This is a genomic window from Streptomonospora halophila, assembly GCF_039542725.1.
Taxonomy (GTDB): domain Bacteria; phylum Actinomycetota; class Actinomycetes; order Streptosporangiales; family Streptosporangiaceae; genus Streptomonospora; species Streptomonospora halophila.
The window spans coordinates 1-80,954 of sequence record NZ_BAABIK010000028.1 but is presented as its reverse complement, the minus strand read 5'-3'; the positions used below and the strand labels follow the sequence as shown (position 1 = coordinate 80,954).

The 80,954-nt window shown below is 74.2% G+C and carries 66 protein-coding genes, 2 tRNA genes and 1 pseudogene; 36 read left to right on the top strand and 33 right to left on the bottom strand.

The features are described 5' to 3' along the window. Window positions 1-204 precede the first annotated feature (204 nt). Both ABEA15_RS20695 and ABEA15_RS25685 read left to right on the top strand, forming a co-directional pair. Window positions 205-768 carry a dihydrofolate reductase family protein gene (locus ABEA15_RS20695; RefSeq protein WP_345558375.1) on the top strand — a complete coding sequence of 188 codons (564 nt, stop codon included), beginning with the start codon at window positions 205-207 and terminating at the stop codon, window positions 766-768. A 39-nt stretch (window positions 769-807) separates the two neighbouring features. Further along, window positions 808-1,344 carry an MmyB family transcriptional regulator gene (locus tag ABEA15_RS25685; RefSeq protein ID WP_425579424.1) on the top strand — a complete coding sequence of 179 codons (537 nt, stop codon included), beginning with the start codon at window positions 808-810 and terminating at the stop codon, window positions 1,342-1,344. Here the strand turns inward: ABEA15_RS25685 and ABEA15_RS20690 are convergent. The 6 genes from ABEA15_RS20690 to ABEA15_RS20665 form a co-directional block, all read right to left on the bottom strand. Continuing rightward, window positions 1,341-4,106: a glycoside hydrolase family 3 protein gene (locus ABEA15_RS20690; RefSeq protein ID WP_425579423.1), complete on the bottom strand. Its 2,766-nt coding sequence runs from the start codon at window positions 4,104-4,106 to the stop codon at window positions 1,341-1,343. The genes ABEA15_RS25685 and ABEA15_RS20690 overlap by 4 nt on opposite strands. A gap of 514 nt (window positions 4,107-4,620) precedes the next feature. After that, window positions 4,621-6,597, bottom strand: coding sequence for a glycoside hydrolase family 31 protein (locus tag ABEA15_RS20685; protein WP_345558371.1), 1,977 nt, complete (start codon window positions 6,595-6,597; stop codon window positions 4,621-4,623). A 161-nt stretch (window positions 6,598-6,758) separates the two neighbouring features. Beyond that, on the bottom strand, window positions 6,759-7,586 hold the full coding sequence (locus ABEA15_RS20680) for a carbohydrate ABC transporter permease (RefSeq protein ID WP_345558369.1): 828 nt from the start codon (window positions 7,584-7,586) through the stop codon (window positions 6,759-6,761). Between the two features lie 2 nt (window positions 7,587-7,588). Beyond that, entirely contained in the window at window positions 7,589-8,479 is an 891-nt protein-coding gene (locus ABEA15_RS20675) for a carbohydrate ABC transporter permease (RefSeq protein ID WP_344141818.1), read from the bottom strand. Further along, window positions 8,479-9,720: an ABC transporter substrate-binding protein gene (locus tag ABEA15_RS20670; protein WP_345558367.1), complete on the bottom strand. Its 1,242-nt coding sequence runs from the start codon at window positions 9,718-9,720 to the stop codon at window positions 8,479-8,481. The genes ABEA15_RS20675 and ABEA15_RS20670 overlap by 1 nt, the downstream gene beginning before the upstream one ends. 151 nt (window positions 9,721-9,871) lie before the next feature. Beyond that, window positions 9,872-10,882, bottom strand: a complete 1,011-nt coding sequence (locus ABEA15_RS20665; protein WP_425579422.1) for a LacI family DNA-binding transcriptional regulator — start codon at window positions 10,880-10,882, stop codon at window positions 9,872-9,874. Between the two features lie 647 nt (window positions 10,883-11,529). Here ABEA15_RS20665 and ABEA15_RS20660 point away from each other — a divergent pair. Then, window positions 11,530-12,306: a bestrophin-like domain gene (locus ABEA15_RS20660; protein WP_344141815.1), complete on the top strand. Its 777-nt coding sequence runs from the start codon at window positions 11,530-11,532 to the stop codon at window positions 12,304-12,306. 31 nt (window positions 12,307-12,337) lie between these two features. On the opposite strand, the gene ABEA15_RS20655 is transcribed toward ABEA15_RS20660, so the two are convergent. After that, window positions 12,338-12,463 (bottom strand): hypothetical protein, encoded by a 126-nt coding sequence (locus tag ABEA15_RS20655; RefSeq protein WP_344141813.1) that lies wholly within the window; start codon window positions 12,461-12,463, stop codon window positions 12,338-12,340. Between the two features lie 1,134 nt (window positions 12,464-13,597). Here ABEA15_RS20655 and ABEA15_RS20650 point away from each other — a divergent pair. Together ABEA15_RS20650 and ABEA15_RS20645 are read left to right on the top strand one after the other, a co-directional pair. After that, on the top strand, window positions 13,598-14,488 hold the full coding sequence (locus ABEA15_RS20650; protein ID WP_344141811.1) for an NAD(P)-dependent oxidoreductase: 891 nt from the start codon (window positions 13,598-13,600) through the stop codon (window positions 14,486-14,488). Window positions 14,489-14,685: 197 nt separating this feature from the next. Then, window positions 14,686-15,435 (top strand): L,D-transpeptidase family protein, encoded by a 750-nt coding sequence (locus tag ABEA15_RS20645; protein WP_345558362.1) that lies wholly within the window; start codon window positions 14,686-14,688, stop codon window positions 15,433-15,435. Between the two features lie 527 nt (window positions 15,436-15,962). On the opposite strand, the gene ABEA15_RS20640 is transcribed toward ABEA15_RS20645, so the two are convergent. Continuing rightward, a complete protein-coding gene (locus ABEA15_RS20640; RefSeq protein ID WP_345558360.1) occupies window positions 15,963-16,127 on the bottom strand; it encodes a hypothetical protein in 165 nt (54 codons plus the stop codon). 422 nt (window positions 16,128-16,549) lie between these two features. On the opposite strand from ABEA15_RS20640, the gene ABEA15_RS20635 reads away from it, so the two are divergent. Next, window positions 16,550-16,933, top strand: coding sequence for a hypothetical protein (locus ABEA15_RS20635; protein WP_345558358.1), 384 nt, complete (start codon window positions 16,550-16,552; stop codon window positions 16,931-16,933). Window positions 16,934-17,101: 168 nt separating this feature from the next. After that, window positions 17,102-17,641, top strand: coding sequence for a DinB family protein (locus ABEA15_RS20630; protein WP_425579421.1), 540 nt, complete (start codon window positions 17,102-17,104; stop codon window positions 17,639-17,641). Between the two features lie 247 nt (window positions 17,642-17,888). Here the strand turns inward: ABEA15_RS20630 and ABEA15_RS20625 are convergent, their stop codons facing one another. After that, window positions 17,889-18,413, bottom strand: a complete 525-nt coding sequence (locus ABEA15_RS20625; RefSeq protein ID WP_344141807.1) for a lytic polysaccharide monooxygenase auxiliary activity family 9 protein — start codon at window positions 18,411-18,413, stop codon at window positions 17,889-17,891. An 890-nt stretch (window positions 18,414-19,303) separates the two neighbouring features. On the opposite strand from ABEA15_RS20625, the gene ABEA15_RS20620 reads away from it, so the two are divergent. Next, window positions 19,304-20,203 (top strand): GAF and ANTAR domain-containing protein, encoded by a 900-nt coding sequence (locus ABEA15_RS20620; protein ID WP_345558356.1) that lies wholly within the window; start codon window positions 19,304-19,306, stop codon window positions 20,201-20,203. A 24-nt stretch (window positions 20,204-20,227) separates the two neighbouring features. Here the strand turns inward: ABEA15_RS20620 and ABEA15_RS20615 are convergent, their stop codons facing one another. Then, on the bottom strand, window positions 20,228-21,358 hold the full coding sequence (locus ABEA15_RS20615; protein WP_345558354.1) for a winged helix DNA-binding domain-containing protein: 1,131 nt from the start codon (window positions 21,356-21,358) through the stop codon (window positions 20,228-20,230). Between the two features lie 49 nt (window positions 21,359-21,407). Then, entirely contained in the window at window positions 21,408-22,454 is a 1,047-nt protein-coding gene (locus ABEA15_RS20610; RefSeq protein ID WP_345558352.1) for a sulfotransferase family protein, read from the bottom strand. 254 nt (window positions 22,455-22,708) lie between these two features. Between ABEA15_RS20610 and ABEA15_RS20605 the strand changes: the two genes are divergently transcribed. Continuing rightward, complete coding sequence (locus tag ABEA15_RS20605) at window positions 22,709-23,548, top strand: DUF817 domain-containing protein (RefSeq protein WP_344141801.1); 840 nt, start codon at window positions 22,709-22,711, stop codon at window positions 23,546-23,548. A gap of 45 nt (window positions 23,549-23,593) precedes the next feature. Further along, window positions 23,594-24,064, top strand: a complete 471-nt coding sequence (gene rnhA / locus ABEA15_RS20600; protein WP_344141799.1) for a ribonuclease HI — start codon at window positions 23,594-23,596, stop codon at window positions 24,062-24,064. 368 nt (window positions 24,065-24,432) lie between these two features. Here rnhA and ABEA15_RS20595 read toward each other — a convergent pair whose 3' ends face one another. The 6 genes from ABEA15_RS20595 to ABEA15_RS20570 all read right to left on the bottom strand — a co-directional run bounded on the left by ABEA15_RS20595 (window position 24,433) and on the right by ABEA15_RS20570 (window position 29,073). After that, window positions 24,433-24,972, bottom strand: coding sequence for a DoxX family membrane protein (locus ABEA15_RS20595; protein WP_345558349.1), 540 nt, complete (start codon window positions 24,970-24,972; stop codon window positions 24,433-24,435). 170 nt (window positions 24,973-25,142) lie between these two features. Next, window positions 25,143-26,087 (bottom strand): DUF3592 domain-containing protein, encoded by a 945-nt coding sequence (locus ABEA15_RS20590; protein WP_345558347.1) that lies wholly within the window; start codon window positions 26,085-26,087, stop codon window positions 25,143-25,145. Window positions 26,088-26,180: 93 nt separating this feature from the next. Continuing rightward, window positions 26,181-26,696, bottom strand: coding sequence for a flavoprotein (locus tag ABEA15_RS20585; protein WP_344141796.1), 516 nt, complete (start codon window positions 26,694-26,696; stop codon window positions 26,181-26,183). A gap of 188 nt (window positions 26,697-26,884) precedes the next feature. Next, window positions 26,885-27,499, bottom strand: a complete 615-nt coding sequence (locus tag ABEA15_RS20580; protein ID WP_345558345.1) for a hypothetical protein — start codon at window positions 27,497-27,499, stop codon at window positions 26,885-26,887. A gap of 213 nt (window positions 27,500-27,712) precedes the next feature. Continuing rightward, window positions 27,713-28,594 (bottom strand): helix-turn-helix domain-containing GNAT family N-acetyltransferase, encoded by an 882-nt coding sequence (locus ABEA15_RS20575; RefSeq protein ID WP_345558343.1) that lies wholly within the window; start codon window positions 28,592-28,594, stop codon window positions 27,713-27,715. 403 nt (window positions 28,595-28,997) lie between these two features. Then, window positions 28,998-29,073: transfer RNA gene (locus tag ABEA15_RS20570), tRNA-Arg, on the bottom strand. A gap of 470 nt (window positions 29,074-29,543) precedes the next feature. Here ABEA15_RS20570 and ABEA15_RS20565 point away from each other — a divergent pair. Beyond that, window positions 29,544-30,575, top strand: a complete 1,032-nt coding sequence (locus tag ABEA15_RS20565; RefSeq protein ID WP_345558341.1) for a D-alanyl-D-alanine carboxypeptidase family protein — start codon at window positions 29,544-29,546, stop codon at window positions 30,573-30,575. A gap of 189 nt (window positions 30,576-30,764) precedes the next feature. Here ABEA15_RS20565 and ABEA15_RS25680 read toward each other — a convergent pair. The 4 genes and pseudogenes from ABEA15_RS25680 to ABEA15_RS20550 all read right to left on the bottom strand — a co-directional run. Next, window positions 30,765-31,388: pseudogene (locus ABEA15_RS25680) on the bottom strand (transposase); the annotation flags it as partial. Beyond that, window positions 31,385-32,029 carry an SAF domain-containing protein gene (locus ABEA15_RS20560; RefSeq protein WP_345558339.1) on the bottom strand — a complete coding sequence of 215 codons (645 nt, stop codon included), beginning with the start codon at window positions 32,027-32,029 and terminating at the stop codon, window positions 31,385-31,387. The pseudogene ABEA15_RS25680 and the gene ABEA15_RS20560, both read right to left, overlap by 4 nt. Window positions 32,030-32,529: 500 nt before the next feature. Next, the gene (locus ABEA15_RS20555; RefSeq protein WP_345558337.1) at window positions 32,530-32,928 is read right to left on the bottom strand and encodes an FmdB family zinc ribbon protein; all 399 of its coding nucleotides are present in this window, start codon (window positions 32,926-32,928) and stop codon (window positions 32,530-32,532) included. Between the two features lie 177 nt (window positions 32,929-33,105). After that, window positions 33,106-33,666 (bottom strand): 5-formyltetrahydrofolate cyclo-ligase, encoded by a 561-nt coding sequence (locus tag ABEA15_RS20550; protein WP_344142028.1) that lies wholly within the window; start codon window positions 33,664-33,666, stop codon window positions 33,106-33,108. A 185-nt stretch (window positions 33,667-33,851) separates the two neighbouring features. Here ABEA15_RS20550 and galU point away from each other — a divergent pair, with 185 nt between their 5' ends. The 9 genes from galU (at window position 33,852) to ABEA15_RS20505 (ending at window position 42,578) form a co-directional block, all read left to right on the top strand. Further along, window positions 33,852-34,781 carry a UTP--glucose-1-phosphate uridylyltransferase GalU gene (galU, locus tag ABEA15_RS20545; protein ID WP_344141789.1) on the top strand — a complete coding sequence of 310 codons (930 nt, stop codon included), beginning with the start codon at window positions 33,852-33,854 and terminating at the stop codon, window positions 34,779-34,781. 66 nt (window positions 34,782-34,847) lie between these two features. Continuing rightward, window positions 34,848-36,083 (top strand): molybdotransferase-like divisome protein Glp, encoded by a 1,236-nt coding sequence (gene glp / locus ABEA15_RS20540; RefSeq protein WP_345558334.1) that lies wholly within the window; start codon window positions 34,848-34,850, stop codon window positions 36,081-36,083. A gap of 37 nt (window positions 36,084-36,120) precedes the next feature. Further along, the gene (moaC, locus tag ABEA15_RS20535; RefSeq protein WP_344141787.1) at window positions 36,121-36,609 is read left to right on the top strand and encodes a cyclic pyranopterin monophosphate synthase MoaC; all 489 of its coding nucleotides are present in this window, start codon (window positions 36,121-36,123) and stop codon (window positions 36,607-36,609) included. Then, window positions 36,606-37,163 (top strand): MogA/MoaB family molybdenum cofactor biosynthesis protein, encoded by a 558-nt coding sequence (locus tag ABEA15_RS20530; RefSeq protein WP_386698929.1) that lies wholly within the window; start codon window positions 36,606-36,608, stop codon window positions 37,161-37,163. The genes moaC and ABEA15_RS20530 overlap by 4 nt, the downstream gene beginning before the upstream one ends. Before the next feature lie 135 nt (window positions 37,164-37,298). Then, complete coding sequence (locus tag ABEA15_RS20525; RefSeq protein WP_344141786.1) at window positions 37,299-37,943, top strand: GNAT family N-acetyltransferase; 645 nt, start codon at window positions 37,299-37,301, stop codon at window positions 37,941-37,943. 826 nt (window positions 37,944-38,769) lie between these two features. Then, window positions 38,770-39,549 (top strand): divisome protein SepX/GlpR, encoded by a 780-nt coding sequence (gene sepX, locus ABEA15_RS20520; protein WP_345558332.1) that lies wholly within the window; start codon window positions 38,770-38,772, stop codon window positions 39,547-39,549. Between the two features lie 75 nt (window positions 39,550-39,624). Then, a tRNA-Ala gene (locus ABEA15_RS20515) sits at window positions 39,625-39,698 on the top strand. Between the two features lie 269 nt (window positions 39,699-39,967). Next, on the top strand, window positions 39,968-40,237 hold the full coding sequence (locus tag ABEA15_RS20510) for a hypothetical protein (protein ID WP_345558330.1): 270 nt from the start codon (window positions 39,968-39,970) through the stop codon (window positions 40,235-40,237). Between the two features lie 1,723 nt (window positions 40,238-41,960). Then, the gene (locus ABEA15_RS20505; RefSeq protein WP_345558328.1) at window positions 41,961-42,578 is read left to right on the top strand and encodes a hypothetical protein; all 618 of its coding nucleotides are present in this window, start codon (window positions 41,961-41,963) and stop codon (window positions 42,576-42,578) included. A gap of 49 nt (window positions 42,579-42,627) precedes the next feature. Here ABEA15_RS20505 and ABEA15_RS20500 read toward each other — a convergent pair whose 3' ends face one another. Continuing rightward, window positions 42,628-42,948 carry a sec-independent translocase gene (locus ABEA15_RS20500; RefSeq protein ID WP_344141779.1) on the bottom strand — a complete coding sequence of 107 codons (321 nt, stop codon included), beginning with the start codon at window positions 42,946-42,948 and terminating at the stop codon, window positions 42,628-42,630. Window positions 42,949-43,169: 221 nt separating this feature from the next. Between ABEA15_RS20500 and ABEA15_RS20495 the strand changes: the two genes are divergently transcribed. Next, window positions 43,170-44,111 (top strand): ion transporter, encoded by a 942-nt coding sequence (locus tag ABEA15_RS20495; protein WP_386698932.1) that lies wholly within the window; start codon window positions 43,170-43,172, stop codon window positions 44,109-44,111. A gap of 103 nt (window positions 44,112-44,214) precedes the next feature. Here the strand turns inward: ABEA15_RS20495 and ABEA15_RS20490 are convergent, their stop codons facing one another. Next, complete coding sequence (locus tag ABEA15_RS20490) at window positions 44,215-44,418, bottom strand: cold-shock protein (RefSeq protein WP_067975405.1); 204 nt, start codon at window positions 44,416-44,418, stop codon at window positions 44,215-44,217. A gap of 305 nt (window positions 44,419-44,723) precedes the next feature. Continuing rightward, a complete protein-coding gene (locus tag ABEA15_RS20485) occupies window positions 44,724-46,355 on the bottom strand; it encodes a dolichyl-phosphate-mannose--protein mannosyltransferase (protein ID WP_344141778.1) in 1,632 nt (543 codons plus the stop codon). A 201-nt stretch (window positions 46,356-46,556) separates the two neighbouring features. On the opposite strand from ABEA15_RS20485, the gene rsmI reads away from it, so the two are divergent. After that, window positions 46,557-47,435 carry a 16S rRNA (cytidine(1402)-2'-O)-methyltransferase gene (gene rsmI / locus ABEA15_RS20480; RefSeq protein WP_386698935.1) on the top strand — a complete coding sequence of 293 codons (879 nt, stop codon included), beginning with the start codon at window positions 46,557-46,559 and terminating at the stop codon, window positions 47,433-47,435. A 105-nt stretch (window positions 47,436-47,540) separates the two neighbouring features. Here the strand turns inward: rsmI and secD are convergent, their stop codons facing one another. After that, a complete protein-coding gene (gene secD, locus ABEA15_RS20475) occupies window positions 47,541-50,201 on the bottom strand; it encodes a protein translocase subunit SecD (protein WP_344141777.1) in 2,661 nt (886 codons plus the stop codon). 71 nt (window positions 50,202-50,272) lie between these two features. Further along, entirely contained in the window at window positions 50,273-50,716 is a 444-nt protein-coding gene (locus tag ABEA15_RS20470) for a hypothetical protein (RefSeq protein WP_345558325.1), read from the bottom strand. Window positions 50,717-50,983: 267 nt separating this feature from the next. On the opposite strand from ABEA15_RS20470, the gene metG reads away from it, so the two are divergent. After that, entirely contained in the window at window positions 50,984-52,804 is a 1,821-nt protein-coding gene (metG, locus tag ABEA15_RS20465) for a methionine--tRNA ligase (RefSeq protein WP_345558323.1), read from the top strand. Between the two features lie 199 nt (window positions 52,805-53,003). Continuing rightward, the gene (locus tag ABEA15_RS20460) at window positions 53,004-53,927 is read left to right on the top strand and encodes a TatD family hydrolase (protein ID WP_345558321.1); all 924 of its coding nucleotides are present in this window, start codon (window positions 53,004-53,006) and stop codon (window positions 53,925-53,927) included. A gap of 36 nt (window positions 53,928-53,963) precedes the next feature. Here ABEA15_RS20460 and ABEA15_RS20455 read toward each other — a convergent pair whose 3' ends face one another. Then, a complete protein-coding gene (locus ABEA15_RS20455; protein WP_345558319.1) occupies window positions 53,964-55,088 on the bottom strand; it encodes a CaiB/BaiF CoA transferase family protein in 1,125 nt (374 codons plus the stop codon). A 591-nt stretch (window positions 55,089-55,679) separates the two neighbouring features. Between ABEA15_RS20455 and ABEA15_RS20450 the strand changes: the two genes are divergently transcribed. The 4 genes from ABEA15_RS20450 (at window position 55,680) to ABEA15_RS20435 (ending at window position 65,209) form a co-directional block, all read left to right on the top strand. After that, the gene (locus ABEA15_RS20450) at window positions 55,680-56,849 is read left to right on the top strand and encodes a resuscitation-promoting factor (RefSeq protein WP_344141771.1); all 1,170 of its coding nucleotides are present in this window, start codon (window positions 55,680-55,682) and stop codon (window positions 56,847-56,849) included. Window positions 56,850-57,241: 392 nt separating this feature from the next. Further along, entirely contained in the window at window positions 57,242-60,679 is a 3,438-nt protein-coding gene (locus ABEA15_RS20445; RefSeq protein ID WP_345558379.1) for an ATP-dependent helicase, read from the top strand. After that, window positions 60,676-64,182, top strand: coding sequence for an ATP-dependent helicase (locus tag ABEA15_RS20440; RefSeq protein WP_425579420.1), 3,507 nt, complete (start codon window positions 60,676-60,678; stop codon window positions 64,180-64,182). The genes ABEA15_RS20445 and ABEA15_RS20440 overlap by 4 nt, the downstream gene beginning before the upstream one ends. A 133-nt stretch (window positions 64,183-64,315) precedes the next feature. Then, window positions 64,316-65,209: an alpha/beta fold hydrolase gene (locus ABEA15_RS20435; protein WP_345558317.1), complete on the top strand. Its 894-nt coding sequence runs from the start codon at window positions 64,316-64,318 to the stop codon at window positions 65,207-65,209. 582 nt (window positions 65,210-65,791) lie between these two features. Here the strand turns inward: ABEA15_RS20435 and ABEA15_RS20430 are convergent. The 4 genes from ABEA15_RS20430 to ABEA15_RS20415 all read right to left on the bottom strand — a co-directional run bounded on the left by ABEA15_RS20430 (window position 65,792) and on the right by ABEA15_RS20415 (window position 71,406). Next, a complete protein-coding gene (locus tag ABEA15_RS20430) occupies window positions 65,792-67,150 on the bottom strand; it encodes an acyltransferase family protein (protein ID WP_345558315.1) in 1,359 nt (452 codons plus the stop codon). Beyond that, on the bottom strand, window positions 67,147-67,998 hold the full coding sequence (locus ABEA15_RS20425; protein ID WP_345558313.1) for an alpha/beta hydrolase: 852 nt from the start codon (window positions 67,996-67,998) through the stop codon (window positions 67,147-67,149). Before ABEA15_RS20425 ends, ABEA15_RS20430 begins: the two co-directional genes overlap by 4 nt. A 227-nt stretch (window positions 67,999-68,225) precedes the next feature. Continuing rightward, window positions 68,226-68,882 (bottom strand): response regulator, encoded by a 657-nt coding sequence (locus ABEA15_RS20420; RefSeq protein ID WP_344141767.1) that lies wholly within the window; start codon window positions 68,880-68,882, stop codon window positions 68,226-68,228. A 10-nt stretch (window positions 68,883-68,892) separates the two neighbouring features. Continuing rightward, the gene (locus ABEA15_RS20415) at window positions 68,893-71,406 is read right to left on the bottom strand and encodes a histidine kinase (protein WP_345558311.1); all 2,514 of its coding nucleotides are present in this window, start codon (window positions 71,404-71,406) and stop codon (window positions 68,893-68,895) included. Between the two features lie 387 nt (window positions 71,407-71,793). Between ABEA15_RS20415 and ABEA15_RS20410 the strand changes: the two genes are divergently transcribed. After that, window positions 71,794-73,176, top strand: a complete 1,383-nt coding sequence (locus ABEA15_RS20410) for a M20/M25/M40 family metallo-hydrolase (RefSeq protein ID WP_345558309.1) — start codon at window positions 71,794-71,796, stop codon at window positions 73,174-73,176. Between the two features lie 134 nt (window positions 73,177-73,310). Then, the gene (gene nudC / locus ABEA15_RS20405) at window positions 73,311-74,276 is read left to right on the top strand and encodes an NAD(+) diphosphatase (protein ID WP_345558307.1); all 966 of its coding nucleotides are present in this window, start codon (window positions 73,311-73,313) and stop codon (window positions 74,274-74,276) included. A gap of 170 nt (window positions 74,277-74,446) precedes the next feature. On the opposite strand, the gene ABEA15_RS20400 is transcribed toward nudC, so the two are convergent. Both ABEA15_RS20400 and ABEA15_RS20395 read right to left on the bottom strand, forming a co-directional pair. After that, on the bottom strand, window positions 74,447-74,959 hold the full coding sequence (locus ABEA15_RS20400) for an ANTAR domain-containing protein (protein ID WP_425579419.1): 513 nt from the start codon (window positions 74,957-74,959) through the stop codon (window positions 74,447-74,449). Window positions 74,960-75,031: 72 nt separating this feature from the next. Next, window positions 75,032-75,295: a mycoredoxin gene (locus tag ABEA15_RS20395; protein ID WP_344141760.1), complete on the bottom strand. Its 264-nt coding sequence runs from the start codon at window positions 75,293-75,295 to the stop codon at window positions 75,032-75,034. A 422-nt stretch (window positions 75,296-75,717) separates the two neighbouring features. Here ABEA15_RS20395 and ABEA15_RS20390 point away from each other — a divergent pair, with 422 nt between their 5' ends. From ABEA15_RS20390 to ABEA15_RS20365, 6 genes are all read left to right on the top strand, one after another. Continuing rightward, a complete protein-coding gene (locus tag ABEA15_RS20390; protein WP_345558303.1) occupies window positions 75,718-77,820 on the top strand; it encodes an ATP-dependent DNA helicase UvrD2 in 2,103 nt (700 codons plus the stop codon). Beyond that, the gene (locus tag ABEA15_RS20385; RefSeq protein WP_345558301.1) at window positions 77,792-78,721 is read left to right on the top strand and encodes an acyl-CoA thioesterase; all 930 of its coding nucleotides are present in this window, start codon (window positions 77,792-77,794) and stop codon (window positions 78,719-78,721) included. The genes ABEA15_RS20390 and ABEA15_RS20385 overlap by 29 nt, the downstream gene beginning before the upstream one ends. Window positions 78,722-78,991: 270 nt before the next feature. Continuing rightward, window positions 78,992-79,273, top strand: coding sequence for a hypothetical protein (locus ABEA15_RS20380; RefSeq protein WP_344141756.1), 282 nt, complete (start codon window positions 78,992-78,994; stop codon window positions 79,271-79,273). 202 nt (window positions 79,274-79,475) lie between these two features. Continuing rightward, window positions 79,476-79,754, top strand: a complete 279-nt coding sequence (locus ABEA15_RS20375) for a WhiB family transcriptional regulator (protein ID WP_344141755.1) — start codon at window positions 79,476-79,478, stop codon at window positions 79,752-79,754. A gap of 86 nt (window positions 79,755-79,840) precedes the next feature. Next, complete coding sequence (locus tag ABEA15_RS20370) at window positions 79,841-79,999, top strand: hypothetical protein (RefSeq protein ID WP_344141754.1); 159 nt, start codon at window positions 79,841-79,843, stop codon at window positions 79,997-79,999. A 237-nt stretch (window positions 80,000-80,236) separates the two neighbouring features. Next, entirely contained in the window at window positions 80,237-80,839 is a 603-nt protein-coding gene (locus ABEA15_RS20365) for a M48 metallopeptidase family protein (protein WP_344141753.1), read from the top strand. Window positions 80,840-80,954 lie beyond the last annotated feature (115 nt).

Genomic DNA, 80,954 nt, shown 5'->3' with positions numbered 1-80,954 from the left:
CGGCGCCGGCACGGCCGGCGGCGTGCGAGCGCCCTGCGCGCCCCGGTCCGGGCCGGCGCGGGACGGTCGATGCCGGGCGGCGGCGCCGGTGCACCGCGGTCGGCGCGTGTCTGAGCCCGTTCGTCGGTACCGCCCCGTAGGCTCGCGGCACAACCCCGCACCGCCGCCGCGCGCCCGCGGCGGTGGCCGACCGAGGAGGGCGCCGTGGCCGATCTGATCTACTCGATGCTCGTGTCCCTGGACGGCTACATCGCCGACACCGAGGGCAACTTCGACTGGGCGGTGCCCGACGCCGAGGTGCACGCGTTCGTGAACGACCTGGAGCGCCCGGTCGGCACCTACCTCTACGGCCGCCGCATGTACGACATGATGACGGGCTGGGAGACCGATCCCTCCCTGTCCGCGCAGTCGCCGGAGATGCGCGAGTTCGCGGGCATCTGGCAGGCAACCGACAAGGTCGTCTACTCCAGCACCCTCGACGCGCCCGTGACCGCCAGGACGCGGATCGAGCGGCGCTTCGACCCCGAGGACGTCGGCCGGCTCAAGGCGGAGTCCGGCAGCGACCTCGCTATCTCGGGCCCCGCGCTGGCCGCCCAGGCGTTTCGGGCGGGGCTGGTCGACGCGTGCCACCTGTTCCTCGTCCCCGCGGTGGTGGGCGGAGGCAACCGCGCCCTCCCGGACGGGGTCCGCCTCGACCTCACCCTGCGCGACGAGCGCCGCTTCGCCAACGGCACGGTCTTCTTGCACTACGACGTCCGCAACCCCTGACCCCGGAAGCCCCGCCCGCTCCGCCCCCTCACCCGCCCCATCACGCGACCGCCGTCGGAAGCCGGCGAACTCCTCGTCCGCGGCCGTTTCACGGTCGACTCCGCGGGCCCGGACCGGTCCCAGCGGCCGGTGCGGGACCGGGACGGCGAGGCCGCCGCCGTCGTCTCCGACCTGCGGCGGGCCACCGGACGCTTCCCCGCGAAAGGAGGCCGGCCGAGCTTGTCGGTGAGGTGCACGCGCAACGCGCTGTTCGCCCGCCCGTGGGCGCAGGGGGCGGTCGCCGCCCATCGCGAGGACCGCAAGACCGTCGACCACCCGGACGCCGACCCCGTCCTCGTGGTATGCGGCGTGCAGACCGACGGCGACCTGGAGCGAAGATCGTCGCCCTCACAGCACGCCCCGGCAGCGAGGACCGGACCGGACTCCGCCGCACCCTCTCCGCGGCCTCCCCGGCACCACCGGCGGTTGCGAGGCTCGGCTGAGGCGCTCCGGGCGCCAGGGGTGCCCGGACCCCGGACGCGCGGGCCGGGCCCCTGGCTGAGGGGCCCGGCGTGGGTGGGGTGGCGGGGTCTCTAGGGTTTGTCCAGGGAGAACGTGCTCAGGCGCAGGTCTGCGGTGAACACCAGGTACACGTCGCGGTGCTTGCCGCCGACCCGTTCCAGATCGGCTGCGACCTCGGTGTAGGTGTACTTGTCGCCGGTGCTGGGCACCTCGGCGGTGCCCAGCAGGCGGCCGTCCGGGGAGCCCAGGCGGACCTCGACGCCCGCCGCGCCCTCCTGGGCCCGGGCGGTCCGGGCGGTGAAGGACGCCAGGCGGCGCAGGTCCGCATCCTCGAAGGAGATCCAGTCGCCCGCGGAGCCCGCGACGGCGGTGCCCTTCGCCTTGGACTCGTCGACCAGCTCGGCGCCGGCGGAGTAGCCGTCGAAGTCGGCCGCGCGGATCCGGCCGGTCAGGTCGCGGGGCGGGATGCGCTCGCCGTCGACCTTGATGCGGGCCGTGCGCCGGATGTCCGCCGACGACGAGCCGACCAGCACGTCGTGGCTCGCCCGCTCCACGACCATCGACCCGCTGGTGACGTCCCAGAACGCCAGGTCGGCCGCGTAGATCTCCAGCCGGACGGTGACCGTCTCGCCCGCCTCGACGTGCACCCGCTCGAAGTCGCGCAGCTCCTTGACCGGCTGCTCCACCCGCGAGCGGTTCTGGCTGGTGTAGAGCTGCACCACCTCGTCTCCGTCGCGGTCGCCGGTGTTGGTGACCGGGACCCGCACCGTCACGGTGCCGTCCTCGCCGACGCGCCGGTGGTCCAGGTCGGGCTTGCCGTACTCGAAGTCGGTGTAGGAGAGCCCGTGCCCGAACGCGTACAGCGGATCGCCCCGGAAGTACTGGTAGGTGTGCCCCGAGTCGATGACGTCGTAGTTGCTCATGTCCGGCAGGTCGTCGACCGACCGGTACCAGGTCTGGGGCAGCCGGCCCGCCGGGTTGGCGTCGCCGAAGAGGACCGACGCCAGCGCGTTCCCGGTCTCCTGCCCGGCGTGGGACGTCCACAGCACCGCCGGCGCGTTCCGCTGAGCCCACGGCACGGCCTGCGGGTAGCTGGACTCCAGCACGACGACGGTGTTCGGGTTGGCCTCGGTGACCGCGCGGACCAGCTCCCGCTGCGCCTTCGGCAGGGCGATGTCCTCGCGGTCGTCGGTCTCGCGCGCGTTGATGAAGGGCATGTTGCCCACCACGACCACCGCGGCGTCGGCGCCGGAGGCCGTGCGCACCGCCTCGTCGGTGCCGCTGGACAGCGTCTCCAGCTCGAAGTGCGCGGCCTGCTCGGGGGTGTCCGCGTCGACGGTGAGCGCGCCGTCCTCGCCGATCGACACGTACTTCCGGTTCCACTCGTCGTAGCCGTCGTACTTGAGCGCGACCCGGCCCTCGCCGACCTCCTCGAAGCGGAACAGCTGCTGGACGAACCACCCGTTGGGCTGCTCCTGGTCGTTGTACAGCCGGTTGCCCTCGCCCAGGCCCACGACCCTGCCGTTGGCCTCGGTGCGCAGGGTCACCACTCCTTCGCCCCACTCGAACACGCTGATCGCCTGGGCATCGGCGCCCTCCTCGCCTCCGGAGCCGTCCACGCGCAGCACGCCGCCGCCGTCGGCGGAGGAGGCCGTCACCGCGTCCCCGTCGGGCGTGGTCAGCCGGACCCGGTCGGCGCCCTCGGCGGTGGCGACCGAGCCGGCGTCCCCGAGCCGGTCGGCGATCCCGCCCGCCGGGGTGACCTCGTAGGGCATCGTGCCGCTGTACCAGTCCTCGTACAGCGTGTCGGACAGCGGCCCGACCACCGCCACATCTTTGTCGCGCTCGGGGTCCAGCGGCAGCGCGCCGTCGTTCTTCAGCAGCGTCATCTGCTCGGTGGCCGCCTCGCGCGTGAGCTCGCGGTGCTCGGGGGAGTCGATGACCTCCGCGGTGATGTCGTCATAGGGGTTGCGCGCGTCCGGGTCGAACTCGCCCAACCGGAACCGCACCGACAGGCTGCGGCCCACCGCGCGGTCGATGTCGGCCTCGGTGATCAGCCCCTGCTCCAGGGCCGAGCCCACCGCGTCGACCGTCAGCGAGGAGTCGGTGCCCTGGTCGGTGTAGCTGTCGATTCCCGCCTTCAGCATCGCCGCGTGCGACTGCGCGTGGGTCTCGTAGTAGTCCTGGCTGCCGGCCACGTTGGAGGGGCCGTAGGCGTCGCTGACGATCATGGTCGGGGTGTCGGACCAGGAGCGCACGTCCTCCAGCAGCGGCGATACGTGCGCGGGCCGGCCGTTGATCATGTTGTAGGCGGCCATCACGCCGGTGGCGTTGCCGGCCTCGACGGCCGGGCGGAACGCCGGGTACACGTATTCGTGCAGCGCCCGCGGCGGGACGGTGACCGATATGCGGTCGCGCTTCTCCTCGATGTTGTAGCCGGCGAAGTGCTTCAGCGTCGGCGCCGTCTTCAGGTAGAAGTCGTCGCCGCCGCGCAGCCCGCCGGTGTAGGCGGTGGCCATCGCGCCGACGAGGGCGGGGTCCTCGGAGTAGCCCTCCTCGTTTCGCCCCCAGCGGGGATCGCGCAGGGGGTCGGCCACCGGCGCCCACACGTTGAGCCCGTGCGCCGCGGGGTCCTGGGCGTGGAACCCGCGCATCTCGGTGCCGGTCGCGTCGCCGACGCGTTTCACCAGGTCGGTGTCCCACGTGGCGCCCAGACCTACCGACTGCGGGAACACGGTGGCCTCGCCCAGCCACGCGACGCCGTGCAGCGCCTCGGTGCCGGTGCGGAACTCGGCGATGTCCAGCCGCGGGACGGCCGGCTGGTACTGGTGCAGCATCGCGATCTTCTCGTCGCGGGTCAGCCGCCCGAGCAGGTCGGCGACCCGCTCGCCGACGGGCAGGTCGGGATCGCGGAAGGGCAGGTCGTCGGCCGAGGCGGGGGACGCGGCCGCGCCCGCCGCGAGGACGGCCGCCAAAGCCGCCGCGGCCGTGCGGCGGAGCGCGCGGCGCACGGTCGCGGCCGCGCGTGCCGCGGCCGCCCGTGGCGCGGCCGACGCGGGCGGGGGAGGTGGAGCTGAGGTCGGGGGCGGCGGGGGGATGCTCGGTTTCACCGTGCTACCTCGCTTCGTCGTGGTTCCGGTCGTGGTGGTTCCGGCGTCGTTCGGTGCGCCGTTCTTCTCGGGTCCTGCGGGTCCGGGCGGATCCGGGCGGGTCGTGCGCGGCGCGGTAGGCGTCCGGCGCGCGGTCCGCGCTCGGTCGGCCCGAGTGTCGTGCGCGCGGCCGCCGGAGGAGGTCGGCGGCCGCGCGCCCCGTTCGGCCCACCGCCGAAGCGGTCGGCCGCGGGATCAGGGGTCAGCCGGCCACGGGCACCGAGGCGCCCTCGCGCACCAGCACCGGCGCGCGCTCCAGTGGAGCGGGCAGGCGCGCCACGGCGCCCCCGGGGAGCACGTCACCGCTGTAGGGGTCGCGCCAGCGCGTGCCTTCCGGCAGGTACACCTCGCGTTCGCGCGCCCCGTACTCGGCCACCGGCGCCACCAGCAGGTCGGGGCCGAACATGAACGCGTCGCCGACGTCCCAGGCGCGCTCGTCGGCTGGGAAGTCCACGAACAGCGGGCGCATCGGCGGCATGCCGGTCTCGTGGGCGGCGCGCATCCGCTCCATGACGTAGGGCCGCAGCCGCTCGCGCAGGAACAGCAGGTCGCGCAGGCGCTCGTAGACCTCCTCGCCGTAGGACCACACCTCGTTCGGGCCGCCCGTCATCTGCGGATGCAGGCGGTCGACGAAGGGCTCGCGGAACCCGTGCAGTCGCAGCAGCGGGCAGAACACCCCGTACTGGAACCAGCGCACCAGCAGTTCCCGGTACTCCGGCGAGTCCTGGTCGCCGCCGTGGAACCCGCCGATGTCGGTGGTCCACCACGGGATGCCCGACATCGCCACGTTCAGCCCCGCGCGGATCTGCGTGCGCAGCGACGCGAACGTCGCGGGGATGTCGCCCGACCACAGCGCGGCGCCGTAGCGCTGGCTGCCCGCCCACGCCGAGCGGCACAGCGTCACCACTTCGGCCTCCCCGGCCGCGCGCATCCCCTCGTAGAACCCGCGCGCGTGCTCGGCCGGATAGATGTTGGCCACCTCGTCGCCCGGCCCGGCGCTGTAGTGCAGATTGTGCTGGTGGCCGGGCTTGATCTCGGGTTCGCACCCGTCCAGCCACCAGACCCGCACCCCCAGGTCGAGGTAGTTGCGCCGCACCTTGTCCCAGACGAACGCGCGCGCCTCGGGGTTGGTGGCGTCGTAGAACGAGACCTGCACCTTGCCCTCGACGCCCTTGTCGGCCCAGTCGGCGTGCACGGGCGGCCCCTGCTCGGTGGCGACCAGGAGCCCGCGACGCTGCATCTCGGCGAAGTTCTCCGACAGGGGGCTGACCGAGGGCCACACCGACACCATCAGCTCGGTGCCCATCTCCCGCAGCTCGCGGACCATGCCCGCGGGGTCGGGCCACTCCAGCGGGTCGAACCGCCAGTCGCCCAGATGGGTCCAGTGGAAGAAGTCGGCGACGATCACCGCCAGCGGTAGCCCGCGCCTTCGGTGCTCGCGCGCCACCTCCATCAGCTCGTCCTGGGTCCGGTAGCGCAGCCGGCACTGCCAGAACCCCGACGCCCACTCCGGCAGCATCGGCGCGTGCCCGGTCGCGTCGGCGTAGTTGGCCATGACCGACGCCGGGTCGGGTCCGGCGGTGACCCAGTAGTCGATCTGGCGGGCGCTGTCGGAGACCCAGCGGGTGCCGTTGCCCGCCAGTTCGACCCGGCCCACCGCGGGGCTGTTCCACAGCAGCCCGTAGCCGCGCGATGAGACCAGGAACGGGATGGACACCTCGGCGTTGCGCTGCACGAGGTCGACGACCGCGCCCTTCTGGTCGAACAGGCCGTGGGTGTGCTGGCCGAGCCCGAAGACCCGCTCGCCCTCGTAGGCGGCGAAGCGCTGCTCGATTCGGTAGTAGCCGTTGCCGGTGGAGGTGTAGGCGCGCGGCCCCGGCCACCAGAAGTGCGCCCGCTGCTCGGCGAGCAGCTCGCCCTGCGACGAGGTGCGCAGGAACCGCAGCATCCCGTCGTCGCCGACCTCGGCGGTGATCTCGCCGTTGGCCAGCCGGGCGGTGCCGCCCTCGATGCCGGTCTTGGCGTCGGTGCCGGGGCGCTCGCCCAGGGCGCCGGGGATGTCCCAGCGCAGCCGGTGGAGCCCGGCCCGCACCCGGACGCTGTCGGCGCCCCAGGGTTCGACGCGCACGACCTGGTGGCCGCCGTGCCATTCGATGCCGCCGTCGATCTCGTGCAGCACGCGTAGTCCTTCCTGCTCAGCCGGCGCGGTCGCGTCCGGCGGGAGTCGCCCCGGCTCCCGCGGCGGGGCGGCGGTGGATGGGCCGATTCGGGGTCGCGGGTCGGGCTGTGCCGCGCCGGTGCCGCAGGAGCGGGCTGCCGGCGCGGCACAGCGGGCGGTTGTCAGTCCTTGAGGGCGCCGCCGGTGACCCCGGCGGCGACGTAGCGCTGGGCGACGACGAGCAGGACCGCAGCGGGCACCGAGGCGATCACGCCGGTCGCCATGACCCCGTTCCAGTCGGCGGTGTGGGCGCCGATGAAGCGGTAGATGCCGACCGTCACCGGCATGACGGAGTCGTCGGCGTTCAGCGTCACCGCGAACAGGAAGTCCGCCCAGGCGAACAGGAACGCGAACAGGGCCGCGGTGATCATCGCGTTGCGGCTCACGGGCAGCACCACCGACCACAGCACGCGCCCGTGCCCGGCGCCGTCGACCATGGCCGCCTCGCCCAGCTCGGCGGGGATGGTGGCCATGAACGCCCGCAGGATCAGCACGGCGAAGGGCACCGCGACCGTCGAGTCGGCCAGGATCAGCGCCGCGTAGGTGCTCAGCAGACCGGTCTGGTTCATCACCGCGTACAGCGAGTTGGCCATCACGATGCCGGGCACCATCTGCACCAGCAGCAGCGCGAACAGCAGCACGCCGGCCCCGCGCACGCGGAACCGGCTCAGCGCGTAGGCCGCCGGCACCGACAGCGCCAGGGTCAGCGCCACGGTGCCCGCCGCCACGATCATGCTGTTCAGCAGCGGGCGCCCCTGGCTCTCGACGGCCTGGCGGTAGCCGTCCAGCGTCCCGCCGACCGGGAACCAGCGCGGCGGGGTCTCCAGCAGGCCGGTGGCCGGCTGGAACGAGGCGTTGACCATCCAGTACAGCGGGAACAGCAGCCCCCCGACGATCACCAGCGCCGCGACGGTGGTGAAGGCGGTGCGCACCCTCCTGTGTACGGCCACGGCTACCTCCCTCCCTTCGTCCCCGGCGCCGCTCCGCTCGTGCGCAGCCCGCGCAGGTAGAACACGGCGAACACCAGCGCGATGAGGATCAGCAGGTTGCCCACGGCCGCGCCGAGGCCGAAGTCCAGCTCGCCGAAGGACAGCGAGTAGGACCAGGTCGTCAGGGTCTGGGTGGCGTTGGCCGGACCGCCCTGGGTGAGGACCATGATCACGTCGAAGACCTTCAGCGTGTAGACGAGCCCGAGCATCAGCACCACCGCGCTCACCGGGCGCAGCAGCGGCCAGGTGACGTGCCGGAAGCGCTGCCACGGCCCGGCGCCGTCCAGGGCCGCCGCCTCGTACAGCTGAGTGGGGATGCCCTGCAGCCCGCCGTAGAGGATGACCATGTTGAACGGGATGCCGACCCAGATGTTGGCGACCGTCACCGACGGCAGCGCCATCGCCGTGCTCGACAGCCAGGGCACCGCGGAGTCGATCACCCCCAGGCCCAGCAGGGTCTGGTTCAGCACCCCGTACTCCTGGTCGAAGATCCAGCGCCACACCGTTCCCGAGACGACCAGCGGCAGCAGCCACGGGATCAGCAGCAGCGAGCGCAGGACCCCGTTCAGCGGGAAGTGCCGCTGGAAGAACACCGCCAGCGCCAGCCCGATGCCGAACTGGAACGCCAGCGAGGCGGCGGTGAACACGGCGGTGTTGGCCATCGCCGTGCCGAAGACCGGGTCGCTCAGCACCGCCGCGTAGTTCGCGAGGCCGACGAACGGGGCCTCGCCGGTGTAGAACGACGCGGCGGAGTACTCCCGCAGCGCCATGGTGAAGTTGGCGGCCAGCGGGTAGCCGAAGAAGACGGCCAGGTAGCAGACGATGGGCGCGAGGAAGCCGACCCGGGCGAGCATCAGGACTCCGGGACCGACTTCTGCGCCTTGGCCAGCGCGTCCTCGGCCGAGCCCGATCCGGCCAGCGCCTCCTGCACGGCGTCGGCGATGGCGGCGGAGACATCGGGATAGTCCTCGCCCAGCCGGGCGGTGCGCGAGCGGGCGGTGGGCACCGACTCCACGAACGGCGCCATCTGCGGGTCGTCCTCGGCGAGCTGGCGGGCCGCCTCCTCCTTGGCGGGCACGTAGGCGTTCAGCTCGGCCCACTCGCGCATGTTCTCGTCGCTGAGCAGGCACTGCAGCACCTCGACGGACTTCTTCTCGCGCTCACCGCCGTTGCGCGCGACGGCCCAGACCTCGCCGCCCATGGGAGTGGCGGGGGCCGCGCCCGCCTCGGGCACGGGCAGCGGGACGACGTCGTACTCGGCGCCCTCCTCGTCGAGCACCGGGAGCTGCCAGGAGCCGTTGATCATCATGGCGGCGCGCTCGCCGAGGAACTGGTCGTTGACGTCGGCCTGCGACCAGTTGACCGCCGACTGCGAGACCGAGCCCTCCTCGACCAGGTCCGACCACAGCTCCAGCGCCTCGACCGCCTCAGGCGAGTCCAGTTCGGTGAGTGTCGCCCCGTTGCTCCACAGGAACGGCTCGAAGGTCCAGGTGCCCTCCTCGTGCCCGATGGCCGAGAACGCGAGGCCCTTGGTCTCGCCCCGGGTGAGCTCGCCGGCGGTGTCGCGCAGCTCCTTCCAGGTCCGCGGCGGCTCGACGCCGGCCTCGTCGAGCATGGCGGTGTTGGTGAACAGCGCGAGTCCGTTCACGCCGGGGGCGATGCCGTAGAGGGTGTCCTGGTGCGTGCCGACCTCCAGCACGCTGGGGTAGTAGCCGTCGGTGTCGAAACCCGCCTCGTCGAGCGGCAGCAGCGCGCCCGTGGCCGCCATCTGGGGGAGGTTGGGATTGTCCAGGAGCATCAGGTCGGGCAGCTTCTGCTGCGAGGCGCTCTGCAGCAGCCGCGGCATGAGCTGGTCGCGGGGCTGGGCGTCGCGCTTGATCTCGACCCCGGCCTGCCGGCCGCACTCGTCGAGCATCTTCTGGGTGGTGCCGTTCTGCGGTTCGGCGAGGTTGTAGTCCATTGCGGTGAGCGAGGTGACCTCCTCTTCGCCTCCTCCGCCCGCGCAGGCCGAGGTCAGGGTGAGCAGGCCGGCGGCGGCCACGGCGCAGGAGCCGCGCAGGAGGTGCGGGCGGCGGCCGGTCGGTGCTGATGGCATGGGGCGCTCCTTGCGTGTGTCGAAGCGCTTCGATTGCGCTGACGGACGGGAACGAGAACGGGGACGGTGCGGCCGCGCACGGGCGGCCGACAGCCGGTGGGGGCGGGGACGGAAGGCCTGGTGCGAAGGGGGGAACGGGGTAGGGGAAGGTTCAGGGCAGGGCGGGTCGAGCGGCGGCGCTCGCCCGCGGCACGAGGCGCGGCGGAAGCAGCGTCACTTCCGGGGGCCCGAAGTCGTCGAGCTTGTCCATGAGCAGGGAGACGGCGCGCCCGCCCACCTCTTCGGCGGGCAGGCTCACCGAGGTCAGCGGCGGCGAGGTCTCGGTTGCGATGTCGTCGGGCGCGATGGCCACGACGGACAGGTCGGCGGGGACCTCGCGGCCCAGGCCGCGCACGGCGTCGAGCAGCGGCCCCACGGCCGGCTCGTTGTGCACGACGAGTCCCGTGACACCGGGGCGCTCGTCCAGCAGCCCGGTGACGGAGGCGGCCACCGCGGCCGGTGCGGCGTCGCAGGGCACCACGGTGGTCTCGACGCCGCGCTCGTGCGCCTCGGCCCGGAAGCCGGCGACCGTGCGCTCGGCGAAGCCGGTGCGGCGCTCGTAGACCGAGGGGGGCTGGCCGACCAGCGCGATCTCGCGGTGGCCCAGCGCGGCGAGGTGTGCCACACACGCGCGCCCGGCGGCTTCGAAGTCGAGGTCGACGCAGGTCAGGCCCTCGGTGTCGGCGGGAACACCGATGAGTACGGAAGGGTGGGACAGCGAGCGCAGGGTGGGGATGCGGGCGTCGTCGACCTCGACATCCATGACGATGATGCCGTCGACCATCGACGTTCCGGCGACGCGGCGCAGCCCGCTCTCGCCCTCGGCCTGGGTGAGCAGCAGGACGTCGTGCTCGCGGTCGCGGGCGCTGGTGACCACCGAGACCGCGAACTGCATGGCCACCGGCACGTGGATGCCCGGGCGCAGCGGAACCACCAGGGCGATCACGTTCGAGCGGTTGCTGGCCAGGGCGCGGGCGCCGGCGTGCGGCTGGTAGCCGAGGACGTCGATGCTCTCCAGCACCCTCCGGCGGGTGGCCGGGGAGATCGACCGCTTGCCGCTGAGCACGTAGGAGACGGTGCTGGGCGACACCCCGGCATGCCGGGCGACGTCGGATATGCGCACGCCTGCCTCCTTGAGTCGAACCGCTTCGACCAAGCGGATGTTACGCGCATCACACGTGGCGTGCAATGGGGGCGCTGCCCGCCGGTGCGCCGGCCCGGACACCCCGGCCCGGCCGTGGTGGGCGGAGGGGGACCGCCGCGCGTCTCCGTCGGCGGCCGCGGTGCCGGAAGGGCGGATTCCGGCGAACAGCGCACGTGGTTCGCGGGCGGGAGCCGCCGCCCTTGCGCGCCGACCGGTTCTCCGTTGAGTCCGCGTCCGTGTCATGGCCGCGAAATGCGGTGAATCGCGGCGACTGGTCGGCTGTGAACGGAGATGCGGGGATCGGCGGCGTATGCGGGGCGGACCTGGTGGCCAGGTCGCGTCCGCCGGACTCCGGGACGAGCAGGGCCTGCCAGCGGGTGGAGCGGGCGGCCGCGCGTCCGCATGTGCCCGCGAACCGAAACTCCGATCGTGTTCCGCAAGGTACCGCCGTTCGAGCGCGCGGAAAACGAGGGCCGGACGGTGTCCGGATCGCGGATCGCGGAAGGGGGCGCGCGGTTCCGCCGTTCCGCCGGCATCCGGCCCGACGTGGACAATCGCGAGCGAGCCGCGCCGCCCCCGGCCGCGCGCCGCCCTTCCCGACCCCCGGCAGCCCTCGTAGGAGAACCATGACCGTCAGCCTCATCGTGGTCTTCGCCGTCCTCGCCCTGCTCCTGATCGCGGGGATCGTGGTGGCGCGGAAGTTCGCCGTCTCCCGCGACGACTCCGACGGGCCCATCGGCACCCTCATCGCGCCGTGCGTGCTGTCCCTCTACCTCATCGCCCTGGCGATGGGCCTGGTCATCGGCTGGGAGAACAACCACGGCGCGGCGGAGGACGCCGTCGAGGAGGCCGGCTACGCCACCGCGCTGTACTGGAACACCGCTGCCTTCCCCGATGAGCACGGCGCCCGGGTGCGTGCCGACGTGCGCGGCTACGTCCGCGCCGTCGTCCGCGAGGACTGGCCGGCGATGCGGGAGCGCCGCGAGCTGTCCGAGAGCGCCTCGGACGCGCTGGACCGGCTGCGCGTCAGCGTCGACGAGGTTCCGGGCGACGAGCCCGCCGCGGCCTTGCAGAACATGCATGCCCGGCAGAACGTCACCGAGCTCGTCGAGGCACGCGTGAAGCGGGCCGACTCCGCCGCCGACACCATCCCCCGCTTCGTGACCCTGGCCGCCGCCGTGAGCGGCCTGGTGGTGGCGGTACTGCCCTTCTGCATGCAGGTCCGGCGGTCGCGGTCCCGGCTCTTCTGGGCCCTGGTGAACCTGGGGTTCGTGGGAGCGACCCTCGTGCTGCTGCTCCTGCTGGACAACCCCTACTCGGGCGTGCTGGCGACCGACTCGGGGGCCTTCGAGGACACCCTGGTGGAGTTCGGCCGTGTTGACGCGGCGTCGGCGGGGGCTTGAGCTACCGCGCGCGCTTTCCCCGGGCCCGGGGTCAGCGGCGGGCGGAGGAACCCACGGCGCCCGTCACGGCGATCAGCACGGCGAAGACCATGATGTGCATCGGTTCGAACCCACCGGGCCCGCTGCCCTCCCCCGACTCGAACAGCGGCGCCCCCACCGGAAGGGCCTCCTCGGAACGGTGCGGCTGAGGGGGCGACGGCTCAGCGAGGTCAGGCGGCGCGGCCGAGCGCGGCGGCCGGGCGGCGGCCGAGCGCGCGGCCGCCGGTGCGGGCTCCGAAGCGGGCTCCGGGGGAGCGGCGTCCGTCGGCCGGGCGTCCGCCGGCTCGGAGCACGGGTCGCCGCCGGGCTCGGGGGACCGCCGCGCTTCGGGCGGGACCCGGGGATCGGCGGGCCCCGGCGGAGCGGGCGACGGCGCGGCGCCGGACGGCTCGGGCAGCGCGGGAGGCACGGTGGGCTCCGGCGGCGGAGGCTCCTCCGCGCAGTCCACCGGGCCCGGCCAGTCCGTCCAGTACGGCGGCCCCGGCATGTCGGGGCACTCGGGCACCACAGGCCGCCCCCACGGCCCGGAGGGGGCAACCGGAGCGGGCGCGGGAGGCTGCGGGGCGCCGGGCGCATCCGGCGGTCCGGGGCGGTGCGGTGCGCCGAGCGGCTCCGGCGGCCCCTGCGGTCCGGGCGCGGCCGGCGCCTCCGCGGGGGTGTCCGAGACGGGAGGCTCCCCGCCGCCCGTCCGGCCCTGCGGCGACTCGGCAGCGGGAGGGGCCGGGGGGTCGTCGGGGACGGAACCGTCCGCCGGCGGCCCCGCGGCGTGGGCGGTCCCGCCACAGAGCGTGTACTCGGCCGCGAAGGCGGCCAGCGCCCACGCGCACAACCGCGTGCGGCCGGTTCCGGTGCGTCCTCGGTCCATGGGCGGGGGACTCCTCCGGGCGACTCGGGCGGGATCAGGGATCGGCTGGTCGTCCTTCTTGTAACACAGAGTGAGAGGGCGTCGGCGGTCCGCGCGTGCGGCGCCCACTTCCGCCCGGCCGTGCCTCGATGATCCGGCTTCTCGTTAGTGCGGTTCACGCCGAACCGGAACCGGATGAAGTCGGGGTCCGCGGTCCGGTGTTCCACAGGTCCGTCCGCGCCGGTCCGATACCCGTCTCCGCCCGGGCGGCGGGACCGGCACGCGGACGGATCGCCTCGGCGCCGGACCGGGGGGCCAGGTCCGGCCGTGCGAGCCGTGCGGTCCGTGCGTGTGTGCCGGGGCCCGTCCTCGCGGGATGCCGGGCCCGCGCGCGGGTAGCACGCTCCCATGGACGCAACCGAGTCTTCGACACCCCCGACCGAGAACCCCCGCGTCGCCGTGCTGGGCACCGGGATCATGGGCGCGCCCATGGCGCGCAACATCGCGGCCGCGGGCCTGGCGGTGCGGGTGTGGAACCGCACCGCAGCCAAGGCCCGGCCGCTGGCGGAGCACGGCTGCACCGTCGCCGGCAGTCCGGACGAAGCCGTCGCCGACGCCGACGTGATCGTCACGATGCTCACCGACGGCGACGCGGTCGAGTCCGTGATGTCGGGTCTCGCGCCGCCCCGGGGCGCGGTCTGGGCGCAGACCACGACCGTCGGCACGGCGGCCACCGACCGCCTGGCCGCGCAGGCCGCGAAGCTGGAGCTGGAATTCCTCGACGCACCGGTGCTGGGCACCCGCGCACCCGCCGAGCAGGGGGCGCTCACGGTCCTGGCCGCGGGCCCGGAGCGGGCGCGCCGCCGCGCCGCGCCCGTGTTCGACGCCGTCGGTTCGCGCACCGTGGAGGCGGGCCGGGTCGGCCACGCGAGCCGGCTGAAGCTGGTCGTCAACAGTTGGGTACTGGCGCTGAACTCGGCCACGGGAGAGGCGGTCGCACTCGCCGAGGGACTGGGAGTGGACCCGCGCGCCTTCCTCGACCTGGTCTCGGGCGGCCCGCTGGACAACGGCTACCTGCACGCCAAGGCCGAGGCCGTGCTCGCCGGCGACTACACGCCCAGCTTCTCGGTCGCCAACGCGGCCAAGGACGCCCGACTGGTCCGCGAAGCGGCCGAGAACGCGGGCCTGCGCGCGGACCTCGCCGCCGCGTCGGAGAACCGGCTGCTCCGCGCCGCGGAGTCCGGCCACGGCGACGAGGACATGGCGGCGGGCTACTTCGCCGCCTTCCCGCCGGAGTAGCCGACGGCGCCCCCGCCCGGTGAGCGCGCCGCGTGGCCTGATCCGGCCGCGGAAACCGGGTTTGCGACCGCGGTACGCGGTTGAGCACGAGGAAAGCCGCGCGCGGGCCGGCACGGGCGTCGCCGGCCCCGGGTGCTCTGAGTGCCGAGAGGTGTTCTCAGCGTCATGGCAGGGTCGGGGGCGGGTAAAAGGCGCCCATGGACGCACACAAGTCGGGCATCCGTGTCCACTGCACAAGAATCGCGGCCTGCCTGGCCTTCGCGGCCGTGGCCGCGGGCGGGTGGACCGCGACGGCGCATGCGGCGGTCCCCTCCACGGCGCCTCCGGCGGCCGACTCCCAGCAGGCCGGGAAGCCGCTGCTCAGCCTGGGCGACTCCGGACCAGCGGTGCGCGAGGTCGAGCAGCGGCTGAAGGAGCTGGGCTACTGGCTGGGGCCGGTCGACGGCGAGTACGACGTCCGCACCAGCCAGGCGGTCTTCGCCGTCCAGAAGGCGGCGGGGATCGCCCGCGACGGCGTGGTGGGCCCTGACACCCGGGCGGCGCTCGCCGAGGGCGCGGTCCCCGAGGCGGACAGCACCTCGGGCGAGGTCCTCGAAGTCGACCTGGACCGCCAGCTGCTGCTGGTCGTCCGCGACGGCGAGGTGCGGCACGTGCTGAACACCTCCACGGGATCGGGCGAGACCTACACGTCGCAGGGGCAGACCAAGGTCGCGGTGACGCCCGCCGGCGAGTACGGGGTCTTCCGCCGCGTCGACGGCTGGGACGACGGCCCGCTCGGATCGCTGTACCGACCCGCGTACTTCAACGGCGGCATCGCCGTGCACGGCTACTCCTCGGTGCCGCCCTACCCGGCCTCCCACGGTTGCGTGCGGGTGAGCCTGCCCGCCATGGACTGGCTGTGGGCCGACGGCCACGTCACCAACGGCACGCCGGTCCTCGTGCGCTGACCGTCCCCGGCCCGGCCCCGCTGTCCCGGGGCCCGCTCCGCCCCTCCCCTCTCCGCGGGAGCCCGCCGGGAACCCCCGGGCGGGCTCCCGCGGACCCGCGGTGCCCGGCCCTCCGGTTCGCCTGAATCGTTTTCTCTCCTTCGCCGCAGGTCGCCCCGCGCGGGCCTCGGCGACTGCGCGAAGACGGGTTGCCACCCTGTGTGTCCGTTGCCATACTCACGACACCGGTAAGCGCTTACCAAGCGGTCCCGCAGTGGCACTGCTTCTCATTTCCCCCAGTGACAGGAGTGAACGATGGGACTCCCCAGCGCACGATCCGGCGCAGCCGCCGGCAGCCGCAGCCCCGCCCTGATCGCCGGAGGCGCGGGCGCCGCGCAGGCGCACGACGGACAGCCGGCGGGCGCCGAAGCCCAGACCGCCGCCGCGGACTCCCCGGCGGCCAAGGCCGCCTGCGGCGACGGCTCCCACGAAGCCGAGTCGGTCCTCAGCGGCGGCACCTGGACCTCCCGCAACGGCGATGAAACGGTTTACACCGGCGGCGACATGCTGGAGGCGATGCGCGCCGCCGTCGGCAGCCTGACGTCCGGCCGGAACTCGACGGAGAGCGTCGTCGTGCGCGGCTCCGGCTCGATGGGCGCCGGCGAGTCCCTGGACCTGCCCAGCCACACCTCCCTGGAGGTCTGCGGCACCATCGACGTGACCGGCGCCCCGAGGGGCGACAACGCGGTCGTGCGCGCCCGCGGCGTCCACGACGTCGCGGTCCCGCACCTCAGCGTCACCGGCGCCCCCTACTTCGGGGATCTTCGTCCGCAACGGCGAGAACATCCACCTCGGCCGGATCGACCTGCGGCTCTCCGGCGGGCTCGGTATCCGCATCGACAACCACGGCGACCGCAGCGAGCCCACCCGCAACGTCACCATCGACGACGTCTACGTCTCGGGCACCGACAACCACGGTGTCGAGACCTACGGAGTCGACGGGCTCGACATCGGCACCGTCGTCGCCCGCGACACCGCCTACTCCGGGCTGCTGCTCAACGACACCACCAACGCCGAGGTCGGCACCGTCGACGGCGAGGGAACCGGCACCGGCACCGGATACGCGGCCTTCCGCATGGCCAACCGCAACGGCCGCATCGGCGACTCCTACCCGACGAACATCCACGTGGAGGAGGTCATCGCCCGCGGCGGCGGACGCGGCCTGTTCTGCGTGTCCGAGAGCGGCGGCGCCGTGGTCGACCGGGTCGACATCGCCGGCACCGGCAGCAACGCGATGCTGCTGGAGAACTGCTACAACGTCACGATCGCCGCCGAGTCGGGGTCGGTCTCCGGGCCGGGCGACATCCGCATCGCCTCCCGCGACGAGTTCCCCGTCTCGCGCGACATCACGCTGCAGAACCTCACGGTCACCGACTCTGCGATCAACGAGAACCCCTGCGGCGAAGACATCACTGTCCGAAACAACACATTCGTCAACAGCGGCCGCAACGTCTGCTGACCCGCGGACCCGCGTCCGGGCCGGGTGCGGCCCCGCTGCGCCCGACCCGGACGCGCTTCCCGGCGGCGCGGCCGCCGCCGCCCTGCGCCCGTCACCGGAGCGTGCCAGGCTCTCCCTCGACCTCCGTCGCCGCAGCCGCGCGGCGGAGCCGAGTGTGAGGAGTCCGCAGTGGCCGACGACCCCCAGTCCTACGCGCCGCGCCTGGCCGGCGACCCGCGTACCGAGCCCCTCGGAACGGGCGGCGAGCGCGAGACGCTCACGGCGTTCCTCGACTGGCACCGCCGCACCTTGGAGCTCAAGTGCGCGGGTCTGGGTCCCGAGCGGATGTCCGAACGCGCCGTGCCGCCGTCGGAGCTGTCGCTGCACGGGCTGGTGCGCCATCTGGCGGGCGTCGAGCGCTGGTGGTTCCGCATCCAGTTCGCCGGCGAGGACGTCCCGCTGCTTCACTACAGCGACGACGATCCCGACCTCGACTTCCACGGCACCGGCGGCGACCCGGCCGATGCGCTGGCCGAGTGGCGGGACGAGGTCGACGCCTCCCGCCGGATCGTCGCGGCGGCGCCGCTGGAGCGCACCGGGATCCGCAGGCGTACCGGGACCCCCGTCTCCCTGCGCGCCGTCCTGGTGCACATGATCGCCGAATACGCCCGGCACAACGGGCACGCCGATCTGCTGCGGGAACGGTTGGACGGAAGTACTGGAATGTGAGTCGCGAATCTCCCGGTCAGGGGCGTGGAAAACCGGTCGCAAAGGATTGGGAATGCCGACAGGGGGAGCTGTTCGCCCTTCGGAATCCGGACGGCGGAGCGGAATCGTCGCGTGATTTCCAGGACGGGGGCGAACCGGGAGTCCGGCGCGGGGAATTCGCCGCCGGGGTTTTTTTTACCCGGCCGCGGGCGGCCCGCCCGCGGACCGTGGGTCCGCCGGGCGGGCCGCGTCGCTGCGGCGGTTCCGGTCAGGCGGCGCCGACGTTGACGTCGACGCAGGAGTAGAACGCGTTGGCGGTGTCGGCGACGTTCCACACGGCCAGGATCTTCTGCTGGCCGCTGTAGCCGCTCAGGTCCACGTGGTGGGTGACGGTGGCCGGCGGCTGCGCTCCGCCGTCGTTGAAGGAGGCCACCATGTCGTCGCCGATGAAGTACTGCCACGTCGCGGTGGAGTGCTGGGCGGTCAGCGACCAGGTGAAGTCGAGGCTGTTGCCGACCGGCGTGACCTCCCACCCCTTGCTGTCGTCGTCGAGCTCGGCGAATCGGCCGTTGCCGCCGCTGCAGCTGGTCAGGCCCTTGGGGCCCTCGACGCTCTGCGGCTCCCACTTGATCTGGCCGCAGTCGACGGTCCCCGCCGCGCACTGGGCCTGGCGGCTGGGCGGCGAGGAGACGTAGCCGTGCGCGCTGGCGACGCCCGCGGGCAGCAGCGCGAACAGCAGCGGGGTGGCGGCCGCGACGGCCGCGGTCGAGAAGCTGGCCTTCTTCAGGTTCATGGAAGTCCTTCGTGTCGGGAGGCGCCGCCCCGTTGCGGCCGGCTTGGCGGCCGTGCATCGGATCGGGCGGGGCGCCGCCGTAGCGGGGTAGTCGGGGCGGGAGGACCCGATGCGGTCCTCCGCGCGGTCCGGCGCCCGGCCGGGGGTACCGGTGACCGCGGGAACGGGCGCCGCCGCCGCGGGAAGAGCCGGTCCCCCTCGGCTGCGCAGGCGCGCATTCCACGACGTGCGGAATTTCCGCACTCGGTGGCGAACGGCGCCGTCCGTGAATTCCGGAGGCCGCCGACCCGGCCCCTCGGAGAATTCATGTCCACCGAGTGGTCCTGACGCTAAATGCAGTGCCACAGCCCGTCAAGGCGCGGACGCACCAGGTGATTTCACCGAATTGGCCGCCTGCGGGCGCCGATTTCCGCCCACTCGGCGCCGACCGGTCTCGTCCGGTCGCAATTCCGGTTCCGGCGTCCAACCAGCACCGTCGCCGCAGCGGTGCGCCTGCTGGTCTAGACCGCGGACACGGCCCGCCTCATCGTGCTGTCGAGTCGAGGGCCTGCCACTGAGGTAAGAATGATGTAACCACCCCGTTACCCTTTCTTCCGGGTCGGCGACACGGTAGACAGGAACGGACAGGCCCGCAGACAGCGGTGCCGCCCACCGCTCGGTGGCCGGAGTGCTCCGGCACCCGGCGGCTTCGCCGACCCGCCCGCCGCCATGGCGCTGCAGTCCGCGAACACACGCGACCGGACGCGACCCCTGCGCCGCATTGCCTCGGATCGCGCTGGGCAGTGCCGGAGGGAGACGCCGGGGGATGGCTCGGCCGGCACCGCCCGGCGGGCACCGCGGCAGGAGCGTCCGCTCGGCGGCGACGGGGGATGGGAGGACAGGTGGCAAGCATGATCGATCCGGACGGCGCTGAGAGCGTCGCGGCCGACCCCATCGAGGGGGCCGCAGCCGACGCCGTCGAGGGGGCCGCAGCCGACGCCGTCGAGGAGGCCGCAGCCGACGCCGTCGAGGAGGCCGCAGCCGACGCCGTCGACGGGGCCGCGGCCGATTCGGTGGAAGCCGAAACGGTCGCCGCGGCAGCGGCCGCGGCCGCCCCCGGCCGGGAGGGCCAGGACGTCGCGAGGGCCTTCGCCGAGTTCGCGCGGGATCTGCTCCAGCACGAGACGGTGCAGTCGACCCTGGAGGAGATCACCGCCCTGGCGGTCTCCGAGGTCGACGGCTGCGAGTTCGCCGGCGTCTCCGTGGTGGAGAAGCGGAAGAACATCAGCACCTACGGCGCGACCGACCCCGTCGTCGAGCAGGTCGACGCGATCCAGTACCGCACCGGCGAGGGCCCGTGCATCGAGGCGATCTGGGTGCGCGAGGTGTTCGCCGTCGAGTCCGTCGCCGAAGAGACCCGCTGGCCCAAGTTCACCGCCGAGGCGGCACCGCTGGGTGTCGAGAGCATGTGCTCGTTCCAGCTGTTCACCCACGACGACATCCTCGGCGGCCTGAACCTCTACTCCTCCCAGCCCCGGGTCTTCGGCGTCGACGCCTATGAGATCGGGCAGATCCTCGCCGCCCACGCCGCGGTGGCGCTGGCCAACGTGCAGACCCAGCACAACCTCCAGCGCGCCATCCGCACCCGCCAGCGCATCGGCGAGGCCACCGGCATCCTGGTGGAGCGCTACAAGGTCACCGACCGCCAGGCGTTCAGCCTGCTGGCCAAGGCGTCTCAGAACCTCAACGTGAAGCTGAGCGTGCTCGCCGACGAGCTCGTGCACACCGGCAGCTTCCCCGGCGGCAACTGACCGCACCGAGCACCCGAATCCGGGTCATCCGGACGGCGGCCCCACCTCGACCGCGCGCTCGGCCGCCGCGGGCGCGTAGAACTCCAGCAGCGCCTCGGCCTCCGCCCGCATCGCGGCCTCGTCGGCGCCGCTGAGGCGCCGGAAAGGCCGCACGTGCAGGACCGCGGTGCGCCGCCGTACGTTGATGCGCCAGCCGCCGGCGGCGAACCCGTCGAGCAGGACCAGGCCGGGATCGAGGCCGTTCGCGGCGGTGAAGCCGTGTTCGCGCAGGTCCACGGTGACGAGGCGGTCCAAGTCGGCGTAGGACCAGCGCAGGTTGTCGAAGTCGTAGAGGAAGCGCACCGGTGCGGGGGTTTCGGCGTCGGGCCGCGGCGCGTCCGGCAGGTCGAACAGCTCCCGCCCGTCCTCGGAGCGGAACACCCTCAACCGCGGGCGCAGCTCGTCGACGACCTCGCCCAGGCGGGTCAGCCCGCACCACTTCTGGACGTCGAGCACCGAGGCGGGGCCGAACGCCGCGAGGTAGCGCAGGACCAGGTGCTCAAGGCTGAAGGGCTCGGGAAGCGGACGGCCCAGCCAGGCCTCGGCGGGCGCATGCGCCGCCTGCCCGCTGCGGCCCCACTGCCCGCGCGGGGGTACCTGCACGAGCGGTACGAGTGTCCGGCCCCACTGCGCGAGTGCCTGCGGATCGCGCTCGCCCCAGCCCGCGGAGCGGCCGTGCGCGGCCAGCCGGGCGCCGAGCTCGCTGAAGGTCAGCGGACCCTCCTGCAGCACCGCGCGGGCCGCCTTCTCCACCTCGGCCGCATCGAGGCCGGCGACCCTGCGCCCGAAGGCCGATCGGAACATCCGCTCGTGGACGGGCTCCATCAGCGGGCGCAGGCGCACCGCGTCGTCGGCGGTCAGCAGGTGGATCGTGGAGCGCATGACCGGTATCCGCACGATCGCCCCCGAGCCCAGCAGCTCGGAGGTGGGCTCGGGCGCGTAGTCGGCCAAGCGCGCCCACAGGCCCGTGTACCAGGTGTGGGGGGTCTGTGCCTGGAGGCCCACCAGGTGCGAGAGGGCCTGTTCGGGCGGCATCGCCGAGCGGCGCAGCAGGAGCTGGCGCTCCAGCGTGGCCCGGTTCAGGCTGCGGCGGCCGAGCACCGCGGGTTCGCTCATGGCAGCAGGATACGGACCGACGCCGACACCCGCCCGCCCGCGCGGACCCTCAGCCGTCGGACTCGGCGGTGTGCTCGCTGGAGGCGGCGGAGCCGGACTCGGCGGTGACGATGGCGACGTCGGAGTCGGCCTCGCGCAGCCGCCGCGCCCGGTCGAGCCAGAGGCGCTTGCGGCGGGCGAGCCGCCGCTTCGTGCTCACCCGCGCGTAGCGCGCGAGGTCGCCCGCCGAGGGCCGGGGAGCCCCCGACAGCTCGTAGCCGTTCTCGCGCAGCCGCCTGCCGAGAACGGCCTCGGCCAGCGCCGCCTCCCACGGGTCCAGCCGGTCCTGCCAGGATCCGGAGCTGGAGGCGTTGACGTCGCGGCTGGTGTTGCTGTGCCAGGTCTTGAACTTGGGCACCGCGCTCTTGGCCACGCGGCGCGGCTCGCACATCGCGGGGTCGAACTCCTCGCCGAGGAAGTCGCACAGCGCCGACAGCTCGCGCGCCGGGTCGGCGACGAGGTCCTCGTAGCGCAGCTGGTGGAAGGTGTCGGGCCCCAGGCGGCGGACGGCGGTGCGGCCGTAGTCGATCGCCTCGGCCCACGTCGAGATCGCGTGGTAGCTGGTCTGCTTGTACCAGGGCATCTGCTTGAGCGAGCCGACGCAGTCGCGCCCGTCGCGGATCAGGTGGACGAACTGCGCGTGCGGGAACATCCGCCGCAGCTCGTCGACCGCCTGGTAGTAGCCCGGCCGCTTGTCGCCCCAGCGCTCCTTGCCGAAGCGGCGCGCGTACTGGCGCAGCACGGTGCCCAGCGCCGAACCGACGGTCGGCGGGCCGTCGACGATGGCGGCCACCGTCTCGTCGCGGTCCAGCTTCAGGTCGCGGTAGCGGGTGTTGCGCGGGCCCGTGACCGCCTCGGCGAGTCTGCGGCGGTTCGCGCCGTCCTTCAGGTCGCCGAACTCGGCGCGGCGGCGGTAGACGTCCAGCATGAACCGGGTCTCCGGCGGGATCGCGAGGCGCGGGTGCGCGTGCAGCATCAGCTGCAGGAGGGTCGTGCCCGACCGGGGGCAGCCGATGACGAAGATCGGGCGCTCGGCGGGGGAGGGCCAGCCGTCCACAGGTGAGCCACCGCCCATCGTTGTGAAATCAGGATGCGGAATGCGGGATCGGCCCGGCGGGCCGGTGATCAAGACAGACTATCGGCCGCCGAGCCTCGGGCCCGAAACACCGGATCGGCGGTGTCGGCGCCGAATCGACGGTGGCGGCATCCCGCGGCGGCGGGGGTGCCGCTGCGGTGCGGGAGCACCGTCTGGCATGCTTGCCGGCTCACAGGGCCGCCGGTCGGAGCGGCGGCGAGAAAGAGGGGAACCCCATGGTCGCGGACACAGGACCACAGGCGCAGGTGGCCGGCGCGGCGGCCCGGCCCGCCACCCGCGCCGACTGGCTGCGGCCGTCCCAGGTGCTGCGCTTCGCCTGGCAGGAGGCGCTCTCCTGCCTGTTCGCGGTGTGCCTGTTCGCGGGACTGGCGCTCTCGTCGGTCGTGCCGCTGCCCATCGCCCGCTACGACGCACTGCTGCTCTACGGCATCGCGCTGACCGCGGTGTTCTGGGCGACCCGCCTGGAGACCGGGTCCGAGGCACTCGCAGTCGCCGGGTTCCACGTTGTGGGGCTGGTGTTCGAGTTGGTCAAGGTGCACATGGGGTCGTGGAGCTACCCGGAGGAGGCGCTGACCAAGATCGGCGGTGTGCCGCTGTACAGCGGGTTCCTCTACGCCGCCGTGGGCAGCTACGTTTGCCAGGCCTGGCGGCGGCTGGACCTGGAGTTCGCCGGCTACCGCCGGGTCGCCACGGCGCTGGTCGCCGCCGCGATCTACACCAACTTCCTGACCCACTACTGGCTTCCCGACGTGCGCGTGGTGCTCGCCGCCGCCATGGTCGCCGCCACCTGGGGGGTGATGGTGCGCTTCACCGTGGGCGCGGTGCGCTACCGGATGCCGCTCGCGCTGTCGTTCGTGCTGATCGGCTTCTTCCTGTGGGTGGCAGAGAACATCGCGACGTTCCTGGGGGCCTGGGAGTACCCCCACCAGGCCGACGTGTGGCGCCTGGTGCACCCGGCCAAGTTCGGGGCCTGGGCGCTGCTGGTCACGGTGGCCTGCGTGATCGTCGCCACCTGGAAGTACGCCGGCCGCGAACGCGCCGTGCCGCCCCGGTGAGCGCCGCGGTCCCCGCTGCCGGGCCGGCGCGGTAGATTGCCCGGCGTGGGAACGAGCGGAGAGCAGGCCGCGGCGCAGCGGTCGGTGCTGATCTACACAGACGGGGCCTGCGCCGGAAACCCGGGGCCGGGCGGTTGGGGCGTGGTGCTCCACTACGGAGAGCACTCCAAGGAGCTCTACGGCTGTGAGACCCGGACGACCAACAACCGCATGGAGCTCATGGCGGCCATCATGGCGCTCGAGGCGCTGAAGCGGCCGCTGGCGGTGAGCCTGCACACCGACAGCACCTACGTGCGCAACGGCATCACCTCCTGGATCCGCGGCTGGAAGCGCTCGGGCTGGATGACCAGCGGGAAGAAGCCGGTGAAGAACGCCGACCTGTGGCAGCGCCTGGACGCCGCCGCCCAACGGCACGAGGTCCGGTGGAACTGGGTGCGCGGGCACAGCGGGGACAGCGGCAACGAGCGCGCCGACGCGCTGGCCTGCCGCGGCAGGGACGAGGCGCGCGGGGGCTGAAGGCGCCTCCGGTACCGCGGAGCGGCTGCGCCCCGCCGCCGGCCGCGGCGGCGACTCGGGCGCGGAACCCGCCGTTGCCGGGCGCCGCCGGGACTCGGCGTCCGCGCCGAAGCGCGGACGGGAGCCCGCCCGGGGCCACCCGGACCCGCCGCCCCCGGAAGCCGCGGCGAGGGGCCGCTCCGAGCGAAACCGATCGCCGCACCGCCGCCCCCGCCTGGGCAACCGGCGCAACGCCGCACCGCCGCGCGCGCTGCGCGCGCCGCTCTCGGTCGCGGTGGCCGCCGAGGCCCGGGCTCCGGCGATCGCCGGGGGCGTCGGGCAGGAATCGGCGGCGGCGCGCAGCGGGCTCGTACGGCTCGGTCCGGGCGTCAGCCGGAAGCGCTCCCGGACCCCTCCGGCTCCGCGGCGTCCTCCGCGAGGCTGCGGTGCTTGCGGGCGACGACAGCCGCGACCGCCGGCGGGACCGCGGCCAGCGCCGCCAGGCGCATCCACGGACGGTCGAACACGTGTCTTGTCGCCTCGTCCAGCGACAGCCGCCCGGGGCCCTGGGCGACCAGGGCCGTCGCGCTCAGCGCGATCAGCGCCGGGTACTCCAGCCCGCCCTCGGTGTTGAAGAAGCCGTTGGGTGCGTGCGTCTCGGCCGCCACGCCCATGGCCCCGGCCGCCGCCGCGCCGCCTGCCGGAGTGCCCAGTCCGAGCGCGAGCGCCGCGCCGCCCGCCGCCTCGCACAGGCCGGCGACCGTCGCCATGGGGCGGCCCGGCCGGTAGCCCATGCCGTGGAACCCGCTCGCTGCGGCGTCCAGGCCGCCGCCGCCGAACCAGCCGAAGAGCTTCTGCGTGCCGTGGGCGAACAGCGTCGCCCCCAGCCCGGTGCGGATGGCCAGGGCGGCCACGTCCCCCGTCGTCACGCGTTTCATCATGAGAACCTCCACGCGTCCTTCCGCTGCGACTTGCGCCCGGCCCCCGGCGACGGGTGCGCAGGCGGTCGGTCCCGGCGCCTGCTACCCGGTTGGTGGGACCGCAAGCGAGAAGACCACGCGGGCCGGGGCGCGGACCGGTGGAAAACGCCGCGCCCCGCTCAGGTGACGGCGGCGATGACCACCAGGACGGTCGCGACGGCGGCGAAGACCAGGCCGAAGAGCAGGGTCAGCACCGGGGCGAGCAGGAGGCGCCCCGGTCCGCCCACCGTGAAGCCGGTCGGGTCGGCGGGCTGGTAGGTGATCTCGACCCGCTGTCCCGGGCGGTTGCGGTCGAAGCCGGGGGTGTCGGGCGCGCGCCGGTGCACCCGGCGGCCGTCGGGCAGGGTGAACCGGACCGCGTAGGGGTGCACCCGGGTCGTCGACGGTCCGTCGTCGTCGCTGGAGCGGCGGATCTCGGTCCACGTCTGCGTGATGACGCCCTCGGCCGTGGTGGAGACGCGGCGCCTGCCCACCGCTGTGGCGAGGAAGTCGGCGCCGGCTCCCGCGATCGCCGCGGCCGCCGCGAAGAACACCAGGGCGCTCCCGAGGAGGAAGTACCGCGTGTAGGCGGGGTCGTAGGGTCCGTACAGGGTCGGGGCGAGGGCGAACATGATGAGGCCCCACGCCAGCAGGACCGCCGTCACGGCCGCGAGGGCGCGGATCAGCCGACGGCGCAGCGGGGAGCGCTCGGCCTTCTCGGCGCCCGCGACACCGTGCAGGTAGGGGTTGTCCGTGATCTCGACGTTGGCGGGGTCCTCCGGGTCGAACAGGACCTCCACGCGCCACCCCTCGGCGGGGACGATCCCGCCGAAGCCGCCGGTGAACCGGTGCTCGTAGCCGCGCCCGGCGGGGTCGGCGTAGGCGAGCACGAACGGCTGCTCGAACGCGCCGCGCGTCTCGGGGATCGCCGGTTCGACCGCGGTCACCGTCGCCCGCGTGCGGACGCCGTGCTCGGCGCGGCGCTGCCGTCGGCGCCGCGCGCGCAGGCCCAGCACGGTGAACAGCGTGCCGAAGAGCGCGAATGCGGCGCCCAGCGCGACGACGACCACAACGGCGACAGACAAGGGGGCACCCGCTTTCCACGGCCGCGGACTCGGCGCAGAGGGCACCCTACCGTCCGCGGTGCGGAGCGCAGCGCCCGGTAGGCAGGGGCGCGGTCAGCCGGCGGCGGAGTCCACGGCCTCGAGCACGTCCTTCCACTGCGGCAGCCGGTCCTCGGTAGGCGCATCGGGGTCGAAGAGGACGCGGGCGCCCATCCCGCGCAGCGTCTGCACACTGGCGCCGGCGGCGGGGTGGCGGGCCAGCGGCCCGTTCAGGTGGGGCACGCAGACCGTGGGGACGCCGTGGCCGAGCATCTCGCAGGCGACCGCGACCGCCATGGTGTCGGTGAACCCGGAGGCGATCTTGTTCAGCGAGTTGAAGGTGAGCGGGCAGGCCAGCAGGGCGTCCGGCGGCAGCAGACGCTCGCCGGTGCCGGGGAGCCGGAAGTCCACCCGCACCCGGTCGCCGCTGATACCGGCCAGCTCGTGGACGTCGTGGAAGCGGGTGCCCATCGGTGAGCAGATCACGGTGACGGCCCATTCGCGCTCCCGCGCCTGCCGCACGAGGTCGGCCACGCTCTCGCGCGGCGAAGAGGCTCCGGTCACCACCAGGTACAGGGTGCGGTCGTCCATGGGCCGAGTCTAGGTAGTCCGCGCCACCTGTTCGGACCCGTCCCGGGCGGCCCCGGCCTCGCGCCGGGGCCGCCGCCTGCGGGAGGCGGTCCCCGCCCCCGCCCGGTGCCCGGTTCAGCCGGACGAGGGCCGCCGGCGCCCGTGCGGGGCGGGGGCGTCTGCGCGGGTGCGCCGGTCGCGCAGGCGCGTCAGCCGACGAGGTCGGGCCGGTAGTGCCGGAGCTGGGCCAGCAGCGGGTTGGCCGAGTTCGCGGGGCCGGCTGCGGAGAACGACACGGCGACCGGTTCGCGGCCTGCGGCGTCGCGGGGCTGCTGCGCCAGGTGGTTGCGCAGGTGGGCGGGTGTCGAGTGCGGCAGCCAGCGGTGGCCCCAGCCGATGATCCCCTGGGTGCGGACGGCGGGCGCCTTCGCGGCGAGCGTGCGGCCGGCGTCGGGACTGACGTCGCGGATGCTGGGGCCGCGATCGTCCTCCACCGTGCCCACGCCGGTGATGTCGGCCCACCGCAGGCGGACCACGAAGCCCATCCGGTCGCGCAGCTCCACTCCGGTGGGCGAGGCCGCGACCGTGGTTTGGGTGAACATGCGGCGGACCTTGGACGCGAGTACGGCGGCGAGACCTGCGTCCACCGCGAGCCCCAGCAGCACCGCCGGTACGAGGGCGATCGGCCCCGAACCGGCGAAGGGGGAGAACAGCGCCGTGCCCATCGGCGGCACCACCGCGAAGACCGCGATGAAGGCGGGTGTCCAGGGCAGCATCCGGCGCGCGTAGTCGTTCGCGGTCGCCTCGGGGCGCAGGTGGGTCACGGTCGGATGGTCGGCCGGCGGCCACTCGTCGTGCCCTTGCCGGTGACGGTCGGGATGGGACGATCGCGGAGGTCGGGGAGGGTGTGCCATGGCCGAAAGGATAGGGCCCGGGCGACGGAGCGCCACCCGGCTCTCCCTGAGAGTGATCGGGAGCAACCGCCGACGGGGCGCTCCCGCGCCCGGGTCCGCTCGGCGGAACGGGCCCGGCCGGGGTCACCGCTTCCGCTCGTCGCTCGGCGCGCAGCCGTGCTCGTCGCGGCGGCGTTCGAGCATGACGGTGTCGCGCCAGACGCCGTGGTGCCTGCCGATGCGCTCGCGCACGCCCAGCGTGCGGAAGCCCGCGCTGCGGTGCAGGGCGAGGCTGGCCTTGTTCTCGGGGAATATCGCGGTCTGCAGGGTCCACAGGCCGCCGGCGTCGGCGGCGGTGACCTGCCTGTGGATCAGGGCCTTGCCGACGCTGCGGCCGCGGGCGGACTCGGCGACGTAGACCGAGGTCTCGGCCACGCCCGCGTAGACCGCGCGGTCGGACACGGGCGCCGCCGCGGCCCAGCCGACGGGCTCGTCCGCGCCGTCGAGTACGGCGACCCATCGGTGGTCGGCCAGCCACCTGGCGTCGAGCTCGCCGGCGGGCGGGACCTCCGTCTCGAAGGTGGCGTCGCCGGTGGCGATGCCTTGGGCGTAGATGCGGCGCACCGCGTCGAGGTCGCCGCGCCGCATGGCGCGCACGGTCACGTCGGAGGGCAGGTCGGTGGGGCAGCACGGCCGGGAGTCGAGCAGTCCCATCACGGCGTCGGCGGCGTGCGGCAGGCCGGTGCAGCAGGCCGGGTTGATCAGCACGCGGGTGGAGGTGCCCGACTTGGTGAGCGTGACGAACCCGACGTCGGCGAGTTTGCGCAGGTGGTGGGACACGGTGGGCTGGCGCAGGCCCAAGGCCTCGGCGAGCCCGCCGACCGTCGCGGCGTCGGGCGCGGAGGCGATGGTGTGCAGGAGGCGGACCCGCGCGGGCTCGGCCAGGCAGGCGAACCAGGCGGCATAGGTCTCGGCGTCCGCGGCGGCGAGCGTCGGCAGCGAGGGAGACGAGATCGGAGCGGTCATACCCCCATTATCGACCACGGTCAATGGTTGCGCCCATCAGTGAGCTCCGCGCTGCTGAGGGATGCCCTGCTGAGGGACGCGGTGGCGCGGACAACGGGTCCGCGGCTTCCTCGTCGCCGCCGCCGTGGCCGGTCACGCCGGCTGCGCACGGTGGTGCCGTAGTCCGTCGGATGCGGGGGAGCGCTGCCGCCATGGCTTGGAAGCCTCCGCCTGAGCTGTACGCGCCCGCCATCGGCGCGCCGCCGTCGAACACCGGCGTCGCGGAGCCCTGGCACGGGTTCACCGGCAGAGGGCGGTACGGGGTACGTGCCGTCAGGCCTGCGGGGCGCCGCGGGCTGCGGCCCAAATCGCAACCCCGGCCTTACCCGGAAGCTCCCCGGGCGAAGTAGATGCAGGTGAAGCGTGGTGGCCCCAGGAGGATTCGAACCTCCGACACCCACTTTAGGAGAGTGGTGCTCTGTCCCCTGAGCTATGAGGCCGGAACCGGGGACCAGCCTAGCGGAGGATGGGGGGCCGGTGGGCGGCTGAACGGCGGGCCCACTACCTACCCTTGCAGGCGGTCAGGTTGTCACGGCAAGTCTGTGGTCTTGGTCACATTTGGCCTGTGAGGCGCTCAACGGAGGTTGCGGTGCTGTAACGGCCGTAGCCTGGGACGCGGAATGAACCACCGGTGACCTGCCGTTTCGCAACGACATCGACGCAGATGCGCGGTGTCGGACCCTCAGACTCCCCCCGTGTCCGCCGGAGAATCCATCTCGGTCCGTCCAATAGTGGACATGTAGTAACTTGCGATGCGGCCACGTGCACCACCGATTACTCGCAACCGGAGGACCTCCTCGTGCCGTTCAACCTCGATTCGACGCGGCCATCGGCCCGCGTTCAGCGAATCGGGTCCTCCCGCTCCTCACTGGCACTGCTCGCACGCGCGCGCAGGCACGGGGGGCTTTCGGTGATCGTCGCCCTCATCATCGCACTCTTCCTGGTGCCTGGTGCTGAAGTCGCCTTCTCACCCGTTAGCTCTCCCGCTTCCGCTGATTCCAAGCTCGACAAGCTGAAGAAGAAGGCGGACGAGGCCAAGGATGAGTTGGAGAAGGCCACCGACGAGTACACCAAGCAGGAAGACGAGCTGAACGACGCCCAGGACAAGCTGGTCTCCACGCTGCACGACCTCCAGCAGACCGAGCTGCGCCTGGCCGACATGCGCGAACCGCTGGCCCAGCTGGGCAGCACGCTCTACATGCAGCCCAACGCTGGTGTCCTGGGCATCCTGACCTCCGGCAAGCTGCAGCAGGATCTGCAGGTCGAGTCGCACGTGCTCAAGCTCGCCGACGACCGCCAGGCCATGCTGGACAAGGCGAGCGACCTGCGCGAAGAGCAGTCGGACCTGGCCGCCCAGGCCCAGGATCTGCAGACCGACACCCAGCTCAAGCGCGTCGAGCTTGAGGAGAAGCTGGACGGCCTGCGGGCCGAGTCCAAGGACAGCACGCAGGAGCTGACCAAGGAGCTCAAGGACCGCGGACTCGACCCCGAGGCCTACTTCGCCGGCGCCGAGTGCGACCCCTCGATCGCCGACAACGCCGACGGCTACCCCAACGGGCTGCTGCCGCAGAACAGCCTGTGCAAGCTGCACACGGACGGCGAGTTCCTGCGGGCCGACGCCGCGATCGACTTTCTGAAGATGAACCAGGCCTACACCGAGCGGTTCGGCGAGGGCATGTGCCTGACCAGCTCCTATCGCGACCTGTCCAACCAGCAGCGCCTCTACGCCACCAAGCCGCCCGGCATGGCCGCGGTACCCGGCACCAGCAACCACGGCTGGGGACTGGCCGTCGACCTGTGCGGCGGTGTGCAGTCTCAGGGCAGCGCGCAGTTCAACTGGCTGGAGGCCAATTCCACGAAGTGGAACTGGTTCCACCCGCAGTGGGCGTACTCCAACCCCTTCGAGCCCTGGCACTGGGAGTACGACGCCGAGCACGGCTGAGAGACGGTCGGGTAACCGGGTGACCACACGGTCGGGTCGGCTGGGCGGCTGCTCCAGCGTGCGCTCTGACCAGCCGGCCGTGTGGCCATCAGCCGGATCGTCGCGGTCGTGGACCACGGTCGCGGAATCGCCGGTCGGACGCTCGTAATCGCGGGCCGGGCGCCGGTTGCGCACCGGTCGGCCGAAGGTCCGCTCGACCACCCGCCTGCGCGGCAGCACCTGGAACCCCGTCGCGTCGTCGCTGCGGCGGACGATCTCCACGACCGACCGGAACCTCTCCGAGGCCCAGGCCGGGGGCCGGTTGCCGACCCGGTCGGGGTAGCCGGCATCGGCCCGGACCAGGCCGATGGACGGGAAGGCCGCGGCCGGCCGCTCCAGCACGCGGCGCCCGCCGGGACGGTCCTCCGAGGCGGAGGTCACCGCGACCACGAGGGCCGGCCCGAGCGTATCGGTGATCAGGTGGCGCTTGCGGCCGGTGGTCCTCTTGCCCGCGTCGAATCCGCGCTCGGCACCGCCTTCGCCGGACTTGACCGACCGGGCGTCGGGTACCGCGGTCCAGCCGACGGCCGCACGCCGCCGGACAGGCCGGTCAGCGGTGTGCCGAGCGTCGGGGAACGGGGCCGCCGGGTCGGCGACGACCGCGCCGTTCACGACCTCCGCCGCCGGGCCCACCGGGCTTCTCCGCAGCAGGAACCGCCGGAAGCCGCCCCTACCCCGCCCCCCGCTAGGGACGTCCGGGCCGTCGCGTGGCCGGTCTCGGGCGGCCGCGCGGTGCCCCGGGGCGAACAGGCACAAGGTGCTGACATGGATCATCTTCGGAGGGTGATCGACAGGTGCGATGTGCCCGCGTGCCCTGCGAGGGCGCGCGCCTCGGCCGGGCGCACGGCCAGCACGAGCAGCGGGCCGGCCGACGCGGCGCCCGAAGCCCCGGCCTCCTCGACGGCGACCACCGGGCGGTCCTCGACGACGGTCCGCGCGGGCGGCGCCTCGCCGCCGAGGGGCGCGGCGCCGCCGCCCGCGGCCGCCAGCACGTCGACCCTGCTGCCCGGGTGCACCAGGCCGTCGGGGAGCGTGCCGGTCGGCCGCACCGGGGCCGCCACCAGACCCGGGTCACGCCCGTGTGCGGGAGGCCCGGCGATGCGCGCGCGGGTGAGGACCTCGCCGCGGGTGACGGGGCCGGTGAGCGAGCGCCCGAGCGGGTCGTCGTGCGGGCGCAGCGCGTGCTCGGGCACCGCCGCCGGCGGCAGGGCCCGCACTGCGAGGTCGCCGGGCGCCAAGGGGGAGAGCGCGTCGAGCCGCCGTGCGGCCACGAGCACCTCGGTGGCGGGTGCCGGCGGCGGCCGCAGCAGCAGCACTGCGCCTGTCAGCGCGAGCGCGGCGCAGAGAGCGCCCAGGGGTCGGCGCAGGCGGGCGAGCGCGCGCAGCGGTGCGCTCGCGGATCCGCGCCCGCTCACCGCGCCGCCCCTGCGGGCGAGGGCACGGAGCCGGGCGGGCAGAGATGCGGAGCGAGCGGGGGCGGGACCACGTGGGGGTCCGGGACCGGAGTGCGGGCGGAGCGTGCGGTGAACACAACGGCGGCGTGCATGCCCGTACGGTAGGCCGCCGGTCGCCGACCGTGCCGCCGCCGTCCACAGGCGCCGCGGGTGGGTTTGCGCCAGGGGGCCCGGGCGCCGCGGTCGGCGTCCATGTTCCCGGCCGGGAGCGGGGCGGGGCCGCTCGGGCCGTCGCCGCCCTCGCGGCCTCGGCGGCCCCGGAGCGCACGAGCGGCGTGTGCGGCGGTCGGGCGGCGCTACCGCGGACGGGAACGGCCGCGCGGCGTCCTCGCCGCCGGCCGGCCGTCCTTCGGGACCCCGGCGACGGGCGGGAGCGCGTATGACCGGCCGCGGCGGAACCGCCCGCCGGCCGTGGCGGAATCAGCCGGGCGCCGGAGGCCGGGCGGGTGCCGGGACCCGCCTCAGCTGCTCGCGGAGGTGGAGGAGGCGCCGGATCCGGCGGGGGCCTTGCTCTCCTTGGCGCCGGAGGAGTCCGACTTCGCCGAGGAGGAGTCCGATCCGGACGACGATCCGGAGGACGAACCGGAGTCCGATCCGGAGGACGCCGACTCGCTCTTCGCGGTGGCGCCGGACTCGCCGTTCGCGCTCGCGCCGGAGGCCGCCGTGGACGACCGGTCCGGGGAGGCGCTGCTGTCGGTGCGGTAGAAGCCCGATCCCTTGAAGACGATGCCCACCGCTGAGTACACCTTGCGCAGCCGGCCCTGGCACTCGGGGCAGACGGTGAGCGAGTCGTCGCTGAAGCTCTGCACGACCTCCATCTGGGAGCCGCACTCGGTGCATGCGTACTGGTACGTCGGCACTGGGTCCTCCTATTGGCACTCTCACCCGTCGACTGCCAAATATTACGCGGTCCGGCAGCACAGCCGCGACATCGGGGGTGCGGCGCCGTCGAGATCGCCTGCGATCACGCTGCCGTCATGCTCGAACGCCGCGGGCCCGGCGGGTGTTCCCCCAGTACAGGGCGGCCGCGTCCGCCGTCAGGCCGCCGGCAGCAGGCGCATCCCCCCGCTCGGCGTCACCACCCCGTCCACCGGCCGGTCGTGCGGCTCGGCCGGGACCGACTCCACCAGCTCTGTGTCGTAAATCACCGCCAGCGTGCGGGTGTGCGGACCCACCCGGGCCAGCGCCCGGTCGTAGCACCCGGCGCCCCGCCCCAACCGCAGCCCGCGGCCGTCCACCGCCAGCGCCGGGCACACGACCGCCGCCGCCCGGCGGACCGCATCGGGCCCGTAGCGGCGCCCCGTCGGTTCCAGCAGCCCGTACCGCGCCTCGGCCAGGCTGTCGGGCCCGTCGTAGGCGGCCCAGTCGAGCTCGCCGCTGTCGAGGAACACCGGCAGAAGTACGTAGGTGCCGCGCTTCCACAGCGCCGCGATCAGCTTGCGGGTGTCGGGCTCGGTACCCACCGCGTAGTAGGCGGCCACCGTCCCGCCCGTCGTGAGCAGCGGCTCCGCCGCCAGCGCGTCGCGGATCGCCGACCCGGCCGCGCTCCGCTCGTACTCGGGCATGGACCGCCGCGCCGCGGCGATCCGCCGGCGCATCTCCTGCTTGGTCTCCTGTGCGCTCACGAGACAGCAGTCTTCCAGCTCGTGCGGTCGGCGGTGGCGCCCGGGAGCGCCCGGCCGCCACCGCCGCCGACACGGGCTCCGGCGCCTCCGGCCGTTCGGCCGCACAGGCCCACGCGTGCCGGACGCCGCGCACCCGGGCGGTGTCCTAAAGTGCCGACATGACAGATACAGAACGCCGCCCCGGCGTCGCGAAGGCCGTCGTGCCCGCGGCCGGACTGGGCACCCGGTTCCTCCCGGCCACCAAGGCGACACCCAAGGAGATGCTGCCCATCGTCGACAAACCGGCGATCCAGTACGTCGTCGAGGAGGCCGTCGCCGCCGGACTCGACGACGTCCTGATGGTCACCGGCCGCTCCAAGCGCTCGATCGAGGACCATTTCGACCGCGCCTACGAGCTGGAGGAGGCGCTGCGGGCCAAGAGCGACACCCAGCGGCTGCACGCCGTGCGCGAGTCCAGCGAGCTGGCGCAGGTCCACTACGTCCGCCAGGGCGAGCCCCGCGGCCTGGGCCACGCCGTGCTGTGCGCCTCCGCCCACGTCGGCGACGAGCCGTTCGCGGTGCTGCTCGGCGACGACCTCATCGGCCCCCGCGAGGCCCTGCTGCGGCGCATGATCCAGGTCCGCGAGACTTACGGGGGCAGCGTCGTCGCCCTCATGGAGGTCGAGCCCGAGCAGGTCTCCCTCTACGGCTGCGCCGCCATCGAGCCCACCGGCGAGGACGACGTCGTCACCGTCACCGACCTCGTCGAGAAGCCGGCCGCCGACCAGGCGCCCAGCCGCTGGGCGATCATCGGCCGCTACATCTGCGACCCCGCCGTCTTCGACGTGCTGCGCGAGACCCCTCCCGGCCGCGGCGGCGAGATCCAGCTGACCGACGCGCTGCTGGAGCTCGCCCAGCGCAAGCCCGCCGACGGCGGCCCCGTGCACGGCGTGCTCTTCCGCGGTCAGCGCTACGACACCGGCAACAAGGCCGACTACCTGCGCACTGTGGTGGAATTCGCATGTGAGCGCCCGGACCTGGCCGCGGACCTGCTGCCGTGGCTGCGCGACTTCGTCGACCGGCACACCGCCGCCGGCGGCGACTCCTGAACACGCCTCCACCGCCTCCGCCCCCAGCACGCCCGAGGGCGGCCCAGCCGAACAGTGGGTGAGGAAATGAAGACCGTCGAGCAGCACATCCGCGACGTCCTGGACCTGGTCGAGCCGCTCGAACCCATCGAGCTGGACCTGCTGCGCGCCCACGGCGGCGTGCTCGCCGAGGCCGTATCCTCCGCCGTCTCACTGCCCCAGTTCGACAACTCCTCCATGGACGGCTACGCGGTCGCCGCCGACGACCTCGCCGGCGCCTCCGCGCAGGAGCCGGTACGCCTTCCCGTGGTGGCCGACATCCCCGCCGGCGACGTGGCGGCCACCGCCGTGCGCCGCGGGCACTGCGCGCGCATCATGACCGGAGCGCCGCTGCCGCGCGGCGCCGACGCGGTGGTCCCCGTCGAGTGGACCGACGGCGGTCTGGCGACCGTCGCCGTCGACCGCCCGGTCCAGCCGGGCAACGCCATCCGGCGGGTCGGCGAGGACGTCGAGAAGGGCACCACCGTTCTGCGGCCGGGCGTGCGCCTGGGGGCGGGGGAGCTCGCGGTGGCGGCCGCGGTCGGCCGCGGAACGGTGCCGGTGCACCCCCGGCCACGCGTGGTGGTGCTCTCCACCGGCGCCGAACTGGTCGAGCCGGGATCGGCGATCGGCCCGGGCCAGATCTGGGAGTCCAACAGCTACATGCTGACGGCGGCGGCGCTGGACGCAGGGTGCTCGGCGGTCCGCCGGGGCTTCGTCGGCGACGACCCGGCCACCGTCCTGGAGACCGTCGAGGACGTGCTCGTGCAGGCCGACATCGTGCTGACCACCGGCGGCGTCAGCATGGGCGTCTACGACGTGGTCAAGGAGGTGCTGTCGCGGCTGGGCACGGTGAGCTTCGACAAGGTCGCCATGCAGCCGGGGATGCCGCAGGGAGCCGGCACCGTCGGCGAGTCCGCCACCCCGATCCTGACTCTGCCCGGGAACCCGGTCAGCTCCTACGTGTCCTTCCAGCTGTTCGTGCGGCCGGTGCTGCGCCGGCTGCGGGGGCTGGCGCCCGACCCCCTCCCGGCCGTGCACGCCCGGCTCACGGCGCCGGTGCCGCACTCGCCCAAGGGCCGGCGCTCCTACCTGCGGGCGGTGCTGGAGTACGACGGCTCGGCAGGACCCACCCCCTACACCGCCCAGCCCGCCACCCGGCAGGGGTCTCACCAGCTCTCGGCGCTTGCGGAGGCCAACGCGCTGGTCGTGGTCCCCGAAGCGGTCACCGAGCTGGAGGAGGGCAGCGTGGTGGAGGTCCTGCGCCTGCCCGAGGCATTCTGACCGCAGCCACCGGACCCCGCTGAGGAGGAGGAACACCATGTCAGAGGCCCATCCTTCGGGGCTGAGCCACCTGGACTCCGCGGGCGCGGCCCGGATGGTCGACGTGTCGGCCAAGGACGTCAGCGCCCGCACCGCCACCGCCGCCGGCCGTGTCCTGCTGTCGGCCGAGACCGTCGCCGCGCTGCGCGGCGAGGGCGTGCCCAAGGGCGACGCGCTGGCCGTTGCGCGGCTGGCGGGCATCCAGGGGGCAAAGCGGACCCCCGACCTCGTCCCGTTGTGCCACCCCATCGCGGTCCACGGCGTCGACGTCGACCTCAAGGTCGCCGACGAGGGCGTGCTCATCAGCGCGACGGTGCGCACCGCCGACCGCACCGGAGTGGAGATGGAGGCGCTCACCTGCGTGATGACCGCTGCGCTGGGCCTGGTCGACATGGTCAAGGCGATCGACCCCGAGGCCGTGGTCACCGACGTCCGGGTGGAGGAGAAGACCGGCGGCAAGACCGGGCACTGGAGGCGGTCGCGGTGAGTACAGGGCACGACGCGGAGAGCCCCGCGGACGGCGGAACCACCGCGCGCTACCGGGTCGCGGCGATCACCGCCTCCAACCGGGCCGCCGCCGGCACCTACTCCGACCGCTCGGGCCGTGTGCTGTACGAGGAGCTCACCCGCGTGGACGGCGTCGCCGCCGTCGAGGGGCCCTGGGTGGTCCCCGACGGCCCTCCGGTCGGCGACGCCCTACTGCGTGCCGCGCGCGAAGGCTGCGACGCGGCGGTCACCACGGGCGGCACCGGGCTCAGCCCCACCGACGCCACCCCGGAGGCCACGCGCTCGCTGCTGGCCTTCGAGATCCCCGGAATCGCCGAGGCGCTGCGCGAGACCGGCCGGGCCAAGGGCGTCGCCTCGGCCGTCCTCTCCCGCGGCGTGGCCGGGGTCGTCGAATACAGCGGGCGGCGGATGCTGGTGGTCAACCTGCCCGGTTCCAGCGGCGGCGTGCGCGACGGAATGGCCGTGCTCGGCCCGATCCTGGCCCACGCCCTCGACCAGATCGGCGGCGGCGACCACCCGCGGTCGGCAGGCTGACGCCGGTCCTGCGGTGGTGGAATACTGGAGGAAAGCGACGGGGGCGCCACGCGTTCCCGGCCCGTCGAGACACGGGAGCACAGAACGCACCCGCCGGCCGGCCACGGGGTGCCGGAGGCGCCGGAAGGACGCGACGTGAATCGGATCCGCGGCTGGCCGATCACCCTTCATGAGGGCCCGATCGGCCTGCGCCCGCTGCGGCTGCGCGACGCGGGCGCACTGCGTGAGACGCGTACCCGCAACGCCGACTGGCTGCGTCCGTGGGAGCCCACCTACCCCGAGATGCCGCTGAAGACGACGGGCCTCTCGCCGTACGTGGCGATGCTGCAGGCGATCCGCCGCGAAGCCCGCCACGGGGTCTCGATGCCGTGGGCGATCACCTATGACGGCGTTTTCGCCGGGCAGCTCACGGTCAGCGCGATGGTGTGGGGATCGGCGCGCTCGGCCCAGGTGGGCTACTGGATCGACCGGGCCTGCGCCGGGCGCGGCATCACGCCCACCGCGGTCGCGCTGGCCGTCGACCACTCGTTCTTCACCGTGGGCCTGCACCGGATCGAGGCCAGCATCCGGCCCGAGAACCAGGCGAGCCGGCGGGTGGTCGAGAAGTTGGGCTTCCGCGAGGAGGGACTGCGCAGGCGCCAGTTGCACATCGACGGCGCGTGGCGGGACCACGTCAGCTACGCGCTGACCATCGAGGACGTGCCCGGCGGGCTGCTCGCGCGGTGGCGCCGCCGCGGCCGGGTCGCCGGCTCCGACAGCACCGCCGGCGGGGCGCCCTAGGCGTGTGCGACGGGTCCGTCCGTAGCGGGCGGCGTGCTCGGGTGCGCCCCGCGCCCCAGGCGCGAAGCGCCGTTCTCCGGGCGCGGGGCGCTGCGAATGGGACCGGCGCCGCGCTCGCGAGACCGTGCAAGGAGCCGGGGCGGGTCCCCCGCCGACCGACGGGAACGCGGCGGGAGTGGTGCCGGGGCGCCGCGCCGTAGCACAGCGACCCGTCGGACACCCTCTAGCATCCCGCGGCGGCTCCGCGCGGTCGGGGGCCGGTCACGGCCAGATGCGCACGGTTAAATCGGTGTCAGCACACCGCTGTTCGCGGGATAATCGCCGATACCCGGCCGCAATCCCGCCGGCGGTGCGGACGATGCTGCCGCGATCCGCAGGCGAGCCCGGGTATCGGTCGGCCGCCGCGGCATCGGATATCCGGTGGTGTATGCGGCGGCCGGTAAATCCCGTGGCGCCTCGCGCCTCTATCGGGGTAGCGGGTGGCGGAAGGAATGCCCGTGGCGCGCAGCGCCTCCCATCGGGGTGGCGGCGCGTGGCGGGCGGGAAGAGGAAAGACTGTAATCTCACGACACTCCGGTCCGAATACTGCGCATTTATGGACACCTGGTCGTACCGTGCGGAACGTAGACGCACTAACGATGCAGGCAACACGTACATATGGCGCATGGGGGACGGCGAATGACGAGGGGCACGATGAACGGCTCAAGCGCCGGATCGTGACCTCGGGGCGGCCCGCCGACGGGTCGCCGCCCGGCATGGGCCATGAACGGGCATCGTCGCCGGAGCGTCTGGGACTGTCCGGTGGTCGGCGGTACGAGGAGGGGTCGTGAGCAGCTCTCCTCTGTATCTCGCCATCGTGGTCGTCTGGCTCATCGTGCTGGTGCCGATGCTGCTGCGCCGCGACTCCGCGGCGCCCTACGAGGACGGCGCCGAACTGGACGCCGACTTCGACGGCGACCTCCGCGAGGATGGGGACGCCGAGGACGCCGACCGCGGCGGAGACGCCGAGGACGCCCGCGCCTTCGACGCGGAGTCCGCCGAGGAGGAGCCCGAGTACGGCGGCCGCGCCGCCGGGGTCGAGCGCGCCTCCGAGCGCGAGGGCCGCCGCGGCGTGCCGGCCGCGCCCGTGCGGGACCGGGACGAGCCGGCCGACCCGGACGAGACCCGCGTGCCGTCGCGGGCGGGCGCCGGGGACCCGGAGGACCCGGAGGACGAGGAGACCGCGATGGAGTCCGGCGCGCCGGCTCCGCGGCCGCGTCCCAGCCGGGCCGCGGTCATCGCCCGGCGCAGGCGCCGCACGAGCGGGCTGACGGCCCTGCTCGCGCTGGCCGGTATCGGTGTCGCCACCGGGCTCGGTCCGTGGTGGGTGCTGGCGCCGCCGGCCGTGCTGCTGCTGGGCCACCTGGCCCTGCTGCGCGAGGCGGCCAAGGCCGACGCCGAGCACCGGGCCGCCCAGGCGCGGCGCCGCCGCCGGGCGGCCGAGGTCCGCCGCGCCCGCGAGGCGGCCGAGGCGGCGCGCGAGGCACAGGTCATCGAGCTGATGAACCGCCGCAAGGAGGTCTACGACCAGTACACCGACGCCCACCAGCGTGCCGCGGGTGACTAGGGGGTTCCCGGCGCCCGCGGCGCTTTCCGGTTCGGCGCACGCCGCTGAAGCTGCTAGCATTTAGAGCGTTGTTCAGGGGCTGTAGCGCAGTCCGGTAGCGCACCTCGTTCGCATCGAGGGGGTCAGGGGTTCGAATCCCCTCAGCTCCACATCCGGGGTCCTGCCCGGGAGCCGGTCCAGGCCGGTGCCGCGGAAGGCCGCCCTGACACCGTTGAAGGCGGGTCCACGTCCCTCGGACGCGGCCCCGCTTTCGTCTTGTGCACACCGTGCCCGCCGTCGGCGCCCGACCGCGGGATCAGCCCGGCGCCTTGGCCGTGCATGGACTGGACCAGCACGTGGTCCGCGATTTCGAGCATCAGCTCGGTGCGCATCCCCAGCTGAGCTGGACGACGAGGCGATCGCGTCTCATGCCCACGGCATGTTGGGAGCCGGCGCTGCCGGGACGCTTCCCGCGTCCGTGCCGTGGCGCTACCGCGTGAACCACCCCGGCGAGGTCCCGCACCCCGGCTCCTACGAGGTGGGGATCGTCGTCAGCGGGCACGTCGAGCACACCGTGCACTACGAACCGGGGCTGTTCGACAGCGGCCGGTGCCTGGGGACCGCGAACGCCGCCGCACCGCGCGGCGACCTCCCCGACTCCGCGCTCGCAGACGCGGCGCGGCACCCGAGCGGGGGAGGCACGACCTGACCCGGTAGGGCGACCGTGCGCCGAACGCGGCGCCCGCCCGAGGGCCGTGGCACGCAGCCGAGGCCCGGGGGTTTTCCGCCGGGGCCTGGCGCCCGGCTTGCCGCGCGCGGCTTCCCCTGCCCGCCTTCGGCCCGCCGGCGCCGGTGTTCCGCGGCCGTGGTCCGGTGGTTCCGGTGCTCGCGCGTGCGGGCGGTGCGTCGCCCGTGCGTCACTGGTGCGTCAGCGCGCGGGCCGGCCCCGGCCGCCTGCAGTCGCCTATGCATCAGTCGGCCCCGGCCGGGGAGCCGGTCTCGCTCGCCTGGATCGCGCTCGCCGCGTTCCTCGGGCCGATGCCGGCGGCGTCGGTGCGCAAGACGCAAGGCCGTCCCCGGCGTCGTCCGGCTGCCGGTGCCGGGCGTGCTGATCGGCCCCGATGCTGGATTCGGCCGGGAGCAGCTCCGGCGTCCTGCTCGTGCGGGACGTGGGGTTCGGGCTGCTGTTCCTGCTCGCCGGGCCGCAGACCGCCCCTCGCTTCCGCGGGCCCGCCAGGGGCGCGCGGCCTGGTCGAGCCGGGGAGCGGGACTCGTGCTCGCGGTGGGTGCGGCCCCGGTCGTCGTCGGCGGCGACGAATCGCGCGTGCCGGTCGTGCTCGGTAGCGCCGCCACATCCACCGCGCTCGGCACCCTGCCGCCGCCCGGCGTCGGCGCGCGCACCCGTGCGCGGATCCGAAGGCGCGCGGGTACGGTCGCGGGAGTGCGGCCGTACCCGCGCACCGTGGCCGGGATTGCCCGCGGATATGTGGTGACCTGGGGAAAATCCGGCACACCCGGGCGCATGAGAGTATTGTGTGGCGCAGGGGGTCCTCCCGCCCCGCTGTCCCTCCGCCGGCGCCGGTGCCGACCGCGGCGGCGCATTGCATTGGCGGCTCCGGCCCATCGCTGAAATGCCCGCTTCCGCCAATGGGTCTTCCTCGTCGGCAATGCGGCGGGCAGGGCCCGGCAATTCTGCGTTGAGCGGGAATTCGCAGGCCGGGGTGGCGGGTCGGCCGCACCGCGTGTTACGCGCGGGCCCGGGTGATGCCGTTCTGCGGTGTCATCAATTCGATACCCTGAGTTCTTCCTGGTCAGCGGCCGCGTGTCGGCGAATCTGCAGGTGGGGGCGGAGATCGGGGAGAACACGGCGCGTGACGACGGTGCCGGGGGTGCCGTGCATTGTTTATGCGCAATTCCGGGGCTTGGAGATATATATCCGGTAGAAGGCTGGTAAACCCCGGTTTGGGGCTTGCGCGAAGTGTGGCCGGGGGCTTATCTTACGTTCCGGGGATGGATGATGATGCAATGGAAAGGTGCACTGTGTTAAGGAAGACCTGCGCGGTCATCGCACTCGCTGTCACCGCGGTTCTCGCGCCTTCGATTCCCGCTGCCACCGCTGACACGGCGGAAGCGGCGGCCGCCAGCTGGAGCTGGCACTAGCGAAGCGCCCCGCCCGCGGGGAGCCGATCGATTCGAGAACGTCGTTTCCCGGCCCGTGCCCCCGGGTCGGGAAACGACGTTCACTCGTGTGCGCCGGGTGCGCGGTGCGCGGTGCGCCGTCCGGCTGCCGCCGCCGCAGTCCCTGCGGTCCCGCCTGCCCGCTCCGGCGCCCGTTCCGGACACGCACGGTGCCGCCCGCGTTGCGGCGGACCGCCGAGCGGGTAGGCAACGGAGAGTGATCCCGGCCCGGCGGCATAAGGACGGCGAGACCCGTGCCCGACAACGCGGAGCGTGGACCCGACCATCCGGCATCCGACCCCCGCCCGCAGTACCGCCGCTATCCGGGCGGCGCTGAGTTCCCGCCCGGCCGCCACGCCCCCGGCGGCTACCACCTGCCCGAGGACGAGGCCGAGCCGGCGCCGCCGACGGAGCCCGCGCTGCCGGGCGAGACCCCGCCCGAGCCCGAAACACCCGCCGGCGGTGCCGAGCAGGAGCCGGCGCCGGTCGCGGCGGAGCGGTTCCGCCGCGCCGAGCCCGCCCGCCGCAAGGCCATCCCGGCCGTCAGGGGCACGAGGCACTGGCGCCTGTGGATCAGCACGGCGCTGTTCGTGATGTTCACCGGAAGCTGGGCCGACTACCTCGCACCGAGCACCCGCGCCCTGTGGCACCTGGCGTTCTGGGGGCTGCTGGGCGCGGCGGCGCTGGTCTCGGTCTACCGCGAGCGCCGCAACGGCTGGGACCCGTCGCCGCGCTGGCACTGGCCCGCGGCTGCGGTGGCGGGGACCATCGCGACCGAGGTGCTGGTGGCCACCGTGGGCTCGACCGCGGTGACGGCCGGATCGGCCGTGGTTCTGGCGCTGGGCGTGTTCCTGGTGCTGATGTTCGGCTGACGCGTCCGGCCGCGTGCGCGGCCGGGGTGCTCCCGGCGGGCGGCCCGGATCAGGTGGCCTCGCTGTCGAAGGGCGGGCGCTTGCCGTTCAGCTGGGCGGCGGGCCGGCTGCGGTCGGCGCCGTCCTCGTCGCCGGACTCCCAGAAGTGCTTCTGCACGAACCGCCGCGGGTTGAGGTCCTCGACGTCGAAGTCCTTGAACTCCGGCCCCAGGCCCTGCTGGATGTCGGTCTTGGCGCTGTCGGCCATGGTGCGCAGCTGCCGCAGAACCCGGCCGATCTGCGCCGCCGCCTTGGGCAGCTGGTCCGGGCCGAAGATCACCAGTGCGAGCACAGCGAGGGCGATGAACTCGCCCGCCCCGATGTTGAACATGCCCGGCTCCTCCGATTGGCCTGTGGTGGTTGCTCCGGCCTCCTAGCAGATTAACCCGTGTCGTCCGCTCCGTGGGCAACGGAGGGCGGCCGGTGGATGACCGCTCGCGCCGCGGGGGCCCGCCGAGAGCCTCCCCCGGCCCTGCCGCCGCGAGAGGACCGGGCGCTAGGGTTGTGGCGGCCTTGCGGGGGTTCGCGGGCGGCAGTGTGGACGGTGGTGGCGTGACGGGAGGACCGGTGGCCGAGAGCGCGCTGCGCGGCTGGGCGCGGAGTATCGTCGGCGGACGCTGGTTCCAGGCCGTGATCATCGGTCTGATCCTGCTGAACGCGGTCGCCCTGGGCCTGGAGACCTACGTCGACGGCCCGCTCGCCGGCGCCGCCGGCCTCCTGGCCGCGGCCGAGGTCGTCTTCGTCGCGATCTTCGCCGCCGAACTGGTGCTCAAGGGCTTCGCCTACGGCCGCGCCTTCTTCCGCGACCCGTGGAACTGGTTCGACATGATCGTGGTCGGTATCGCGCTGGTGCCGGCGTCCTCGGGGTTCTCCGTCCTGCGGATGCTGCGCATCCTGCGGATTCTGCGGCTGGTCAGCGTCGTCCCGCAGATGCGCACCATCGTCACGGCGCTGTTCCGCTCGGTCCCGGGGCTGGGCACCGTGAGCGGGCTGCTGCTGATCATCGTCTACACCGCGGCGGTACTGGGGGAGCGGCTCTTCCACGAGATCGACCCCGAGCACTTCGGCGACCTCGACACCACCCTCTACACGATGTTCGTGCTGCTGACGACCGAGGACTGGCCCGAGGTGGCCCAGCCGGTGCTGGAGCGCGAGCCCGTGGCGTGGGTGTTCTTCGTCGGCTACATCGTGCTGACGGCGTTCATCATGCTCAACGTGGTCATCGGCGTGATCGTCACCGCTCTGGAGCAGGAGGTCAACGCCGAGCGCTGGGAGGAGGACCAGGAGCTTGAGCTGGAGCAGCACCAGTCGGTCATGGACCGGCTGGAGGAGCTGACCGAGCAGGTCGCCCGGCTCAGCGACGAGGTGCGGGTGCTCGGCGGCGTCGAGGGCGGAGGGCGCCGCCGGGACGGTCAGGAGGGCGCCGAGCCCTCCGCGGAGCCCGCCGGAGACGCCGAGCCCGCCCTGGAACCCGACGGAGGGTCCGCGCGGTAGCGGGCGCCGTTCGCGGCCGCGGACCGCGGCGGGACCGCCCCCGCAAACACAGCAGCCCTTCGCCCGAGACCGAGCGAAGGGCCGAGAAAAGATTCAGGCGACGTCAGAGCGCACGCACGTTGGACGCCTGCGGGCCCTTGGGGCCCTGGGTGATCTCGAACTCGACCGACTGGTCCTCTTCCAGGTTCCGGAAGCCGGTACCCGCGATCGCCGAGTAGTGCACGAACACGTCCGGTCCACCGCCCTCAACAGCGATGAAACCGAAACCCTTCTCAGAGTTGAACCACTTCACGGTGCCCTGAGCCATCTGCTCTCCCTTTGGGGACTACTTCGGGGCCGCACCCTGCTGGCCCCGGGTTGCTGAGCGCCCGTCCCCGGGAGTTTCTGCCCAAACGACCAGCGCCCACGTGAAGTTCCGTGAGGCGCCTGGGCCATCAATGGAAACTACAACCGCAACCGGTTCATGAGACTACCAGCCGCATACATGCCGTGCCGAGGCTTTCCGACCCCGGAATCAGTGTTCAAGAACGCGTCATTCGCATGTGCGTTTCCTGTTGATCTTTCGCATGCGGCAGGCTAAGAGCGCCTCGGCGGCGCCCCGGGGCCCCGGGGTCAGTCCCCGCCCCCGTTGCCGTAGATCCAGGTGTCGAACCACATCCGCTGGGCCCAGGCGTCGTAGGTGATCGTCTCGCCGCTGAGCACCGGGTAGAGGTAGGCGAAGTTGGCGACCACCAGCAGCAGCACGACGCCGAAGACCACGCCTCCCGCCACTCTCGCCCACGGCGAGTACTCCGGCCGCGTCTCGCCGGCGCCCAGCACGAGCCCCAGGGCCAGCACGAGCGCCAGCACGAGGAACGGGAGCATCGGCAGGGCGTAGAAGACGAACATGGTCCGGTCCGGGTAGGCGAACCACGGCAGCCACCCCGCGGCCACGCCCAGCAGCACGGCGCCCGCGCGCCAGTCGCGGTAGGTCAGCCACCAGCCCAGCATCACGACCACAGCGGCGATGCCCAGCCACCACACGGCCGGCGTGCCGATGCTCAGCACCGCGGTGGAGCAGTCCGGCCGGCCGCAGGTCGAGGGCTGGTCGTCGTAGTAGAACGCGACCGGCGTGCGCATGATGGGCCACTCCCACGGCTGCGACGCGTAGTCGTGCGGCTTGGAGAGCCCGCTGTGGAAGGAGTACATCTGCTGGTGGTAGTAGGCCAGGCTGCGCAGCCCGTTGACGGGGGCCTGCACGAGCCCCGGCGCGCCCTCCAGCCAGGCGGGCATGTGGGCGGCGCCCCAGCCGCGGCCGTAGCCGCCCGATGTGGCCAACCAGCCGGTCCACGTCGCCAGGTAGGTGACCGCGGCCACGCCCACCGTCTGGAAGAACGCGGGCACGGCATCGAAGACGAACCAGCGCACCGCCGTGCGGTCGTGGCCGGTGCTGCGCCGCGCACCGTAGTCCCACGCCACCGTGAGCAGGCCGAACGCCGCCACGTAGAACAGGGCCGACCACTTGCAGCCCACCGCCATGCCGAGGAACAGCCCCGCGCCGATCCGCCACCAGCGCACACCCAGCCAGTTGACGGCCTGGACGCCCTGCTCGGCCTTGTCGGCCAGCCGCGCCCGGGTGCGGTCGCGGTCGACGACCAGGCACCCGAAGCCCGCCAGGATGAAGAAGGTCAGGAAGATGTCGACCATGGCGATGCGGCTGAGCGTGAAGTGCAGCCCGTCCAGCGCCATGATCAGGCCCGCCGCGGAGCCCAGCAGCCACGACCGCGTCATCCGCTGGGCGATGCGCACCAGCAGCAGCACCGACAGCGCGCCGACGACCGCCGAGGCCAGCCGCCACCCCTCGGGTTCGACCTCGGCGGTGCCCGGCAGCAGGCCCCACACCTGGTCACCGGCCGCGATCAGCCACTTCGCCAGCGGAGGGTGGACCACGAAGTCGGCGCCGCCGCTCCAGATCTGGTCGTTGCCCCGCTCCAGCATCGCGTCGGCGCGTTCGAGGGTCTCGTGCTCGTAGCCGAACACCCACATCGACAGACCGTTCTTGGCGTAGTAGGTCTCGTCGAAGTAGATCTGGCCCGGTCTGCCCAGCCCGATCAGGCGCAGCGCGCCGGCGAACAGGGCGACCGCCACCGCCGCGACCCACCCCGCCCAGGCCGGCTGCGGCATGGGCGGCACCAGGCGGGAGCGGACCGATCCGCGCCAGCTCGGATCGGGATCGACGGAGGCTTCGGGTGCGGTGGTGGTCATGTCGGCTCTTAAGGTTGGGGCACGGGTGGTCGGTCTTCGGGGAGGCCTCACGGCAGGGTGGTGCCGGGCGGTGCCGCGCGGCCGCAGGTGCGCGCCGCGAGCAGGGCGGGCGCCGTGGACCGCCGCCGCGGCGGGGCCGCGCGCCGGTCCGGGGCCGCCCGGAGCACTCCCTTACCGTAGCGTCTAGAGAGCGGGTGGAACGTGACCGCAGGGCCGAGCGGATCCGAGGAACCGCGGGCCGCGCAGGCGCCCGGAACCCTGACGCTGGCGGGGCTGCCCATCGGCAACGGTGACGACGCCCCGCCCCGGCTGCTGCGAGCGCTGGAGGGCGCAGGGATCATCGCCGCGGAGGATACCCGCCGACTGCGCCGCTTCGCCGCCCGGGCGGGCCTTCGGCTCGGCGGCGAGGCCGGCGCCCGGGTGGTGTCCTACTACGACGCCAACGAGGCGCGCAGGGCCGAGGAGCTGCTGAACGAGCTCGCGGCCGGCCGCGACGTCCTGGTGGTCACCGACGCCGGCATGCCCGGCGTCTCCGACCCCGGCTACCGCCTGGTGGCGGCGTGCGCCGAAGCGGGAGTCCCCGTGACGTCGGTGCCGGGGCCGACCGCGGTGACCACGGCGCTGGTGCTGTCCGGGCTGCCCACCGACCGGTTCTGCTTCGAGGGGTTCGCGCCCCGCAAGGGCCGGCGCGCCTACTTCGCCGACCTCGCGGCCGAGCGCCGCACGATGGTCTTCTTCGAGAGCCCGCACCGGCTGGCGGCCACGCTTGCGGCGATGGCCGAGGGCTTCGGCGCCGACCGGCGTGCGGCGGTGTGCCGCGAGCTGACCAAGACCTACGAGGAGGTCCGGCGCGCGCCGCTGGGCGACCTCGCCGAGTGGGCGCGCGGCGAGGTGCGCGGCGAGATAACGGTCGTGGTGGCCGGGGCCGCGCCGGCCGCGGTGCCGCGCACCCCCGAGGACCTGGCGGCGGCGGTGGCCGAGCGCGAGGCCGGGGGCCTCTCCCGCAAGGACGCGGTCCGCGAGGTGGCCCGCGAGCTCGGGGTGCCCAAGCGCGAGGTCTACGACGCGGCGCACCGCTGAGGCCCGCGGCGTCCGGGACGCCGCTGCGCGGCACGACGAAGAAGGCGGGGCCGGGCAGTGCCCGACCCCGCCCGCGTCCGCTGCCGCGTCCGCTGGACCGCGCCGTTAGACCACGGCGCCGTCACTCTGCTCGCGCGCCGTGCGCAGCTCCTTGCGCTGCTTGGTGCGCTTCTCGCGGATGACGTGCGGCGGGGGTGTCTTGTCCCACCGCTGCAGCCACGCCGCCAGCGGCGCGGCGACGAACACCGTCGAGAAGACACCCGATATCAGGCCGACCAGCATCGCCACCGAGAAGTCCCGCAGCGACGCCCCGCCGAAGACGGCCAGCGTGGCCAGGATGAACACACCGCCGATGGTGGTGTTCACCGTACGCGGGATCGTGTGCAGGATGGCCGTGTTGGCGATCTTCCTGAAGCCCGACCTGCTGTCGTTGGCCCATTCGTCGCGCACCCGGTCGAACACCACCACCGAGTCGTTCACCGAGAATCCGATGACGCTCAGGATGGCGGCGAGGAACACGCCGTCGATGGGCCTGCCGAGCCAGCAGAACAGGCCGATCACCAGGGTGATGTCGAAGGCCAGCGCCAGCATCGTCGACACACCGAAGGACCAGCGGAACCGCCAGGCCAGGTAGACCATCTGCAGGGCCAGCGCCGCCACCAGGGCGATCAGCGCCCGGTTGCGGAGCTCGTCGCCCATGCTCGGGCCGATCTTCTCGTCGGAGAGCCGTTCGACGCCGCCGGCCTGGTCGGCCAGGGCGTCCTGGATGGAGGCGGCCTCCGCGTCGCTGATCGGGCCGGTGCGCACCGCGATGTCGCCGTCGCCCGACTCCTGCACGACCGCGTTGGGGAAGCCGGCGTCGGTGACGGTGTCGCGGGCCGCGGAGACGCTGATCTCCTGCTGGGTGGTGAAGTCCATGACCCGGCCGCCGGTGAACTCCACACCGAAGTTGGGCGTGCGGATCAGGACACCGGCCACCGCCACGACGACGATCGCTGCGGCGATGCCCAGCCACAGCTTGGACCGCGACATCAGGTCGGGATTGCGCCGGGTGAGCCACTCGCGCACCGCGCTGATCTTGGAGATGCCGGTGATGGCGGGGTGCTTGCGGGCGAACTTGCGGCGCACCGCCCATTCCACCAGCACGCGGGCGATGACCAGCGCCGAGACCATCGAGGCGATGGTGCCCAGTCCCAGGGTCACACCGAAGCCGCGCACCGTGCCCGAGGCGAAGAAGAACAGCAGCGCAGCGGCGATGAGCGTGGTGATGTTGGTGTCCAGCACCGCGCTCCAGGCCTTCTGCGTACCGGAGACGAACGCCTTCTGCAGGTTCGGCGGGATCGCCCGGCGGCGCCGGCGGGAGAGCACGCCGGACTCGGCCTGCTCGGTCTCGGCCTCGGTGGCGTCGACCATCCCGGCGGACTTGTTGGCCTGGTAGATCTTCTCCTGGTTCTGGTACTCCTCGCGCGCTCGTTCGAATATCAGCACGTTGGCGTCGATCGCCATGCCGATCGCGAGCACGAACCCGGCCAGGCCGGGCAGGGTGAGCGTCGCGCTCAGCGCCACCAGCGCCGCGTAGGCGATCAGCGTGTAGCAGGCCAGTGCCACGGCGGCCAGGAAGCCGACGAGGCGGTAGGCGACGCAGATGTAGACGCCGGTCAGCAGGATGCCGATCGCGCCGGCGATGAAGCTGGCCCGGATGGCGTCCTCGCCCAGCGTGGGGCCGACGGTCTGGCGCTGCACCTCGGTTACGGGCAGCGGCAGCGAACCGCCCTCGATCAGCACGGCCAGGTCCTGCGCGCTCTCCTGGTCGAAGCTGCTGCTGGTGATGGTGGTGGAGCCGCCCGTCTGGCCGACGTCGCAGGCGGTGTCCTGGTTGACCTCGGGCGAGGAGATGACCTCGTCGTCCAGCACGATGGCGACGCGCCGCTGGGGCTGGCCCGGGTCGTGGCAGGCGGCCTGGCCGGTCAGCTTCGCCCAGGCGTCGGTTCCGTTGCCGCGGAAGTCGACGTTGACCTGCCACTGGGTGTTGGTGGTGGGGTCGAGCACGGCCTCGGCGCCGGCGACCTGGTCGCCCTCGATCCGGGACTCGCCCAACTGGAGCTGGTTGCCCTGCTCGTCGGGCAGGGTGCGGGCGACCTTGCTGGGGTCGGCGGCCTGCTGGCCGGCGCCGGCACCCGCGCCCGCGCCGCCCTGGCCCTGCAGGAGCTGCTGGAGCTCCTCCTGGCTCATGTCGCCCATGCCGCCGCCGGAGCCGCCTCCTGAGCCGGAACCGCCTTCTGAGCCGGATCCGCCGCCGGAGCCGCCCTGGCCGTCGGTCGGGGCGCGGGCCTCGTCGGCCGGGGCGTTGGCGGAGTCGCCCATGGGCGCCTGCACGCCGCTGCCCTGCGCGGGCGCGACGCCCAGCACCGGGTGGAAGGTGAGCTGAGCGGTCTGGCCCAGGATCTCCGCCGCCTCGGTGGGGTCCTGCACGCCGGGCAGTTCGACGATGACGCGGTTCTCGCCGGACCGCGACATGGTGGCCTCGCTTACGCCGAGGCTGTCGATGCGCTCGCGCAGCACCTGGATCACCTTGTCGGTGTTCTCGGCGTTGGCCTCGGTGCCGTCGCGGCCGTCCTGGGTCTCCAGGATGATCTGCGTGCCTCCGCTGAGGTCGAGCCCCAGCTTCGGCGGGATGAACCATGCGGCGCCGAACGCGCCGATGACGATGGCTAGGGAGACGATGCCGCGCAGCCAGCGCGATCCGGCTCCCGTTTGGGTGGACATTGGACTACCTCTTCACGAACGGTCATGCGGCCTCTGCGGCAGGGCGGGCGCCCTGCCGCGGGTGGACTGGTTCACATGCGTCCGGTGAGCGGCGGCGCCCGGCCGAAGGGCAGTGCGAAGGCGTCGTCCAGACGGGGAGCCTCGACCGAGCCCGGCGGCGGTACCAGCGTCCAGTGGCCGGCGAACTCGCCGATCCACGGCAGCACGGGGCTGTAGGCCTCGGGGAGGTCGCGTACCACCGGGCGGTGGTCGGTCTTCCACCCCGGAAGCGCGACGGACACCGCGCCCGAGTCGCGTTCGACCAGCAGCGCCCGGTCGGAACCGGAGTCCGTCTTGCCGGACGCCCCGCGGGCGTCGGCGCGGGAGCCGGCGTCCGCGGCGGCGGCGACGGCCAGGGGCGCGTGGCCGGCGGTCTGGGCGGCCAGCGCGGAAGCGCCCGGCGAGAGCGGCGCGCCCACCAGCAGGAGGGCGACGACCGCCAGCGAGGCCAAGACACGGGAAACCGTGGTGACCACCGCCTTAGTCGAACCTGGGTCGCGTGCGGCCGCCTGCGGGCCCGATGCGGGAACCGGGCGGAACACGTGCTCGGCAGACGACCTTAAACGCCAACACTACCGATGCGCGAGGCCACCGCTGTAGCCGCGCCCGCGGGACCGGGGGCCGGACGGCCCGCCGAGGACCGCGTGCGCTGGGCCGCGGCGTGCTCGGGGCGCCCGCAGGCGGCCGTCCACAGGCGGTGGAAAGCGGGTGAATCGGCGCCGCCGCCCCCTTAGGCTTGTGGCATGTCGTCGAAACGCCACATCCTGACCGCGGTGGCCTGGCCCTATGCCAACGGCCCCCGCCACATCGGGCACGTATCCGGATTCGGTGTCCCCGCCGACGTCTTCGCGCGCTTCCAGCGAATGTCCGGGCACGAGGTCCTGATGGTCAGCGGCACCGACGAGCACGGTACGCCGGTGCAGGTGCTGGCCGACCAGGAGGGCGTCGGCCCGCGCGAGCTCGCCGACCGCTACAACCGCGTCATCGTCGAGGACCTGGTCGCGCTCGGTCTCTCCTACGACCTCTTCACCCGCACCACCACGGGCAACCACTACGCCGTCGCCCAGGAGCTGTTCACCGGGCTCTACGAGAACGGCTACATCTTCACCCGCACCACCAAGGGCGCCATCTCGCCCACGACCGGGCGCACCCTGCCCGACCGCTACATCGAGGGCACCTGTCCCATCTGCGGCTACGGCAACGCGCGCGGCGACCAGTGCGACAACTGCGGCAACCAGCTCGACCCGGTCGATCTGATCGACCCGCGCTCCAAGGTCGACGGCGAGACACCGGAGTTCGTCGACACCGAGCACTTCATGCTCGACCTGCCGGCCTTCACCCGGGTGCTGGGCGACTGGCTGAAGTCCAAGGGCGGCCAGTGGCGGCCCAACGTCCTGAAGTTCTCGCTGAACCTGCTCGACGACCTCCAGCCGCGCGCGGTCACCCGCGACCTCAACTGGGGCGTGCCCATCCCGCTGGAGGGCTGGCGCGACAACCCCAACAAGCGGCTCTACGTCTGGTTCGACGCGGTCATCGGCTACCTGTCGGCGGCGGTGGAGTGGGCTCAGCGCACCGGCTCCCCCGAGGCCTGGCGCCGCTGGTGGCAGGAGCCCGGCGCCGAGGGCTACTACTTCATGGGCAAGGACAACATCGTCTTCCACTCCGAGATCTGGCCGGCGATGCTCATGGGCTACAGCGGCCGGGGCGACCGCGGCGGCGAGCCCGGCTCGCTCGGCGCGCTGAACCTCCCCACCGAGGTGGTCTCCAGCGAGTTCCTGACCATGGAGGGCCGCAAGTTCTCCTCGTCGCGGCGCGTGGCCGTCTACGTCCGCGACTTCCTGGAGCGCTACTCCGCCGACGCGCTGCGCTACTACATCATCGCGGCCGGGCCCGAGACCCAGGACACCGACTTCACCTGGGCCGAGTTCGTGCGGCGCAACAACGACGAACTGGTCGCCGCCTGGGGCAACCTCGTCAACCGCTCCATCTCCATGGCGGCCAAGTACCTCGGCGAGATCCCCGCGGCCGGCGAGCTCACCGACGACGACCGCCGCGTGCTGGCCGGCTCGGCCGCCGCCTTCGACACGGTCGGCGAGCACCTGAACGGCTCGCGGTTCAAGGCCGGGCTGCAGGAGGCCATGCGCACGATCGCCGAGGCCAACAAGTACATCTCCGAGCAGGCCCCCTGGGCGCTGCGCAAGACCGACCCCGAGCGGATGGGTACGGTGCTGCACGTGGCGCTGCAGCTGGTCAGCGACGCCAAGACGCTGATGACGCCATTCCTGCCGGAGTCCTCGAACAAGGTCGACGCCATGCTCGGCGGCACCGGGGTGTGGTCGGCCATGCCGCGCATCGAGACCGCCGTCGACACCATCGGCGGCTCCGGCGAGCCCGTCGAGTACCCGGTCATCACCGGCGACTACACCGGCAACCGGGCCGTGTGGACGTCGGTGCCGATCGAACCGGGTACCCCGCTGTCGCCGCCGACGCCGCTGTTCACCAAACTCGCCCCCGCCGTGGCCGACGAGGAGGTCGCCCGCCTGGAGCAGGAGGCCGCCGAGTAGCGGCCGGGCGCGGTGCCGCCGGGCCCGGCGGCACCGCGCCCGGAGAGGCGGCGGACACGTCGGCGGGCCGCTCGCTCAGCGGCCCGCCGCACCCGTGCCGGATGTCCTGCGCGTGCGGGCGCGGGGCCGGCGCCCACGGCGCGCCCCGGACCCCGGCGGGGCCGTGCCGCGAAACGAGCGAGCGAAGGGGAGAGGCCCGATGGGCAAGCGAAGCGGCAGCGCCGTGCGCAACCGGAACGCGCAGACGCCGCCGGAACCGCCGGAGCCGCTGCGTGTGGCCGTCGGCGACAGCCACACGCACATGGACATGCAGACCCCGGAGGTCGGCGCGATCGTCGCGGCCGCCGAGGCGGTCGGCGTCACGCCGCTGATGCAGGTCGGGGTGGACGTCTCGTCGTCGCAGTGGGCCGCCGCGACCGCCGCCGAGTACCCGGCGGTGTGGGCCGCGGCGGCCCTGCACCCCAACGAGGCGCCGCGGATCGTGCACGGCGACGGAGCGCCCGGCGTCGAGGCCGACGACACCGACTGGGCCGGCAAGGCGCGCCCCGCCGGCGGGCAGGCGGCGCTGGAGGACGCGCTGGCCGAGATCGACCGGCTGGCCGCGCTGCCCCAGGTCCGCGCGGTCGGCGAGACCGGGCTGGACTACTACCGCACCGGCTCCGAGGGCGCGGCCGCGCAGCAGGAGTCGTTCCGGCGCCACATCGGCATCGCCAAGCGCCACGGGCGGGCGCTGATGATCCACGACCGCGACGCCCACGACGACGTGCTGTCGATCCTGGCCGAGGAGGGCGCACCCGAGGCCGTGGTCTTCCACTGCTTCTCGGGCGACGCCGAGATGGCCAAGATCTGCGCCGACAACGGCTACTTCATGAGCTTCGCGGGCAACGTCACCTTCGCCGGCGCCGAGCAGCTGCGCGAAGCCGCCGCCCTGGCGCCGCCCGAGCTCGTGCTGGTCGAGACCGACGCCCCGTTCCTGACCCCCAAGCCCTACCGGGGCAGGCCCAACGCGCCCTACCTCGTCCCCTACACCCTGCGCGCTCTCGCCGCGGCCAAGGGCATGGCCGAGGACGACCTGGCCCGCGCCGTCGCCGCCAACGGGCGCCGCGCGTTCGGCCTGGACTAGACCCACGCCCACGCGCGGCCGAGGCTCGGGAGCCGCCTACTCCGGACCGCGGTCCGGAGTAGGCGCGGACTCCAGCCCCCACTCGGCCAGCGCCTCGGCGAGCGAGGGAGCGGCAAACCCCGGGTCGCGCGTCGCGCGCCCCGGCGTGCGGTCGAACCGGGGCGCCGGGCCGGGGTAGAGGCGGCCGTCCTTGCGCACGACCGAGCCGCGGGCGCTGACGTGGGGGTGGTCGGGCGCCTCGGCCATCGAGAGCACCGGCTGCACGCACGCCTCGGACCCGCCGAACACCTCCGCCCACTCGTCGCGGGTGCGGGTGCGCAGTTCTGCGGCGAACCGCTCGCGCAGCTTCGGCCAGTTCTCCCGGTCCCACTGGTCGGGCAGCTCGGCCCGGGAGAGCCCCAGGCCCTCCAGGAACGCGGCGTAGAACTGCGGCTCGATGCAGCCGACCGAGACGTGGCGGCCGTCGGCGCACTCGTAGACGTCGTACCAGGGTGCGCCGGTGTCCAGGTAGTTGGTGCCCCGCTCGTCCGACCAGGCGCCGCGCTCGCGGTCCTCGTAGACCATGGACATCAGCAGCGCGCTGCCGTCGACCATGGCGGCGTCCACGACCTGGCCGCGCCCCGACGCCTGCCGCTCCACCAGGGCGCTGAGGATTCCGGTCACCACGAACATGGTGCCGCCGCCGAAGTCGCCGAGCAGGTTGACGGGCGGGACGGGCGCCCCGCCTCGGCGCCCGATGCTGTGCAAAGCGCCGTTGAGAGAGATGTAGTTCATGTCGTGCCCGGCGACCTGGGACAGCGGGCCGTCCTGGCCCCACCCGGTCATGCGCGCGTAGATCAGCCGCGGGTTGAGCGCCAGGCAGGTGTCCGGTCCCAGGCCGCGCCGCTCCATCACTCCGGGGCGGAACCCCTCCAGCAGCACGTCGGCCGAGGCGACGAGCCCGCGGGCGGCGGCCGCGCCCTCCTCGGACTTCAGGTCGACGCCCATCACCGGCCGTCCGGCGCTCATGTGCGGGCGGTCGCCGCGTTCGGCCGCTTCGGCGGCGGCCGGCCGGTCCAGCCGGATGACCGACGCACCGAGGTCGGCGAGCAGCATTGCGGCCATCGGCCCGGGGCCGATCCCGGCGAACTCCACGACGCGGATTCCGTGCAGGGGACCCATGGGCGACCTTCCTCGGGTTTCGGGCGGGACGTCGACGCGAACACCGTTCGGCTGCACGGCTCATTCTGGCGGGGCTTCGCGCCCCGGCGCCACCGAGGGGCCGGGCGGTTGTATCAGGTAGGGCGGGCAAGCGCGGGCGCGCCCTGCGGCCGCGTCGGGTGGACGGATTCGGACGGACCCGAAGCGGGGTCCCGGTCGGTGTGGTACTTTCCCGTAGCAGTCGTGGTCGGCTGCGGCGTGACGCCCCCGACCCGTCGCGAGCAGTGCGCCGAGGACCTCCCGCACCCTGGGCCCGCTCGCCGCCAGAGGCAGCCTCCTGCCAGCCCCCTTTCAAGTCCATGCGCGATCGCGAAGGCCGAGAGCAACGTGCGTAGTCCGTCGAACCGCGGCTCCCATCGCGGCAGCCGCAGGGCACCCGGCAGTCCGGGCCGATCCGACCGGCCGGGTTCCCCCCAGCCTCCCGCCGGCGCCCCCGAGGCCGCCGCCTACCCCGGGCCGGACGCGGGCGACCCGTACGGCCGGTACGACCCGTACGGCCCCGCAGCGGGCGGTCCCTACGAACCCGGGACCGATCAGGGGCAGACCGCGTCCATGCCCGCCGCCGCAGGCGGCCGGGGTCCGGGCGGCGGCCGCCCGCGCCGGTCCGCGCTGCCCGCCGTGCTGCGCAAGCGCGGCGTGGTGATCGGCGCGGTCGCCGCGGCGGTGCTGCTCGTCGCGGGCGGCGGCACGGCCTTCGCCATGGACCAGCGCATCAGCCTCAACGTCGACGGCGAGCGCAGCACCGTGCACACCTACGGCGCGACGGTCCAGGACGTGCTCGACTCCGCGGGTGTCGAGCTGGGCGAGCACGACGCCGTCGCCCCCTCGCTGGACACCGAGCTGGGCCAGGGCGACAACGTGCTGGTGCGCTCCGGCCGCGAGCTGACGCTGACCGTCGACGGCGAGCCCGAGAAGCACTGGGTCACCGCGCTGACGGTCGGCGAGGCCCTCAACCAGATCGGCATGGACCCGGAGTCGGTCAAGCTCTCGGCCGACCCCGACAAGGCGATCCCCGCGTCGGGTCTGGAGGTCGAGGCGACCGCCGCCCGGCGGGTCGTCATCCTGCGCGACCGCGCGCGGATCGAGACCGCGACCACCGCCGGCACCGTCGAGCAGGTTCTCAAGGACAACGGCATCACCCTGGGCGAGCACGACGAGGTCGAGCCCAAGCCGTCCACCGAGCCCACCGACGGCATGGTCATCGACGTCACGCAGCTGCTCACCGAGCCCAAGACCGAGGAGGTCCCCATCGAGGCGGAGGTCGAGGAGCGCGAGAACCCCGACCTGCCCGAGGGCGAGGAGAAGGTGGTGCAGAAGCCGAAGGACGGCGTGAAGAAGGTCACCACGGCCAAGATCATGAAAGAGGGCGTGAAGACCGAGTACGTCGTCAAGGAGAAGGTCGTCAAGAAGCCGGTCAAGGGCATCACCGAGATCGGCACCAAGTCCGAGCCCGAGATCGACTCCTCCGCCGAGGCCGCCAGCCTGAACTGGGCCGCGCTCGCCGAGTGCGAGTCGGGCGGCGACCCCACCGCGACCAACCCGGCCGGCTACTACGGTCTCTACCAGTTCTCCATGGCGACCTGGCAGTCCGCCGGCGGCACGGGCAACCCCGCCGAGGCCAGCGCCAGCGAGCAGACCATGCGCGCCCAGAAGCTCTACGACATGGTCGGCGGCAACTGGCAGGGCCAGTGGCCGGAGTGCGGCGTGCACCTGTTCGACTAGCCGGCCGGGGCGGGCCCGGCTCCCAGTCGGGCGCCGGGCCCGTCCCGCTCGATGAGCCGACGGGTCCGGCCCCGCCCGAGCGGGGCCGGCCGACGAGGACCCCGAACGCGCCGCCCTCCGGATCGGTGAGGACGCCCCGGCCCTCGCCGCCCCGGCCGGCGTCGGCGTGCCGGGCACCCGGGCCGGGCCGGCGGTGCACCCCGTTGTTCTGCTCCTTGTCGGCGGACGCGCCGGCCCGTGGCGGGGCCGCCTCCTGGCGGCAGCCGCGGGTCGAGGGGCCGAGCGCGGCGTTCGGCGCCGGGGCGGTGATACGGGTGATACCCCGGTGCCGCCCCGGATTGTCGTGGGGGTCTGGTGAACTAGGAGGGGTGAACTCATCCCCGTATCGTCTTGTGCGGCGTGTGCATGCAGAGGTGCCGCCGCCGCTCCTGGACGACAACCAGCGCCGGGTCGTCGCGCACAAGGGCGGCCCGCTGCTGGTGCTGGCCGGACCGGGGACCGGAAAGACCACCACCGTCGTCGAGGCGGTGGTGGACCGCATCGAGAACCGCGGCGTCGACCCCGCCCGGATCCTCGTGCTCACCTTCAGCCGCAAGGCCGCCCAGGAACTGCGTGAGCGCATCACCGCGCGCCTGCGGCGCACGACGCGCGAGCCGCTCGCGCTCACCTTCCACAGCTACGCCTATGCGCTGATCCGGCGCGAGTTCGGACTGCAGGGCGACCACCCGCCGCGGCTGCTCTCCGGCCCCGAGCAGCTGATGGAGGTCCGCGAGCTCCTGGCCGGGGAGTCCGCAGACGGCGCCGCCATGTGGCCCGAGCGGCTGCGGCCCGCGCTGGAGACCCGCGGGTTCGCCGAGGAGCTGCGCGACTTCCTTATGCGCGCCCAGGAGCGCGGCATCGACTCCGCCGCCCTCGACCGGCTCGGCCGCGAGTACCGGCGCGACGACTGGGTGGCCGCGGGCGACTTCCTGGACCGCTACACCGGCCGCTTCGACGTCGCACCGGCGCCGACCTTCAACTACGCCGAGCTCGTGCGGGTGGCGGCCAACCTGCTCAACGACCCCGAGGTCCAGGCGCGCGAACGCGCCGCCCGCGAGGTCGTCTTCGTCGACGAGTACCAGGACACCGACCCCGCTCAGGAGGAGCTGCTTTCGGCGCTGGCGGGCGAGGGCCGCGACCTGGTGGCGGTCGGCGACCCCGACCAGTCCGTCTACGGTTTCCGCGGCGCCGACGTGCGCAACATCCTGGAGTTCCCGCGGCGCTTCCCCTCGTTCGGCGGCGAGCCCGCCCCGGTCGTGGCGCTGCGCACCTGCCGCCGCAGCGGCGCGGGGCTGCTCGCGGCCTCGCGCGGGGTGGCCCGCCGCCTGCCCGCCGCACCGGCCCCCGGTGGCGGGCCGGTGAACGCCCACCGCGCGCTGGAGCCGGCCGGCTCCGGGCCCGAGGGCGAGGCGCAGGTGCTGATGGCCGAGAGCCCGGCGCAGGAGGCCGCGGTCATCGCCGACATCCTGCGCCGCGCCCACCTCATCGACGGCGTGCCGTGGTCGCAGATGGCGGTCCTGGTCCGCTCGGCCAGCAGGCAGCTTCCGACGCTGCGCCGCGCGCTGTCGGCCGCCGGGGTCCCCGTGGTGGTCGGCGGCGACGAGATGCCGCTGGCCGTCGAGCCCGTCGTGCGCGCGCTGCTGCTCCTCATCCGCTGCGCACTGCGCCCCGCGACCATCGACGAGGCCGCGGCGCACGAACTGCTCACCAGCCAGTTCGGCGAGGCCGACACGGTACGCCTGCGCCGCCTCGCCCGCGCGCTGCGCCGCCTCGACCTCGACTACCGCGCGGCGCAGCGCCGCGCCGGCGAGCCCGGGCCCGAATCCGCTGGGGAGGACGCCCCGCCCACCGAGGGCACCGGCTCCGAGGGCGGTCCCGCCGGAGGCCGCGCCGGGGACGACGCCGTTGGCGGCGCACCCCCGGACTCCGCCTCAGGCGAGGCGAGGGCCGCCTCGGCCGAGGGCGCGGAGGATCGCAGCTCCGGCGGCCCGGAGCGGGACCCCGACGGCGCCGCCCCGGCGGCGGGGCTCCCGGGCGAGTCCGCGCACACCCACCCGCGCGGCAGCCGCCCCTCCTCCGCGCTGATCGCCGACGCGCTGCGCGATCCGCGCGAGCTCACCCTCGTCGATCCCGAGGTCGCCGCGCCCGCCCGGCGCATCGCCGACCACCTCCGGCTGATCCGCGACCGCGCCGCGGCCGGGGGATCGGCCGAGGACGTGTTGTGGGAGGTCTGGCAGGCCAGCGGGCTCTCCGAGCGGCTGCTGCGCGCCAGCCAGGCCGGCGGCAGGCGCGGCGCCGCGGCCGACCGCGACCTGGACGCGGTCGTCGCCGTGTTCGAGAGCGCCGCCCGCTACTGCGACCGGCTGCCGCCCGGCCTGCCGCTGGGCTTCTTGGAGGATCTGGAGGCCCAGGAGATCCCCGCCGACAGCCTCGCCGAGCGCGCGCCCGAGGGCGAGGCCGTGCGCATCCTCACCGCGCACAGGTCCAAGGGCCTGGAGTGGGACCTCACCGTGGTCGCCGGCGTCCAGGAGGGCGACTGGCCCGACCTGCGGCTGCGCGGCTCGCTGCTGGGCGTCGAGCAGCTCGTCGACACCTCCGGCGGCTTCGGCGCACCGCCCGGCGCGGGCCCCGAGTCCGCTGCCGGGGCCGCCGGCGCCGCGGCGGCGTCCAAGCTCCTCGACGAGGAGCGCCGGCTGTTCTACGTCGCCTGCACCCGGGCCCGCCGGCGCCTGGTCGTCACCGCCGTAGGCGGCGACGACACCGAGGAGCGCCCGTCGCGGTTCCTGACCGAGCTCGGCCTGGGCGAACCCGAGCGCGTCAGCACGGGCCGCCGCTGGCTGTCGCTGCCCGCGCTGGTCGCCGACCTGCGCTCGGTGGTCACCGACCCGCAGCGCCCCGATCCGCTGCGCCGCGCCGCGGCCGCCCACCTCGCCCGGCTCGCCGACGAGGGCGTCCGGGGCGCGGACCCCGCCGAGTGGTACGCGCTGACCGCCGTCTCCGACGACCGCCCGCTGGTCGCCGGGGCCGACGAGGGCGCGATCCGCGTCTCGCCGTCCCAGGTGGAGCGGTTCACCACCTGCCAGCTGCGCTGGCTGCTGGAGAACGCCGCCGGAGCCTCCTCGACGGAGATCACCTCCGCGCTGGGGAGTATCGTGCACGCCGTCGCCGTGCTCGTCGCCGACGGCGCCGGAATGGAGGACGTCCGGCGCAGCATGGACGAGATCTGGTCCGAACTGGACTTCGGCGGCCCGTGGTTCGCCGGCAAGGAGCGCGAGCGCGCCGACGAGATGGTACGCAAGCTCATCGCCTGGCACGAGTCCGGCGAGCGCGAGCTCGTGGTGACCGAGGAGGGGTTCAAGGTCGACATCGGCGGCATCGAGATCACCGGGCGCGTCGACCGGCTGGAGAAGGACGCCCAGGGCCGCGCCGTGGTGGTCGACATCAAGACCGGCAACGGTCGGCCCAAGGACGCCGAGCTCGCGCGCCACCCGCAGCTCGGCGTCTACCAGCTGGCCGTGCTGGAGTCGGCGTTCGCCCAGTTCGGGCTGACCGCGCCCGGCGGCGCCGAGCTGGTGCAGGTCGGCACGAAGGCGTCCTTCAAGCACGGCGCCCGCACCCAGGCGCAGGCCCCGCTGGGCGACGACCCCGAGCCGGGCTGGTCGGCGGAGCTGGTGCGCGACGTCGCCGAGGGCATGTCCGGCTCCCGGTTCCAGGCGGTGCGCAACGAGTTCTGCGACTCCTGCGCCGTGCGCTCCAGCTGCCCGGCGCACGACGAGGGGAAGCGGGTGTGACGGCCGCGCAGTACGGGGTCGCGGCGGCGCCCGCCGCGGGTACGGTCCTTCCCGGGCGCCGGCTCAACCCGGCCGAGCTCGCGCGCCTCCTGGGCCGGCCCGAGCCCACCGCCGAGCAGGCCGACGTCATCGCCGCGCCGCTGGAGCCGGGCGTGGTGGTGGCCGGCGCGGGCTCCGGCAAGAGCGAGACCATGGCCGGCCGCGTCGTGTGGCTGGTGGCCAACGGCCTGGTGCGCCCGGAGCACGTGCTGGGCCTGACCTTCACTCGTAAGGCTGCGGCCGAGCTGGCCGAACGGGTGCGCACGAGGCTGGACCAGCTGCGCGAGACCGAGCAGGTCCCCGAGGAGGTCCTCGACGGCGACCCCGCGGTCTCCACCTACAACTCCTACGCAGCCCGCCTGGTCGGCGACCACGCGCTGCGCGAGGCGGTCGAGCCCTCCGTCCGGCTCCTCAGCGAGGGGCAGGCCTACCAGCTCGCCGCACGCATCGTCGCCGACTACGACGGGCCGATGGACGCCGTCACGGTGGGCCCGCGCGAGGTCACCGACCGGGTGCTGGCCCTGGCCGGCGAGCTCTCCGACCACCTGCGCACCCCCGACGACGTGCGCGGCATCGGCTCCTGGATCGGCGAGCGCGTCGCGGCGCTGCCCCGCAAGCCCCTCGCCCCCACGCGCGGTCTGCGCGAGGTCCAGCGCCGCCGCGAGCAGCTGCTGCCGCTGGTGGAGCGCTACATCGCGGCCAAGCGCGACCGCGAGGTCATGGACTACGGCGACCAGGTGGCGCTGGCGGCGCGCATCGCGACCCGCCACGCGGAGGTCGGGCTGATCGAGCAGAGCCGGTTCCGGGTGGTGCTGCTCGACGAGTATCAGGACACCAGCCACGCCCAGCTCCTTCTACTGCGGGCGCTCTTCGGCGGCGGCCATCCGGTGACGGCTGTGGGCGACCCCTGCCAGTCCATCTACGGGTGGCGCGGCGCCAGCTCGGGCAACCTCACCAGCTTCCCGACCGACTTCCCCGCGGCGCCGGGGCGGCCGGCGCCGGTGCGCAAGCTGGCGACCAGCTTCCGCAACGGCGAGCGCGTGCTCCAGGTGGCGCGGCGCATCGCCGAGCCGCTGCGCGAGGAGACCGGCTACGTTCCGGTGCTCTACCCCGGTGCGGCCCGGCGCGGCCGCGGCGCGGTGGCCGGCGGGCTGTTCCGCACCGAGACCGAGGAGGCGCGCTGGATCGCCGAGACCGTGCGCGCGAGCATCGAACAGCCGGCCCACCTCGCCCCCGACGGCGCCGAATGGCCTCCGGGCGAGGGGGGCGAGGGGCTGCGCTACAGCGACGTGGCGGTGCTGTGCCGCAAGCGCTCGCAGTTCCCGGTGCTGCGCGAGGCCCTGGAGGACGAGGGCATCCCGGTCGAGGTGGTCGGGCTCGGCGGGCTGATGACCGTGCCCGAGGTGCGCGACGTCATCGCCACACTGCGGGTGCTGCACGACCCCACCGCCGGCAACGAGCTGGCCCGGCTGCTGACCGGCCCGCGGTGGCGCCTGGGACCGCGCGACCTCGTCGCGCTGGGCGGGCGGGCGGCCGAGCTCGCGAAGGAGACCCGCCGCGACCTGGCGCCGTCCGCGCAGGAGCCCCAGGACGACGGTGACGAGGACCTCCTGCGCCGCACGGTCCTCGACCTCACCGCCGAGAGCGGCAGCCTCGTCGACGCGCTGGACGACCCCGGCGCGCCCGAGCGCTACTCCGAGACCGGCTACCGGCGGTTGGCCGCCCTCGGCGCGGAGATGCGTACGCTGCGCCGCGCGGCCGCCCAGCCGCTGCCCGACCTGATCGGCGAGGTCGAGCGCACCCTCGGTCTGGACATCGAGGTGGCGGCGCGGCCCGGCCGCGACCCCGTCGCCGCCCGCGCCGACCTGGACGCGTTCCTGGACGCGGCGGTGCGGTTCGTGGGCAACAGCGAGGACCCCACGCTGGGCACCTTCCTGAACTACCTGCGCTCGGCCGAGGACGCCGAGAAGGGGCTGGAGCCGGGCGAACGGGTCGGCGGCAGCGACACCGTCAAGCTGATGACCGTGCACGCCGCGAAAGGGCTGCAGTGGCCGCTGGTGGCGGTGCCGGGGCTGTCCGGCGGCACCTCGTCGCCGGTGTTCCCCACGCGGGCGCGCGACGTCGGCGGCTGGGTCAGCAAGGAGCAGAAGCTGCCGTTCCCGCTGCGCGGCGACGCGGCGGGGCTGCCCAAGCTCGCCGGCGTGGACAAGGAGAGCATCGAGGCGTTCGTCGCCGCCGACCGCGACCGCCACCTCATGGAGGAGCGCCGACTGGCCTACGTCGCGGTGACCCGGGCCTCCTTCGGGCTGCTGTGCTCGGGCCACTGGTGGGGGCACGCGAGCTCGGCCAAGCGGGGGCCGTCGGTGTTCCTGGAGGAGGTCCGCGCGGCCTGCGAGCAGGGGGCGGGACGGCTCGCCGCGTGGGCTCCGCCGCCCGAGGAGGGCGAGTCCAACCCGCAGACCGTCGAGGCCGATCCGGTGGCCTGGCCGCGCTCGCCCGAGGAGGACGGCGACGCCGCCGCGCGGCGCCATCGCGACGTCCTCGCGGGCGCCGAGCTGGTGGCGCGGGCGGGGCGCGCCCCGGCGCAGGAGGACGCCGGCGACGGGTCCGGAGTCCAGGCATCCGGCGCCGGCGCGGACCGCGGAGCCGCGCCGGAGGAGGGAACCGGCGGGTCGGGGCCGGCCGCCGGGCCCGGCGCGCCCGAGGAGACGGCGGGGGAGCGGTGGCTCGCCCTGCTCGACCGGGCGCGGATGCCGGCGTCCATGCGGCGCAGTTTCGACGGGTGGCGCCGCGACACCGACCTGCTGCTGGCGCACCGCGACTCCGCACCGGCCGATTCGGACGGCACGATCCCCGTCGAGCTGCCCGCCCACCTGTCCGTGTCTTCCCTGGTGTCGCTGGCCCGCGACCCGTCGGCGCTGGCCCGCCGCATCCGCCGCCCGCTCCCGAGGCCGCCCGCGCCGCACACGCGGCGCGGCACGGCCTTCCACGCCTGGCTGGAGCAGCGCTTCGGCCAGCAGAGCCTCCTGGGCCCCGGCGAACTGCCCGGCGCGGCCGACGACGGCGCCGGAGGCGACGAGGACCTGGCCGAGCTGCAGCGCCGGTTCGAGGCCGGCGAGTGGGGCGGGCGCGTCCCGCTGGACGTCGAGGTCCCCTTCGAGACGATCGTCGGCGACCGACTGGTACGCGGGCGGATGGACGCGGTCTTTCACGACGAGGACAGCGGCACCTACGACGTCGTCGACTGGAAGACCGGCCGCCCGCCCCAGACCGCCGTCGAGCGCGATGCGGTCGCGGTTCAGCTGGCGGCCTACCGGATCGCCTGGGCGGAGCTGGCCGGGGTGCGGCTGGACGACGTGCACGCGGCCTTCCACTACGTCCGCGCGCAGGAGACCGTCCGCCCGGCCGATCTGCTCGACGCCGACGGTCTGGCGGCCCTGCTGGAGGACCTGCCCGGCGAGTGAGGTGCGGGGCGGCGGGGCGGTCGGGGGCGCCGAAGTGTCGTATGCCCTGTCCATCATGTCGTGCGACCGATGAGTTTCGCCGCGCGCGCCGGTCTGCACAGCGGTAGGCCGGACCGACCTGAGGAGCAGCGCCATGACCGAACTGACGACCCGCGAGCCCGTGACCGCCACGGTCGAGGCCCCCGGCGCGACCATCCACTACGACGTGCGCGGCGACCTGAGCCGGGCGACCGCCGACGCCCCTGTTCTCATGATGGTCGGCTCGCCGATGGATGCGAGCGGGTTCGCCACGCTGGCGGGATACTTCGGCGACCGCCCGGTCGTGACCTACGACCCGCGCGGCGCGGGGCGCAGCGTCCGGACGGACGGCGCCGCCGAGACGCGCCCCGAGGAGCACGCCGAGGACCTGCGCCTGGTGATCGAGGCGCTCGGCGCCGACCGGGTGGACCTGTTCGGCAGCAGCGGCGGCGCGCTCAACGCCCTCGTCCTGGTGTCGCGGCACCCCGAGCGGGTGCGCACGCTGGTTGCCCACGAGCCGCCGGTGGTCGAGGTCCTGCCGGACCGCGCGGTGGTCGCGGCGGTCTGCGAGGACATCCACGACACCTACCAGCGCAGCGGGATGGGCCCGGCGATGGCCAAGTTCATCGCCTTGGTGCAGCACGAGGGTCCGCTGCCCGACGACTTCGCCCAGCGGCCCGCACCCGACCCGGCCCTGTTCGGGCTGCCCACCGAGGACGACGGCTCCCGGGACGACCCGCTGCTGGGCCAGAACATCCGGAACAGCCCCGCCCACCGGCTCGACTACGACGCGCTGGCCGCCGCGCCGACGCGGATCGTCGTCGCGGCGGGGCGGGAGTCCGCGGCCGCGATGCCCGGTCGCGCCGCGATCGCCGTCGCGGCGCGCCTGGGCGCCGAGCCGGTCATGTTCCCCAGCCACCACGGCGGTTTCATGTCCGGGGAGTTCGGCATGGAGGGCGAGCCCGAGGCGTTCGCCGCCACCCTGCGGCGGGTCCTGTCCCAAGCCTGATTGCGGCGCTGGCGGAGCCGGCGGCGGGCTGCGGCGCACCGGGCACCACCTCACGCCGGGACGCAGCGGGTCGGCGGCGCGGCCGCGAAGGACCCGGCCGCGCCGGGGAACGCGAGCACGTCGTCCACGCGCAGGCGGTCGATCGGGGCGTCCTCGACCGGGGATCCGCCGGCTTGAGGCGTCCCGGCAGGCCACGGTGACCACCTCGGGGGCGCGCTCGGGACGCCGCCGGGGCAGGGGCCGGGACCCGTTCGCGGGGGCGACGGCCACCCCGGAGGGCGCGTCGGCGGTGCGGGCCGGCGGCTCCGCGCCGTCCACCACCGCGAACGCGCGGCCCGTCGGTGTGCTTGACGTCGGCGACCCGGGCCGGCACCCATTCGGCGCCGCCGTCACCGCGACCCCCGACGTCAGCCGGACGGTCTCGGCCGGACCGGTCGGCCGCGTGAGCGCCACCGCGCAGGAGTGCACGGCGGATGCGGCGGCGTCCGCGGCGAACTCCACCGACGAGCGGATCCGCGCACTCGGCCGGTGCCCGTGCCCGCTCGCCGCGGCTCGCGGCCGGGCGCGCGGCTTCGGGCGGGGTCAGAGCAGCAGCGCCGTCCCGACCGCGAAGGCGGCCGCTCCGAGGCCGGCGGCCGCGCGCCCCACAGGAGTGCCCAGCACCGTGTCCGACCAGGGCCCCTCGAACCGGCGCGCCACCGCCGTGACAGCGGCCAGGACCGCGGCCGCGGGCGCGATCCAGGCCAGGCGCCAGGCCGCCCACGCCGGATCGCCCGGCGGGTCGGTGAGGCCGGGGACCGGTCCCCACACCGACCCCGCGGCGGCCACCAGCAGCAGGGCCGTGAGGTGCCAGCAGAAGACGGTCAGCGCGCACAGGTTGAGCCCGGCGACCGCCGCCCAGGCGAGGGGACGGCGCAGCAGGCGCTCCAGCGGTGCGCGCAGCAGTACCGCCGCGCCGATCTGGGCCGCCGCCAGCGCCGACAGCAGCAGCGAGGGCGGCGCCGAGTTCGACCGGTCGGCGCCGGGGACCCCCACCGCGCTCACCGGGTACCCGGCGCACACCAGCGCGGCCACCCCCAGCGCTCCGCCGACCAGCAGCAGGAGCCCGGGCGGCCGGCGCAGGCGCCCGCCGGCCCAGGCGACGCCGAGCTGGTAGGCGAACAGCCACACGGGCAGCACGTTGGCGTACCCGGCCCAGTCGGGGACCGCCGGAGCCCACGGCCCGTACCGCGCCAGGTCGACGGCCGCCACGACCGCCGCGGGCGGGAGCGCCGCCGCCGCGCCCCAGCGCCGGTCGGCGGCGAGCGCCACCGGGGTCAGCGCCGTCGTCACCGCGTAGACGGCCACGAACCACAGCGGCTGCACGGTCAGCAGGGCGCCGGTGCGCAGGGTCTCCTCGGGCACGCCGAGCGTCGGCCCCGCCGCGAGCACCGCGCCCCACGCGGCGGTGACGACCAGTACGGGGCGGGCGAGCCGCGCCGAGCGCGCCCGTATCCAGTGCGCGTACCCCTCCCCGCGTTCACGCGACCGGCACAGGCCCAGCGCCGCGGCGCAGCCGCCGACGAAGAAGAACAGCCCGAGCGTGTTCAGCAGCCAGCTCGCCGGCGCCAGCCCCGGCATCGCCGCGAGCGGGCTGGCGGTCTCCAGCCCGCCCGGTGCCGCCACGAGTCCGGTCACCAGCCAGTGGCCCAGCACGACACCGACGACGGCGGCGGCGCGCACGCCGTCGACGGCCCGGTCGCGCGACGGCGGAGTCGCCCGGTCGATGCGCTCCGCGGCCGAGCGCAGCGTGCGGAGCGGCCCGGCTCCGCGGCGGGCGCTCCGGTCGGCCGTGCCGCCCGGGCCGGGGGCGGCCGCACGTCCCGCGGACGCGCGGTCGGGGGCATCGGCCCCCGACCTCCCCGCGCCGCGACCGCCCGATCCGTCCCCTGTGCCGCTCACGGCCGCTCCCCGCCGACCGCGGCGCGCTCACCCACGGCGACTGCGGCGGTGGCGGCCAGCGCGGCGCTGCCGGGCCGGTAGTACTGCGTGTGGCCGCTGATGTCGCCGGGATCGAAGCGGACGGCGCCGAAATCCGGGTCCATGGCGTCGGCGCCCAGCCCCACGGGCCCCGCGCGCAGGCTGGGCACCCAGCGGATCCAGTCGTCGCTCGCGCGTGTGGCCCACACCCGCGCGCGGATCGCGTCGCCGTCGGTCACCCCCATGCCCGGGCAGGCCAGCGCGACGACGTCGTCGGCCACGTCCGCGTGGGCGGCGGCCAGGCCGCACACGGCGGTGCCGTAGCTGTGGCAGGCGAGGGTGACGTGCGCGTCGGCGGGCAGGACCTCGCGCGTGAAGCGGACCAGCGCCTCGGCGCCCCGCCGGGCCCGCACGATGCCGGCGAGCTCGGGGCCGTAGCCCTGGGGCGGCAGGTAGCCCAGCCACACCACCACGGCGGCCGCCCGCGCGGGCGCGCGGTCGCGCATGGCTGCGTACAGCGCACGGCCGTTGGTCAGCGGTACCGCGCCCGGGTTGGCGCGGTTCGCGCGGAAGTTGTCCCGGGTCTGACCGGACCCGGGGACGACCACGGCGACGTGCTCGGCGCCGTCGAGGTCGCCCAGCACCTCCACCACGCGCCCGGAGCCGGAGGGGTCCTCGGCGAGGATGCGATGGCCCTCCACCACCGACTCGCCGTACTCCAGAGGATCCGGAGGCGGAGCCTTCGCCTCGGCGCCGGCTCGCGCGCCGCAACCCAGGCCGACGCAAGCCATCAATGCACAGAGCAGCAGGGCGGGCAACCGTCGAATCATGGGGCATGACGCTACGAATCCGGCTACCGAAGGCGCGTCACCGCTGAGAGCGAACCGGAACCTGGTCCCTGCGGGTGACACGCCGGCGCCTTTGCGGTCCGCGAGGGGCTGCCGGAGAACTGCGGCGGCCTCGGCGGCCGGATGCGGTCAGCGGTCCCGGGCCGCGCGGACCGCCCCCGGCGGGGCGGTCCGCCGCAGGGTCCCCCGTGCGCCCGTGCGCCCGGCTTCTACACCAGCCCGTTCTCGTAGGCGAACACGACGGCCTGGGTGCGGTCGCGCAGGGAGAGCTTGGTGAGGATGCGGCCGACGTGGGTCTTCACGGTCTGCTCGGCGAGGAACAGTTCGGCGGCGATCTCGGAGTTCGAGAGGCCGCGGGCGATGTAGCGCAGCACGTCGGCCTCGCGCGGGGTCAGCGTCTCGACGATCTCCGGTCGCGCGTGGACCTTCTCGCGGCGGCCGCGGGCGATGTCGGCGATGAGCCGCCGGGTGATCGACGGCGCCAGGAGCGCGTCGCCCTCGGCGACGACCCGCACCGCGGCGCGCAGATCCTCCACCGGTGCGTCCTTGAGCAGGAAGCCGCTGGCGCCCGCGCCGAGGGCCTCGTAGACGTACTCGTCGAGGTCGAAGGTGGTCAGCATGAGCACCCGGGGACCCCCCTCGCCGCTCTCGCCGACGATCTCGCGGGTGGCGGTGAGCCCGTTCATCGTGGGCATGCGCACGTCCATCACCACCACGTCGGGGCGGTGCTTGCGGGCCAGCGCGACCGCTTCGCCGCCGTCGGCGGCCTGGGCCAGCACGGCGATGTCCTCGGCCGCGTCGAGCAGGGTGGCGATGCCGTCCCGGACCATGTCCTGGTCGTCGGCGACGATCACGGTGATGGGCACGGAGCTCAGCCTATTCCGGATCGGCGGGGGCGGCGTCCGCCCCGGCGTCCAGCGGAAGCTCGGCCACGACGTCGAACCCGCCGCTTTCCGTGGGTGCCGCCCGCAGCCGTCCGCCGAGCATCGCCACGCGCTCGCGCATGCCGATCAGCCCGTGCCCGCCGGAGTCGAACACGGTGGCGGGCGGAGGCTCGGTGCGTGCGCCGTCCGCCGCCTCGCCGCCGCCCAGGACGGGCGGCCCGTTGGCCACGCGCACCGTGAGCGCCTCGGCGGTGCGCGACAGTGCGACGGTCACCGGCGCACCCGGCGCGTGCCGGCCCGCGTTGCTCACCGACTCCTGCACGATCCGGTAGGCGGACAGGTCCACCGCGTCCGGGAGACCGCGGGCGGCGTCGCGCGCCACGTCGGGGCCGCCCTCCAGCGTGACGTCCATGGCGGCCCTGCGGGCGTTCTCCAACAGCTCGGGCAGGAGCCCGAGCCCCGGCTGCGGAGCGCCCTCGGGCACGTCGTCCTCCTCGCGGAGCAGCCCCACCACGCGCCGCATCTCCGCCAGGGCATCGCGGGCGGCGTCGCGGATGGTGGTGAAGGTCGCGGCGGGCCCCTGTCCCAGGTCGGTGAACTTGTAGGGCGCGGCGTCGGCCTGGATGGCGATCATCGACATGTGGTGGGACACCACGTCGTGCAGTTCGCGCGCGATCCGCGAACGCTCCTCCAGGACCGCCTGGCGGGCGCGGTCGCGCCGGCGCAGGGCGCTCTCCTGCGCGAGCTGGCGCTGCGCCGCGCGCCGGCTGCGCACGTTGTAGCCGAACAGCAGCACCGCCGGCGCGATCGCGGCGACCCAGAGCGTCTGCCCCAAGGGGGTGCCCACGAGCACGGAGGCGGCGGCGATGTCGGCGACGGTGACTACGCCGACCCCGGCGGCGGTGCGTCCCGGGTAGGTGACGGCGACCGCGTAAAGCACGACGGGAAGCGAGACCAGCGTAGCGATCGGCCAGGGCCAGAAGCTCTGCGGCACCCCGCTGCCCCCGAACACCGGGGGTGACAGGAGCGCGATCGCGAACAGGGAGGCGAACAGCCCGGCCGCCGTGATACGCCACGTCAGCAGGGGGGCGACCGGAAGCAGCGCGAACGGGAGGCCGAGCGCGATGCCCAGGGGGACCGCGGCCATCGGGTCGAGGCCGTGGAACTGCACCAGCTGCACGGCGGCCAGGGCCGAGATTGCCACGCCGGCCCCGAGCAGCAGGAACCACGCCGTCGCCTCGCGGGGCAGGACCGGCGGCAGCGGGCCTTCGCCGTCGTCGTCGGGAACCTCGCCCTCGCGCGGCAGGACTGTCCACAGCAGCAGGTAGACGGGTATGCCCAGCGGGAAGGCGACCACCGCGAACAGCACGCGCAGGGTGACCGCCATCGGCTGGGACCCGTGTGCGAACGCCGCGCACACGCCCGCGACGATCCGGCCGTCGGAGGGGCGGACCGCTCCGTGGAGCAGCCGCAGCGGGCCCTGGGGCCGCTCCCCGGGTGTGCGCCAGAGTGCGTCGGCCACGGCGCGGACGGCCCACGCGGGGTCCAGCGCGCCGGCCGGGCGGCGCGCCTGGGGGCGGTCGCCGCCCTCGGCGGAACCGCCGTTGAGCGCGGGTGAGGCGGAGGCGGGGGCCGCGGGGGCCGCGCTTCCGGCGGCGCCCCGCGGCGAGGCATCGGCGGTCGCCGCGCCGGAGCCGCGCACGGCGCCGACCGCGCGCTGCAGGCGGCCGGCGTACTCGCGGCGCATCCGCACGTTGTCACCGAGCAGGAGGGCTGCGGCCGCGACGGCCGCGGACCACGGCCCCGCCCCCGGAACCGACATGATCGTCGCGGCCGCGACCGCCGTCGCCGCCGTACACGCGCCGACCGCGGCCACCACCGGGCGGGCGTACTGGGTTCCGATGAGGAACAGCACGACCAGATAGGACAGCGCGGCGGCGGCGGGGAACGGTGCGGAGCCCAGCCCGTACACCAGCGACGTCAGCAGCAGCGCCCCCGTCATCCACCGCCAGACCAGCAGCACGGAGGTCCGCAGGGCGAGCAGCGGCGCGCCGAGCGCGGCGCCGAGGGCGGCGGGGACGAAACCGCCGGCGCTGTAGGCGCTCAGATGCAGGGCGCTCACCGCGGAGACGCCGAGCGCGGCCGCGGCCGCGAAGAGGATCCCGTCGAACCGCTCGCGTCCCTCGGCGTCGGGCCGCTCGGCGATCCGCACCAGCCACAGCACCGGGTACGCGAGCAGGGGCACCACCAGCCGGGTGAAGCGCCGCCGCACCTCTGCGGCCGAGCGGCCGCTGCGTGCGGCGATCCCGGCGCACACCCCGCCCAGCAGCGGAGGTTCGGCGGCGGGGCCGGGGGCGCCTGCGGGCAGCCACCTCGGGACGGCGCTCGGCCGCCACCACACCGCGTCCAGGAGCCCGGCCACGAACGTCCGGCCGCCTCCCGCGGTACTCGGACCCCTCTGCCGGGGCTGTGCGCCGGCATCGGCCGAGCGCTCTTCGTCGGACATTCCCCGCCCACTGTCGAGACCTGGTACCGGGGCCGATCCGCGCCGATGGTGACGAAGGCCGCGGTCGGCTCACCGCAACTCTAGGCCGCCGAATGCGTCTCGGGCATGGTGCCGAGGTATCACGTCGCCGTGGCTCCCGGGTATCGGGCGAGGCGGGCCGAGCGGGCGCGGGGCCGGGCGGGCGGACGCCGGGAACCGTCCGAGGAGGCGCCCCGCAAGACCGCGGCGCCTCGCCCGCGACTCCGCATCCCCGCCCCGACCGCCGCCGCGGCCGATGCCGCCCTCCGCGCCCCTCAGCGTCCCGCCGCCGGCGGGTCCCCGCGGGGGCTAGGCTCGGATCAGCGGATCCGCCGCCAACGCAGGTCGAGGGAAGGGAAGCGGTCGGGAATGGACGTGCGCGGTTACATCGAGGAGCACCGCGGAGAGTTCGTCGCCGCGCTCAAGGAATGGGTCGCGATCCCGTCCGTCTCCGCTGATCCCGACCACCGCGGCGACGTGCGCCGCTCAGCGGAGTGGCTGCGCGACCGCCTCGCGGACACCGGGTTCCCCACTGCGGAGATCTGGGAGACCGGCGGCATGCCCGCCGTCTTCGCCGAGTGGCCGGCCGCCCACCCCGGCGCGCCCGTCGTCCTGGTCTACGGCCACCACGACGTGCAGCCGGCGCGCGTGGCGGACGGGTGGGACACCGATCCCTTCGCCGCCGAGGAGCACGGCGACCGGCTGACCGGACGCGGCGCCTCCGACGACAAGGGCCAGGTCCTCTTCCACGCGTTGGGCGTGGAAGCCGGTCTGGCCGCATCCGGCGCGAGCGCGCCGCCGGTGACGCTGCGGATGCTCGTCGAGGGAGAGGAGGAGTCCGGCTCGCCGCACTTCGCCGCGCTGCTCGAACGCAACCGCGACCGCCTGGCCTGCGACGTCGCGGTGATCTCCGACACCACCATGTGGTCGGCCGAGGTCCCCTCGATGTGCGTGGGCATGCGCGGGCTCACCGACTGCGAGATCACCGTCACCGGTCCCGACACCGACGTGCACAGCGGCTCCTTCGGCGGAGCGGTCCCCAACCCCGCCCGTGTGCTGGCCGGCCTGCTCGCCGGTCTGCACGACGACCGGGGGAGGGTCGCCGTGCCCGGCTTCTACGACGGTGTCGCCGAGATCAGCGACGAGGAGCGCGCCCTCCTCGCCAAGCTGCCCTTCGACGAGGCCGAGTGGCTGCGCACCGCCGGCAGCCCGGTGGCCGCCGGCGAGGAGGGCTACAGCGTTCTGGAGCGCCTCTGGGTGCGGCCCACCGCCGAGATCAACGGGATGTGGAGCGGCCACACCGGCGCGGGCACCAAGACGATCGTGCCCCGTTCGGCGCACGCCAAGGTCAGCTTCCGGCTGGTGCCCGGCCAGGAGCCCGCGCACGTGCAGGAGCGGGTGCGCGCGTTCGTCGCCGACCGCGTGCCCGCGGAACTCGGCGCCGAGGTCGCCTTCGGCGGTCCCGGCGTGCGCGCCTGCGCCTCCGACATCGGCTCGCCGGCGGTCCGGGCGGCGCGCTCCGCGATGGAGGAGGCGTTCGGCACCGAGGTGCTGTTCACCCGCGAGGGCGGCAGCGGTCCCGAGGCCGACATCGCCGATATCCTCGGTGCGCCGCTGGTCTTCCTCGCCGTCGGGCTCGACGAGGACCGCATCCACGCGCCCAACGAGAAGGTCGAGGTCCCCCTTCTGCTCAAGGGCGCCGAGAGTGCCGCCTACTTGTGGAACCGACTGGGGGCACGGCGCGAACCGTGAGTGCCGCGCGCGTCCCCGCGGGACCTGCCGGGCGCGGACGGCGACGACCGGGCTCCCGACCCGCCCCGGCACGCGGCGCGCGGACCGAGGCGCCGCGGGGGCCGGTCCCCGCCTCCCGATGACGAGAAGGGCCGATGCTTTCCTTCGACGAGATCCCAGCACTGTCCCGCGGCACCGTCGACCAGGCCGGCCACCGGCGCGGCGACGAGGAATGGCTGGACAAGGCCTGGGCCGATCCCGAGACGCGCGTGCTCGTACTGCAGGACGGCGCACCGGACGAAGGCCGCCAGGCGCGCATGGCCCGCCGCTCGCGCGCCCTGGTCGTCGCCGGCGACGACGGGCCGCGGCTGGCGTTCGCCCCGCCCGCTGAGGCGCCGGAGGGCGAGCGGTTCCTGCTCGGCCTCGACGAGGACGGGCGGGCGTACTTCGCGGTCCTCGCCGAGCCGGGCGCGCAGGTGCCGCAGCCGCCCGGCGCCGAACCCGCGTCGCTGCGCGAGGCGGGCGCGCTGCTGGGGGACCGCGACTCCGGCCTGCTCACCCACGCCGTCGCGCTGGCCCACTGGAACGCCACGCACCGCTTCTGCCCGGCCTGCGGAGCCCCAACCCGGCCTGCCGGAGCCGGCCATCTCCGGGTGTGCACCCGCGAGGGCACGGAGAACTACCCCCGCACGGACCCGGCCGTGATCATGCTGGTGCACCGCGAGGTCGGCGGGGTCGAGGAATGCCTGCTGGGCCACAATCCGCGCTGGCCCGAGGGCCGCTACTCGGTGCTGGCCGGGTTCGTCGAGCCGGGGGAGTCGCTGGAGCAGGCCGTGGTGCGCGAGGTCGCCGAGGAGACCGGCGTGGCCGTCTCCGACCCGCGGTACCAGGCGTCGCAGCCCTGGCCGTTCCCGCGCAGCCTGATGCTGGGCTACACGGCCCGTGCCACGGGGAAGGCCGAGCGCACCGACGACCAGGAGATCTCCGACGTCCGCTGGTTCACCCGCCCGGCCCTGCGCGAGGCCGTGGAGTCGGGCGAGGTCCTGCTGCCGGGCTCGGTCTCCATCGCGCGCAAGCTCATCGAGCACTGGTACGGCGGCCGCCTGCCCGGGGAGTGGTAGGCGCGGCCCCCGCGGCACGCGGCGGTCGCGCGACGCTCATGCGGAGGCGGGCCGACCCGTCCCGCCGCGGCCGCGGTGCGGCCCGCCGGTGCCGGCGCGCGGCGCCGGAATCCGGCGGTCTCCGGCACGGTGCGCCGCGGCGGCCAGGCGAGGTGCCGATGTCGGCCGTATCAGCCGCCGCGGCGCGGGGCGGCCTGTGCGGCGGCGCCCTCGGCGGCGAGCTCGACGGGCAGGGCGGTCAGGGGGTTGGTGGAGCTGGTCACCACTTCGCGGGCCATCTCGGCGACCTTGCGGCCGCGGGAGCGCGACGCCGATCGCAGCAGTTCGAAGGCCTTGCGCGGGGTCATCCCGTGGCGCTCGGAGAGGACGCCGATGGCCTGCTCGGTGACGACGCGGGTGTGCAGCGCGTGCTCCAGCTGCGCGACGGTCAGCCGCAGGCGCGCCTGCTCGTCCCCGTCTCCGTCACCGTCGCCGCCGGATGCGCGCGGGGGAGCGGGCGCCGATCCGCGCGGCTGCTCGTCGGCGGCCAGAAGGTCGGCGAGCACCATGGCGTTGAGCAGCTCGGGCAGCTCCTCGCCGTTGTGCACCCGCCATCCGCCGGAGGTCCGCCGGATCACGCCGGCCACGGCCGCCTCGGCGGCCGCCGCGCCGGCGGCGCTGTTCGACGTCACGTCTTTCCCCATATCCTCACTCCCCCGTGCAGGGCGGCGGCCGCCGCCCGCATTGGCGGCGGCCCGGCGCAGGGCGCCGGGCGGTCACGAGACCGACGCCGCGAGCTTCTCCTTGACCTGGGCCAGCGACGGGTTGGTCATCGCCGAGCCGTCGGCGAAGACCAGCGTCGGAACCGTCTGGTTGCCGCCGTTGACCCGCATGACGTACTCGGCGGCATCGGGCTCCCGCTCGATGTCCACCTCGTCGACCCCGATGCCCTCGCGCGAGAGCTGGCTCTTCAACCGCTTGCAGAAGCCGCACCAGGGCGTGGTGTACATCGTGATCGGACCGCCGTTCTGGGTGGTCATCGCAACTTCTCCTTCGACCGTAGGGGCAGGTCCCGACAGTTCGGGCCCGCGGAACGCGACGTGGAACGCCGATCCTTTCCAACGCCGCGCGCCCCGCGGAGCTTCCCGGCGCCGCTTCGTGTCAGTGCGGGTGGGACGCTCAAGGGCACACACCGGTTCCGAAAGTCCCGCGGTCCGCTGCAGGGCTGCGGCGACCTGCGCCGACGCCCTCGGCGCGGTCGAGGACGCCCGCGATTCCCCTCCACAGCAGGCAGGTCGGGCTTGGCCGTGCGCGCCCGGGGCCTGAGACTTGAGAGACTGAGCGGGCGGATGTGCTCGGCGCGGCCGGATGTGGCCGCAGCGAACGGAGCCGACGCGAACCGAACCCCACGGCCCGCCCGGCGGCTCCGGCGCCGGAGCCGCAGCGGAATGGAGGCGCAAGCATGGACCCGGACCGCGTGCTGGAGGGACTCGACCCCGAACAGCTGGAGGCGGCGCGCGCGCTGCGCGGCCCCGTGTGCATCCTGGCGGGGGCCGGGACCGGCAAAACACGCGCCATCACCCATCGCATCGCGCACGCGGTCGCCGCCGGCGTTGTCACCGAGCAGCAGATCCTCGCGGTGACCTTCACCACCCGCGCCGCCGGCGAGATGCGCGGGCGGCTGCGCTCGCTGGGCGCCCCGCGGGTGCAGGCGCGCACCTTCCACTCCGCGGCGGTGCGCCAGCTCTCCTACTTCTGGCCGCAGGCGATCGGCGGTCCGATGCCCTCCCTGATCGAGAGCAAGATCCAGGAGGTCGCCCGGGCGGCGCACGCCTGCGGGCTCCAGCTCGACCGGACCGGCCTGCGCGACCTGGCCGGCGAGATCGAGTGGTCCAAGTCCACCCAGGTGCGCCCCTCCGACTACGAGAAGTCCATCGTCAAAGCGGGGCGCACCGCCCCCATGCCCGTCCACGACGTCGCGCGGGCCTACGAGGCCTACGAGGAGCGGTGCCGCGACCGCAACCTGCTCGACTTCGAGTCGATGCTGGAGCTGACCGCGGCGATGATCGCCGAGCACCCGCAGATCGCCGACCGCGTCCGCGACCAGTACCGCTACTTCGTCGTCGACGAGTTCCAGGACGTCAACCCGCTGCAGAAACTGCTGCTGGACGCCTGGCTGGGCGACCGCGACGACGTCTGCGTGGTGGGCGACCCCAACCAGACCATCTACTCCTTCGCGGGAGCCACCCCCGGCTACCTCACGGGCTTCTCCGCCGCCTACCCGCACTCCACGGTCGTGCGGCTGGTGCGCGACTACCGCTCCACCCCCCAGGTGGTGCGGGTGGCCAACGGCGCGCTCAAGCACGCCCGCGGCGCGGCGGCCGAGCACCGCCTGGAGCTCGTGGCCCAGCGCCCCGACGGCCCCGACCCCCTCTACACCGAGTACGACGACGAACCGGCCGAGGCCACGTCCGTGGCCCGCAAGATCGCGGCGCTGATCGACGCCGGCACCCCGGCGCGCGAGATCGCGGTGCTCTTCCGCACCAACGCCCAGTCGGCGGCCTACGAGCAGGCGCTCGCCGACGCCGGGGTGGCCTACACCGTGCGCGGCGCCACCCGGTTCTTCGAGCGCCCCGAGATCCGCCAGGCCGTGCACACCCTGCGGGGCGCGCGCCAGGGCGCGGGGTCCGACCCCCTGGTGCAGACGGTGCGCGACATCCTCGCCCCCCTCGGGCTGGCCCCCGAGCCGCCGGAGGGCCGGCAGGCGCGCGAGCGATGGGAGTCGCTGGCGGCGCTGGCCCAGCTGGCCGAGGACGTCGCCGCCGCCCGGCCCGGCGCCACCATGGACGACTTCGCCGAGGAGCTGGACGCCCGCGTCGCCACCGAGCACGCGCCCGAGTACGAGGGCGTGACCCTGGCGAGCCTGCACTCGGCCAAAGGTCTGGAGTGGGACGCGGTGTTCCTGGTCGGGCTGACCGAAGGGCTCATGCCGATCGTCTTCGCCGAGTCCACCGAGCAGGTCGAGGAGGAGCGCCGGCTGTTCTACGTCGGCGTCACCCGCGCCCGCGAGCACCTGTCGCTGTCGTGGTCGCTGTCGCGCTCGCCCGGCGGCCGCAAGAGCCGCAAGCCCTCGCGCTTCCTCGACGGCCTGCGCCCGGCCTCGCCGTCGCTGGCCGGCCGCGACAACCGCAGGCAGGCCAAGGTGGTGCGGTGCCGGATCTGCGGGAACACCCTCACCGAGGCCGCCGAACGCAAGCTCGCCCGGTGCGGCGACTGCCCCGCCGACTACGACGAGGAGCTGCTGGAGCGCCTCAAGGCATGGCGGCGCGAGGCGGCCGAGCAGCAGAAGGTCCCGGCCTACGTGGTCTTCACCGACGCCACCCTGCAGGCCATCGCCGAGCACGTTCCCGCCGACATCGCCCGGCTCTCCCGCATATCCGGCGTGGGGGCGGTCAAGCTGGAGCGCTACGGTGAGGCGGTGCTGGCCCTGTGCGCAGGTGAGGAGCCCGCCGCCGAAGACCGAGGAGGGGTGCCCCATGGGGGACGGACAGAGCAGGCCGACTGACACCGCCGAGCCTCCCGGCCAGTCGGACCAGCCGGGCCAGAGCGTCGCCGGGCTGCTGGAGATCCTCGACCTGGAGCGCATCGAGGACAACATCTTTCGCGGGCGCAGCCCCGACGGCGGGCCGCAGCGCGTCTTCGGCGGGCAGGTCGCCGGCCAGGCCCTGGTCGCCGCGGGCCGGACGCTGCCGGCCGACCGCCGCGTGCACTCGCTGCACGCCTACTTCATCCGGCCGGGCGACCCCGCGGTGCCCATCGTCTACGACGTCGACCGGGTGCGCGACGGCCGCTCGTTCACGACCCGGCGCGTCACCGCGATCCAGCACGGCAAGGCGATCTTCACGCTCTCGGCGTCGTTCCACGCCGACGAACCCGGCCTGGAGCACCGGGTGGCCATGCCCGATGCGCCGGGCCCCGAGGAGCTGCCGACCATGCGCGAGCGGCTCTACAGCGCTTTCGGCAGGGTGCCGCGCTTCGCGAGCTGGCACCCGATCGAGATGCGGCCGGTCGGACCCCTGTCGTTCGAGGTCGAGCGCGACCCCGGCCTCAGCACCACCGACAACCTCGTGTGGCTGAGGGTGGGCGGCAGCCTGCCCGACGACCCCATGCTGCACGTCTGCCTGATGACCTACGCCTCGGACATGACGCTGCTGGACACGGTGCTGCTGCGGCACGGGCGCACGTTCTCCGGGATCTCCATGGCCAGCCTCGACCACGCCATGTGGTTCCACCGGCCGTTCCGCGCCGACGAGTGGCTGCTCTACGCACAGGAGACCCCCACCGCCGGAGGCGCGCGCGGGCTGGCGCGGGGACTGGTGTTCACCCGCGAGGGCGACCTGGTGTGCTCGGTCGTGCAGGAGGGCCTGCTGCGGGTGGTCGACACAGGGGAATCCGGCGGGTTCTGAGCCCGCCCCGCCCCGCTCCCTCCGCGTTGCGGGCGCAGGACCGCGCGTCCTCCGGGCGCGCGGTCCGGGCCCGCGGCGAGGCGCGTGCAACGCTTTCCCGGCCGCCGCAATTCCCGCTCCCGGCTGGCCGAGTCCGGACGAAACACCTGGTCAAAAATTGGTTGCCGGCTCTCACGGCCCCGCCATAGTCTTGACTCCGTCAGCGCCCGCGCAGGCCGTGGACGAGAGTCCGCTGCCCGACCCGGAAGGGAGGTGTCCCATCTAATGATCATGAGCATCGCCATCGGTTCCTTCGCCGTTTCCGGCGAGTTCGTCGCCATGTCCTGGGACACCGTGCGCAACGGCGCCGCATGCGGTCGGCCGCGTCCGGTCGGCGTCCAGGGCGTCTCTTCGGCGAACGCCCGGCTGACGCGTCCCGGTACCGAGCGGGGGCACGGCTATGCCCGCCTCGCCCGCACCGCGGATCTCAGCCGACTGGAATCCGAGTTCGCAGCAGCAACCCAGCGCCCCAAGGGCGTGGTGGGGGAGTGTCCACGGGGCATTCCGGCCTAGCAGTACGACGGCCGGGTGTCTTCCCCGTGGCCGCGGACCCCACACAGGGGCCGCGGCCATTTTGATCTTCAGCGGAGACCACCCTTCTCGAAGGGGCAGGAGTGTCTCCCGCCGATCGCAGGTCTTGGCCCCGCAGCCGGACAAACGTCCGGCCCAAGTAGCCGCCAACCGCGTTCGACACCACAGATCAGGGAGGACACCGATGCTTGCGTCGGTCCTGGAGACGTCGAGTTTCGGCGAGATCGAGATCCCCTGCAGGCAGGAGCCCGACCTCTTCTTCGCCGAGGCACCGGCGGACGTCGAGGCGGCCAAGGCCATCTGCCAGGACTGCCCGGTCCGCGAGCAGTGCCTGGCCGAGGCCCTTGAGCGCAGGGAGCCGTGGGGAGTCTGGGGCGGCGAGCTGCTCGTCTCCGGCAAGGTCGTGGAGCGCAAGCGCCCGCGCGGCCGCCCCCGGAAGAACGCCGAGCCCGTGGCGGCCTGACCGGCCGCCGCGGCCCGCCGCCCGCGGTCCTCGAACGAATCCGACCCCCGATAAACAGCACCAGCTCCCGGAAGGACACCCCGACGATGCTGCTCTTCGAGCTCGTCAACCTGCAGATGAACGTCGACCAGCGGCGCGAGCGGCAGCGCCTCCTGCTTGCGGCCCGCCGGCTGCGCGCCGTCCGGCGCGAGCGCGAGCGCGCCGAGCGGCTTCTCATGGAACTGCCGTGGTCACGCCTAAGTTGACCTGACCTGTGCGGGGCCGGTCCGCGCCGGACCGGCCCCGCACCGCCCGCTCCGGCGAGGTCTGCGCTGGCCACAACCGGTCACCTGGTTTTACGGGAGCGTGCCGCAGGTCACCGCCGACTGCGCTAGGTTCCCCGCCCGCAGCAGGGGCACAGACCGGGCGATCGCTTCCGATAAGGAGCAAAAAGTCGCAACACGGCCCTGTGGCGTCCGGCCCCTCTGAGCTAACGTGAAGCTGTGCCTCAGAACACCAAGGTCGAGGTACGCCGAAGTCCCCGCCGACGACGCACGGTCTCGGCCTATCGCGACGGGGACAAGACGGTCGTCCTCGTCCCCGCCACGTTCTCCCGCGCCGAAGAGAAGCGCTGGGTCGACCGCATGCTGGAGCGTCTTGAGGCACGCGAGGAGCGCCGCCGTCCCGACGACGACTCACTGCTGACCCGTGCGCTCGACCTCGCCGACCGCTACCTTGAGGGCCTGGCCCGCCCCGCGAGCGTGCGCTGGGTCGACAACCAGCAGACCCGCTGGGGCTCCTGCACCCCCGAGAACGGCTCCGTCCGGCTGTCGCGGCGGCTCTCCGGCATGCCGTCCTGGGTGGTCGACTACGTGCTGCTGCACGAGCTCGTGCACCTGATCATCCCGCACCACGGCCAGGAGTTCTGGGACCTGGTGCACCGCTATCCCAAGGCCGAGCGCGCCCGCGGCTACCTCGAGGGCGTCAGCGCGGCGCCGCGCCTGGACGCCGGCGACAGCGGTGAGATCGGCGAGGAGGACGACGTCGACGAGGTCGGCGAGGCCGAGGGCGCCGAGTCGGACCGTCTCGACTCCGACAGCGCCTGAGGCCGCCGCCGCAGCCGTACCGGTCGCCCGGAGCCGCGGCTTCGCGGCGCGGTGCGGCGAGCGGGTCCGCCCGCCGAAACCCGCCGCGCGCCGCAGACGCGTGGCACCATCCGCT

What these genes read in the sequence shown, in the direction of transcription:
- ABEA15_RS20690 (WP_425579423.1), bottom strand. Translation starts at nt 4,106, where the DNA reads ATGCTGCACCAGTACCAGCCGGCCGTCCCGCGGCTGGACATCGCCGAG.
- ABEA15_RS20675 (WP_344141818.1), bottom strand. Translation starts at nt 8,479, where the DNA reads ATGCTCGCCCGGGTCGGCTTCCTCGCGCCCATCGTCTGCTACCTGGCC.
- ABEA15_RS20670 (WP_345558367.1), bottom strand. Translation starts at nt 9,720, where the DNA reads ATGCCATCAGCACCGACCGGCCGCCGCCCGCACCTCCTGCGCGGCTCC.
- ABEA15_RS20660 (WP_344141815.1), top strand. Translation starts at nt 11,530, where the DNA reads ATGACCGTCAGCCTCATCGTGGTCTTCGCCGTCCTCGCCCTGCTCCTG.
- ABEA15_RS20650 (WP_344141811.1), top strand. Translation starts at nt 13,598, where the DNA reads ATGGACGCAACCGAGTCTTCGACACCCCCGACCGAGAACCCCCGCGTC.
- ABEA15_RS20645 (WP_345558362.1), top strand. Translation starts at nt 14,686, where the DNA reads ATGGACGCACACAAGTCGGGCATCCGTGTCCACTGCACAAGAATCGCG.
- ABEA15_RS20640 (WP_345558360.1), bottom strand. Translation starts at nt 16,127, where the DNA reads ATGGTGCCGCAGACCTCCAGGGAGGTGTGGCTGGGCAGGTCCAGGGAC.
- ABEA15_RS20635 (WP_345558358.1), top strand. Translation starts at nt 16,550, where the DNA reads ATGGCCAACCGCAACGGCCGCATCGGCGACTCCTACCCGACGAACATC.
- ABEA15_RS20625 (WP_344141807.1), bottom strand. Translation starts at nt 18,413, where the DNA reads ATGAACCTGAAGAAGGCCAGCTTCTCGACCGCGGCCGTCGCGGCCGCC.
- ABEA15_RS20620 (WP_345558356.1), top strand. Translation starts at nt 19,304, where the DNA reads ATGATCGATCCGGACGGCGCTGAGAGCGTCGCGGCCGACCCCATCGAG.
- ABEA15_RS20615 (WP_345558354.1), bottom strand. Translation starts at nt 21,358, where the DNA reads ATGAGCGAACCCGCGGTGCTCGGCCGCCGCAGCCTGAACCGGGCCACG.
- ABEA15_RS20605 (WP_344141801.1), top strand. Translation starts at nt 22,709, where the DNA reads ATGGTCGCGGACACAGGACCACAGGCGCAGGTGGCCGGCGCGGCGGCC.
- ABEA15_RS20585 (WP_344141796.1), bottom strand. Translation starts at nt 26,696, where the DNA reads ATGGACGACCGCACCCTGTACCTGGTGGTGACCGGAGCCTCTTCGCCG.
- ABEA15_RS20575 (WP_345558343.1), bottom strand. Translation starts at nt 28,594, where the DNA reads ATGACCGCTCCGATCTCGTCTCCCTCGCTGCCGACGCTCGCCGCCGCG.
- ABEA15_RS20550 (WP_344142028.1), bottom strand. Translation starts at nt 33,666, where the DNA reads ATGCGCCGGCGGATCGCCGCGGCGCGGCGGTCCATGCCCGAGTACGAG.
- galU (WP_344141789.1), top strand. Translation starts at nt 33,852, where the DNA reads ATGACAGATACAGAACGCCGCCCCGGCGTCGCGAAGGCCGTCGTGCCC.
- glp (WP_345558334.1), top strand. Translation starts at nt 34,848, where the DNA reads ATGAAGACCGTCGAGCAGCACATCCGCGACGTCCTGGACCTGGTCGAG.
- moaC (WP_344141787.1), top strand. Translation starts at nt 36,121, where the DNA reads ATGTCAGAGGCCCATCCTTCGGGGCTGAGCCACCTGGACTCCGCGGGC.
- ABEA15_RS20510 (WP_345558330.1), top strand. Translation starts at nt 39,968, where the DNA reads ATGTTGGGAGCCGGCGCTGCCGGGACGCTTCCCGCGTCCGTGCCGTGG.
- ABEA15_RS20500 (WP_344141779.1), bottom strand. Translation starts at nt 42,948, where the DNA reads ATGTTCAACATCGGGGCGGGCGAGTTCATCGCCCTCGCTGTGCTCGCA.
- ABEA15_RS20490 (WP_067975405.1), bottom strand. Translation starts at nt 44,418, where the DNA reads ATGGCTCAGGGCACCGTGAAGTGGTTCAACTCTGAGAAGGGTTTCGGT.
- ABEA15_RS20485 (WP_344141778.1), bottom strand. Translation starts at nt 46,355, where the DNA reads ATGACCACCACCGCACCCGAAGCCTCCGTCGATCCCGATCCGAGCTGG.
- secD (WP_344141777.1), bottom strand. Translation starts at nt 50,201, where the DNA reads ATGTCCACCCAAACGGGAGCCGGATCGCGCTGGCTGCGCGGCATCGTC.
- metG (WP_345558323.1), top strand. Translation starts at nt 50,984, where the DNA reads ATGTCGTCGAAACGCCACATCCTGACCGCGGTGGCCTGGCCCTATGCC.
- ABEA15_RS20460 (WP_345558321.1), top strand. Translation starts at nt 53,004, where the DNA reads ATGGGCAAGCGAAGCGGCAGCGCCGTGCGCAACCGGAACGCGCAGACG.
- ABEA15_RS20455 (WP_345558319.1), bottom strand. Translation starts at nt 55,088, where the DNA reads ATGGGTCCCCTGCACGGAATCCGCGTCGTGGAGTTCGCCGGGATCGGC.
- ABEA15_RS20450 (WP_344141771.1), top strand. Translation starts at nt 55,680, where the DNA reads ATGCCCGCCGCCGCAGGCGGCCGGGGTCCGGGCGGCGGCCGCCCGCGC.
- ABEA15_RS20435 (WP_345558317.1), top strand. Translation starts at nt 64,316, where the DNA reads ATGACCGAACTGACGACCCGCGAGCCCGTGACCGCCACGGTCGAGGCC.
- ABEA15_RS20425 (WP_345558313.1), bottom strand. Translation starts at nt 67,998, where the DNA reads ATGATTCGACGGTTGCCCGCCCTGCTGCTCTGTGCATTGATGGCTTGC.
- ABEA15_RS20415 (WP_345558311.1), bottom strand. Translation starts at nt 71,406, where the DNA reads ATGTCCGACGAAGAGCGCTCGGCCGATGCCGGCGCACAGCCCCGGCAG.
- ABEA15_RS20410 (WP_345558309.1), top strand. Translation starts at nt 71,794, where the DNA reads ATGGACGTGCGCGGTTACATCGAGGAGCACCGCGGAGAGTTCGTCGCC.
- nudC (WP_345558307.1), top strand. Translation starts at nt 73,311, where the DNA reads ATGCTTTCCTTCGACGAGATCCCAGCACTGTCCCGCGGCACCGTCGAC.
- ABEA15_RS20400 (WP_425579419.1), bottom strand. Translation starts at nt 74,959, where the DNA reads ATGGGGAAAGACGTGACGTCGAACAGCGCCGCCGGCGCGGCGGCCGCC.
- ABEA15_RS20395 (WP_344141760.1), bottom strand. Translation starts at nt 75,295, where the DNA reads ATGACCACCCAGAACGGCGGTCCGATCACGATGTACACCACGCCCTGG.
- ABEA15_RS20390 (WP_345558303.1), top strand. Translation starts at nt 75,718, where the DNA reads ATGGACCCGGACCGCGTGCTGGAGGGACTCGACCCCGAACAGCTGGAG.
- ABEA15_RS20385 (WP_345558301.1), top strand. Translation starts at nt 77,792, where the DNA reads ATGGGGGACGGACAGAGCAGGCCGACTGACACCGCCGAGCCTCCCGGC.
- ABEA15_RS20380 (WP_344141756.1), top strand. Translation starts at nt 78,992, where the DNA reads ATGAGCATCGCCATCGGTTCCTTCGCCGTTTCCGGCGAGTTCGTCGCC.
- ABEA15_RS20375 (WP_344141755.1), top strand. Translation starts at nt 79,476, where the DNA reads ATGCTTGCGTCGGTCCTGGAGACGTCGAGTTTCGGCGAGATCGAGATC.
- ABEA15_RS20370 (WP_344141754.1), top strand. Translation starts at nt 79,841, where the DNA reads ATGCTGCTCTTCGAGCTCGTCAACCTGCAGATGAACGTCGACCAGCGG.